This is a genomic window from Bacillus sp. CIS52 (assembly GCF_053545315.1).
Window position 1 is genome coordinate 113,956 of the sequence record NZ_JBIUFR010000003.1, and the last position, 112,406, is coordinate 226,361.

General features: G+C 45.3%; 129 protein-coding genes, 1 other RNA gene, 6 pseudogenes and 1 riboswitch (2 of these 137 only partly in view). Of the genes and pseudogenes, 108 read left to right on the forward strand and 28 right to left on the reverse strand.

Annotated features, from left to right (window positions below):
- From spoIVA to ACH32G_RS13495, 30 genes are all read left to right on the forward strand, one after another.
- On the forward strand, positions 1 to 30 hold the final stretch of the coding sequence (gene spoIVA, locus ACH32G_RS13350) for a stage IV sporulation protein A (RefSeq protein WP_003153438.1). It extends 1,449 nt beyond the left edge of the window; only the last 30 of its 1,479 coding nucleotides appear in the window; its start codon lies off the left edge, out of view; the stop codon is at positions 28 to 30.
- 372 nt (positions 31 to 402) lie between these two features.
- A complete protein-coding gene (gene hbs / locus ACH32G_RS13355; RefSeq protein ID WP_003153447.1) occupies positions 403 to 681 on the forward strand; it encodes a non-specific DNA-binding protein Hbs in 279 nt (92 codons plus the stop codon).
- Between the two features lie 186 nt (positions 682 to 867).
- Positions 868 to 1,440 (forward strand): GTP cyclohydrolase I FolE, encoded by a 573-nt coding sequence (folE, locus tag ACH32G_RS13360; protein ID WP_016939106.1) that lies wholly within the window; start codon positions 868 to 870, stop codon positions 1,438 to 1,440.
- 20 nt (positions 1,441 to 1,460) lie between these two features.
- Positions 1,461 to 1,688: a trp RNA-binding attenuation protein MtrB gene (gene mtrB / locus ACH32G_RS13365; protein WP_003153449.1), complete on the forward strand. Its 228-nt coding sequence runs from the start codon at positions 1,461 to 1,463 to the stop codon at positions 1,686 to 1,688.
- Between the two features lie 156 nt (positions 1,689 to 1,844).
- Positions 1,845 to 2,600 carry a heptaprenyl diphosphate synthase component 1 gene (gene hepS, locus ACH32G_RS13370; protein WP_016939105.1) on the forward strand — a complete coding sequence of 252 codons (756 nt, stop codon included), beginning with the start codon at positions 1,845 to 1,847 and terminating at the stop codon, positions 2,598 to 2,600.
- Between the two features lie 5 nt (positions 2,601 to 2,605).
- On the forward strand, positions 2,606 to 3,307 hold the full coding sequence (gene menG / locus ACH32G_RS13375) for a demethylmenaquinone methyltransferase (protein ID WP_045925472.1): 702 nt from the start codon (positions 2,606 to 2,608) through the stop codon (positions 3,305 to 3,307).
- A gap of 28 nt (positions 3,308 to 3,335) precedes the next feature.
- Entirely contained in the window at positions 3,336 to 4,298 is a 963-nt protein-coding gene (hepT, locus tag ACH32G_RS13380) for a heptaprenyl diphosphate synthase component II (RefSeq protein WP_016939103.1), read from the forward strand.
- A gap of 119 nt (positions 4,299 to 4,417) precedes the next feature.
- A complete protein-coding gene (ndk, locus tag ACH32G_RS13385) occupies positions 4,418 to 4,864 on the forward strand; it encodes a nucleoside-diphosphate kinase (protein WP_003153455.1) in 447 nt (148 codons plus the stop codon).
- 189 nt (positions 4,865 to 5,053) lie between these two features.
- On the forward strand, positions 5,054 to 5,824 hold the full coding sequence (locus ACH32G_RS13390) for a CheR family methyltransferase (RefSeq protein WP_047475719.1): 771 nt from the start codon (positions 5,054 to 5,056) through the stop codon (positions 5,822 to 5,824).
- A gap of 71 nt (positions 5,825 to 5,895) precedes the next feature.
- On the forward strand, positions 5,896 to 7,068 hold the full coding sequence (aroC, locus tag ACH32G_RS13395) for a chorismate synthase (protein WP_327815376.1): 1,173 nt from the start codon (positions 5,896 to 5,898) through the stop codon (positions 7,066 to 7,068).
- Positions 7,068 to 8,156, forward strand: a complete 1,089-nt coding sequence (gene aroB / locus ACH32G_RS13400) for a 3-dehydroquinate synthase (protein WP_327815378.1) — start codon at positions 7,068 to 7,070, stop codon at positions 8,154 to 8,156. The genes aroC and aroB overlap by 1 nt, the downstream gene beginning before the upstream one ends.
- Positions 8,153 to 8,536, forward strand: coding sequence for a chorismate mutase (gene aroH, locus ACH32G_RS13405; protein ID WP_045510999.1), 384 nt, complete (start codon positions 8,153 to 8,155; stop codon positions 8,534 to 8,536). Before aroB ends, aroH begins: the two co-directional genes overlap by 4 nt.
- 224 nt (positions 8,537 to 8,760) lie before the next feature.
- Entirely contained in the window at positions 8,761 to 10,308 is a 1,548-nt protein-coding gene (trpE, locus tag ACH32G_RS13410) for an anthranilate synthase component I (protein ID WP_448814436.1), read from the forward strand.
- On the forward strand, positions 10,280 to 11,296 hold the full coding sequence (trpD, locus tag ACH32G_RS13415; RefSeq protein WP_366969219.1) for an anthranilate phosphoribosyltransferase: 1,017 nt from the start codon (positions 10,280 to 10,282) through the stop codon (positions 11,294 to 11,296). Before trpE ends, trpD begins: the two co-directional genes overlap by 29 nt.
- On the forward strand, positions 11,289 to 12,041 hold the full coding sequence (trpC, locus tag ACH32G_RS13420; RefSeq protein ID WP_448814437.1) for an indole-3-glycerol phosphate synthase TrpC: 753 nt from the start codon (positions 11,289 to 11,291) through the stop codon (positions 12,039 to 12,041). Before trpD ends, trpC begins: the two co-directional genes overlap by 8 nt.
- A 4-nt stretch (positions 12,042 to 12,045) precedes the next feature.
- On the forward strand, positions 12,046 to 12,699 hold the full coding sequence (locus tag ACH32G_RS13425) for a phosphoribosylanthranilate isomerase (protein WP_016939095.1): 654 nt from the start codon (positions 12,046 to 12,048) through the stop codon (positions 12,697 to 12,699).
- Positions 12,680 to 13,882 carry a tryptophan synthase subunit beta gene (gene trpB, locus ACH32G_RS13430; RefSeq protein ID WP_016939094.1) on the forward strand — a complete coding sequence of 401 codons (1,203 nt, stop codon included), beginning with the start codon at positions 12,680 to 12,682 and terminating at the stop codon, positions 13,880 to 13,882. The genes ACH32G_RS13425 and trpB overlap by 20 nt, the downstream gene beginning before the upstream one ends.
- Positions 13,875 to 14,672 carry a tryptophan synthase subunit alpha gene (gene trpA / locus ACH32G_RS13435; protein WP_448814438.1) on the forward strand — a complete coding sequence of 266 codons (798 nt, stop codon included), beginning with the start codon at positions 13,875 to 13,877 and terminating at the stop codon, positions 14,670 to 14,672. Before trpB ends, trpA begins: the two co-directional genes overlap by 8 nt.
- A gap of 11 nt (positions 14,673 to 14,683) precedes the next feature.
- Positions 14,684 to 15,766: a histidinol-phosphate transaminase gene (hisC, locus tag ACH32G_RS13440; RefSeq protein WP_264818757.1), complete on the forward strand. Its 1,083-nt coding sequence runs from the start codon at positions 14,684 to 14,686 to the stop codon at positions 15,764 to 15,766.
- A 51-nt stretch (positions 15,767 to 15,817) separates the two neighbouring features.
- Complete coding sequence (locus ACH32G_RS13445) at positions 15,818 to 16,933, forward strand: prephenate dehydrogenase (protein ID WP_064779112.1); 1,116 nt, start codon at positions 15,818 to 15,820, stop codon at positions 16,931 to 16,933.
- 11 nt (positions 16,934 to 16,944) lie between these two features.
- Complete coding sequence (gene aroA, locus ACH32G_RS13450; RefSeq protein ID WP_016939090.1) at positions 16,945 to 18,231, forward strand: 3-phosphoshikimate 1-carboxyvinyltransferase; 1,287 nt, start codon at positions 16,945 to 16,947, stop codon at positions 18,229 to 18,231.
- A 315-nt stretch (positions 18,232 to 18,546) separates the two neighbouring features.
- A complete protein-coding gene (locus ACH32G_RS13455; RefSeq protein ID WP_045927200.1) occupies positions 18,547 to 19,818 on the forward strand; it encodes a tetratricopeptide repeat protein in 1,272 nt (423 codons plus the stop codon).
- Positions 19,819 to 19,891: 73 nt separating this feature from the next.
- Positions 19,892 to 20,431: a ReoY family proteolytic degradation factor gene (locus tag ACH32G_RS13460; RefSeq protein WP_045927201.1), complete on the forward strand. Its 540-nt coding sequence runs from the start codon at positions 19,892 to 19,894 to the stop codon at positions 20,429 to 20,431.
- Positions 20,432 to 20,485: 54 nt separating this feature from the next.
- Positions 20,486 to 20,932, forward strand: a complete 447-nt coding sequence (locus ACH32G_RS13465; protein WP_045927202.1) for a YpiF family protein — start codon at positions 20,486 to 20,488, stop codon at positions 20,930 to 20,932.
- A gap of 138 nt (positions 20,933 to 21,070) precedes the next feature.
- Entirely contained in the window at positions 21,071 to 21,574 is a 504-nt protein-coding gene (locus ACH32G_RS13470) for a ubiquinol-cytochrome c reductase iron-sulfur subunit (RefSeq protein WP_003153484.1), read from the forward strand.
- A 1-nt stretch (position 21,575) separates the two neighbouring features.
- On the forward strand, positions 21,576 to 22,250 hold the full coding sequence (gene qcrB / locus ACH32G_RS13475; protein WP_003153485.1) for a menaquinol-cytochrome c reductase cytochrome b subunit: 675 nt from the start codon (positions 21,576 to 21,578) through the stop codon (positions 22,248 to 22,250).
- A 31-nt stretch (positions 22,251 to 22,281) separates the two neighbouring features.
- Positions 22,282 to 23,049: a menaquinol-cytochrome c reductase cytochrome b/c subunit gene (locus tag ACH32G_RS13480; protein WP_045927203.1), complete on the forward strand. Its 768-nt coding sequence runs from the start codon at positions 22,282 to 22,284 to the stop codon at positions 23,047 to 23,049.
- Positions 23,050 to 23,193: 144 nt separating this feature from the next.
- Positions 23,194 to 23,751: a DUF1405 domain-containing protein gene (locus ACH32G_RS13485; RefSeq protein WP_095241770.1), complete on the forward strand. Its 558-nt coding sequence runs from the start codon at positions 23,194 to 23,196 to the stop codon at positions 23,749 to 23,751.
- A 67-nt stretch (positions 23,752 to 23,818) separates the two neighbouring features.
- On the forward strand, positions 23,819 to 24,601 hold the full coding sequence (gene ypjB / locus ACH32G_RS13490; protein WP_016939084.1) for a sporulation protein YpjB: 783 nt from the start codon (positions 23,819 to 23,821) through the stop codon (positions 24,599 to 24,601).
- 30 nt (positions 24,602 to 24,631) lie between these two features.
- Positions 24,632 to 25,807, forward strand: a complete 1,176-nt coding sequence (locus ACH32G_RS13495; RefSeq protein WP_016939083.1) for an oxalate decarboxylase family bicupin — start codon at positions 24,632 to 24,634, stop codon at positions 25,805 to 25,807.
- Between the two features lie 23 nt (positions 25,808 to 25,830).
- Here ACH32G_RS13495 and ACH32G_RS13500 read toward each other — a convergent pair whose 3' ends face one another.
- Positions 25,831 to 26,703: a YitT family protein gene (locus tag ACH32G_RS13500; RefSeq protein ID WP_016939082.1), complete on the reverse strand. Its 873-nt coding sequence runs from the start codon at positions 26,701 to 26,703 to the stop codon at positions 25,831 to 25,833.
- A gap of 142 nt (positions 26,704 to 26,845) precedes the next feature.
- Between ACH32G_RS13500 and ACH32G_RS13505 the strand changes: the two genes are divergently transcribed.
- The 18 genes from ACH32G_RS13505 (at position 26,846) to ACH32G_RS13590 (ending at position 43,061) form a co-directional block, all read left to right on the forward strand.
- Positions 26,846 to 27,181: a nucleotide pyrophosphohydrolase gene (locus ACH32G_RS13505; RefSeq protein ID WP_003153495.1), complete on the forward strand. Its 336-nt coding sequence runs from the start codon at positions 26,846 to 26,848 to the stop codon at positions 27,179 to 27,181.
- Positions 27,182 to 27,189: 8 nt separating this feature from the next.
- A complete protein-coding gene (dapB, locus tag ACH32G_RS13510; RefSeq protein WP_047475732.1) occupies positions 27,190 to 27,993 on the forward strand; it encodes a 4-hydroxy-tetrahydrodipicolinate reductase in 804 nt (267 codons plus the stop codon).
- A gap of 23 nt (positions 27,994 to 28,016) precedes the next feature.
- Complete coding sequence (gene mgsA, locus ACH32G_RS13515) at positions 28,017 to 28,430, forward strand: methylglyoxal synthase (protein ID WP_326352019.1); 414 nt, start codon at positions 28,017 to 28,019, stop codon at positions 28,428 to 28,430.
- Positions 28,423 to 29,136 carry a bacillithiol biosynthesis deacetylase BshB1 gene (gene bshB1 / locus ACH32G_RS13520; protein ID WP_448814439.1) on the forward strand — a complete coding sequence of 238 codons (714 nt, stop codon included), beginning with the start codon at positions 28,423 to 28,425 and terminating at the stop codon, positions 29,134 to 29,136. Before mgsA ends, bshB1 begins: the two co-directional genes overlap by 8 nt.
- Complete coding sequence (gene bshA / locus ACH32G_RS13525; RefSeq protein ID WP_045927208.1) at positions 29,133 to 30,266, forward strand: N-acetyl-alpha-D-glucosaminyl L-malate synthase BshA; 1,134 nt, start codon at positions 29,133 to 29,135, stop codon at positions 30,264 to 30,266. The genes bshB1 and bshA overlap by 4 nt, the downstream gene beginning before the upstream one ends.
- 4 nt (positions 30,267 to 30,270) lie before the next feature.
- Positions 30,271 to 31,461, forward strand: a complete 1,191-nt coding sequence (locus ACH32G_RS13530) for a CCA tRNA nucleotidyltransferase (protein ID WP_448814440.1) — start codon at positions 30,271 to 30,273, stop codon at positions 31,459 to 31,461.
- A complete protein-coding gene (locus ACH32G_RS13535) occupies positions 31,446 to 32,423 on the forward strand; it encodes a biotin--[acetyl-CoA-carboxylase] ligase (RefSeq protein ID WP_448814441.1) in 978 nt (325 codons plus the stop codon). Before ACH32G_RS13530 ends, ACH32G_RS13535 begins: the two co-directional genes overlap by 16 nt.
- A 244-nt stretch (positions 32,424 to 32,667) precedes the next feature.
- A complete protein-coding gene (gene panB / locus ACH32G_RS13540; RefSeq protein ID WP_016939076.1) occupies positions 32,668 to 33,501 on the forward strand; it encodes a 3-methyl-2-oxobutanoate hydroxymethyltransferase in 834 nt (277 codons plus the stop codon).
- A 3-nt stretch (positions 33,502 to 33,504) separates the two neighbouring features.
- The gene (gene panC / locus ACH32G_RS13545) at positions 33,505 to 34,365 is read left to right on the forward strand and encodes a pantoate--beta-alanine ligase (protein ID WP_095241712.1); all 861 of its coding nucleotides are present in this window, start codon (positions 33,505 to 33,507) and stop codon (positions 34,363 to 34,365) included.
- A gap of 1 nt (position 34,366) precedes the next feature.
- Positions 34,367 to 34,750 carry an aspartate 1-decarboxylase gene (panD, locus tag ACH32G_RS13550; protein ID WP_045927211.1) on the forward strand — a complete coding sequence of 128 codons (384 nt, stop codon included), beginning with the start codon at positions 34,367 to 34,369 and terminating at the stop codon, positions 34,748 to 34,750.
- Positions 34,751 to 34,871: 121 nt separating this feature from the next.
- Positions 34,872 to 37,658, forward strand: coding sequence for an ATP-dependent DNA helicase DinG (dinG, locus tag ACH32G_RS13555; protein WP_448814442.1), 2,787 nt, complete (start codon positions 34,872 to 34,874; stop codon positions 37,656 to 37,658).
- 147 nt (positions 37,659 to 37,805) lie between these two features.
- Positions 37,806 to 37,976: a YpmA family protein gene (locus ACH32G_RS13560; protein ID WP_003153512.1), complete on the forward strand. Its 171-nt coding sequence runs from the start codon at positions 37,806 to 37,808 to the stop codon at positions 37,974 to 37,976.
- A gap of 9 nt (positions 37,977 to 37,985) precedes the next feature.
- Positions 37,986 to 38,471, forward strand: a complete 486-nt coding sequence (tseB, locus tag ACH32G_RS13565; RefSeq protein ID WP_047475737.1) for a cell wall elongation/penicillin-binding protein regulator TseB — start codon at positions 37,986 to 37,988, stop codon at positions 38,469 to 38,471.
- Positions 38,472 to 38,493: 22 nt separating this feature from the next.
- The gene (locus ACH32G_RS13570) at positions 38,494 to 39,675 is read left to right on the forward strand and encodes a pyridoxal phosphate-dependent aminotransferase (RefSeq protein WP_047475738.1); all 1,182 of its coding nucleotides are present in this window, start codon (positions 38,494 to 38,496) and stop codon (positions 39,673 to 39,675) included.
- A gap of 134 nt (positions 39,676 to 39,809) precedes the next feature.
- Positions 39,810 to 41,102 (forward strand): asparagine--tRNA ligase, encoded by a 1,293-nt coding sequence (asnS, locus tag ACH32G_RS13575; protein WP_016939070.1) that lies wholly within the window; start codon positions 39,810 to 39,812, stop codon positions 41,100 to 41,102.
- A gap of 94 nt (positions 41,103 to 41,196) precedes the next feature.
- The gene (gene dnaD / locus ACH32G_RS13580; RefSeq protein ID WP_016939069.1) at positions 41,197 to 41,895 is read left to right on the forward strand and encodes a DNA replication protein DnaD; all 699 of its coding nucleotides are present in this window, start codon (positions 41,197 to 41,199) and stop codon (positions 41,893 to 41,895) included.
- Positions 41,896 to 41,913: 18 nt separating this feature from the next.
- Entirely contained in the window at positions 41,914 to 42,573 is a 660-nt protein-coding gene (gene nth, locus ACH32G_RS13585; protein ID WP_016939068.1) for an endonuclease III, read from the forward strand.
- The gene (locus tag ACH32G_RS13590; protein ID WP_342007880.1) at positions 42,570 to 43,061 is read left to right on the forward strand and encodes a YpoC family protein; all 492 of its coding nucleotides are present in this window, start codon (positions 42,570 to 42,572) and stop codon (positions 43,059 to 43,061) included. The genes nth and ACH32G_RS13590 overlap by 4 nt, the downstream gene beginning before the upstream one ends.
- A gap of 77 nt (positions 43,062 to 43,138) precedes the next feature.
- On the opposite strand, the gene ACH32G_RS13595 is transcribed toward ACH32G_RS13590, so the two are convergent.
- Both ACH32G_RS13595 and recU read right to left on the reverse strand, forming a co-directional pair.
- Positions 43,139 to 45,919: a PBP1A family penicillin-binding protein gene (locus tag ACH32G_RS13595; RefSeq protein ID WP_448814443.1), complete on the reverse strand. Its 2,781-nt coding sequence runs from the start codon at positions 45,917 to 45,919 to the stop codon at positions 43,139 to 43,141.
- Positions 45,920 to 45,957: 38 nt separating this feature from the next.
- The gene (gene recU, locus ACH32G_RS13600; RefSeq protein WP_029575375.1) at positions 45,958 to 46,566 is read right to left on the reverse strand and encodes a Holliday junction resolvase RecU; all 609 of its coding nucleotides are present in this window, start codon (positions 46,564 to 46,566) and stop codon (positions 45,958 to 45,960) included.
- Between the two features lie 41 nt (positions 46,567 to 46,607).
- On the opposite strand from recU, the gene ACH32G_RS13605 reads away from it, so the two are divergent.
- Complete coding sequence (locus ACH32G_RS13605) at positions 46,608 to 47,570, forward strand: DUF2515 domain-containing protein (RefSeq protein ID WP_448814444.1); 963 nt, start codon at positions 46,608 to 46,610, stop codon at positions 47,568 to 47,570.
- 38 nt (positions 47,571 to 47,608) lie between these two features.
- Here ACH32G_RS13605 and sspM read toward each other — a convergent pair whose 3' ends face one another.
- Positions 47,609 to 47,713, reverse strand: a complete 105-nt coding sequence (gene sspM, locus ACH32G_RS13610) for an acid-soluble spore protein SspM (protein WP_016939063.1) — start codon at positions 47,711 to 47,713, stop codon at positions 47,609 to 47,611.
- A gap of 204 nt (positions 47,714 to 47,917) precedes the next feature.
- Here sspM and ACH32G_RS13615 point away from each other — a divergent pair, with 204 nt between their 5' ends.
- Together ACH32G_RS13615 and ACH32G_RS13620 are read left to right on the forward strand one after the other, a co-directional pair.
- Positions 47,918 to 48,163 (forward strand): DUF5446 family protein, encoded by a 246-nt coding sequence (locus ACH32G_RS13615; protein ID WP_016939062.1) that lies wholly within the window; start codon positions 47,918 to 47,920, stop codon positions 48,161 to 48,163.
- A gap of 45 nt (positions 48,164 to 48,208) precedes the next feature.
- Positions 48,209 to 48,577: a YppE family protein gene (locus ACH32G_RS13620; protein ID WP_045927218.1), complete on the forward strand. Its 369-nt coding sequence runs from the start codon at positions 48,209 to 48,211 to the stop codon at positions 48,575 to 48,577.
- A gap of 37 nt (positions 48,578 to 48,614) precedes the next feature.
- On the opposite strand, the gene ACH32G_RS13625 is transcribed toward ACH32G_RS13620, so the two are convergent.
- Complete coding sequence (locus ACH32G_RS13625; protein ID WP_003153532.1) at positions 48,615 to 48,797, reverse strand: YppF family protein; 183 nt, start codon at positions 48,795 to 48,797, stop codon at positions 48,615 to 48,617.
- Positions 48,798 to 48,984: 187 nt separating this feature from the next.
- Here ACH32G_RS13625 and ACH32G_RS13630 point away from each other — a divergent pair, with 187 nt between their 5' ends.
- Complete coding sequence (locus tag ACH32G_RS13630) at positions 48,985 to 49,446, forward strand: YppG family protein (RefSeq protein WP_448814445.1); 462 nt, start codon at positions 48,985 to 48,987, stop codon at positions 49,444 to 49,446.
- Positions 49,447 to 49,474: 28 nt separating this feature from the next.
- Here ACH32G_RS13630 and ACH32G_RS13635 read toward each other — a convergent pair whose 3' ends face one another.
- On the reverse strand, positions 49,475 to 49,888 hold the full coding sequence (locus ACH32G_RS13635) for an Hsp20/alpha crystallin family protein (RefSeq protein ID WP_045927220.1): 414 nt from the start codon (positions 49,886 to 49,888) through the stop codon (positions 49,475 to 49,477).
- A 137-nt stretch (positions 49,889 to 50,025) separates the two neighbouring features.
- On the opposite strand from ACH32G_RS13635, the gene ACH32G_RS13640 reads away from it, so the two are divergent.
- From ACH32G_RS13640 to ACH32G_RS13680, 9 genes and pseudogenes are all read left to right on the forward strand, one after another.
- A complete protein-coding gene (locus tag ACH32G_RS13640) occupies positions 50,026 to 50,532 on the forward strand; it encodes a PTS sugar transporter subunit IIA (RefSeq protein WP_016939058.1) in 507 nt (168 codons plus the stop codon).
- A 98-nt stretch (positions 50,533 to 50,630) separates the two neighbouring features.
- Positions 50,631 to 52,877: a DEAD/DEAH box helicase gene (locus ACH32G_RS13645; RefSeq protein ID WP_448814446.1), complete on the forward strand. Its 2,247-nt coding sequence runs from the start codon at positions 50,631 to 50,633 to the stop codon at positions 52,875 to 52,877.
- Positions 52,878 to 52,896: 19 nt separating this feature from the next.
- On the forward strand, positions 52,897 to 54,135 hold the full coding sequence (locus ACH32G_RS13650; RefSeq protein WP_095241704.1) for a ribonuclease H-like domain-containing protein: 1,239 nt from the start codon (positions 52,897 to 52,899) through the stop codon (positions 54,133 to 54,135).
- A 121-nt stretch (positions 54,136 to 54,256) separates the two neighbouring features.
- A pseudogene (locus ACH32G_RS13655) lies at positions 54,257 to 54,364 on the forward strand (hypothetical protein); the annotation flags it as partial.
- Between the two features lie 83 nt (positions 54,365 to 54,447).
- The gene (cotD, locus tag ACH32G_RS13660; RefSeq protein WP_269774894.1) at positions 54,448 to 54,693 is read left to right on the forward strand and encodes a spore coat protein CotD; all 246 of its coding nucleotides are present in this window, start codon (positions 54,448 to 54,450) and stop codon (positions 54,691 to 54,693) included.
- An 88-nt stretch (positions 54,694 to 54,781) separates the two neighbouring features.
- Positions 54,782 to 55,330 carry a DUF1273 domain-containing protein gene (locus ACH32G_RS13665; protein ID WP_029575374.1) on the forward strand — a complete coding sequence of 183 codons (549 nt, stop codon included), beginning with the start codon at positions 54,782 to 54,784 and terminating at the stop codon, positions 55,328 to 55,330.
- 79 nt (positions 55,331 to 55,409) lie between these two features.
- Positions 55,410 to 55,709 (forward strand): cell division regulator GpsB, encoded by a 300-nt coding sequence (gene gpsB / locus ACH32G_RS13670; RefSeq protein ID WP_003153541.1) that lies wholly within the window; start codon positions 55,410 to 55,412, stop codon positions 55,707 to 55,709.
- Positions 55,710 to 55,764: 55 nt separating this feature from the next.
- An RNA gene (gene rnpB, locus ACH32G_RS13675) (RNase P RNA component class B) lies at positions 55,765 to 56,146 on the forward strand.
- A 97-nt stretch (positions 56,147 to 56,243) separates the two neighbouring features.
- Positions 56,244 to 57,410, forward strand: a complete 1,167-nt coding sequence (locus tag ACH32G_RS13680; RefSeq protein WP_188154209.1) for a THUMP domain-containing class I SAM-dependent RNA methyltransferase — start codon at positions 56,244 to 56,246, stop codon at positions 57,408 to 57,410.
- Positions 57,411 to 57,449: 39 nt separating this feature from the next.
- Here ACH32G_RS13680 and ACH32G_RS13685 read toward each other — a convergent pair whose 3' ends face one another.
- Positions 57,450 to 57,602 carry a YpzG family protein gene (locus tag ACH32G_RS13685; protein ID WP_003153548.1) on the reverse strand — a complete coding sequence of 51 codons (153 nt, stop codon included), beginning with the start codon at positions 57,600 to 57,602 and terminating at the stop codon, positions 57,450 to 57,452.
- 164 nt (positions 57,603 to 57,766) lie between these two features.
- Between ACH32G_RS13685 and ACH32G_RS13690 the strand changes: the two genes are divergently transcribed.
- From ACH32G_RS13690 to pbuX, 5 genes are all read left to right on the forward strand, one after another.
- Positions 57,767 to 57,958 (forward strand): hypothetical protein, encoded by a 192-nt coding sequence (locus ACH32G_RS13690; RefSeq protein ID WP_016939051.1) that lies wholly within the window; start codon positions 57,767 to 57,769, stop codon positions 57,956 to 57,958.
- Positions 57,959 to 58,060: 102 nt separating this feature from the next.
- Positions 58,061 to 59,980, forward strand: a complete 1,920-nt coding sequence (locus ACH32G_RS13695) for an ATP-dependent DNA helicase (protein ID WP_047475750.1) — start codon at positions 58,061 to 58,063, stop codon at positions 59,978 to 59,980.
- 119 nt (positions 59,981 to 60,099) lie between these two features.
- Positions 60,100 to 61,602 (forward strand): carboxypeptidase M32, encoded by a 1,503-nt coding sequence (locus ACH32G_RS13700; RefSeq protein WP_448814447.1) that lies wholly within the window; start codon positions 60,100 to 60,102, stop codon positions 61,600 to 61,602.
- Between the two features lie 123 nt (positions 61,603 to 61,725).
- Positions 61,726 to 61,825, forward strand: a riboswitch (purine riboswitch).
- A 98-nt stretch (positions 61,826 to 61,923) separates the two neighbouring features.
- A complete protein-coding gene (xpt, locus tag ACH32G_RS13705) occupies positions 61,924 to 62,508 on the forward strand; it encodes a xanthine phosphoribosyltransferase (protein ID WP_049628669.1) in 585 nt (194 codons plus the stop codon).
- Entirely contained in the window at positions 62,505 to 63,809 is a 1,305-nt protein-coding gene (gene pbuX / locus ACH32G_RS13710) for a xanthine permease PbuX (protein ID WP_448814448.1), read from the forward strand. Before xpt ends, pbuX begins: the two co-directional genes overlap by 4 nt.
- A gap of 163 nt (positions 63,810 to 63,972) precedes the next feature.
- Here the strand turns inward: pbuX and ACH32G_RS13715 are convergent, their stop codons facing one another.
- On the reverse strand, positions 63,973 to 64,263 hold the full coding sequence (locus ACH32G_RS13715) for a hypothetical protein (RefSeq protein ID WP_016939046.1): 291 nt from the start codon (positions 64,261 to 64,263) through the stop codon (positions 63,973 to 63,975).
- A 270-nt stretch (positions 64,264 to 64,533) separates the two neighbouring features.
- On the opposite strand from ACH32G_RS13715, the gene ACH32G_RS13720 reads away from it, so the two are divergent.
- Complete coding sequence (locus tag ACH32G_RS13720) at positions 64,534 to 64,953, forward strand: SMI1/KNR4 family protein (protein ID WP_448814449.1); 420 nt, start codon at positions 64,534 to 64,536, stop codon at positions 64,951 to 64,953.
- 250 nt (positions 64,954 to 65,203) lie between these two features.
- Positions 65,204 to 65,512, forward strand: a complete 309-nt coding sequence (locus ACH32G_RS13725; protein ID WP_016939045.1) for an MGMT family protein — start codon at positions 65,204 to 65,206, stop codon at positions 65,510 to 65,512.
- A gap of 27 nt (positions 65,513 to 65,539) precedes the next feature.
- Here ACH32G_RS13725 and ACH32G_RS13730 read toward each other — a convergent pair whose 3' ends face one another.
- On the reverse strand, positions 65,540 to 66,148 hold the full coding sequence (locus ACH32G_RS13730; protein WP_448814450.1) for a GNAT family N-acetyltransferase: 609 nt from the start codon (positions 66,146 to 66,148) through the stop codon (positions 65,540 to 65,542).
- A 165-nt stretch (positions 66,149 to 66,313) separates the two neighbouring features.
- Between ACH32G_RS13730 and ACH32G_RS13735 the strand changes: the two genes are divergently transcribed.
- The 7 genes from ACH32G_RS13735 to ACH32G_RS13765 all read left to right on the forward strand — a co-directional run bounded on the left by ACH32G_RS13735 (position 66,314) and on the right by ACH32G_RS13765 (position 73,379).
- A complete protein-coding gene (locus ACH32G_RS13735) occupies positions 66,314 to 67,414 on the forward strand; it encodes a type III polyketide synthase (protein WP_064779098.1) in 1,101 nt (366 codons plus the stop codon).
- On the forward strand, positions 67,414 to 67,920 hold the full coding sequence (locus ACH32G_RS13740; RefSeq protein ID WP_016936700.1) for an isoprenylcysteine carboxyl methyltransferase family protein: 507 nt from the start codon (positions 67,414 to 67,416) through the stop codon (positions 67,918 to 67,920). The genes ACH32G_RS13735 and ACH32G_RS13740 overlap by 1 nt, the downstream gene beginning before the upstream one ends.
- Before the next feature lie 71 nt (positions 67,921 to 67,991).
- Complete coding sequence (gene fbpC / locus ACH32G_RS13745) at positions 67,992 to 68,087, forward strand: Fur-regulated basic protein FbpC (protein ID WP_095241696.1); 96 nt, start codon at positions 67,992 to 67,994, stop codon at positions 68,085 to 68,087.
- Positions 68,088 to 68,269: 182 nt separating this feature from the next.
- Positions 68,270 to 71,851: a dynamin family protein gene (locus ACH32G_RS13750; RefSeq protein ID WP_448814451.1), complete on the forward strand. Its 3,582-nt coding sequence runs from the start codon at positions 68,270 to 68,272 to the stop codon at positions 71,849 to 71,851.
- A gap of 67 nt (positions 71,852 to 71,918) precedes the next feature.
- Positions 71,919 to 72,176, forward strand: coding sequence for a YpbS family protein (locus tag ACH32G_RS13755; protein WP_448814452.1), 258 nt, complete (start codon positions 71,919 to 71,921; stop codon positions 72,174 to 72,176).
- Positions 72,177 to 72,252: 76 nt separating this feature from the next.
- Positions 72,253 to 72,396, forward strand: a complete 144-nt coding sequence (locus ACH32G_RS13760) for a hypothetical protein (RefSeq protein ID WP_003153570.1) — start codon at positions 72,253 to 72,255, stop codon at positions 72,394 to 72,396.
- A gap of 95 nt (positions 72,397 to 72,491) precedes the next feature.
- A complete protein-coding gene (locus tag ACH32G_RS13765) occupies positions 72,492 to 73,379 on the forward strand; it encodes a 5'-3' exonuclease (RefSeq protein WP_016936697.1) in 888 nt (295 codons plus the stop codon).
- A gap of 5 nt (positions 73,380 to 73,384) precedes the next feature.
- Here ACH32G_RS13765 and sspL read toward each other — a convergent pair whose 3' ends face one another.
- From sspL to ACH32G_RS13780, 3 genes are read right to left on the reverse strand one after another with little or no spacing between them, the layout of a single operon-like run.
- Entirely contained in the window at positions 73,385 to 73,513 is a 129-nt protein-coding gene (sspL, locus tag ACH32G_RS13770; protein WP_003153575.1) for a small, acid-soluble spore protein L, read from the reverse strand.
- Between the two features lie 50 nt (positions 73,514 to 73,563).
- Entirely contained in the window at positions 73,564 to 73,956 is a 393-nt protein-coding gene (locus ACH32G_RS13775; protein WP_029575232.1) for a reverse transcriptase-like protein, read from the reverse strand.
- A 6-nt stretch (positions 73,957 to 73,962) separates the two neighbouring features.
- The gene (locus ACH32G_RS13780; protein ID WP_013352616.1) at positions 73,963 to 74,643 is read right to left on the reverse strand and encodes a queuosine precursor transporter; all 681 of its coding nucleotides are present in this window, start codon (positions 74,641 to 74,643) and stop codon (positions 73,963 to 73,965) included.
- 81 nt (positions 74,644 to 74,724) lie between these two features.
- On the opposite strand from ACH32G_RS13780, the gene ACH32G_RS13785 reads away from it, so the two are divergent.
- Both ACH32G_RS13785 and ACH32G_RS13790 read left to right on the forward strand, forming a co-directional pair.
- The gene (locus ACH32G_RS13785) at positions 74,725 to 75,399 is read left to right on the forward strand and encodes a ribonuclease H family protein (protein WP_327815641.1); all 675 of its coding nucleotides are present in this window, start codon (positions 74,725 to 74,727) and stop codon (positions 75,397 to 75,399) included.
- 2 nt (positions 75,400 to 75,401) lie between these two features.
- Entirely contained in the window at positions 75,402 to 75,584 is a 183-nt protein-coding gene (locus ACH32G_RS13790; RefSeq protein ID WP_099745046.1) for a zinc-finger domain-containing protein, read from the forward strand.
- A gap of 26 nt (positions 75,585 to 75,610) precedes the next feature.
- Here the strand turns inward: ACH32G_RS13790 and ACH32G_RS13795 are convergent, their stop codons facing one another.
- The gene (locus ACH32G_RS13795; protein ID WP_016936693.1) at positions 75,611 to 75,868 is read right to left on the reverse strand and encodes a DUF2564 family protein; all 258 of its coding nucleotides are present in this window, start codon (positions 75,866 to 75,868) and stop codon (positions 75,611 to 75,613) included.
- Between the two features lie 159 nt (positions 75,869 to 76,027).
- Between ACH32G_RS13795 and ACH32G_RS13800 the strand changes: the two genes are divergently transcribed.
- Positions 76,028 to 76,210, forward strand: a complete 183-nt coding sequence (locus tag ACH32G_RS13800) for a hypothetical protein (RefSeq protein WP_012117812.1) — start codon at positions 76,028 to 76,030, stop codon at positions 76,208 to 76,210.
- Between the two features lie 51 nt (positions 76,211 to 76,261).
- Here the strand turns inward: ACH32G_RS13800 and cspD are convergent, their stop codons facing one another.
- From cspD to metA, 4 genes and pseudogenes are all read right to left on the reverse strand, one after another.
- Complete coding sequence (gene cspD, locus ACH32G_RS13805) at positions 76,262 to 76,462, reverse strand: cold-shock protein CspD (RefSeq protein ID WP_003153604.1); 201 nt, start codon at positions 76,460 to 76,462, stop codon at positions 76,262 to 76,264.
- Positions 76,463 to 76,477: 15 nt separating this feature from the next.
- Positions 76,478 to 76,589, reverse strand: a pseudogene (locus ACH32G_RS13810) (hypothetical protein); the annotation flags it as partial.
- Positions 76,590 to 76,676: 87 nt separating this feature from the next.
- A complete protein-coding gene (locus tag ACH32G_RS13815) occupies positions 76,677 to 77,819 on the reverse strand; it encodes a diglucosyl diacylglycerol synthase (RefSeq protein ID WP_264818615.1) in 1,143 nt (380 codons plus the stop codon).
- 224 nt (positions 77,820 to 78,043) lie between these two features.
- A complete protein-coding gene (metA, locus tag ACH32G_RS13820; RefSeq protein WP_016936691.1) occupies positions 78,044 to 78,949 on the reverse strand; it encodes a homoserine O-acetyltransferase MetA in 906 nt (301 codons plus the stop codon).
- Positions 78,950 to 79,231: 282 nt separating this feature from the next.
- On the opposite strand from metA, the gene ACH32G_RS13825 reads away from it, so the two are divergent.
- The 10 genes and pseudogenes from ACH32G_RS13825 (at position 79,232) to ACH32G_RS13870 (ending at position 87,535) form a co-directional block, all read left to right on the forward strand.
- A complete protein-coding gene (locus ACH32G_RS13825) occupies positions 79,232 to 79,714 on the forward strand; it encodes a glutathione peroxidase (protein WP_045926132.1) in 483 nt (160 codons plus the stop codon).
- A gap of 37 nt (positions 79,715 to 79,751) precedes the next feature.
- Positions 79,752 to 80,227: pseudogene (locus ACH32G_RS13830) on the forward strand (hypothetical protein).
- Positions 80,228 to 80,255: 28 nt separating this feature from the next.
- Positions 80,256 to 81,389 carry a conserved virulence factor C family protein gene (locus ACH32G_RS13835; RefSeq protein WP_016936689.1) on the forward strand — a complete coding sequence of 378 codons (1,134 nt, stop codon included), beginning with the start codon at positions 80,256 to 80,258 and terminating at the stop codon, positions 81,387 to 81,389.
- Positions 81,390 to 81,647: 258 nt separating this feature from the next.
- Positions 81,648 to 83,324, forward strand: coding sequence for a dihydroxy-acid dehydratase (gene ilvD / locus ACH32G_RS13840; protein ID WP_049628654.1), 1,677 nt, complete (start codon positions 81,648 to 81,650; stop codon positions 83,322 to 83,324).
- 81 nt (positions 83,325 to 83,405) lie between these two features.
- Complete coding sequence (locus ACH32G_RS13845) at positions 83,406 to 83,840, forward strand: BrxA/BrxB family bacilliredoxin (protein ID WP_003153619.1); 435 nt, start codon at positions 83,406 to 83,408, stop codon at positions 83,838 to 83,840.
- A gap of 39 nt (positions 83,841 to 83,879) precedes the next feature.
- Positions 83,880 to 84,650 (forward strand): class I SAM-dependent methyltransferase, encoded by a 771-nt coding sequence (locus ACH32G_RS13850; protein WP_342007868.1) that lies wholly within the window; start codon positions 83,880 to 83,882, stop codon positions 84,648 to 84,650.
- A 264-nt stretch (positions 84,651 to 84,914) separates the two neighbouring features.
- Entirely contained in the window at positions 84,915 to 85,523 is a 609-nt protein-coding gene (locus ACH32G_RS13855) for a YpjP family protein (RefSeq protein ID WP_188154163.1), read from the forward strand.
- Positions 85,524 to 85,622: 99 nt separating this feature from the next.
- Positions 85,623 to 86,417, forward strand: a complete 795-nt coding sequence (locus ACH32G_RS13860; RefSeq protein WP_448814453.1) for a thymidylate synthase — start codon at positions 85,623 to 85,625, stop codon at positions 86,415 to 86,417.
- Positions 86,414 to 86,899 (forward strand): dihydrofolate reductase, encoded by a 486-nt coding sequence (locus tag ACH32G_RS13865; protein ID WP_095241690.1) that lies wholly within the window; start codon positions 86,414 to 86,416, stop codon positions 86,897 to 86,899. The genes ACH32G_RS13860 and ACH32G_RS13865 overlap by 4 nt, the downstream gene beginning before the upstream one ends.
- Before the next feature lie 15 nt (positions 86,900 to 86,914).
- The gene (locus ACH32G_RS13870) at positions 86,915 to 87,535 is read left to right on the forward strand and encodes a lysophospholipid acyltransferase family protein (RefSeq protein WP_045926135.1); all 621 of its coding nucleotides are present in this window, start codon (positions 86,915 to 86,917) and stop codon (positions 87,533 to 87,535) included.
- 41 nt (positions 87,536 to 87,576) lie between these two features.
- On the opposite strand, the gene trhA is transcribed toward ACH32G_RS13870, so the two are convergent.
- Together trhA and ACH32G_RS13880 are read right to left on the reverse strand one after the other, a co-directional pair.
- Positions 87,577 to 88,215, reverse strand: coding sequence for a PAQR family membrane homeostasis protein TrhA (gene trhA, locus ACH32G_RS13875; protein ID WP_016936682.1), 639 nt, complete (start codon positions 88,213 to 88,215; stop codon positions 87,577 to 87,579).
- A gap of 15 nt (positions 88,216 to 88,230) precedes the next feature.
- The gene (locus tag ACH32G_RS13880) at positions 88,231 to 89,217 is read right to left on the reverse strand and encodes a sigma 54-interacting transcriptional regulator (RefSeq protein WP_448814454.1); all 987 of its coding nucleotides are present in this window, start codon (positions 89,215 to 89,217) and stop codon (positions 88,231 to 88,233) included.
- A gap of 184 nt (positions 89,218 to 89,401) precedes the next feature.
- On the opposite strand from ACH32G_RS13880, the gene ilvA reads away from it, so the two are divergent.
- The 5 genes from ilvA to ACH32G_RS13905 all read left to right on the forward strand — a co-directional run bounded on the left by ilvA (position 89,402) and on the right by ACH32G_RS13905 (position 93,100).
- Positions 89,402 to 90,670: a threonine ammonia-lyase IlvA gene (gene ilvA / locus ACH32G_RS13885; protein WP_016936680.1), complete on the forward strand. Its 1,269-nt coding sequence runs from the start codon at positions 89,402 to 89,404 to the stop codon at positions 90,668 to 90,670.
- 92 nt (positions 90,671 to 90,762) lie between these two features.
- A complete protein-coding gene (locus ACH32G_RS13890; RefSeq protein ID WP_047474519.1) occupies positions 90,763 to 91,014 on the forward strand; it encodes a DUF2535 family protein in 252 nt (83 codons plus the stop codon).
- 98 nt (positions 91,015 to 91,112) lie between these two features.
- A complete protein-coding gene (locus ACH32G_RS13895; protein ID WP_029575231.1) occupies positions 91,113 to 91,694 on the forward strand; it encodes an SCO family protein in 582 nt (193 codons plus the stop codon).
- Between the two features lie 77 nt (positions 91,695 to 91,771).
- Positions 91,772 to 92,527: an SGNH/GDSL hydrolase family protein gene (locus ACH32G_RS13900; RefSeq protein WP_049628650.1), complete on the forward strand. Its 756-nt coding sequence runs from the start codon at positions 91,772 to 91,774 to the stop codon at positions 92,525 to 92,527.
- Between the two features lie 9 nt (positions 92,528 to 92,536).
- Positions 92,537 to 93,100 carry a YpmS family protein gene (locus tag ACH32G_RS13905; RefSeq protein WP_016936676.1) on the forward strand — a complete coding sequence of 188 codons (564 nt, stop codon included), beginning with the start codon at positions 92,537 to 92,539 and terminating at the stop codon, positions 93,098 to 93,100.
- Between the two features lie 51 nt (positions 93,101 to 93,151).
- Here ACH32G_RS13905 and ACH32G_RS13910 read toward each other — a convergent pair whose 3' ends face one another.
- Entirely contained in the window at positions 93,152 to 93,577 is a 426-nt protein-coding gene (locus ACH32G_RS13910) for a MarR family transcriptional regulator (protein WP_013352592.1), read from the reverse strand.
- A 133-nt stretch (positions 93,578 to 93,710) separates the two neighbouring features.
- Here ACH32G_RS13910 and msrA point away from each other — a divergent pair, with 133 nt between their 5' ends.
- Positions 93,711 to 94,244 (forward strand): peptide-methionine (S)-S-oxide reductase MsrA, encoded by a 534-nt coding sequence (gene msrA, locus ACH32G_RS13915; RefSeq protein ID WP_047474523.1) that lies wholly within the window; start codon positions 93,711 to 93,713, stop codon positions 94,242 to 94,244.
- Position 94,245: 1 nt separating this feature from the next.
- Entirely contained in the window at positions 94,246 to 94,680 is a 435-nt protein-coding gene (msrB, locus tag ACH32G_RS13920) for a peptide-methionine (R)-S-oxide reductase MsrB (RefSeq protein WP_448814455.1), read from the forward strand.
- A 41-nt stretch (positions 94,681 to 94,721) separates the two neighbouring features.
- Here msrB and ACH32G_RS13925 read toward each other — a convergent pair.
- The 4 genes and pseudogenes from ACH32G_RS13925 to ACH32G_RS13940 all read right to left on the reverse strand — a co-directional run.
- Positions 94,722 to 95,342: pseudogene (locus tag ACH32G_RS13925) on the reverse strand (polysaccharide biosynthesis protein); the annotation flags it as partial.
- A pseudogene (locus tag ACH32G_RS13930) lies at positions 95,318 to 97,002 on the reverse strand (recombinase family protein). The pseudogenes ACH32G_RS13925 and ACH32G_RS13930, both read right to left, overlap by 25 nt.
- 508 nt (positions 97,003 to 97,510) lie before the next feature.
- Complete coding sequence (locus ACH32G_RS13935) at positions 97,511 to 97,885, reverse strand: YoqO family protein (RefSeq protein WP_016936662.1); 375 nt, start codon at positions 97,883 to 97,885, stop codon at positions 97,511 to 97,513.
- A gap of 813 nt (positions 97,886 to 98,698) precedes the next feature.
- Positions 98,699 to 99,079, reverse strand: a complete 381-nt coding sequence (locus ACH32G_RS13940) for a MerR family transcriptional regulator (RefSeq protein ID WP_448814456.1) — start codon at positions 99,077 to 99,079, stop codon at positions 98,699 to 98,701.
- Positions 99,080 to 99,174: 95 nt separating this feature from the next.
- Between ACH32G_RS13940 and ACH32G_RS13945 the strand changes: the two genes are divergently transcribed.
- Positions 99,175 to 100,011 (forward strand): SDR family oxidoreductase, encoded by an 837-nt coding sequence (locus ACH32G_RS13945; RefSeq protein WP_448814457.1) that lies wholly within the window; start codon positions 99,175 to 99,177, stop codon positions 100,009 to 100,011.
- Between the two features lie 139 nt (positions 100,012 to 100,150).
- Here the strand turns inward: ACH32G_RS13945 and ACH32G_RS13950 are convergent, their stop codons facing one another.
- Entirely contained in the window at positions 100,151 to 100,759 is a 609-nt protein-coding gene (locus ACH32G_RS13950) for a TetR/AcrR family transcriptional regulator (protein WP_198697797.1), read from the reverse strand.
- A gap of 114 nt (positions 100,760 to 100,873) precedes the next feature.
- Between ACH32G_RS13950 and ACH32G_RS13955 the strand changes: the two genes are divergently transcribed.
- From ACH32G_RS13955 to sprB, 4 genes and pseudogenes are all read left to right on the forward strand, one after another.
- On the forward strand, positions 100,874 to 101,446 hold the full coding sequence (locus ACH32G_RS13955; protein ID WP_448814458.1) for a cysteine hydrolase family protein: 573 nt from the start codon (positions 100,874 to 100,876) through the stop codon (positions 101,444 to 101,446).
- A 22-nt stretch (positions 101,447 to 101,468) separates the two neighbouring features.
- Complete coding sequence (locus ACH32G_RS13960; protein WP_448814459.1) at positions 101,469 to 102,977, forward strand: MFS transporter; 1,509 nt, start codon at positions 101,469 to 101,471, stop codon at positions 102,975 to 102,977.
- A 330-nt stretch (positions 102,978 to 103,307) separates the two neighbouring features.
- Positions 103,308 to 103,430 (forward strand): annotated as a pseudogene (locus ACH32G_RS13965) (hypothetical protein); the annotation flags it as partial.
- 2 nt (positions 103,431 to 103,432) lie between these two features.
- A complete protein-coding gene (sprB, locus tag ACH32G_RS13970) occupies positions 103,433 to 103,609 on the forward strand; it encodes a recombination directionality factor SprB (RefSeq protein ID WP_007612049.1) in 177 nt (58 codons plus the stop codon).
- A gap of 33 nt (positions 103,610 to 103,642) precedes the next feature.
- Here the strand turns inward: sprB and ACH32G_RS13975 are convergent, their stop codons facing one another.
- Complete coding sequence (locus ACH32G_RS13975; RefSeq protein ID WP_327815691.1) at positions 103,643 to 104,068, reverse strand: SDR family NAD(P)-dependent oxidoreductase; 426 nt, start codon at positions 104,066 to 104,068, stop codon at positions 103,643 to 103,645.
- A gap of 332 nt (positions 104,069 to 104,400) precedes the next feature.
- Here ACH32G_RS13975 and phyC point away from each other — a divergent pair, with 332 nt between their 5' ends.
- A complete protein-coding gene (gene phyC / locus ACH32G_RS13980; RefSeq protein WP_448814460.1) occupies positions 104,401 to 105,552 on the forward strand; it encodes a 3-phytase in 1,152 nt (383 codons plus the stop codon).
- 49 nt (positions 105,553 to 105,601) lie between these two features.
- Here the strand turns inward: phyC and ACH32G_RS13985 are convergent, their stop codons facing one another.
- Positions 105,602 to 106,558: a CgeB family protein gene (locus tag ACH32G_RS13985; protein WP_049628646.1), complete on the reverse strand. Its 957-nt coding sequence runs from the start codon at positions 106,556 to 106,558 to the stop codon at positions 105,602 to 105,604.
- Positions 106,559 to 106,564: 6 nt separating this feature from the next.
- Entirely contained in the window at positions 106,565 to 106,996 is a 432-nt protein-coding gene (locus ACH32G_RS13990) for a hypothetical protein (protein ID WP_016936653.1), read from the reverse strand.
- Positions 106,997 to 107,204: 208 nt separating this feature from the next.
- Here ACH32G_RS13990 and cgeC point away from each other — a divergent pair, with 208 nt between their 5' ends.
- The 7 genes from cgeC to ACH32G_RS14025 all read left to right on the forward strand — a co-directional run.
- On the forward strand, positions 107,205 to 107,504 hold the full coding sequence (gene cgeC / locus ACH32G_RS13995; protein WP_415273118.1) for a spore maturation protein CgeC: 300 nt from the start codon (positions 107,205 to 107,207) through the stop codon (positions 107,502 to 107,504).
- Positions 107,505 to 107,567: 63 nt separating this feature from the next.
- Positions 107,568 to 108,839, forward strand: a complete 1,272-nt coding sequence (locus ACH32G_RS14000; protein WP_188154155.1) for a glycosyltransferase family 2 protein — start codon at positions 107,568 to 107,570, stop codon at positions 108,837 to 108,839.
- Between the two features lie 38 nt (positions 108,840 to 108,877).
- Entirely contained in the window at positions 108,878 to 109,657 is a 780-nt protein-coding gene (locus tag ACH32G_RS14005; RefSeq protein WP_016936650.1) for a GNAT family N-acetyltransferase, read from the forward strand.
- A 76-nt stretch (positions 109,658 to 109,733) separates the two neighbouring features.
- The gene (locus ACH32G_RS14010; protein WP_016936649.1) at positions 109,734 to 109,871 is read left to right on the forward strand and encodes a YjcZ family sporulation protein; all 138 of its coding nucleotides are present in this window, start codon (positions 109,734 to 109,736) and stop codon (positions 109,869 to 109,871) included.
- Positions 109,872 to 110,042: 171 nt separating this feature from the next.
- Positions 110,043 to 110,453, forward strand: coding sequence for an AraC family transcriptional regulator (locus ACH32G_RS14015; RefSeq protein WP_316936458.1), 411 nt, complete (start codon positions 110,043 to 110,045; stop codon positions 110,451 to 110,453).
- A gap of 231 nt (positions 110,454 to 110,684) precedes the next feature.
- A complete protein-coding gene (locus ACH32G_RS14020; protein ID WP_448814461.1) occupies positions 110,685 to 112,016 on the forward strand; it encodes an aspartate aminotransferase family protein in 1,332 nt (443 codons plus the stop codon).
- A gap of 6 nt (positions 112,017 to 112,022) precedes the next feature.
- On the forward strand, positions 112,023 to 112,406 hold the 5' portion of the coding sequence (locus ACH32G_RS14025; RefSeq protein ID WP_188154153.1) for a CoA transferase subunit A. 306 nt of this gene lie beyond the right edge of the window; 384 of the gene's 690 nt are visible here — the first part of the coding sequence; the start codon lies at positions 112,023 to 112,025; the stop codon falls past the right edge of the window.

The following is a 112,406-nucleotide window of genomic DNA, read 5'->3' on the forward strand; positions in this document are numbered from 1 at the left end:
TCAGGCGGCCTGATCGCCATTATTTTGTAAGCTGAAGGACCTCTTCCTGAAACGGGGGGTCTTTTTTTGTCTTTTAGATACTGGAAATCAATCAAGGATTAGGAGGAAAAAAGCAAAAAAAGGAATATTTGTTCGGTGAAACACGCGAAAACCTTGACGAGCAAGGGATTGGGGCTTTAAAATGCTTGATATGGCTTTTTATATGTGTTACTCTACTTACAGAAAATCTTCACTTTGTTGGACAAACATTCCTCAAAGTGTCTGTTTTCTTTTGAAAAGCCGTTTACTTGTCTGTTCTTCCCTGCTTTGATTTTTTATAAGACAGGTTTAGAATCAGGCTGAACTGTGAAGAAATGATAATAAACTGCTGAATTGATACCCTTTTGGGAGGAGGTGAAAGGCATGAACAAGACAGAACTAATCAATGCGGTTGCAGAAGCAAGCGAATTGTCTAAAAAAGACGCTACAAAAGCAGTTGATTCTGTTTTTGATACGATTTTAGATGCACTTAAAAATGGTGATAAAATCCAACTGATCGGTTTCGGTAACTTTGAGGTGCGCGAGCGTTCTGCACGTAAAGGACGTAACCCGCAAACAGGTGAAGAAATCGAAATCCCTGCAAGCAAGGTACCTGCTTTCAAACCAGGTAAAGCTCTTAAAGACGCTGTTGCAGGAAAATAATTGTGAATATAGATCGTGTATGCATCTGATACATACACTTTGTTTCTTCACAGAAAAGCCCCTTGATAAAGGGGCTTTTCATATTTAAGCAGCCTCGGTCTCCGGGCAGGACTTTCGTTTTGCTTTTGGCGCGTCAAATGTGCTAGAATCGAAATTAAATGTATTCAATGGTGGAGGACACAGACAATGAAAGAAGTTAATAAAGAACAGATTGAACAGGCAGTTCGCCAGATTTTAGAGGCGATTGGAGAAGACCCGGACCGGGAAGGTCTTTTAGATACACCGAAACGCGTGGCGAAAATGTACGCGGAAGTATTCTCGGGGTTAAATGAAGACCCGAAAGAGCATTTCAAAACCGTTTTCGGCGAGGACCACGAGGAGCTTGTTCTTGTAAAAGATATCGCGTTTCATTCTATGTGTGAACATCATCTTGTTCCTTTTTACGGAAAAGCGCATATTGCCTACATTCCGCGCGGCGGTAAAGTGACAGGCCTGAGTAAATTGGCGCGTGCAGTGGAAGCCGTTTCAAAACGCCCGCAGCTGCAGGAGCGCATTACTTCAACGATTGCAGAAAGCATCGTAGACACCTTAGATCCCCACGGCGTCATGGTTGTCGTTGAAGCTGAGCATATGTGCATGACGATGAGAGGCGTAAGAAAGCCGGGGGCAAAAACGGTAACTTCCGCTGTAAGAGGTATTTTTAAAGATGACGCTGCGGCGCGTTCCGAAGTGTTAGAACATATTAAACGTGCGGATTAATTATGATAGAGGGTGCAGATATGAATTCAAAGCATTCAAGTGATTTTGTCGTCATTAAAGCGGTCGAGGACGGTGTGAACGTCATCGGTTTAACGAGAGGAACGGATACGAAATTCCACCATTCTGAAAAGCTGGACAAAGGTGAAGTGATTATCGCTCAGTTTACAGAGCATACTTCAGCCATCAAAGTGAGGGGCAATGCCCTCATCCAGACCGCTTACGGAGAAATGAACAGCGAAAAAAAATAAGCCGGCTGTTTCCCGCTTTTGCCAAATGCCCGCAAACGGCGGGAGAATACAGCCAATTTCTTTTTTTTATGCTATAATGATACCTGCGTATAATAATGACGAGTAAATCTCATACATATTAGAATAAATGTGAATTTGGGGACAAGGGTGATATTTTTGCAAGACATCTACGGAACTTTAGCGAATTTAAATACGAAATTAAAACAAAAGCTGTCTCATCCTTATTTAGCGAAACATATTTCTGCGCCGAAAATCGATGAGGATAAGCTTCTTCTTTTTCACGCTTTGTTTGAAGAGGCGGACATTAAGAACAACGACAGAGAAAATTACATAGTAACTGCGATGCTTGTCCAAAGCGCCCTTGATACCCACGATGAAGTGACAACAGCCAGAGCGTTAAAGCGAGACGAAAATAAAAACCGGCAGCTCACCGTACTTGCCGGCGACTATTTCAGCGGATTGTATTATTCGCTTTTATCTGAAATGAAGGATATCTATATGATCCGGACGCTCGCTACGGCAATTAAAGAAATCAATGAGCATAAAATCCGTCTGTACGATCGGTCTGTCAATGACTTGAACCAATTGATCGAAAGCATGGCGATTGTGGAAGCGGCCCTGTTTCACAGAGTGTCAGACCACTTTAATCTTCCGCGCTGGAAAGAGCTGGCGAGTGATTTTTTTGTGTATAAGCGGCTGATGAACGGCAATGCTATATTTCTCGATGTCATCGGCAATATTGTAAAGTCAGGGAAATCAAAGGCTGAAATACTGGAAGAAAGCTTCCGAAAGGCGAAGCAAAGCATTGAAACGCTGCTGCCGCTAAACTCACCAATCCAAAATCTAATGCTGAACCGGCTTAAAGCGATCAGCCAAGACAAAACATATCATCAGAAAGTGGAAGAAGGGTAATCAACATGCAGGAGTCAAAAGAACAGCGCGTACACGGCGTGTTTGAAAAAATCTATAAAAATTATGACCAAATGAACTCTGTCATCAGTTTTCAGCAGCATAAAAAATGGCGCGACAAAACGATGCAGATCATGAATGTGCAAGAAGGCGCAAAAGCGCTTGACGTCTGCTGCGGGACGGCTGACTGGACGATTGCCCTCGCAGAAGCTGCCGGAAAAAGCGGCGAAATCAAAGGGCTGGATTTCAGCAAAAATATGCTGAGCATCGGCGAGAAAAAAGTAAAAGAGGGCGGTTACAGTCAAATTGAGCTTTTGCACGGAAACGCAATGGAGCTTCCTTTCGCTGATGATTCTTTTGATTTTGTCACCATCGGCTTCGGACTCCGGAACGTTCCCGACTATCTGACCGTGCTGAAAGAAATGCGGCGCGTCGTCAAACCGGGCGGACAGGTCGTATGCCTGGAAACATCCCAGCCGGAAATGATCGGTTTCAGACAGGCATATTTTCTTTATTTTAAATACATCATGCCTTTCTTCGGAAAAATGTTTGCGAAGAGCTATAAAGAATATTCTTGGCTTCAAGAATCAGCAAGAGAATTTCCCGGTATGAAAGAGCTTGCGCGTCTGTTTGAAGAAGCGGGCCTGACGAATGTCAAATACCATTCGTTTACCGGCGGAGTGGCCGCTACGCATATCGGCTGGAAATGATGAATATACAGATGTTTGGGTGAATGATATGAAATTTAAAATGGCCTATTCTTTTTTAAATGATGATATTGATGTGATCGAAAGGGAGCTTGAGCAGACGGTACGGTCTGACTATCCCTTGCTGAGTGAAGCCGGGCTCCATCTGCTTCAGGCAGGAGGCAAGCGGATCCGTCCTGTTTTCGTATTGCTTTCCGGCATGTTCGGCGACTATGACATTAATAAAATAAAATATGTTGCGGTGACGCTGGAAATGATTCATATGGCCTCCCTCGTCCATGACGACGTCATTGATGACGCCGAGCTGCGGAGAGGAAAGCCGACCATTAAAGCCAAATGGGACAACCGCATCGCCATGTATACCGGTGATTATATGCTTGCGGGCTCGCTTGAGATGATGACGAGACTGGATGAGCCGAAAGCCCACCGGATCCTGTCCAAAACCATCGTAGAAGTATGCCTCGGAGAAATTGAACAGATCAAAGATAAATATAATATGGAACAAAACCTCAGAACCTATTTACGCCGCATCAAACGGAAAACGGCGCTTCTTATCGCCGTCAGCTGCCAGCTCGGCGCCATCGCTTCGGGAGCTGATGAAAAGATTCATAAAGCATTATATTGGTTCGGCTATTACGTGGGCATGTCCTACCAGATTATTGATGATATCCTTGATTTCACTTCAACGGAAGAGGAGCTGGGAAAACCGGTCGGAGGAGATCTGCTGCAAGGAAACGTCACTCTGCCCGTTTTGTACGCGCTGCGTCAGCCTGAATTGAAAAATCAGCTGAAATTAATTAACAGCGAAACAACACAGGAGCAGCTCGCCCCCATTATTGAAAATATTAAACGCACAGATGCGATTGAAAAATCAATGGCCGTCAGTGACAGATACTTAAAAAAAGCGTTTGAAAAGCTGAATACGCTGCCGAGGGGACGTGCGCGTTCATCATTGGCCGCCATTGCCAAATATATCGGCAAACGGAAATTTTAAATCCTTTTACGAACAAGATGTGAACATTCTCCGCCCTGGATTGATTAATTGTCAGAAAGATGTTACGATTTCGGTGTGCAACTTGAAAGCCTATACATAATGATGGGGTGGAGAATCTTATGGAAAAAACTTTTATCATGGTAAAACCGGACGGCGTACAGCGCCAGCTGATCGGAGAGATTTTATCGAGATTTGAGCGTAAGGGCTTACAATTGGCAGGAGCCAAGCTGATGCAAGTTTCAGAACAGATGGCTGAAAACCATTATGCTGAACATAAAGGGAAACCGTTTTTCGGTGAGCTTGTGGAATTTATTACATCAGGACCCGTATTTGCAATGGTATGGGAAGGGGAAAATGTAGTAGAGATCACAAGACAGCTGATCGGAAAAACAAACCCGAAAGACGCACTGCCAGGCACGATTCGCGGTGACTACGGCATGTTTGTCGGCAAAAATATCATTCACGGTTCAGACTCCTTAGAAAGCGCTGAACGGGAAATTGACATTTTCTTTAAACAGGAAGAGCTTGTACCGTATCAAAAATTAATGGCCGACTGGGTGTACTAAGCCGTCAGCCTTTCTTTTTCTCTTGTTATGAAAAGGTTTACATATTTTAAGAAAGACAGAGGCTTCTCTGCCCTGTCTTTTCATTTCTCACAAATCAGCCTGCGGGCTGATTTTTTTATTGAAATCGTACAAATTAGAAAGAAAACAGGCTATACTAGGACAAAAGACAGCGAGATTGGGAGAGAAGCAATGGAGCCTTACGACATTTTTATCACCAAGTGGAAGAAAATAACCGGTGTTGATTTATCTTTATACAAAGAAGCACAAATGAAAAGACGGCTGACGTCCCTTTATGAAAAAAAGGGATTCAAAGATTTTCAGGAATTTGCCGCCGCTTTGGAGAAAGACAAGCTTTTATTAAATGAAACATTGGACAGGATGACAATCAATGTTTCTGAATTTTACCGAAATTATAAACGATGGGAAGTTCTTGAAACCTCAATTCTTCCGTTAATAAAGCATAACAAACCGTTAAAAATATGGAGTGCGGCCTGTTCAACGGGGGAGGAACCCTATACCTTGGCCATGATTCTCAATCAGCAGGCGGGTTTGGCCGGATTTGATATATTGGCGACAGATATTGATGAAAAGGCGCTCGGCAAAGCCAAGCGGGGCATCTATCAGGAGCGGTCTCTGCAAGAGGTGCCGGCTTCCATAAAAAGCCGCTATTTCACCAAGCAGGCTGACAACAGCTATCAAGTAAAACAAGAGATTCAGAAAAACATCCGGTTTAAGCGGCATAACCTGCTTGCCGACAGCTATGAACAGGATTTTGATCTGATCGTCTGCCGCAATGTTTTTATTTATTTTACTGAAAAAGCGAAAGAAGAGCTGTATGTGAAAATGGCGGACAGCCTGAAAAAGAACGGAATTCTGTTTGTCGGAAGCACAGAACAAATTTTCAGCCCGGAAAAATTCGGCCTTGAAAGCACCGATACATTTTTTTATCAAAAAAGATAGAAGACATTTTATGAAAACTTGTGTTATAGTTTTACTTAAAAGCGTTAATGTGATGAAGGGAGAAGAACGAAATGAGATACTTAACAGCCGGAGAATCACACGGTCCGCAGCTGACGACCATTATAGAAGGTGTGCCTGCGGGGCTTTATATAACTGAGGAAGACATTAATTTTGAGCTTGCCAGACGCCAAAAAGGGCACGGGCGCGGACGGCGCATGCAGATTGAAACGGACAGAGCGAAGATTACGAGCGGCGTGCGGCATGCCCGGACACTCGGTTCACCCATTGCGCTCGTTGTAGAAAATAAAGACTGGACCCACTGGACAAAAATTATGGGCGCCGCACCGATTACAGAAGAAGAAGAAAGTGAAATGAAACGCCAGATTTCAAGACCGAGACCGGGGCACGCGGATTTAAACGGCGCCATTAAGTACAATCACCGCGATATGAGAAATGTGTTAGAACGATCTTCCGCGCGTGAGACAACGGTTCGCGTGGCTGCCGGAGCCGTCGCTAAAAAGATTTTAGCGGAGCTTGGCATTACAGTGGCCGGACATGTTTTGCAAATCGGCAGCGTAAAAGCAGAGAAAACCGATTACACATCCATTGAGGATCTCAAGCGGGTAACGGAAGAATCACCGGTCAGATGCTACGATGAAGAAGCAGGCCGGCAAATGATGGCAGCCATTGATGAAGCGAAGGCAAACGGCGACTCAATCGGCGGAATCGTTGAAGTGATTGTCGAAGGCATGCCGGTCGGTGTCGGAAGCTATGTCCATTATGACCGTAAACTGGACAGCAAGCTCGCCGCTGCCGTTCTGTCGATCAATGCTTTTAAAGGGGTCGAGTTCGGCATCGGTTTTGAAGCGGCCGGCAAAAACGGCAGTGATGTTCATGATGAAATCGTGTGGGATGAAGAGAAAGGCTATACACGCGCCACAAATAGGCTCGGAGGATTAGAAGGCGGTATGACGACAGGAATGCCGATTGTCGTCCGCGGTGTTATGAAACCGATCCCGACTTTATATAAGCCGCTGAAAAGCGTTGATATTGAAACGAAAGAGCCGTTTTCAGCGAGCATTGAACGTTCAGACAGCTGCGCGGTTCCTGCGGCAAGCGTCGTGGCTGAAGCGGCAGTGGCCTGGGAAATCGCAAATGCCGTCGTAGAACAATTCGGCCTTGACCAGATCGACCGCATTAAAGAAAATGTTGAGAACATGAAGAAACTATCGAGGGAATTCTAATGAAGGAGCTTGAGGTTCGGACGGCTTCCTCCGCATATCCCGTGTATATCGGTGAAGGCATCAGGAAACAGGCCGCTGCACTTTTGACTTCACTGAACAGGCCGCTGACAAAAATCCTGCTCGTCATCGACGCTGAAGTCGACCGGCTTTACGGTGATGAGATGTTCCGGCTTCTAAACGAAACATGGCCCGTAAAAAAAGTGATCGTCCCGAGCGGAGAAGAAGCGAAGTCTCTGAAAGAGTATGAACGGATTCAATCGGAAGCGATCGCCTTCCATATGGACCGCTCTTCATGTATGATCGCCTTCGGAGGCGGTGTGACGGGTGATTTGGCCGGCTTTTGCGCAGCGACTTTTATGCGCGGAATTGATTTCATCCAAATGCCGACGACACTGCTTGCCCATGACAGCGCGGTCGGCGGCAAGGTGGCCGTCAATCATAAACTCGGAAAGAATTTAATCGGAGCGTTCTATCAGCCGAAAGCGGTGATTTATGATACGGAGCTTCTGAAAACCCTGCCGGAACAAGAGCTGAGATCGGGTATGGCTGAGGTGATAAAACATGCGTTTATCGCCGATCACGCTTTTTTAGAAAAGCTTCTCACGCTTGATACGTTAAACGAACTGACAAGCGCTGAGCTGAATGAAATGATTTATAAAGGAATCTCAATCAAATCGGCCGTTGTGCGTGAGGACGAAAAGGAAGAGGGGATAAGAGCTTTTCTGAATTTCGGACATACGCTCGGCCACGCCGTTGAGGCGGAATATGGCTACGGCCGGATTACACATGGAGATGCGGTCGCCCTCGGCATGCAGTTTGCCCTTTACGTGAGTGAACAGGTTGCGGGATGCAAGATGAACAGAAAAGAACTCACACAATGGCTGATTGGGCTCGGCTACCCGGGAAGCATCAGACAAGATATTGCAACATCGGTTCTCTCCGCCCGGATGATGAATGACAAAAAAACGCGCGGAGGCATGACTCAGTTCATCGTATTGAAGGAATTAGGCGAAGCGCAGGACTGTATGCTTTCAAAAGATGAGCTTGAAAATTTGCTGAACAAATGGCGAATGGAGGAAACAGCATGATGATACGCGGCATTCGCGGAGCAACAACGGTGGAACAAGACACCGAACAAGAAATTTTAGAAAAAACACAGCAGCTGCTTGAAAAAATCATTGAACAAAATGGATGCAAGCCGGAAGACGTCGTGCAGATCCTGTTATCCGCCACGCCTGACATCCATTCCGTATTTCCGGCAAAAGCGGTCCGCCGCCTTTCCGGGTGGCAGTACGTCCCGGTAACATGCATGCAGGAAATGGATGTCGCAGGCGCTCTGAAAAAGTGCATCCGTGTCCTGATGACGGTTCAGACGGATACGCCTCAAGATGAAATCAAGCATGTCTATTTAGAAAAAGCCGTTGTGTTAAGACCGGATTTATCATTGACAAAAAATACTGACATGTAATACGATAAAAAAAGCTTAGAAATACACAAGAGTGTGTATAAAGCTTAGAAGTCAGTTGATGAAACAGTTGAGTTTAGAATAGGGTAGCAGAGAATGAGTTTAGCTGAGCTGAGATAAACACGTTTTTATTCTGCCCAAAAGAAGCCTTTCTTTTGGGTTTATTTCTTATACGCAAGACCCCTCTCACTCCTCATCTCATTCTCCTTACCGTAAGGAGGAGAATCATGAATTTACAATCGGATGTTTCTTTATTTTTAAAGGACAGTCTGACACACCGCACCATTCCAATCGCAGAGACTTTTACGGTCGATACGATCACACCCATTCAGATGGTTGAAAAACTGGACAGAAACATTACGTATTTGCTGGAAAGCAAGGATGAGTCGTCAAGCTGGTCAAGATACTCTTTTATCGGTCTCGATCCTTTTATCACGATTAAAGAGAGTCATCACACATTCACTGCCGCTGATCCGAAAGGGCTTACGCTGTTTGAAGCCGGAGATTTAAAAGCCGTGCTTGACTGGATGAATGAAAGCTTCCGCATTAAAACGCCCGATCTTGATATCCCGTTTTCGGGAGGGGCGGTCGGTTATCTGAGCTATGACATGATTCCTTTAATTGAGCCTTCCGTGCCAAGCCACGCAAAAGAAACAGATTTAGAAAAATGCATGCTGTTTGTCTGCCGGAAAATCATCGCGTACGACCATGAAACGAAACAAGTGCATTTCATTCAATATGCGGCGCTTAACGGCCGGGAGACGGAAGAAGAAAAAAGGGCCGTTTTTAAAGAAAATTGCGCGGAGCTTCGCGATCTTATCGGTATTTTGACAGAACCGAAAGATATGAAAGAGCCGTTTTTTTCAAAAGGTACATTTGAAACACCGAGCTTTGCCAATGTGACATCCAATAATACGAAAGAAGAGTTTATGGCCGGCGTTAATAAACTGAAAGAATATATAAAAGCGGGAGATATTTTTCAAGGAGTGCTGTCGCAAAAGTTTGAGATCCCGGTATCCAGACATTCCTTTGAGCTGTACAGGGTGCTCCGCATCGTCAACCCTTCACCTTATATGTACTATATTAAACTGCCGGACAGAGACATTGTCGGGAGTTCGCCTGAACGCCTGATCCGTGTGCATGACAGACATCTGGAAATACATCCGATCGCCGGAACGAGAAAAAGGGGAGCCGGAAAAGAAGAGGACGAACGCCTGAAAAAAGAGCTGATGAATGACGAAAAAGAAAAAGCTGAACATTACATGCTCGTCGATCTGGCGCGCAATGATATCGGCAGAGTCGCGGAGTATGGTTCCGTAACCGTACCGGAATTCACGAAGATCGTTTCTTTTTCACATGTGATGCACATCATCTCCGTTGTAACCGGCCGTTTAAAACAGGGCGTCCATCCGGTTGATGCACTGATGTCGGCATTCCCGGCAGGAACACTCTCGGGCGCTCCGAAAATCCGCGCGATGCAGATTTTAAATGAATTAGAACCGACTTCCAGAGAAACTTACGGCGGATGTATCGCTTATATCGGATTTGACGGTTCGATTGATTCGTGCATCACCATCCGCACCATGAGTGTCAAAAACGGTACGGCGTCGGTGCAGGCGGGCGCGGGAATAGTCGCTGATTCCGTCCCGGAAGCCGAATATGAAGAGAGCTGCAACAAAGCGGGGGCGCTTTTAAAAACGATTCAAATCGCAGAAGACATCTTTTCTGGCGGGGAGGAGAAGACGGATGAACAAATTTCTGCAATCGTGCGTTAATGGCGGCACGCTGAAAACCGGAGAAGCCGAAAAGCTGATGGAAATGATGATGAGCGGAGACATGTCGCAGTCTGAAATCGGCGGAATCTTATCGGTATTAGCCCACCGCGGCGAAACGGCGGAGGAGCTCGCCGGATTTGTAAAAGTGATGCGGGCCCGTGCGCAGACGGCAGATGGCCTGGAGGATGTTGTTGATACGTGCGGAACAGGCGGAGACGGGATTTCTACGTTTAACATATCAACGGCAGCAGCGATTACAGCCTCTGCCGCCGGAGCCAAAGTTGCCAAGCACGGAAATCGTTCCGTGTCGTCTAAGAGCGGCAGCGCGGATGTGCTGGAAAAACTGGGTGTTTCCATTCAAGCCACCCCTGACAGTGTCAAACACAGTATTGAGACGAAGCAAATGGGTTTTTTGTTTGCCCCGCTGTTTCATTCGTCAATGAAGCACGTCGCCGCTGTGAGAAAAGAGCTGGGCTTCCGAACCGTGTTTAACCTGCTTGGCCCGCTCAGCAACCCGATGCAGGCGAAACGGCAGGTGATCGGCGTCTATTCATCTGAAAAAGCGCGCCTGATGGCAAGCGCTTTGGAACAATTTGAAGTCAGGCACGTCATGCTTGTGTCGGCGCGTGACGGGTTAGATGAACTGTCCGTCACAGCACCGACCGATGTCATTGAGCTGAAAAACGGTGAACGTCTGGAATATGCGGTATCACCTGAACAATTCGGTTTTAAAGAAGGTTCGCTGAAAGATATTCAAGTGAGCTCAGCGGAAGAAAGCGCGCATCTCATTCAGAATATTTTTGCAAATGAAGCTCCGTCGTCCGCTCTGCACATTACGGCCTTAAATGCGGGAGCGGCCATTTATACGGCAGGTCTCGCAAACGATCTGAAAGAAGGAGCAAACATCGCTTTAGAAACGATTCAAAACGGAGATGCCAAAAGGCAGCTCGAACGTCTGAAACAGAAAGAGGAAGAATTATATGCTTGATCAAATCATTCAGCAGAAAAAAGAAGAAATCAAATCCATTGTGCTGCCGGAAACCTGTCAAATTGAACGGAGATCTTTTAAGGAAGCGCTCCTGAATCCGAATCGTTTTATCGGGCTGATCGCTGAAGTGAAAAAAGCGTCGCCGTCTAAAGGTCTGATTAAAGAGCATTTTGTTCCGGAAGAGATTGCGGCGGATTATGAAGCAGCCAAAGCCGACGCCCTTTCTGTTCTGACGGATACCCGTTTTTTTCAGGGAAGAAATCACTTTTTGACAGATGTTAAAAAAAACGTTTCTCTTCCCGTATTAAGAAAGGATTTTATTATTGACTCCCTGCAGGTGGAGGAATCGTACCGGCTCGGTGCTGATGCGATTTTGCTGATCGGTGAAGCGCTGGAACCTTCAAAGCTTCATGAGCTTTACCTGGAAGCACGTGGGAAGGGCATGGACGTTCTTGTGGAAGTCCATGATGAAACCGTGCTTGAACGGATTTTACAGGTGTTTCAGCCGGACATTCTCGGCATTAACAACCGGGACTTAAAAACGTTCCGTACTTCGGTTTCGCAAACGGAAAAAATAGCGCAGCTTGTGCCGGACGGCTGTCTGCTGGTCAGTGAAAGCGGGATCGGCTCTTTGGCTGACCTGCAATTCGTCAACAAGCACGGGGCGCAGGCTGTATTGATCGGAGAATCCTTAATGAGAGAGGATTCACAGCAAAAGGCGATCCGAGGGCTGTTCGGGGAGTGAGGGTATGAAAAAGCCTGAATTAAAGTACTGCGGAATACGATCGAAGCGTGATTATGAGCTTGCGGCAGCCTCAGAAGCGGATTACCTGGGATTTATTTTTGCCGCAAGCAAACGGAAGGTCACCCCGGCTGATGTCCGGAAATGGAAACAAGAGATCCGGACAGACAAGAAACATGTCGGAGTTTTTGTGAATGAAACGATAGAAAACATCGCGCAAACCGCTTCTGATCTGTCCCTTGACGTTATCCAGCTTCACGGTGATGAATCGCCTGAGGATGCCCGCCGTCTCCGTCCTCTTGTGCGTTCTGAGATATGGAAAGCGCTCCATCACGGAGAAAGCACGCTCCGTCAGATGGCTCAATTTGCATCTGCCGTCGACGGCTATGTCATTGATTCTTCAGTCAAAGGCATGAGGGGCGGCACGGGAATCGCGTTTTCGTGGAAGCGTGTCCCTTTGTACCGGGAGCAGGCTCAAAAAGCAAACAAGCGCTGTTTTATTGCGGGCGGCGTTAATCCTGAAACGATTACCGGCTTACTGAAATCACGCCCGTGCGGTATAGATCTTGCCAGCGGAATTGAAAAAAACGGACAAAAGGATCAAACACTGATCCGGCTTTTAGAAGAAAGGATGAACCATTATGTATCCATATCCAAATGAAATCGGAAGATACGGCGAATTTGGCGGCAAGTTTGTCCCTGAAACATTAATGCGGCCCCTCGAAGAAATCGAAACGGCTTTCAAAGAATTAAAGAATGATCCCGTTTTTCATGCCGAATATCAAAAACTATTGTTTGATTACTCAGGCAGACCGACGGCATTAACGTTTGCAGACAGGGTGTCGGAGTATTTGGGCGGGGCAAAAATCTATCTGAAAAGGGAAGATTTAAACCATACCGGTTCCCATAAAATAAACAACGCGTTAGGCCAGATTCTGCTTGCCAAAAAGATGGGCAAAACGAAAATCATTGCCGAAACCGGTGCGGGACAGCACGGTGTTGCCGCCGCGACAGCCGCCGCAAAATTCGGTTTTGAGTGCACGGTTTTTATGGGTGAAGAGGACGTTGCGCGCCAGTCGCTGAACGTATTCCGCATGAAGCTGCTCGGCGCAAAAGTGGTGCCGGTATCAAGCGGAAACGGCACGCTGAAAGATGCGACGAATGAGGCGATCAGATATTGGGTCCAGCATTGTGAAGATCATTTCTACCTAATCGGTTCTGTTGTAGGCCCGCATCCGTATCCTTACATCGTTCGCGAGTTTCAGAAAATCATCGGCGAGGAAGCGAAAGAACAGCTCCGCAAAGCCGAAGGAACGCTCCCGGATAAGGTTGTTGCATGTGTCGGCGGCGGAAGCAATGCGATGGGCATTTTTCAGGCCTTTTTAGACGAAGATACTGAGCTGATCGGCGCCGAGGCTGCCGGAAAAGGAATTGATACACCGCTGCATGCGGCAACGATCGCAAAAGGGAGGCTCGGGGTGATTCACGGTTCGATGACCTATTTAATACAAGATGCATACGGGCAGATTATCGAACCGTATTCCATTTCAGCAGGCCTTGATTACCCGGGGATCGGGCCGGAGCATGCCTATCTGCATAAAAGCGGCCGTGTAACGTACGAAAGTGTGACAGATGATGAAGCGATCGCCGCGCTGCGTCTGCTTTCTGAAACAGAAGGCATACTTCCGGCTATTGAATCTGCACACGCTTTAGCAAAAGCGTTTGAAATGGCAAAAGACATGGATAAAGATAAAATCATTCTCGTCAGTTTGTCGGGAAGAGGAGATAAAGACGTTCATACGCTGATGAATGTTTTGGAAAACGAGGTGGAGACACATGTTTAATCTGCATGATTCTGAAAAACTATTTATCCCTTTTATTACAGCTGGCGATCCGCTTCCTGACATTTCAGTTGAACTGGCAAAGTCATTGCAGAACGCAGGCGCCTCAGCCCTTGAAATCGGCGTCCCTTACACAGATCCGCTCGCCGACGGCCCGGTTATTCAGCGGGCTTCAAAACGGGCTCTGGAAAACGGAATGAATATCATTAAAGCCATTGAACTTGGCGGCAAAATGAAAAAAAACGGCGTTCATATTCCAATTATCCTCTTTACGTATTATAATCCTGTGTTACAATTAGAAAAAGAACACTTTTTCGCTTTACTGCGGGAAAACGACATAGACGGTCTGCTTGTTCCGGATCTTCCGTTAGAGGAAAGCGCCCTTTTACAAAAGGCATGCAAAAAGGAGAACATCGCTTATATCTCGCTGGTTGCGCCGACAAGTGAAAACCGACTGAAAATAATTACTGAACAGGCCGGCGGCTTTGTGTACTGCGTATCCTCTTTAGGAGTGACAGGCGTACGCAGAGAATTCGATCCGTCTGTATACTCTTTTATCCGAAAAGTGAAAGAATTCAGCTCCGTTCCGGTTGCGGTCGGTTTTGGCATTTCAAGCCGCAGACAGGTTGAGGAGATGAATGAAATATCAGACGGTGTCGTTGTCGGAAGCGCGCTCGTTAAAAAAGTAGAAGAGCTTGAAACAAAGCTTGTGAACCCCGGCACAAGAGCCGATGCGCTTCTTGAATTTGAAGACTACGCAAAGACGTTCGGACGACTGTACAGTGTAAAATGAGGTGACTGGATTTGCAGATTAAAGAACAGCTGCGGCAGCTGAAACCGTATCAGCCGGGCAAACCAATAGAAGAAGTGAAAATGGAATACGGGCTTGAGAAAGTAGTGAAGCTCGCTTCTAACGAAAATCCGTTCGGCTGTTCACAGGCCGCTAAAGATGCGCTGCATCAGGAGATTGAGCAGCTCGCGCTGTATCCCGACGGTTACAGTGCCGCTTTGAGAACGCGGCTAAGTGAGCATCTGCAGGTCAGTGAATCTTCGATCATTTTCGGCAACGGCTCAGATGAGCTTGTGCAGATTATCTGCCGTTCTTTATTAAATGATCAGACAAACACGATTACCGCCGCTCCGACTTTTCCGCAATACAGACACAATGCGGTGATTGAGGGCGCTGAAGTGCGTGAAGTGCCGCTCCGCAGCGACGGTGCTCATGATTTGGATCGGATGCTGGAAGCAATTGACGGCAAGACGAAAGTCATATGGGTGTGCAATCCGAATAATCCGACGGGGACGTATACTTCCGAACGGGAATTAATTTCCTTTTTAGACAGAGTTCCTGAGGAAATCCTCGTTGTACTTGATGAAGCGTACTATGAGTATGTCACCGCCGAAGATTACCCTGAAAGCATTCCGCTTTTAAAGCAATATCCGAATGTCATGATCCTCCGCACATTTTCTAAAGCGTACGGACTTGCCGCGCTGCGCGTCGGATACGGCATTGCGGACGAAGCGCTGATCCGCCAGATTGAGCCGGCGAGAGAGCCGTTCAATACGAGCAGAATCGGTCAGGCTTCGGCACTGGCTGCGCTTGATGACCAGGCATTTATTAAGGAATGTGTCGAAAAAAATAAAGCCGGTCTTAAGCAGTATTATGATTTTGCCGAAACCCACGGTTTAACATGTTATCCTTCACAAACCAACTTTGTGCTCATTGATTTTAACCGCCCGGCGGATGAACTGTTCCAGGCCCTGCTGGAAAAAGGATATATCGTCCGCTCGGGACAGGCGCTCGGATTTCCGACAGCGTTAAGGATTACGGTCGGTACGAAAGAGCAGAATGAGGAAATTCTGACAATTTTAGCTGAAATATTATAAGAGGTGATCAAGCATCACCTCTTTGCTCTATTAAACTAGATGAAAAAGGAAATGAGTGAAATGAAGGATACTATATTGCTTGCGGGAATCGGGCTGATCGGCGGATCGATCGCATTGGCTATCAAAAAGGAGCATCCGCATAAACGGATTATCGGTGTGGATATTTCGGAAGAACAGCTCACTGCCGCGCTGAAGCTCGGGATTATTGACGAGCGGGCCGGCTCATTTACGGAAGGGGCGCAGCAAGCATCAGTTATCATTATCGCCACGCCCGTTGCTCAAACGCTGAAAATGCTTGATATGCTGGCCGCCTCGGGCATCACCCATGAACTCTTGATTACGGATGTGGGCAGCACAAAACAAAAAGTCGTCAGCTACGCCGACAAAGTGCTTCCGGCTCACTATCAATTTGTCGGCGGCCACCCGATGGCGGGGTCTCATAAATCAGGGGCAGCTGCCGCAAAAGAATTTTTATTCGAAAACGCGTTTTACATTTTAACACCGGGAAAATCAACTTCTAAACAGTCAGTAACGCATCTGAAGGAGCTTCTGAAAGCGGCAAATGCCCACTTTGTGGAGATGACGCCTGAGGAGCATGACGGCGTGACAAGCGTCATCAGCCATTTCCCTCATATCGTTGCTGCCAGTCTCGTACATCAGGCTCACCGTTCTGAAGAAGATTACCCGCTTTTGAAGCGTTTCGCGGCCGGCGGTTTCCGGGATATTACAAGAATAGCCTCCAGCAGTCCGGCGATGTGGAGAGACATTCTCCTTCACAACAAAGATAAGCTGCTTGACCGCTTCAAAGAGTGGAAACGGGAGATTGACACGATCGAATCTTACGTAGAAAATGAAGATGCGGACAACCTGTTCGGTTACTTTAAAAAAGCGAAGGATTACCGCGACGGCCTGCCGATCCGTCAAAAAGGGGCGATCCCGTCCTTTTATGACCTTTATGTCGATGTTCCCGATCATCCGGGGGTCATTTCGGAGGTTACGGCGATATTGGCTGATGAACAAATCAGCATCACCAACATCCGCATTATCGAAACGAGAGAAGATATTAACGGAATTCTGAGAATCAGTTTCCAGACGGATGAGGACCGCAAGCGGGCGGAAATCTGCATTCAATCCCGCGCCAAATATGACACATTTTACGCTGACTGAGGTGGAAAACATTGAAAAGAGAAAAAGTGACATCTTTAAACGGTGAAATTCATATTCCGGGGGATAAATCTATCTCCCACCGTTCTGTTATGTTCGGAGCGCTTGCAGAAGGAACGACAACGGTAAAAAACTTTTTGCCGGGAGCCGATTGCCTGAGCACGATTGCCTGCTTCAGAAAAATGGGTGTCTCCATTGAACAGAACGGAAGTGATGTAACGATACACGGGAACGGCATTGACGCACTTTATGAGCCTGACAGCCTTCTTGATGTCGGAAATTCCGGCACGACCATCCGCCTGATGCTCGGCATTTTAGCCGGACGCCCATTTCACAGTACGGTAGCGGGCGATGAAAGTATTGCAAAGCGCCCGATGAAGAGGGTGACGGAGCCTTTAAAACAGATGGGTGCCGTGATTGACGGAAGAGCGGACGGAGAATTTACGCCGTTATCTGTAAGAGGCGGACAATTAAAAGGCATCGATTATGTGTCTCCCGTTGCAAGCGCGCAGATCAAATCTGCCGTGCTGCTTGCCGGATTACAGGCAGAAGGAACGACGACCGTTACCGAGCCTCATAAATCAAGAGATCATACAGAACGGATGCTGAACGCATTTGGCGCTGAGCTTGCGGAAACAGAGACGAGCGCTTCCGTAACTGGCGGTCAGCGGCTTCGGGCGGCTGATATTTTCGTACCTGGGGATATCTCTTCAGCGGCCTTTTTCCTCGCGGCCGGGGCTGCCGTTCCCGGAAGCCGGATTGTGCTGAAAAATGTCGGCCTGAACCCGACGCGCACAGGGATTATTGATGTCTTAAAGCAGATGGGGGCTTCACTCGAAGTCATTCCATCAGAAGCGGACAGCGCGGAGCCGTACGGAGATCTTGTTATCGAAACGTCAGCTCTGAAAGCAGCAGAAATCGGCGGAGAAATCATTCCCCGTTTAATTGACGAGATACCGATTATCGCCCTTTTGGCAACGCAGGCTGAAGGCACAACGGTCATTAAAGACGCGGCGGAGCTGAAAGTGAAGGAAACGAACCGGATAGACACCGTCGTATCAGAGCTCCGGAAAATCGGCGCAGACATTGAAGCGACTGAAGACGGCATGAAAATCCGCGGCAAAAAGACACTCGCGGGCGGCGTCAGTGTATCAAGCCACGGCGACCACCGCATCGGCATGATGCTCGGTATCGCCTCATGTCTGACGGAAGAGCCGATTGACATTCGTGATACAGATGCGATCCACGTCTCCTATCCGACATTCTTTGAGCATTTAGATCAATTAGCCAAAAAAGCCTGAAGACGATTCTTCGGGCTTTTTTCTTCGTGTGTCATAAAGTCTTGAGCTTTGACATAGCTTGTCTTAAACAGGAAAAATAACAGGAAGGGGGGATGCGTTTCGTTACAGAAACAGCGGGATCAAACCGCGCTGTTTGCGTATAAAGATGGCGTCCCCTTTTTTGCCGTTTTCCTCTTCGCCATTTTTTGATAAACTATAATGCCGGGTGAAGCATCTTATTTGCGGGCAGACCCTGTCTGAATTATGATAAGAATAACCCGAATAAACCCTTTTCATTGGTTGATGAGGTATAGGAAAAGAAAGGACCGGTCTGATTTGAATACATTGATTCAAGATGCCATAAAATTAGTTGAAGCAGGTGAAACCGAAAAGGGACTCGAAGCGCTTTCAAAAGCTGAAACGCAGCTTCATGACGAAGACAAAGCCATTGCAGCCCAGCTCTACTATGAATGGGGAAACGCAGAGAAAGCGTTAACGCTGATCAGTGATCTGCATGACCTTTATCCGGATGAGTCTGAGCTGACGAATTTTTACGCCGAATTGTTAATAGATATTGATGAAGAAGAAAAAGCTCTTGAGGTGCTGGAGACGATATCACCAGAAGACCCGTCTTACGCGGAAAGCCTTCTTTTGATGGCTGATCTGTATCAGATGCAGGGCTTATTTGAAGTAAGTGAGCAAAAGCTGTTACAGGCGAAAGCAATGTTAAAAGATGAACCTGTTATTGATTTTGCTCTGGGAGAATTGTACTTTACCCAAGGGTCATACGCAAAAGCCGTTCCCTATTACGAAGAGACGGCAAAAGAGCGGAACGAAATCGGCGGTGTAAATGTTCATCAAAGGCTGGCCGAGTCATTGAGCGCGGCGGGTGAATTTGAAGAAGCGATTTCATGGTATGAAAAAGCGGCAGCAGAACATACAGAACCGAATACGATTTTCGGGTACGGCTTCACAGCCTATCAGGCGGGAATGGTCAAAACCGCCATTAAGCAGCTTTCTGATTTAAAAGGGCTTGATCCTTCTTATTCATCGCTTTATATGCCGCTTGCAAAAAGCTACGAGGCAGAGGGCATGTATGAAGATGCATTAAAAACCGCTAAAGAAGGTATTACTTACGATGAATACAATAAAGAGCTTTTTCTCTATGCGGCGAAAATGGCGTTAAAGCTCGGGAACGAAGACGAAGGCAAAAAGCTTCTTCAGGAAGCGCTGGCGCTCGATCCAGGTTATGTGGAAGCGCTCCATACGCTTTTAGCCGTCTATCATAAAGAAGAAAGCTATGAAGAGATTATTGATCTGATTCAGGAAGTCCGCGGCTACGGCGAAGAAGATCCGAAATACAATTGGTATTTGGCGGGCGCCTATACGGGTCTGGAGCAATATGACGAAGCGAAAAAAAGCTTCGAAGCTGCGTACCTCCATTACCGGGAGGATCGGGATTTCTTATATGAATACGCTCACTTCTTATTGGAAGAGGGTCTCCAGAAAGAAGCGCTGCCGCTTTTAAAACAAGTGCTTTCAATGGATGGAACAAACGAAGAGCTTGAAGAAACAATCTTACGGATAGAGGACGAATTTTTGAAATAAGCAGGATTTTGAACCATGCTTGCTGAATGTATAAGTGATGTCAGATTATACGATCGATAGAGGAGGGAATTACATGCAGACCCCTGTTTCTGTCAATGAAAAAAAGGATTTTATCCGTTGGTTTTTAAATCATTATCAGCTTAAACGCCGGGAGTGCGTCTGGATTTTAAATTATTTAATGAGTCATGATACATTAATGGAGAAGGTCCATTTTGTAGAACAAGCTGAATTTTGCCCGAGAGGCATTATCATGTCTACGCATTGCGTTGATGAGGTGCCGTTTAGGTTTTACAAAGAAAATGTCATGACCACGGACGCAGAAAAATCTTTTCACGACATCCGGCTGAATAAGCAGCAGGATTTATTTATCCAGCTGAATTTCCGTTCGGCTTACAGCTCGCCTGAATATGCTGCTGTTCTTGAATTAAATCCGCATCTGCCGAAAGACCTGTTTGAAAATAAACAGGATCAGGGGATGGCCGAAAAAATATTAGAACATGCCATATCCACTTTCCAGCGGGAAAAGCTGCTTAAAGATATCGACGAGGCGCTGGACCGCCACGACAAAGAAACATTTGAAAAGCTTTCCCGCCAATTGAATCAGCTCACATAAATGACAGCCTTGCAGAATATGCAAGGCTTGTTGCGTAAGGAGGAGGAACCAGACATGAGATGGAGGGCCGCTGATGCCGATGTCTATTTGCAATCTGCGGATTACATTGATACCGCTGTCATTCCGCTAATTTCCATAACATCTGCAGGAGGCTTAAAAGAGGCCGTTGAACGGGGGGAGAGCACCCAATTGCTTTCTGAAGAGCTTGAGCGCCAGTTGAAGGGACGGGTATATTTATTCCCCTCTTATACATATGTTGATATAGATCAATCACAGATCGCCCTGCTGCAAAAATTCAAAGAAGAGGTGATGACCAGCTTCCGGCATGCCTTGTTTCTGACGGCAGACGAAAAATGGAAGGACTCTGAAATAGGATCTGATGTCATCTACATACCTGCAGTCCCGTTTGAACATATGAAAGACTCTTTAAAGAGAAAAATAGCGGATGATAAGTGCGGGGAAATTTTGAACGTTTTGTTACAGAAGTGGAACAATTCCTAAAAACTCCAGACATCCCGCAAAACAGCCATTTTGCCTCTGTTGACCTTGCTGAAAGATTCATATATTATGAGGGTGTCAAATCTCAGAATTATTTTCTATTTTAGTTAATTTTTGGTCAATCTTTTAGGGGGGGAAGAGATGGGCGGAAAACAAGATATATCAAGAAGGCAATTTTTAAACTATGCGCTCACCGGCGTGGGGGGATTTATGGCCGCCAGTGCGCTTATGCCTATGGTCCGTTTTGCGCTGGACCCGGTATTAAAACCGACCGGAGATCAAAAAATGGTGCAGGTTGTCAGCGTCGATGAACTGACGAAGGAGCCGAAACGGTTTGACTTTAAAATTCATCAGGTCGACGCCTGGTACGAATCGGAAGAATCCAGGTCAGCCTGGGTCTACAAGCATGGCGATGAAATTATAGCGCTTTCGCCGATCTGCAAGCATTTAGGCTGCACCGTAAACTGGAACAATGATCCTAAAAATCCGAACAAATTCTTTTGTCCCTGCCATTACGGGCTGTATGAAAAAGACGGCACGAACGTTCCGGGCACGCCGCCGCTCGCGCCTCTTGACCGTTATGAGCAAAAAGTAAAGGACGGCTTTTTGTATCTTGGAAAAGCAAAGCCTAGGGGGGAAGGGTGACATGCTGAACAAAATTTATGACTGGGTGGACGAACGTCTCGATATTACGCCGATGTGGCGGGATATCGCCGACCATGAAGTGCCGGAACATGTGAATCCAGCTCACCATTTCTCGGCTTTTGTCTATTGTTTCGGCGGATTGACGTTTTTTGTAACCGTTATCCAAGTGCTGTCCGGGATGTTTTTAACGATGTATTATGTGCCGGATATTAAAAACGCGTGGGAATCTGTGTATTATTTGCAGAATGAAGTCGCTTTCGGACAGATTGTAAGGGGTATGCATCATTGGGGGGCAAGTTTAGTCATCGTGATGATGTTTTTACATACGCTGCGGGTTTTCTTTCAGGGAGCTTATAAAAAGCCTCGGGAATTGAACTGGATCGTCGGTGTTCTGATCTTTTTTGTGATGCTTGGTCTCGGTTTTACAGGGTATCTGCTTCCGTGGGACATGAAGGCGCTGTTTGCGACAAAGGTAGGTCTTCAGATTGCGGAGGCGACGCCGTTGATCGGAGCGCAGGTGAAAACCCTTCTTGCCGGCCACCACGATATTGTCGGCGCCCAAACGCTGACGAGATTCTTTGCGATTCACGTGTTTTTTCTCCCTGCCGCTTTGTTTGCGCTCATGGGCGCCCACTTTGTCATGATTCGCAAGCAGGGAATTTCAGGACCGCTTTAATACAGATATGATATAAAAGGGAGGGGATGACATGCACCGGGGGAAAGGAATGAAGTTTGTAGGAGATTCAAGGATTCCGGCTGAAAAAAAACCGAATATACCGAAAGACTATTCAGAGTATCCGGGAAAGACAGAGGCGTTCTGGCCGAACTTCCTGCTGAAGGAATGGATGGTCGGAGCCGTTTTCCTCGTCGGATTTCTCGTTTTGACGATTGTGCACGAGCCGCCTTTGGAACGGGTTGCGGACCCGACGGATACGGGATATATACCGCTGCCGGATTGGTATTTTCTATTTTTATACCAGCTTTTAAAATATGAATATGCCGCGGGGAGCTACACCGTTATCGGCGCGATGATTATACCGGGGCTTGCCTTCGGGTCGCTTCTTTTGGCTCCGTTTCTCGACAGGGGATCTGAAAGAAGGCCGTGGAAGCGTCCGGTTGCGGTCGGCATGATGCTTTTGGCGCTTTGCGCTACGGTCTTTTTAACGTGGCAGTCAGTCGCGACGCATGACTGGGCGAAGGCGGAGGAGCAAGGGAAAATCAAAAAAGAAGCCGCCATTGATACCGAATCAGACGGTTATAAAGTATTTAAAGAACAGGGCTGTATTTCCTGTCACGGGGATAATCTTCAAGGCGGAGGCGCCGGTCCGTCCCTGGTCGATAACGGGCTGAGCCCGGAAGAAATTAAAAAGATCGCCGTCAAAGGGAAAGGGCAGATGCCAGCCGGTATTTTTAAAGGGAATGATAAACAGCTTGATCAGCTGGCGAAGTTCATTTCTGAAACGACCTCAAAATAACGTATTGTGAAGCGGACAATAGCAGGATATACTTTTATGAAAAGAGCTGACCGGATGTCAGCTTTTTTTGCATGATACATATTTTTTAAGGACTGAGAGTTGATGGTATTGAGGTGGATTTCTTATCTTTTAGGACGGCGCGGCATGCTTCTGCTTGCTCTTGCCGTTAATTTTATCGGTACCGCGTACGGCTATTATTGGTATTTGCCGCAGCTTGCGGACACGCCGTTCCGTTTTCTGATATTTGTGCCTGACAGCCCGACGGCGACATTTTTCTTCCTGTTCGTGCTTTTGGCATTTCTTATGAGAAGAAACGCGCCGCTGTTTGAAGCGCTTGCGCTTGTAACCCTTGTAAAATACGGGCTGTGGGCGGTCGGAATGAATATCTTTGTGCTGATTAAAATGGGGCAGATGCCTTGGGAAGGGTACATGCTGATTGCTTCACATTTCGCCATGGCGGTTCAAGGTGTTTTATACAGCCCGTATTTTCGGTTCCGGTTATGGCATCTTGCCGTTGCCGCTGTTTGGACGCTTCATAATGACGTCATTGATTATCTTTTCGGCATGATGCCTCGCTATTCAATGCTTAGTGCTTATATGCAAGAGATCGGCTATGCCACATTCTGGCTGAGCCTGTTTTCACTCGGTCTTGCATACGTTTTGGTGATTTCCAAAAGGCGGATAAAGCTTGACTTACACTGATAGAATCTTGGTCTAACCTTGTCCCGCTCTTCATATTCTGTAAAGAGAAGGAGTGGGAGGGACCTCTATGAAACGAAAGCTGACAATCTGTCTTTTGCTTGCTCTTATGTGTTTCATCACAACTGCTAAAGCTGAAGGTGAGGGCGGTCTCAAGGAACTGAACGACCTTTCGGATACCGTTTTCCAGATGACGAGGCATTCGCAGTATGATGAGGCCCTGCAAGTGCTTGGCTACTTTAAGAAAAAAATGACACACGTAAACTCACTGACCGGCGCCGAAGTCAGGCAGGTGACTCTGGGCTGTAATGATTTAGAGCGCGCCTTGAAACAGGCGGATGCCTCAGATTCCGAAAAAATTCGCGCAGCCGCTCAGTTCAGGCTTGTAATGGATGCGATGGAAGACCACTCCGATCCGCTGTGGGGTTCGCTTGAAAGACCGATTATGGCGACATTCAGCGCCTTAAAAGAAGATGTCAGCGGGAACGGAAGTGAGAATTTCAATGAAAAGTGGAATGAATTTATATCATTATATGATTTAATTTATCCCAGCCTGACAATGGATGTGTCGGCCGGCCAGCTTGATACGGTGGCGAAACATATCGAGGTGATTGAGCAGGAAGGGTTTCAGCAGATGACAAAAGGAACAAAGCTTGAGCGTCTGACGCTTCTGCAGCAGGATTTAAAACGTGTATTTGACAAGGTGGAGCGGGATGACGCTGATCCTTCGCTGCTCTGGGTCATTCTGACAACAGGCGGTATCATTATTACTGCGCTGACATATGTCGGCTACCGAAAATACAGAGCGGAAAAAAAGAAAGAGAAAAAGCGTGAATATCCTAAGTCTAAATAAACACAAATTGCTGTAAAGGAGCTAAAGCCAGTGAAAAAACTCATCCAGCAATTGGTTTCAAAACACCTCCCGCAGCCGATCAGAGGCAGAAAAGGGGCGACTGATGAAGGGCCGCGGAACCTCGCGCGTGACTTCCAGAATCCTGATATGCTCGTTCCGCCTTCAACGGATGCGGGAACGGTTCAAAACTTGAAATTCTCTTTTTCTGATACGCATATGAGGCTTGAAGACGGCGGATGGTCGAGAGAAGTGACGGTCAGGGAACTGCCGGTGTCCAAAAACATCGCGGCGGTGAACATGAGACTGAAACCGGGAGCTGTGCGGGAACTTCATTGGCATAAAGAAGCCGAATGGGGATACGTGATAAACGGAGAAGTCCGTTTAACCGCAGTCGACCAAAACGGGCGGAATTTTATTGACAACGTCAGCGAAGGGGATTTGTGGTATTTTCCTTCCGGCATCCCTCATTCCATTCAAGGGATGGAGCAGGGCAGTGAGTTTCTGCTTGTCTTTGATGACGGCTCTTTTTCAGAAAACAGCACCTTTTCTGTAACGGACTGGTTTGCCCACACCCCGCGCAGCGTGCTGGAGGCGAACTTCGGTGTTCCCGGATATGACTTGGCCTACATTCACAAGAAAGAGCGTTACATGTTCCAGCTGGAACCGCCTCCCCCGATTGAACAGGCAGCCGTTTCTTCCCCGGAAGGCACCGTTTTGGAGCCGTTCAGCTACAAGCTCTCCCGGCAGGAGCCTCTTGTTACCAGCGGGGGAAGAGTCAAGATCGTCGATTCAAAAACGTTTAAGGTGTCAAAAACGATTGCCGCCGCTCTTGTGGAAGTCGAACCCGGAGGCATGAGAGAATTACATTGGCATCCGAATACGGACGAGTGGCAGTATTATCTTTCAGGAGAAGCGAAAATGACGGTGTTTGCGGCGGAGGGAAGAGCACGGACATTTAACTATCAAGCGGGTGACGTAGGATATGTTCCTTTTGCGATGGGGCATTATGTCCAGAATATCGGTGACACCGTGCTTCGCTTTCTGGAAATTTTCAAAAGCGACCGTTTTGAAGACGTCTCCCTAAACCAATGGCTGGCACTAACGCCGCAGCGCTTCGTCGAACAGACGCTCAATGTCAGTCCGGCATTCGCCCGCCGATTGAAAAAGAAAAAATCACCGGTTGTCAAATGGAAACACGAACAGTAAAGGCGGCAAAAGCCGCCTTTTTATTATCGTCTGATCGGATTTTTATTTTCATCAAGCGTAAATCCTTCTCCGAGTACATCATGGACGTCGCTTACGGCAACAAAGGCGTGCGGGTCAACAGAAGTGATGACGCTTTTCAAAAGCACAATTTCGTTTTTCGGAACGACGCAGTAAAGAACGTCTCTGTCTTCTTTAGTGTATGATCCCTGTCCTTTTAAAACGGTGACGCCGCGGTCCATCTCATCTATAATCTTTTGCTGGATCAAATCGTTTTTCGAAGAAATAATCGTTGCCCCTTTTGCCGCATAGCCGCCTTCCTGTATAAAATCAATCAATCGCGCAGCGACAAAAACGGCTACAAGCGTGTACATCGCTTCCTTGTAAGAAAGATACGTAAACAAAGAAAGCAAAATGACGCAGGCATCAAAGGCAAACATCGTCCGGCCCATCGGGATTCCGAAAAACTTATTAATCAGCCTGGCGATGATATCGACCCCGCCCGTCGTGCCTCCGTATTTAAAAATAATGCCGAGACCCGCGCCGATAAATACACCCGCGAACAAGGCCGCCAGAGCTAAATCATGCGACAGCGGCATATGAATTTCGTAACGCTGAAAAATACTCAGAAAAACTGAGAGAGAGACGGTGCCGATCAGGGTATAGACAAACATCGTCCGGCCGAGCATGCGCCAGCCGATGAAAAAGATAGGAATGTTTAATACCAGGTTGGAAATAGAAGGGCTGATGTGGAATAACGCATATAAGAGCAGCGTAATGCCGGTAAATCCGCCTTCCGCCAAATTGTTCTGCATATTAAAGTGAACCAGTCCGAATGAAAAAACAGCGGCGCCGATTAAAATAAAGCAAATATTTTTGATTCTGATTTCTCCAAGCATTGCATCAAACCCCTTTTCCTTCCATTAGATTGCGTAAATATTATAGTGGATACAAAAGAAAACAGCAAACTGCCGTTTTTAACATTTGTCAAATGTACTTGAATTAGCTAACATGGAAGAGATGACAGGAGGTATTCGCACAGTGAGTGACAAAACGATGAAAGACTTACAAGCTGAGGTCGATGAATATATCGGCCAATTCAAAGAAGGCTATTTCAGCCCGCTTGCCATGATGGCCCGTCTCACCGAAGAACTGGGCGAACTTGCAAGAGAAGTCAACCATTACTATGGGGAAAAGCCGAAGAAAACGACGGAAAATGAGAAAAGCATGGAAGAGGAAATGGGCGACGTGCTGTTCGTCCTGATCTGCCTCGCCAACTCCCTTGATATTTCATTGGAGGAAGCTCATAACCGCGTGATGCATAAATTTAATACACGGGATAAAGACCGCTGGACGAGAAAAGAAGAAGGAAAGTAGGAGAAACCATGTCAAATGAAACCATTAAAGTCGTAATCGCCGGACCGAGAGGCAGAATGGGCCAAGAGGCCGTAAAACTTGCTGTCCGCACGCCACATTTTGAGCTTGTCGGCGCCATTGACCATACATACGATCAGCAAACATTGCGGGAAGTGATGTCAGCTGATTCAGATGCTCTTATTTATACGGATATCCACGCATGTTTCCAAGAAACAAAACCGGATGTGCTGATCGATTTAACAACGCCTGAAATCGGCAAAAAACATACGAAAGCCGCTCTTGAACACGGCGTCCGTCCTGTTGTGGGAACGACCGGATTTTCTGAAGCGGATTTAGAGGAGCTTCAAGCCTTGACTGAAGAAAAAGGAATCGGCGCCATCATCGCTCCGAACTTTGCATTAGGCGCGGTGCTGATGATGAAATTCTCACAAATGGCCGCCAACTATTTTGAAGATGTAGAAATCATTGAGCTTCATCATGATCAAAAACTGGACGCACCGAGCGGAACGGCGCTGAAAACAGCGGAAATGATTTCAAGCGTCCGTACAGAAAAGCAGCAGGGTCATCCTGATGAAAAAGAAATCTTGCCGGGCGCCCGCGGTGCTGAATTAAACGGCATCCGTCTTCACAGCGTGCGTCTGCCGGGCCTTATCGCCCATCAGGAAGTCATGTTCGGCATGGACGGCCAAACGCTGAAATTGCGTCATGATTCCTATAACCGGGCTTCCTTTATGTCAGGAGTGAAGCTGTCAGTAGAGCAAGTGATGAAAATCGACCAGCTTGTGTACGGTCTCGAAAATATTATCGACTGAATCGGCAAGGGGGAGAATATCAAATGAAAATCGCTTTGATTGCTCACGATAAAAAAAAGCAGGATATGGTTCAGTTTACGACCGCATATAAAGATATATTGAGCCGCCATGAGTTATACGCGACGGGCACGACAGGCTTGAAAATCCAGGAAGCGACCGGATTGTCCATTGAACGTTTTCAATCCGGCCCGCTCGGCGGAGATCAGCAAATCGGGGCATTAATTGCGGCAAATGCTCTTGATCTCGTCATTTTTCTGCGGGATCCGTTAACTGCGCAGCCTCACGAACCGGATGTATCGGCGCTGATCCGGCTGTGTGACGTATATGCGATCCCGCTGGCCACAAATATGGGAACAGCGGAGATTCTCGTCCGTACGCTGGACGGCGGGGCGTTTGATTTCCGCAATCTCGTGCGCGGAGGAGAGCCGAATGTCTGAACACGTTGATATTCTTGCGTTCGGCGCCCATAGCGATGATGTCGAGATCGGCATGGGCGGCGCAATCGCAAAATTTACGGGGCAAGGAAAAACCGCTGTGATATGCGATCTGACCGAGGCCGAGCTGTCATCTAACGGAACGGTAAGTATAAGAAAAGAAGAAGCGGCGGAGGCCGCCCGAATTCTCGGCGTGAAAGAGAGAATCCAGCTTACGCTTCCTGACCGCGGGCTTTTGAAAAGTGAGGACAGCATCCGCCGGATTGTCAGTGTCATCAGAGCATGCCGGCCGAAAGCCGTTTTCATGCCTTATCCGAAAGACCGCCATCCAGATCACGGCAATGCGGCGGCATTAGTCGAAGAGGCGGTATTCTCAGCGGGAATTCATAAATATAAAGATCACCGGGAACTGCCGGCTCACAAGGCTCAAAAAGTTTACTATTATATGATTAACGGATTTCACCGTCCGGACTTTGTAATCGACATAACGGAAACCATCGATCTGAAAAAAGAAAGCCTGCACGCCTATCAAAGTCAGTTTATTCCTACGGCGCAGTCAGTGAACACACCGCTGACAAACGGTTATATCGAAATGGTGGAAGCGCGGGAAAGACTGTATGGCAAAGAAGCCGGGACGGGGTATGCCGAAGGTTTCTTTTCAAAACAGCTTCCCGTTTTGAATGATGATGTTTTTGGGGGCGGACAATGAGACCATTAAAAATAGGGATTACATGCTACCCGAGTGTCGGAGGCTCGGGTATTATTGCGACGGAACTCGGCAAGCTGCTTGCGGAAAAGGGGCACCAGGTTCATTTCATCACATCAAGCATCCCGTTCAGATTAAATACATATCATCCGAATATTCATTTTCATGAGGTGGAGGTCAACCAATACGCGGTATTTAAACATCCGCCTTACGACCTTTCACTGGCGAGCAAAATCGCTGAGGTTGCCGCAAGGGAAAATCTTGATATCATCCACGCGCACTATGCGCTCCCGCATGCAGTATGCGCTTATCTCGCCAAACAGATGCTAAAGCGCGACATCGGCATTGTTACGACGCTTCACGGTACGGACATTACCGTTTTAGGGTATGATCCGTCATTAAAAGATTTAATCCGGTTTGCCATTGAAGCGTCCGACAGAGTGACCGCTGTATCAACCGCGCTTGCCGGGGAAACATATGATTTAATCAAGCCGGATAAAAAAATTGAGACCATTTACAACTTTATTGATGAACGTGTTTATCTTAAGAAAAATACAGAGAGTATAAAAGAGAAACACGGTATTTTGCCGGATGAGAAAGTCGTCATCCATGTTTCCAACTTCAGAAAGGTAAAACGCGTGAAGGATGTTATCCGTGTTTTCCGTAATATCGCAGCCAAAACAAAGGCGAAGCTTCTGCTTGTCGGCGACGGACCGGAAAAGTGCGTCGCTTGGCAGCTTGTCGAGAAATACGGCCTGCAGGACCAAGTGCTGCTCCTCGGAAACCAGGACAGGGTGGAAGAACTGTATTCCATCAGTGACCTTAAGCTCCTTCTTTCTGAAAAAGAAAGTTTCGGACTCGTGCTTCTGGAGGCGATGGCCTGCGGTGTGCCGTGCATCGGAACGAATATCGGCGGAATACCGGAAGTGATTAAAGATCAAGTAAGCGGTTTTCTGGTGGAAGTCGGCGATATTCAAGCGGCTTCTGAAAAAGCGCTTGCCGTTTTAGAAGACAAACAGCTCAGCAAACGTTTGACTGACCATGCGCTGAAAATGGTGGAAACCGCCTTTTCTTCGCAAAGAATCGTCAGTCAGTACGAACGGATTTATGACGAATTGGCAGGACCGGAGTGATCTTATGGAACAGGAATTTGTCAAAGCCCTCCCCATCCTTCACCATCTGATAAAGGCGGGCCACCAGGCCTACTTTGTCGGGGGGGCCGTCAGAGACAACTATATGAAACGAAAAATAGGTGATGTGGACATCGCAACAAGCGCTTCGCCCGATGAGGTGGAGCGTCTCTTTGAGCGGACCGTCGATGTCGGCAAAGAGCACGGCACCGTAATCGTCTTATGGGAAGATGAAACATATGAAGTCACCACCTTCCGCGCCGAATCAGAATATAAGGACTACCGGCGTCCTGAAGCCGTCCGGTTCATTACATCTTTAGCAGAAGACTTAAAGCGGAGAGACTTAACGATTAATGCAATGGCGATGTCTGCCGAAGGAGAATTGCTTGATTATTTCGGAGGCGTTCATGATATCGCGCAAAAGCTGATCCGTACGGTGGGGAACCCTGAAGACCGTTTTCGGGAAGACGCTCTGCGGATGATGAGAGCCGTCCGGTTTATGAGCCAGCTCGGCTTTCTGTTAGAGAAAGAAACAAAAGAGGCCGTCATAAAAGACAGGGAGCTTTTGGCGCACGTATCAGTAGAACGAAAGACCGTCGAGTTTGAAAAGCTGCTTGTTGGCGCATCTTCAAAAGAAGCGATTCAAACAATGGTGCAGACAGGTCTGATACAAGAGCTGCCCGGCCTTTCCGGTTATGAGAAGCAAATGCTTGAAGCGAGCGGATATCCGTTTTCCTCCTTAGATACGCGCGAAGAACGCTGGGCAGCGCTGTTATTATTTCTCGGTCTTTGTCCGAAAAGCGCCGAACCGTTTTTAAAACAATGGAAACTGCCGGGAAAAGTCATAAAAAAAGCGGTGCAGATCATAAGCGTTTATCCGGCGCAGCTTGAAGCCCAGGCGATGTACCGGGCTGGAGATGCGCTGTTTTCAGCCGTTAAAATCGAAATGCTGAAAAAGCATAAGACAGTTGATGAACAAAACCTGAAAGAGATTCGAAGCCTGTATGAGCAGCTGCCGATCAAAAGCCTTCGTGATCTCGACATTTCCGGCGCTGATCTGATGGAGCTCAGAAACCGCCGTGCGGGTAAATGGATTGCCGAAGAACTTAGCCGGATTGAAGAAGCGGTATTGGCAGGGAAGCTCTCCAACCGAAAACATGACATAAAGGAGTGGCTCGCATCATGGGATCAACATTAAGAACCCGATTAATTGATTTATTTTCTGAGGCGGGTGACGGCTTTATCTCCGGGCAGAAAATAAGTGACGTGCTCGGCTGTTCGAGAACCGCCGTTTGGAAACATATAGAAGAGCTCCGTAAAGAGGGCTATGAGGTTGAGGCGGTCAGACGAAAAGGGTACAGGCTCATCAAAAAACCGGGGAAACTCAGTGAATCTGAAATCCACTTCGGGCTGAAAACAGAGGTTATGGGCAAACAGCTGTATTACCGGGACGTCCTGCCGTCCACCCAAAAAACCGCCCATGAACTGGCCAATGACGGCTCGCAGGAAGGAACACTCGTAGTTGCCGATAAACAAACGGCAGGCAGAGGAAGAATGTCCAGAGTGTGGCATTCTCAGGAAGGAAACGGGATTTGGATGAGCCTCATCCTGAGACCGGAAATTCCTTTGCAAAAAACGCCGCAGCTCACCCTGTTATCTGCCGTTGCGGTCGTTCAGGCTATCGAATCCTTTACCGGTGTACAGCCCGCAATTAAGTGGCCGAATGATTTAATGATTCACGGTAAAAAGGCCGTCGGAATCTTAACTGAGCTGCAGGCGGAAGAAGACCGCGTCCGTTCGGTCATTCTCGGCATCGGAATCAACGTGAACCAGCGGGAAACCGATTTTCCCGGCGAGCTTCAGGACATTGCGACAAGCCTCAGCCTGGAAGCCGGCGAAAAAATTGACAGAGCGGGTCTGATACAAGAGATTCTGCTGACTTTTGAAAAACGCTATCAGGATTATCTGAAGCACGGCTTTACACCGATTAAGCTGTTATGGGAAAGCTACGCGGTCGGATTGGCGAGTGAGCTCAGTGCGAGAACGCTGCAAGGGACGTTTTACGGGAAATCGCTCGGCATTGATGAAGAGGGGGTCCTTCTTTTGGAAACGAAAGACGGAATAAAGAAGATCTACTCTGCCGATATTGAGCTCAATTAATCTTAGTTGGTACAAGCCTCGTGAATTTGGTATACTTCCTATGGGCAGTATCATAATGAACTGCACCTGATCAGCAGAACAGAGATTACGAAAAGTCTGCCTTGATCCAAAAAAGGACTGGGACAGAGGGATGACATTCGCTGAACGTTAAACAAGTGGGAATCCTTCTTATTTTATAGAAGGCTTTTTTGCTTGCGAAGAATTGGCGGATCATCTCCTCACCGTTTAGAGGAGGAGAATCAGAATGAAAACAAAACTGGATTTCATGAAAATGAAGGAAAACGGAGAGCCGATCGTGATGCTGACCGCTTACGATTATCCGCAGGCAAAACTGGCGGAACAGGCTGGAGTCGACATGATTTTAGTCGGGGATTCGCTCGGAATGGTCGTGCTCGGGCTCGATTCAACCGTCGGCGTAACGGTCAGTGACATGATTCACCATACAAAAGCGGTAAAACGCGGTGCGAAAAATACGTTTATCGTAACCGACATGCCGTTTATGTCTTACCACCTTTCAAAAGAAGATACATTGAAAAATGCCGCGGCCATTATTCAGGAAAGCGGAGCGGACGCGTTAAAGCTTGAAGGCGGAGACGGCGTTTTCGAATCCATCCGCGCGCTGACACTCGGCGGAATCCCTGTCGTCAGCCATTTAGGCCTTACACCGCAGTCTGTCGGAGTGTTAGGCGGATATAAAGTGCAGGGAAAAGATGAGCAAAGCGCGAAAAAGCTCATCGAAGACAGCGTGAAATGCGAACAGGCGGGAGCGATGATGCTCGTGCTTGAATGTGTGCCTGCTGAACTGACCGCAAAAATAATAGAAGAAGTATCCATTCCCGTCATCGGAATCGGAGCCGGCTCAAAAGCTGACGGCCAAGTTCTTGTTTATCATGACGTCGTCGGCCACGGCGTGGACAGAACACCGAAGTTCGTGAAGCAATATGCCAAAATCGACGGCGCGATTGAATCTGCGCTCAGCGGTTATGTGCGTGATGTGAAAGAACGGGTTTTCCCGGAAGAAAAGCATTCTTTTCAGATCAACCAAACTGTGCTGCAAGGCTTGTACGGAGGAAAGTAAGCGATGAAACAACTGACAGAAACTCAACAGCTGAAAGAACTGATTGCGCAATACCGCTCAGAAGGCCGTACGATCGGATTCGTCCCAACAATGGGTTTTCTTCATGAAGGACATCTGACGCTGGTTGAAAAAGCAACCAAAGAAAACGATATTGTCGTGATGAGCATCTTTGTCAATCCGACTCAATTCGGACCGGGCGAGGATTACGAAGCATATCCGCGTGATTTAAACCGCGATGCCCGGCTTGCAGAACAGGCGGGGGCAGATGTATTGTTTACGCCGTCTGCAAGTGACATGTATAAAGGCGAGCAAAATGTTGCCGTGCATGTAAAAAGAAGAACTGACGTGTTATGCGGCGCCTCCCGCATCGGTCATTTTGACGGAGTGGCTACTGTGCTGACGAAGTTTTTCAATCTCGTTAAACCGACCCGCGCCTATTTCGGGCTGAAAGATGCCCAGCAGGCAGCAGTTGTGGACGGATTGATTGAGGATTTCTTTATGGATATCGAATTGGTTGCGGTGGATACGGTCAGAGAAGAAGACGGACTTGCCAAAAGCTCTCGCAACGTCTATCTGACTGAGCAGGAACGCAAAGAAGCGCCGATGATCTATAAAGCATTGCAGCAAGGTGCCGAACTGGTCAGAGACGGTGAAAGAAATCCGGAAACCGTCATAAAAACCGTCACCGATATCATCGAAAACACAAGCGGCGTCATTGATTATGCCGAATTGTACGCTTATCCGGAGCTGACTCCGCTTAAAACGTTAAACGGCAAGATTATTCTGGCCTGTGCCGTTCAATTTTCTAAAGCAAGACTGATTGATAATATCATTATTGATATTGATGAATGGGAGAGATCATAATATGTACCGCACTATGATGGCCGGAAAACTGCACCGCGCTACCGTGACGGAAGCCAATTTGAACTATGTCGGCAGCATTACGATTGATGAAGATCTTTTGGATGCCGTCGGAATGCTCGTTAATGAAAAAGTTCAAATCGTCAATAATAACAACGGAGCGAGACTTGAAACGTATATTATTCCCGGTAAGCGGGGGAGCGGCGTGATCTGTTTAAACGGAGCTGCTGCCCGCCTCGTCCAACCAGGAGATAAAGTCATTATTATTTCTTATCAAATGATGTCTGATCAGGAAGCAAAAAGCCATCAGCCGAAGGTGGCGGTTTTGGACGATCAGAATAAAATCGAGCAGATGCTGGGCCAGGAGCCGGCGCACACGATTTTGTAAAAGAGCCCCCTTCATGGGGGTTTTCTTTTAAGATTCAGGGGCAAAAGCTGTTTTTCCGCTCCATTTCTCAGCAAAACGTGTTACACTTTTCTCGTATGCAAGAATTGAGGTGTCCATTTTAATGAACAAGCAACGGTTCGTTGTCATAGATGTCGAAACAACAGGAAATTCGCCGAAAAAGGGCGATAAAATCATTCAAATCGCAGCGGTTGTCATTGAAAATGGACAAATAACTGAGCGGTTTTCAAAATATATCAATCCGAATCAGGCCATTCCGCCGTTTATTGAACAGCTGACCGGCATTTCATCCGGTATGGTTGAAAATGAACTGCCGTTTGAAGCGGTCGCAGAAGAGATTTTTCATCTGCTTGACGGCGCGTATTTTGTTGCCCACAATATTCATTTCGACCTCGGATTTGTCCGGCATGAACTGAGCGAAGCGGGCTATGAGCTGCCGGATTGTGAAGTGCTTGATACGGTTGAGCTTTCGCGTATTGTTTTTCCGGGGCTTGAAGGGTATAAGCTCGGTGAATTGTGCACGGAGCTGAATATTGTGCATGACCGGCCTCACCGCGCAGACAGTGATGCGGAGGTTACGGGGCTGATCTTTTTAGACATTTTACATAAACTGAAACATTTGCCTTTGCCGACGTTAAAGCAGCTTAGAAGGCTTTCACAGCATTTTATCAGCGATTTGACGCTGCTTTTGGATTCTTTTATACATGAAAGCAGACCGGCGGCAGAAGAAAGCTGCATTCCATACGGGTCTTTTTCAATTAAAGAGCCCGATCCAATTCCGGCTTCCCCTCCGGTGAGTGCTGCCATTGATCTTGAAAAATGGAACGATGAAAAAGAACAGCTCTTATCTGACATCATCCCCCGCTATGAAAAGCGGAAAGGGCAGCTTGCGATGATGGATGAAGTGCTTGGCGCCTTTTGCAACCGGGAGCATGCGCTGATAGAAGCGGCGCCCGGCATCGGGAAAACAATCGGTTATCTCGTTCCGGCTGTCTTATTTGCTAAAGCGGAACAGACTCCCGTCATAATCAGCACGTACTCTACTCTTTTGCAGCAGCAGATCATGGCTAAAGATATTCCGCTTTTGGAGCGTATGTTTCCATGGCCGGTTAAGGCCGCTGTTTTAAAAGGGAAATCGCATTATCTGTGCTTGCGCAAGTTTGAACATATTCTGCATGAGGAAGATGACAACTATGATGCGGTTCTGACGAAAGCACAGCTTCTCGTCTGGCTGACAGAGACTGAAACGGGCGACGCCGCCGAGCTGAATCTGCCTTCGGGCGGCAGATTGCTGTGGGAGCGCATGTCTTACGATGAGGATTCTTTTTTGAAAAAAGGGAAGAACTCCGCCGCCGAATTTTATGAACGGGCTAAAGAAAAAGCGCAGGCCGCAGATCTGATTATCACCAACCATGCTTTGCTGTTTGCAGATCAAAGCAGTGAAACAAAAAAACTGCCCGCAAGCGGAACGGTCATCATTGACGAAGCGCATCATTTCGAACGAGCCGCCAGCGAGCATCTAGGGCGGAGAGCTTCGTACATCGGGCTGCACACAAAGCTCAGCCGCATCGGAATATTAAAAGAACACGGGCTGTTAAAGCGGATGAGAAAACTGTTTTATACGTATGAATTGCCGGCCGAAAGTTTTTTTGACGCCGATGAGTGGATGAAGCATATTCAATCTGAAAGTGACGCATTTTTCAGTTCGGTGCATTCTTTTGTCAAACGAAGAAAACCTAAAGACGATCTGAACCGTCTCGTCTATAGTCTGAATCATAAAAGCCAGGATAAAGGCCTTTACATGATAACGGACGGAGCGGAGCGGCTTTGCGCGATGCTGGATCAGCTGCTCGACGTGTTTTCAGTACAGGAGAAACTGTTGCATCAGAAGCTTGATGAGATGAAGAGCGGAGCGGCTTTTTTAGCGGCCGAGTATGTAAAATGCATCAGAGGGCTGAAAGAATATCGCGATACGTTCAGCAGACTGCTGTTTGAAAATGATGAGAAAGAAGCCGTTTGGATTGAAATTGATGCCAAGGGCGCAAAAAACGCCGTCAGCATCTATGCACAGCCGCTGGAGCCCGGTGAAATGCTGGCAGACCAGTTTTTCGCCCGTAAAAAAAGCGTAGTGCTCACATCAGCGACCTTAATGGTGGAGCAGTCTTTTCAATTTATGATTGAAAGGCTCGGACTGTCGGATTTTTATCCGCGCACCAAAAGCATCCCGTCTCCTTTTTCTTATGATGATCAGATGAACGTCATCATTCCGAAAGAGATGAAATCCCTCAAATATGACGGAGAGCGGGAAGTTATTGAGCATATTGCCAAGTATGCTGAAATCATGTCAAAGGGAAAACAGCCGAAGATTCTTATCCTGTTTACGTCTCATGATATGCTGAAAAAAGTGTATCAGGAATTGAAACTCAGTATGGAGATCTCAGGCATTCAGCTTCTCGGCCAGGGCATCTCGGGCGGAAGTCCCGGTAAATTAATGAAAACCTTTAAAACGGCAAGCCGGGCGATTTTGCTCGGGACGAATCATTTCTGGGAAGGCGTTGATTTTCCGGGGGATGAACTGTCAACCGTCATGATTGCAAGGCTTCCTTTCCGGGCGCCTGATAATCCGCTTCATGCCGCAAAATGTGAATTCGCCAAGAAGCAGGGGAAAAACCCGTTTCAGACGATTTCTCTGCCTGAGGCCGTGTTAACGTTCAGACAGGGAATCGGGCGCCTGCTCCGTACGGCGGGAGACAAAGGAACGATCGTTCTTTTAGATCAGCGTGTAAAGACGGCGGGATACGGACGGCTGTTTCTTGATGCGCTCCCGACTTCATCCCTTTTGGAACTGACGGATGCCGAACTCGGGGATTACGTCAGCCAAACGGAATAAAAGCCGCATAAACGCGGCTTTCGTGGTGTGGGATGAGGAATTGTTTATATGGTAAAAGCGGGTTCATGCCGCCTTGTGATTTTATTATGCCGCGCGTGCATCCCGTTATGACTAACAAAATTTGTTCGACCGATGGAGGGTATAAAAATGGAAAGCAAAATTGAGATTCTTTCTACAATTAATGTGGAGCATTCAGATGATTTATATAAAATCGTCGATACATTAAACCGGACTTTGAAAAGAGATAATCTGATGTTCGGACTGGCGCTTGACGAAGAAAATCAAAATGAAGCGGTCTTCACCATTTATCGCACATAGGTGAAAAAGATGAGAAAAAAAGCGTTAATATTTACAGCCGTATTTGGTATTATTTTTTTAGCGGTTCTTTTATTTTCGGCCAGCATTTTTAAATCTGCAATGGCTCAAAAAGAAGAAGGCCACGACACAGCAGCCGCAGCCGCTAAAGAAAAAACGGATCTGACAGATGCTGAGAAAGTGGAAACCTTTGTCGGTAAACAGAAGTATTACGTTGTTTCCGGAACGGATAAACATGGAAAAGACATGTATGTATGGGTCCCGGCCGGCAAAAAAGCAAAAATTCTCTCGAAAAAAGCCAGTGACGGCATTTCAAGCGGCAAGGCTGCCAAAATCGTTCAAGACGCAGGGCTTGTTTCAAAGCTGAATGACGTTCACCTGGCGAGAGAAAACGATGTCCTGCTGTGGGAAGTGACCTACATCAACAAAAACGGGCAGTATAGTTTTAGCTATGTGGACTTTACAAGCGGCAAGATTCTCAAAAACATCACACCGTGAGACGTATTAGGGGGAGTTCAAGTTGAAATTGGCAAAAAGAGTATCCGCATTAACACCGTCTGCAACACTTGCAATTACCGCAAAAGCGAAAGAGCTGAAAGCAGAAGGCCATGATGTCATCGGCCTCGGAGCAGGAGAACCTGATTTTAATACGCCTCAGCACATTATAGATGCCGCGGTGCGTTCCATGAATGAAGGCCACACAAAATATACGCCTTCAGGCGGTCTGCCGGCCTTGAAAGACAGCATCGCTGAAAAATTCAAAAACGACCAGGGGATTGAATATAAACCGTCAGAAATCATTGTCTGCACCGGAGCGAAGCACGCCCTATATACATTATTTCAGGTCATTCTCGATGAAGGAGACGAAGTGATTATACCGACTCCTTACTGGGTAAGCTATCCTGAGCAGGTGAAATTGGCAGGAGGACGTCCCGTCTATGTGGAAGGACTGGAATCCAATCAGTTTAAAATTTCACCGGAGCAGCTGAAGCAGGCACTCACTGAGAAAACAAAAGCAATCATTATCAACTCACCGAGCAATCCGACAGGTGTCATGTATACGAAAGAAGAGCTTAGTGAACTCGGAAAAGTGTGTCTGGAGCATGACATTCTGATTGTTTCTGACGAAATTTATGAGAAGCTTACATACGGAGGAAAAAAACACGTCTCAATCGCACAGCTTTCCGATGAATTGAAAGAGCAGACGGTCATCATCAACGGCGTGTCGAAATCCCACAGCATGACGGGCTGGAGAATCGGTTATGCGGCGGGATCTGAGACGATTATTAAAGCGATGACGAGCCTTGCGAGCCACAGCACGTCAAATCCGACGTCTATCGCTCAATACGGCGCCATTGCGGCATATAACGGACCTGCTGAACCGCTGGAAGAGATGAGACAGGCATTTGAGCACAGACTGAATACCATCTATGCTCAGCTCAGCGAAATTCCCGGATATACCTGTGTCAAGCCTGAAGGGGCATTTTACTTGTTCCCTAACGCCAAAGCGGCAGCAGAAAACTGCGGATTCAAAGATGTTGATGAATACGTGAAGGCGCTTCTGGAAGAAGAAAAAGTCGCCATCGTACCGGGCTCCGGCTTCGGCTCACCGGACAACGTCCGTTTATCTTACGCAACGTCACTTGATCTTTTAGAAGAAGCGGTCGAAAGAATCCGCCGCTTCACGGAAAAACATAGCTGATTCTGAAAAAGCGGCTTTTGAAGCCGCTTTTCATCTGCATTGACCCCGTAAGAGTAGAACGGGTATAATAAAGTGATGAAAAAAGAGATTCAGGCAGATTCCTGAATGTCTTTCTTGTTCTGGAGGGAAAGATTTTGAAAACAACAATCAACCAAGTGTATAAACACACAGGCGAGGAAGTAACGATTGGAGCTTGGGTCGCAAATAAACGCTCAAGCGGTAAAATCGCATTTTTACAGCTGAGAGACGGTACAGGCTTCATTCAGGGAGTTGTCGTCAAAGCTGAAGTTGAAGAAAACATCTTCCAAATCGCGAAATCAGTGACGCAGGAAACGTCACTTTACGTAAAAGGGATTGTAAAAGAAGACGAGCGTTCACCGCTTGGCTATGAGCTTGCAGTCACATCCATTGAAGTCATTCACGAAGCGACAGATTATCCGATTACACCTAAAGAGCACGGCACGGAATTTTTAATGGACCACAGACATTTGTGGCTCCGTTCGAAACGCCAGCACGCGATTATGAAAATCCGCAACGAAATCATCCGTGCGACTTATGAATTTTTCAACAAAGAAGGTTTCGTGAAAGTTGATCCGCCTATTTTGACAGGAAGCGCTCCTGAAGGCACGACTGAGCTGTTCGCGACAAAATATTTTGATGAAGACGCCTTCTTGTCTCAAAGCGGCCAGCTGTATATGGAAGCTGCTGCAATGGCGCTGGGAAAAGTATTCTCATTCGGACCGACATTCAGAGCGGAAAAATCAAAAACGAAACGCCATCTCATCGAATTCTGGATGATTGAGCCTGAAATGGCATTTGTTGAATTTGAAGAAAACCTTGAAGTTCAGGAGAATTATGTTTCTTACATCGTACAAAGCGTGCTGGAACATTGTAAGATCGAGCTGAACACACTGGGAAGAGACACGTCCAAATTAGAACAAATCAAAGCGCCTTTCCCGCGCATTACGTACGATAAAGCGATCGAGTTCCTGAAAGAAAAAGGATTCGACGATATTGAATGGGGAGATGACTTTGGTGCGCCGCATGAAACAGCGATTGCAGAAAGCTATGACAAACCGGTGTTTATCACTCATTATCCGACTTCATTAAAACCGTTTTATATGCAGCCTGCCAAAGATCGTGACGATGTCGTGCTATGTGCCGATTTAATCGCTCCGGAAGGCTACGGGGAAATCATCGGCGGATCTGAACGCGTTCACGATATGGATTTATTGGAAGAAAGATTAAAAGAACACGGTCTGGATTCAGATGCTTACAAATGGTATGCTGAACTCAGACAATACGGTTCTGTTCCGCACTCAGGCTTCGGCCTCGGACTTGAGCGGACAGTGGCTTGGATCAGCGGAGCGCCTCACGTGCGTGAAACAATTCCGTTCCCGAGACTTCTGAACCGTCTGTATCCGTAATAGTTTTAAAAAACGAAGTCTCCTGCAAGGGAGACTTTTTCTAAGTAAAGGGGAAAGCTCCCGGAGATAACCTTTTACAGTAAGAGGTGTAGAGATGAAAAAACAGCAATTTATAGATATGCAGGAACTCGGTATTTCAAGCATTCCCAACCTGCTGCTGACACATTACCGGCAGCTCGGTCTGAATGAAACCGAATTGATTCTGCTTTTAAAGATTAAAATGCATTTGGAAAAGGGTTCTTATTTTCCGACGCCGTTTGAACTGCAGTCAGGGATGTCCATTTCTGCGGAAGAATGTACAAGCTGCCTGAGAATGTTCATTCAAAAAGGTTTTCTGTTTATTGAAGAATGTGAAGACCATAACGGCATAAAGTTCGAAAAATATTCTCTGCAGCCTTTATGGGCGAAGCTGTATGATTACATGCAGCATTCACAAAATGAAACGCAGGAAAGAACGTCAGAAAGAGAACAAAAAAGCCTGTACACCATCTTTGAAGAAGAGTTTGGAAGACCGCTGTCTCCGCTTGAATGTGAGACGCTGGCCATATGGCAGGACCAGGATCAGCATGACGCGATTCTGATTAAACATGCGCTAAAAGAAGCTGTCTTATCAGGAAAGCTCAGTTTTCGCTATATTGACCGGATTTTATTTGAATGGAAAAAGAACGGCTTCAAAACGGTTGAGCAGGCGAAGGCGCACAGCCAAAAATTCCGGCGGGTTCAGACGAAACAAAATGAACCGCAAAAAGAGTATACGAGACAGGTGCCTTTTTACAATTGGCTGGAACAGTAACTTGAGAAGGGGAGAAACGTGTTAAATTTAAAGCAGATTGAATATTGTCTAGATAAAATCGGTGATATGTTTCCGCACGCAGAATGTGAACTTGTCCATTCAAATCCTTTCGAACTGGTTGTGGCAGTCGCTTTATCTGCGCAATGTACGGATGCTCTCGTCAACAGAGTGACAAAAACGCTATTTCAAAAATATAAACGGCCTGAAGATTATCTTGCCGTTCCGCTGGAAGAACTTCAGCAGGATATTAAATCAATCGGACTGTACCGAAATAAAGCCAAAAATATTCAAAAACTGAGCAAAATGATCATCGAAGAGTACGGCGGTGAAGTGCCGAAAGACCGGGATGAGCTAGTGAAGCTGCCGGGTGTCGGACGGAAAACGGCAAATGTGGTCGTATCCGTTGCTTTCGGCGTACCTGCAATCGCTGTGGACACTCATGTGGAACGGGTCTCGAAAAGGCTAGGCATCTGCCGCTGGAAGGACTCTGTATTGGAAGTAGAGAAAACATTAATGAAAAAAGTACCCAAAGAGGATTGGTCTGTCACACATCACAGATTAATATTTTTCGGGCGGTATCATTGTAAAGCGCAATCTCCCCGCTGTGCGGAATGTCCTTTGCTTTCGTTATGCAGGGAAGGGCAAAAGCGTGACAAAAAAGGGCTGGTGAAACGGTGACGGCGATTAATATTCTGGCAGGCTATGAAACATACTTGCGCAGTCTTACGGATCTGGATAGCTTAGAGGTCAAAGCGGCTTTGCGCCGGCATCCGCTGTATATGGATTTCAGCAGTCAGCCAAAAGTGAAGCCGTGGACGGAAAGGAGCGAATATGTTCCGTTTCTTTTTCAGATTTGGAACGAAACGAAAGAAGCGCTTCTTCCCGTTTTTCAAACAAGAAAATCCAGGTGTGATCAAAATGATATGCTGAAGGGGATTGCCTGTCTGATTGCCGCGTTTCATTGGACGGCAGGGGAGCGGGTCACCTCACTTGATTGGTCTGTGCTTGAAACAAAGCATTTTCCCGCGGAGCCGATTAATTGGGCAGAGAGAGTGGCGTTTATTTTAACAAAACCGACTCAATTTCACTCGTTTATTCAACTGGACGAATTGATGACGGAGATGACAAAACAATATCATAAATATGAAGCTATGAACAAATTATAAAAACCTCCTTATAAGAAAAGGAGGTTTTTTTGTATGAAAAAAATCCTTCACCTGTTTGAGGTGAAGGATTCCGTCCGCTAATGAGCGGGATTTGACTGGATGGTTGACGAATTGGACTGCCCGTTGACATTTGAAGATGAGTCTTGGTTTTTGTCCTTCTGACCGCTGTCAGGTTTTTTCGAACCGTCTGAACCGGTATCGGAACCATTATCAGAGCCGTTATCTTGCTGTCCATTGTTATCCGTCCCGTTACCAGGCTGATTCGGATTGTTATTATCCGTTTGATCCTGATCGGATTGGTCCGGATTTTTATTCGGGTCATCGGTTGGTGATTGATCCGATCCGTCTGACGTATCTGTTTGATTATCGTCTGTTTTCGAATCATCGGTTTGGGTCTTGTCTTTATCCTTATCATCAGGTTTCTGTTCATCGTCAGTCGCTTTATCTTTATCTGCATTGTCTTCTTCATCTTTCGGAACTTTGAAAGATGCTGATGCCGTATCGCTTTTTCCGTCATCATTTTCCGCTGTCACCTGGAAGCTGTATGTGGACCCAGGGGTGACATTTGAAACGACGGCTTCTTTTGCCGAACTGTTTTGAATGTCACTGTAGCTTCCTCCGTCAACGGATTGTTTGACATTGAATGTTGCATCGCCGTCATAATCCCAGCTTAAAGTTAATGATTTTTTATCTTTGTCGTATTTCACTTGCAAGCCAGTCGGTTTATCGGCTTTTTCTTTTGCGTACGTTTTAGAAACGGCAGTAGGCTCCGTTCCTTTCACGAAGTACTCCGTCACTTTTTTATCATCCGGCGTATTCGGTCCGGCTAAAGCGGCGGGGTTCGAGCCTTTCTCAACTGTTTCTTTCACGACGCTGTCAGGCTGCTTGAAGCTTCCTTTACCGTCATCAACATATGAGATCAGCTTTTGGAAAATTCGTTTTGCAACTTGTTGGTCTGTCGATGACAGTGATTTTTTGCCTGCTTTGTTACCAGGCTCTACACCGGTCCAAACCGCCGCTGTGTATTGAGGAGTGTAGCCGACAAACCATGAGTCTGGGACTCCGCCTGGAGCAATGTTATATTTTTGAATATCACCTTTAGTAAAGTTTGTCGTACCCGTTTTACCGGCGACTTCCACGTTCGGTACTTGAGCTAGTCTCCCTGTTCCTGACTGTACTACTGTTTTAAGCATATCGGTGATCATGAATGCCGTGTAATCGCTCATAGCACTTTTCGGTTTTGGCGTTAAATCAAGCTTAGTGCCATCATTAAATTCAATCGATGTGACCGCATGCGGTTCATTGTACGTTCCGTTATTTCCGAACGCACTGTAGGCGCCTGCCATGGTCATAGTAGATACACCACGGTTATCCTCACCAAATCCTCCGATAGAATAAGATTCCGTTACACTGTCTTTGTTTAATCCTAGTCCTAAGACGTTTGCGAAGTCGACCGCATTATCTTTACCGGCTGCTTGATATGCCTTCAGAGCCGGAATATTACGCGAGTCTGCGAGGGCCTCTCGCATTGATATCATATTTCTGTATTTATTGTCATAGTCGTGAATCGGAGTGCCGTCAGAGTACGTATAAGCTGAGTCGTCAATCTGCTCATACGTCGACCATTTTTTATTTTCAATGACCGGCCCATAATCAAGAATCGGTTTTATCGTTGAACCGGGCTGGGTTTTACCTTGTGTTGCATAATTGAATCCCCCGGTAGTTCTATTCCGACCCGGTCCGATGGCGCGGATTTCTCCGTTTGTCGTATCAAGGAGCGTGACGCCGCCCTGCATGCCTTCGGTAAAGCCGGCCGTGTCGCCGTTCATCAATTGATCAAGATAATCTTGTGCTTTCGTATCAAGGGTCGTGTAAATTTTTAATCCGTCAGTTGAAATATTGACGTCTTTCTTTTCTTTTGTCTCAATTTCTTTCATGACTTCTTCGACAAAAGCGCTGTATTTATTTGTGTCCTTTTTATCGTATTCCTTTTGGCTGACGACGCCTTCATCTTTCATGGACACTTTCTTCGCCTTTTGGTATTCAGAATTTGAGATGAATCCTTGTTTTTCCATCAAGCTGAGAACGATGTTCCGGCGTTTTTCGGAAGCCTTCGGGTTTTTAACCGGATTATATCCTGTCGGGCTTTGCGGCATTCCGGCAAGCGTTGCCGCCTGTTCAACCGTAAGCTTGCTCAAATCTTTTACGCCGAAGAATTCTTCAGCCGCTTTACCGACGCCGTAGGCGCGCGGTGAGAAATAAATTCTGTTTAAATACATTTCTAAGATTTCATCTTTAGAATAATGGCGCTCCAGCTGCAGTGAAAGCCACACTTCCTGTGCTTTCCGTTTAATCGTTTTTTGATGGGTCAAAAGCGAGTTTTTCACAACCTGCTGGGTGATCGTGCTTCCTCCCTCTGAACCGAAACCATCCGTAAAGTTGGCGACCAAGGCGCCGCCGATCCGGATCGGGTCTATTCCGTGGTGCTTATAAAAACGGGCGTCCTCTGTTGCAATAAATGCTTCTTTCACAACATCGGGTATATCTTTAATCGGGACGTACGTTCGTTTTTCGCCGCCCACTTCCGCGATTTCTTTGCCGTTTTTATCGTAAATTGTTGAAGAATAAGGCGTTTTCAGCTTGGCTTCGTCCAAAGACGGCGCACCGGAAACTAAAACGGCAAATGCCGCGGCTCCGCCGACTATGCCAAGGACAAACAGAATAACCAAAGACAGCACAATCTTTTTGAATAAACCGCCTTTACGCTGTTTCTTTCCTTTTTTCGGTGAAGAAGACTTGGGGCTTTTCGTCTGCCTAGCCTTGCGGCGTTCTTCACGGCTCTTAAATTGATCTGACATAACATCTCAACCTTTCGTTAATCAACCTTTCGCTCAGTCTACTGTCCCTGCGAAAAATAAAGCTGTTCAATAATACTAATATAATCAATTCTCGGTGAGTATCCAAGGGAAATCGGAAAGGAAGCATCTTCTAATTCGTCTTTGCGAATCGACTTTCTGCCGTTGTTCTCCTTTCTCTCCCAAAAGACAAACAGCTTGTCGGCCTCGAGGAAATAAACCTTTTCGAAAGCGGATATAATAACAAAACAAATGCCGTCTTGCCTGACCACCTGCTTCATGTGCTCAATTTGATGGTCATGAAAATTCTGCAGGGGAAATGCCGTTTTGTTTTTTGTTTCTTTTGCTTCGAAATCAATGTAGCGCCCTTTATAAATCCCATTGTAATCGGTTGTCGAAGACTGCTTAAAATAAGCCTCCTTAATGACTGCGGCGCTTCTTTTCGGATAATGGACGTTTACAATCTGGACGGGAGTCGGCTTTTTGTGAATAACCGCAATTTGGTTAGCCAGATAATACTTATTCGTTTCATTCAGGTCGTCTTCGAGGGTCATGCCGCGATTACTGTATGAATGGGACCGTTTCTGGCTGTTTTGGGATGAAACCGTTTTGTTCGGCTGAAAAGTTTTTCCATTCGGATACCGAATCACTTTTTCCATCCTCCTTATCAAACTCATAGTGACGGAAGTGAATGAACGTGCATAAACGACAGACCGTAACAGCCATTCTTCATCAGATCGAAAAAGAGACGAAAATAAGAAATGCCGATAACATTTCCCGGACAAATGCCTATAAAGCATATTATGACCGCCATCCTGAAATCAAATGGCCGCTTTTGGCATCTTTTGTGTCCCGCAATGCGGGCTGGTCGATGACTGATTTAAGAGGCGTCCTTTATCAGGAGGGTCTTGACAGCAGGCAGAAAAACTGGTTTTTCCTTTCGTATGAGAGGGCGAATTGGCTGATTTTTTCTGATGCCTATCCTCAGCTTCTGATCTACCAGTGGTCAAAACAGATCGGCGAACCTCTTTTCTGTCATCTTCCGCATTTCCGCGTCTCGGCTTTCATGCAGGAAGAATGGCTCCGCTTTTGGCGTGACGGGGATACGGAACGGCTCATGTATGCTCTTATTATAAATGAACAAAACACTATCCAAGCACCTATTATACAAAATCCTTCGTTTAAAAAGAATGTTTTTGGTACGATTCCTTTTTATTTAAGTGATTGGTTTCACTTTAACACAGTGATATTCCCCTCATTTGACGGATGTTTATACGGAATTTCCGTCAAACGGTTTTCAAAAACAGAAGAAAGAATTACGCTCGGAAAACAGCTTGCCCGTCTTTTGTTCAGTCCTGATCTTCACGCTTCTTTTTACCGTTTTCTCGATACCGTTCCTCATACCGGCTCGCGCTTTGATATGGAGAAAATGATCGGCATCAAAAAAAGAACGTCACCGATGCTGAGGACAACTTATCCGATTGTTGCCCACTCATTAGACGGCAAAAAGGCGGATTGGTTTCAAAAAAGGTTAAGGAAAGGGGCTTTTTTACAGGAGAAAATGCCGAAACAGCTTGAACTGACGGACTGGTATTTACAGAAAAGGCGGGAGCTCCACGCGCTTTTCGCGGTTAAAGAGTGGCTTAAAAAATAAAAAGCCCGAAACCGTTCGCTGCGGTTTCGGGCGGTGTCTTACGTAGAAGGGCGGTTTGGGCCGCCTAATTTTTTATCAAGCGTATCAGTCGTTTTTGATTCGTTTTTTTGCTGTTTACCTGCATTTTTCGGTCTCGTTTTCATACGGCACCTCCTCAACTGTATCGTTTGCATTAACGTGCCGGTTCATACAAAGTTTGCGGCACTTTTTTGTCGAAAAGTCCGTCTTTTAGGTTAATATCTGTTTGTTTGCCGAACTGCTTCTAGTTTTGTCAGGTGCGGAGGAGAGCGGTATGAAAACGAGAATTATATCAGGAGAGACGCAAGTGACAAAAGGGAGGAATATGAATGTCTGTTTACACGAGTAAGGCTGATATTCTCCGTCTGCTTTCTGATATCGAAGTCCGGATTTCTGCCGCTGAAAAGACGCTTACACAGGCAGTTAAGTCCTGTCAGGCGGAAGCTGAAGAAATCAGGCAGGACCGGCTTGCCCGCATTGAAGAAGAGGCCCGCGAGCTTCATGTTTGTATTGATGATCTGTTTTTGACTGACCGTCGTAAAAAGGATTTGCCGAGAGCCTGCCGGATCAGCTGATTTTATGTGAAAACTTTGGTACGATATGTACTGAGGTGAGTCCGTTTGCAGACACAGTCGTTATTGAAACTGACAGTACAAATGATAGAGGCGGCTCTTGAAGCCGACAGAAGATATCAGGAAGGAAAAGAAACCGGCCGTTCATATGATTTTTTTGATGTGATTAAACCCGATGTTGAAAAAAAAGACCGGCTTTGCGCGATTTGGACTGAAGCAGCGCTTGCGTTTATTCAGGAAAACCGTCCGAAATACGTTCATCACGCCCAAATTCAGGCCGTTTCAGAAAATTTCGGAGAGCTGATCCTCCAATCATATGTTCATCATATTCATAAAAAAAGATACAAGGATCTAACTGAATCTGTTTTATATACGCTTCGTATATTGAGAGATGAAATTGAAAAAGAAGGCAGCTGAAACAGCTGCCTTCTTTTATATAAAGGGGTCGGGTATGTTATTCATACGCCGGGTTTTCTGCTCCACTTGCTTCGAGAACCTTCATACTGTTACGAAATTCGGTTGCGGTGAGATGGCCTTGAATATAGAGGAACTTGGCAAAGTCCATCAGTTTATCTGCACAATCTGTTTCATATTTTTTCACTTCTGCAAAACGTTTTCTTAAGTATGATACGTTCATAATGGTGCATCCCCTCTCATGTATGTTGAGATTATGTTAACATAACGATTCGACTTTTTTCTGTTTTTAAAAAATTAAGACTTTCGACAGCATTTGACAAAGATGAGGCTTTCCGAAAGCACATAACCAAGGCGGGATTCATACATATATAGAAGAAACTAAGCGAGAGGCACAGGGGGAATGTCATATGCAATGGAGAGCGCAGCCGTATCAAAATATGTACCAGCAGCCGGCGGGATATTTCTATCCGCAGCAGATACAGCCGCTGCAGCAGCCGAATCAGCAGCAGATGCAGCCATTACAGCCGCAGCCGTATCCGCAGCAAATACAGCAGCCGCCGTATCATCAGCAAGGGCAGTTTCCGCCTCAATTTTATCCGAATCAGGAATACGGTCATATGCAGCAGCCGTACACTCCCGCCCCGCCTCAGGCAGGCATGCCCGGGGGGCCGCCGGGATTTGTGAATCCTTACCCCGTTCCCAGACCGAATCAGCAACAGCCTTCCCAATTCTCAGGGATACTCTCCCAGTTTAAAAAGACAAATGGACAGTTTGACTTTAATAAAATGATAGATACGACGGGGCAGATGGTAAGCGCCGTAAACCAGGTCGGATCGCTGGTGAAAGGATTTACCAGTATCTTTAAATAAAAAGCATGAATGATAGTATCATTCATGCTTATTTTTTAGGTAAAAAGATGGTAAGCGTGTGCTCATTCCAGGATGTTTCCATATCTTCTTCACGCACCTCATAAGGGAGGACGACGGTTCTTGTCATGCTTGAAGACACATGGGATGAATGGGCTTGCTTGTGATCGTGCCGGATTGTTACGTGGAGGTAGCACCCTTTCGTTTCCACCAGCATATCCCCGTCACGGAACGTCGGAGGGACGCTGATGTCAACCGCAAGGCCCGAGGGCTCTTCTCTGACGTCAATCGTTACTTGTGCTTCAGTAAAAGCAGAATTGACAAGATGCTGAAAACCCTGCATCAATTCTGAGAAGGGGCCTGAGTGAAAAAATTGATCCATCGCATGGCTGAGGATGTCTTCATTTCTTTCCAAATAACGTTTATCGTCTTCATTTTGTTCCATAGGATCACCGCCTTTTTACAACAGACTATGCGCTGTTATCCCGTATGGTTAAGAATTGAAGGAAAAAAGAAAGTATGGTTAAATAGTGGAGAATAAACTGGTAACGGACTCACATTTAGGAAGGGGAGCACAACACATTGCTGAAAAAATTATTCGGATTGGGAGACAGCCGGAAAAAGCCGGCCGAGGAAGTGATTTTTTCTCCGGCTGACGGAGCGGTGATGGATTTGGCTTCAGTGCCGGATCCCGTATTTTCACAAAAAATGATGGGGGACGGGATCGCCATCGAACCTGCAAACGGAGATATTGTTTCACCGGCTGAGGGAGAAGTGATTCAGCTGTTTCATACAAAACACGCAGTCGGCATCCGCACCCTTTCCGGAGCGGAACTTTTGATACATGTCGGTTTGGATACCGTCAACATGAACGGAGAAGGCTTTGAAGCACACGTAAAAGAAGGGGACAAAATCAAGACAGGCGACCTGCTTTTAACCTGCGATCTGGATTTAATAAAAGAAAAAGCAAGCAGCACCGTCATCCCTATGGTCATTATGAACGGCGATGCCGCGGAGCCTTTGCAATTTGCAGGCGCAAATGAAGCGAAAAAAGGACAAACAGAGCTTTTTACAATAAAAATGAAGTAGGCAGGGGCTGATTCCCTGCTTTTTTTCTTGTAAAGTATTTTCATCTAGCCAGGCAAACAAATATTCGGTAAACTGTACCTCATAAAGAGGTGTGAACGATGAAGAAAAAATCACTGAGCGAACTGATTCAGGAATTAAAAGATCACGAAAATATTGTGCATTGGCATGAAGAGGAACCGCGGGAGGCCAAAACCATGCCAATGCCCGATCAAGTGGACCCGAAGATCCGGGCGGCTCTCGAAAAAAGGGGAATCGAACGGCTCTTTACCCATCAATACTCCGCTTTTCAGACGGTTCAAAACGGAGAAAGCATCGTGGCCGTCACACCGACGGCCTCCGGAAAAACTTTGTGCTATAATCTTCCGGTTCTCCAGTCTATTGCGGAAGATTCCACAAGCCGCGCGCTTTATTTATTTCCGACAAAGGCGCTTGCACAGGATCAAAAAAGCGAACTGAACGAAATCATAGATGAGATGGGCATGGACATCAAAAGTTTTACTTACGACGGCGATACCTCTCCGGCCATCAGGCAGAAGGTCAGAAAGGCCGGACACATTGTGATTACAAATCCCGATATGCTTCATTCAGCCATTCTTCCCCATCATACAAAATGGGTGAGTCTGTTTGAAAACCTGAAATATATCGTCATTGATGAATTACATACGTACCGCGGCGTATTCGGCAGCCATGTGGCAAACGTCATCCGCCGCTTAATGAGAATCTGCGCCTTTTACGGAAGCACGCCGTCATTTATCTGCACATCCGCAACAATCGCCAATCCGAGGGAATTGGCGGAGCAGCTGACGGGAAATCCTGTCAGGCTGATTGACGACAACGGCGCTCCGAGCGGAAGAAAGCACTTTGCTTTCTACAATCCGCCGATTGTGAATAAACCGCTGCATATTCGAAAAAGCGCCACCGTGGAAGTGAATGAGCTAGCCAAAACATTTCTGAAAAATAAGATCCAGACGATTGTTTTTGCAAGAAGCCGCGTCAGGGTTGAAATTATTTTAAGCCACATTCAGGAAATCGTAAAAAAAGAAATCGGCGCGAAGTCTGTCAGAGGCTATCGCGGCGGATATCTTCCGAAAGAAAGAAGAGAAATAGAGCGGGGATTAAGAGACGGCAGTATTCTCGGTGTTGTCAGCACAAATGCGCTGGAGCTCGGCGTTGATATCGGCCAGCTTCAGGTCTGCGTGATGACGGGATACCCGGGCAGTGTTGCGAGCGCGTGGCAGCAGGCGGGCCGGGCCGGACGGCGGCAGGGGGAGGCGCTGATTGTGATGGTCGCGAACTCTGATCCGATTGACCAATATATTGTGCGCCACCCTGATTATTTCTTTAAACGCTCGCCTGAATCTGCACGGATTAATCCTGATAACCTCATTATACTGGTCGATCATCTGAAATGCGCGGCGTATGAGCTGCCTTTCAGAGCCGATGAAACATTCGGAGAAAATGAGGCAAAAGACATTCTCGAGTATTTAGAAGAAGAAGGGGTGCTTCATGAAAATCGTGAACGATATCACTGGGCGAGCGATTCATTTCCCGCTTCAAACATCAGTCTTCGTTCGGCCTCGCAGGAAAATGTGGTCATCGTGGACCAATCAGAGACGGCCGATGTGAAAATTATCGGAGAAATGGACCGCTTCAGCGCGATGACGCTTCTTCACGATGAAGCGATTTATCTTCATGAAGGGGTGCAGTATCAGGTTGAAAAGCTTGATTGGGAGCACAAAAAAGCATACGTGCGAAAAGTCGATGTCGAATATTATACGGATGCCAATTTAGCGGTGCAGCTGAAAGTGCTGGAAATCGACAGAACGGACAGCAGAAGGGAAACGGCCATCCATTTCGGGGACGTGACCGTGAATGCCCTTCCGACGATATTTAAAAAAATAAAAATGACGACATTTGAAAATATAGGATCAGGACCGATTCATCTTCCTGAAGAAGAGCTGCATACAAGTGCAGCCTGGCTTGAATTAAAAGAGACGGATTCTGAGATCGGCGAAAAAACGCTTGAGCAGCTGCTTTTAGGCATTGCTCACGTCCTGCAGCATATCGTGCCTGTATACGTCATGTGCGACCGAAATGACGTGCATGTCGTGCCGCAAATCAAAGCGGCTCATACGGGACTGCCGACAATCTTTTTGTATGATCATTATCCGGGCGGAATCGGACTTGCTGATGAAGTATATAAACGATTTGATGAAATCAATGAAGGGGCTATGCGTCTGATCAGACAATGTCCATGCCAAGACGGATGTCCTTCCTGCATCGGCTCCGAAATAGAGGGAATAGATGCAAAGAAAGCGATTCTCCGGCTCTTGAATTACGTGTAAAAGAAAAGGGGGACGAAAGATGTCCTTGAAAAATAAATTAAAGCGGATGAAAAACCACCTGAATATTCCGGAAGCTGAAATAAAGCCTGCTGCTTCTTCGCTTTCGGACCCGGATATTGAAGTCCCGTTTAAAGAAGAATGGGAGGCATTCGGAGTTAAACCTTTCTTCTTTGAAGATGAATACTGTCTTATCCGCGAAACCGTTTATCCGCTTTCGCACCGCCACGGACGGTACAGCTTCAGTGAACTTGATGACGTCATGGCGTTATGGAATAAAGGCGGTTTGACGCATACTTTATCAGCCGAAGGATACGAAAAGAGCCAGCTGTTTTTCTTTGATACTGAAACGACCGGACTCGGCGGCGGGGCCGGCAATATGATTTTTTTGCTCGGTCATGCGAGGGTATATGAAGACCGTGTCACAGTCAAACAGCATCTGCTTCCCAAGCCGGGGAACGAGGCGGCTCTTTACCAAAGCTTTTTAAGTGAGGTTGACATTACGTCCCTTGTTACGTATAACGGCAAAGCCTTTGATTGGCCTCAGGTCAAAACAAGACACACATTGCTGCGGGACAGACTTCCGAAACTTCCTGAATTCGGCCACTTTGATCTTCTGCACGGGGCGAGACGGCTTTGGAAACATAAACTGGAGCGTGTATCGCTTTCGGCGGTTGAAAATGAAGAGCTTGCCTTTAAAAGGGACGAAGACACGCCCGGGTATTTGGCGCCGATGCTGTATTTCCAATTTTTAAAGGCGGAGGATCCCGATCTTTTAAAGGGAGTGCTCCTGCATAATGAACAAGACGTGCTCTCCCTTATTGCTCTATACATCCATATGTCAAAAAAGATTTTTGCATCCGCTGATCAGACGTCGGAACATCAGGAAGCCTACGCCATGGCGAAGTGGTTTATCGCCCATAAAGAAACCGATCGGGCTGTTTCACAGCTGGAAGCGCTGCGAGGCAAAGCCTTTGAAGATTCGGATCGGGCCCTTTTTGATTTAGCGATGCTTTATAAAAAACAAAACCGCAGGCAAGACGCCGTGCCCCTTTGGGAGAAACTGACAGGCTCTGATCTTCACATATGCAGACATCAATCAGCGGTTGAGCTGGCGATCTATTTTGAGCATCATGCAAAAGATTTCAAAAAAGCTCTGCAGGCCGCGCAGCTGGCCGCAAAAGACGAGGAAATATCGGAAAAAGAAGCCGAGAAACTCCATGTGAGAATTGCCCGGCTGAAGAGGAAATATTCCTCTTGAAATATTGCCCGGGAAAGCGCAAAAGCCGAGCTGTTTCGCCAAAAATATTTTTTTCTGAATCAACATCGATTTTGTTGTAGAATGGTGCCGCATCCTGTAAAATAGCGTTAGTTATTTATAGGGGAGAGTTGGTATGTATAAAGGTGTTTTTTACTTGTTCTTTGTCGTGGTTTTTTTGATTGCGTTTGTATTTTCGAATTTTAAAGACAGTCTGCTGATGCACTTCTAAATTGGGTGATTGAATTAGAACATGCACCCGCTTATCTTCATAACCTAACAGTGTAATAAAAGTTAATGGAGAGGGGATTTAGCATGTTCCATCATCATCATCATCATTGCTGCAGACCAAACGTAATGCCGCCGATTGTTCATCCGACTAATTGCTGTGAACACCATTGTTTTACTAACACGGTTGTGCCGCATATTCATCCGCAACATACAACTAACGTAAATCACCACAACTTTGAGCACGTTCATTACTTTCCGCACACTTTTTCAAATGTTGACCCGACAACTCACCAGCATTTTCAGTGCGGAAGCCCTTGCTGCGATCATTAGTATTGAACGTTTAAGCATGGTCGGTAAGGATATCAGCAAATCAAAATGGGGCCCCATGGGAGCCCCATTTTTTAAAGCAGGTGATCAATTGAAAGTATTAGCCGTAACGGGGTACAAGCCGTTTGAACTCGGTATCTTTAAACATGATGACCGGGCGCTCGTTTATATAAAAAAGGCGATAGAAGCCAGACTCAGAAGCTTTCTTGACGAAGGCTTGGAATGGATTCTCATATCCGGACAGCTGGGGACGGAACTATGGGCGGCAGAAACGGCGTACGATCTCAGGGAAGAGTATCCGGAATTAAAGGTTGCTGTAATCACGCCGTTCTACGGCCAGGAAGAAAAGTGGAAGGAACCGAATAAAGAAATGTATGAATCTGTGCTTGCACAGGCAGATTATGAGGAGAGCCTGACGCATCGGCCATATGAAAGCCCGCTTCAATTCCGGCAGAAAAACGCGTTTTTTATTGAAAAGTCAGATGCGCTTTTGCTTTTATATGATCCTGAAATGGAAGGATCGCCGAAATATATGCTGCAGCAGGCGGAAAAACGCCGTGAAAAAGACGGTTATCCGATTTATTCGATTACGATGGACGATCTCCGGGCTGCCGTTGAAGAAGAAGACTTCTTTACATAACATGTCAGAGAACATTTGACAACGGGACGTGTTTCTGAATAAAATATAACATGATGATTCACGATACGAGGTGAAAAAGATGCTTGCTGATAAAGTAAAGCTTTCTGCGAAAGACATTTTGGAAAAAGAATTTAAAACAGGCGTTAGAGGTTACAGACAAGAAGACGTTGACAAATTTTTAGATATGATTATTAAGGATTATGAAACCTTCCATCAAGAAATTGAAGAACTTCAGCAGGAAAATCTGCAGCTGAAAAAACAGCTTGAAGAAGCAAGCAAAAAACAGCCGGTGCAGTCCAATACGACCAACTTTGACATTCTGAAAAGGCTGTCCAACCTTGAGAAACATGTATTCGGCAGCAAGCTTTACGACGAATAAGACAGATGCACTTGTCAAATGAGACAAGTTGCTTTATAATGAACAAGTGTTCTTAACGTTCGGGTAATCGCTGCAGATCTTTGAATCTGTAGAGGAAAGTCCATGCTCGCACGGTGCTGAGATGCCCGTAGTGTTCGTGCCTAGCGAAGAAATAAGCTAGGGCAGCCTTGATAGGCTGACGGCAGGAAAAAAGCCTAAGTCTCCGGATATGGCTGAGTATCCTTGAAAGTGCCACAGTGACGAAGTCTCATCAGAAATGTTGAGAGTGGAACGCGGTAAACCCCTCGAGCGAGAAACCCAAATTTTGGTAGGGGAACCTTCTTGAAGGAACTGAACAGATAGAAGGACAGAATGCTTTCTGTAGATAGATGATTGCCGCCTGAGTACGAGGTGATGAGCCGATTGCAGTACGATGGAACAAAACATGGCTTACAGAACGTTAAACATTTATTGATATGACAAATTAGAGCTCTCCTTTAAAGGGGAGCTTTTATCTTGAATGAAACGAAAGCTGAAAAGAGACAGGGTGATACGATGAAGAAGTACACACTAATCGCGACGGCGCCGATGGGAATTGAAGCGATTGTCGCCAAAGAAGTGCGTGATTTAGGCTATGAATGCAAAGTAGACAACGGAAAAGTCATTTTTGAAGGGGACGCGCTTGCGATCTGCCGCGCTAACTTATGGCTGCGGACGGCTGACCGCATCAAAGTACAGGTCGCCGAGTTTCAGGCAAAAACGTTTGATGAGCTGTTTGAAAAAACAAAAGCGATTGACTGGCGCGCATACATTCCGGAAAACGCAAAATTTCCTGTTATCGGAAAGTCCGTGAAATCAGTGCTTGCCAGTGTGCCTGACTGCCAGCGGATCGTCAAAAAGGCGATAGCGGAAAAGCTGAAACTGCAATCAGGAAACCAAAATGAATGGATTGAAGAAACGGGTCCCGAGTACAAGGTGGAGATTTCGCTTTTAAAAGATAAAGCCGTCATCACGCTGGATTCATCGGGAACAGGCCTTCATAAACGGGGATACAGGGTTGATCAGGGCGGAGCTCCGATAAAAGAAACGCTCGCTGCCGCTTTAGTTCTGTTAACGAACTGGACGCCTGACCGTCCGTTCGTCGATCCGTTTTGCGGTTCCGGCACGATAGCGATTGAAGCCGCTTTAATCGGGCAAAACATTGCTCCCGGGTTTAACCGAGATTTTGTGTCGGAAGACTGGGAATGGATCGGAAAAGAACTGTGGGACAAAGCGCGTCTTGAAGCGGAAGAAAAGGCGAACTATGATCAGCCGCTGCAGATTTTTGCCAGTGATGTGGATCACCGGATGGTCAACATCGCCAAAGAAAACGCAGAAGAAGCGGGGCTTGGAGACCTGATTGAATGCAAGCAAATGCGGGTGCAGGATTTTACGACGAAACTCGAATTCGGCGTAATCGTCGGAAACCCTCCGTACGGCGAACGGCTCGGCGAAAAAAAGGAAGTCGAGCGGATGTATAAAGAAATGGGCCGGGCATTTGAATCTCTTGATACTTGGTCTATCTACATTTTAACGTCAAATGAACAATTTGAAGAGGTTTACGGAAGAAAAGCGACAAAAAAGCGCAAGCTCTTTAACGGTTTTATCAAAACGGATTATTATCAGTACTGGGCTAAAGTGAGGCCGCAGCGGAAAAAGCCGCAACAAAGAGAAGACGCCTGAAACAGCGTCTTCTCCGGCATCTTTACATTTATTCTGCCATTACCAGCGGTGCGCTTTTGCATTGCTCCGTAAAATAATGTTGGTCTGGGACATTTCGGTGTGGCCGTTCACCTGCGATTTAGAGCGTTTCGGCCGCGTCCAATTGTGATGAAACAATTCAGAATGCTGATCTAATCGATCTTTATAACTCATGTAACCATCACTCCCGGATAGAATAAATTTGTGAAGATGGATATTCGATCGAATATCTGTTGTAGTTTGTGCAGGTCATGTGCCAATCATTCAGGAAGCATGTATAGAAAGTGAAGCATCGGCATAGAATGATGATTATTTCTATTTGAGAGGTGATCTATTTTATGCTGAACAGCGAGCACTTCAGTAAGATACAAAAGGCGCTGGCCGCAACTTCTTCCCAGCTGCAGGAAGTTGGAGCGGAGTTCGATCCTTCCGCCATGACTCACGCACAGGAAGATCTTGAAAATGCAGTAAAACATACACATTCAACAGACCATCCGTTTTTATGTTCGCATATCTTTAATCGGAAATGAAAATCAAAAAACTTGGCGCGGCCAAGTTTTTTTGTTGTATTGAAAAGGGTTAAATGATATTATAGATGGTCTGAATGCCGAATAGTTAGGGGTTGGAGTTGGGTGACAACATCACGTTTGCCTTTTGCTTTAACAAAAGAAAAGAATTTTTACGAAGAATTGAACAATTGGATTGGTGACGTGTTTTACGATATCCTTCCCGAAAAAGGCTTTGACCTTCGGGATGAACAGGTATTTATGGCGTTTCAGCTTGAACGGGCATTTAAAGAAAAAAAGGTCATGTTCGCTGAGGCAGGAGTCGGTACGGGGAAAACGCTGGTGTATCTGCTGTTTGCCATCAGCTATGCCAGATATACGGGGAAACCGGCGATTATTGCATGCGCCGATGAAACGTTAATTGAACAGCTTGTCAAAAAAGAAGGCGACATTTCCAAGCTGACAGAGCATTTGGATTTACAGATTGATACTCGGCTGTCAAAATCCCACGAGCAGTACCTGTGTCTGAAAAAGCTTGAAAAAACGATGCAGCGTTCTGATGATGAAAAGTGGCTGGATCTTTATGAGTCGCTGCCTTCATTCGTGCACGAGTCACAAGCGATGCAGCGCTTTTATCCGTACGGAGACCGCAAGCAGTACGCTGATCTGACGAATGAAGAGTGGTCAAGCGTAAGCTATGATTCCTTCCAGGATTGTTTAACATGTGATATGAGACATAGATGCGGTTTAACCCTTTCAAGAGATCATTACAGAAAATCAACGGACCTGATCGTTTGCTCCCATGATTTTTACATGGAACATGTATGGACGGAAGAATCACGCAAGAGGGAAGGGCAGCTGCCGCTTTTGCCGGATCACAGCGCCGTCGTGTTTGATGAAGGGCATCTTCTGGAATTTGCCGCGCAAAAAGCGTTAACCTATCGCGTAAAGCAATCGACGCTTGAGCTGTTTTTAGAGCGCCTGCTTCAAAATGACATCAGAGAAGAATTTGCCGAACTGATTGAAGATTCCCTTGCTGCAAACGATGAGTTTTTCTACGTGCTTTCAGAGGAATCGAAGGAAATCGCCGGCTCTCACCGATTGGACATCCAAAACGATCAGCGCGTGAAGCGTGCGGCTGATGAACTGTGCCGTCTGCTCGATAAAATCGGCGAAGCGCTCGTATTTGAATCGGAAATGTATACGATCGATAAGTACGAGCTGTCAGTCGTTGAAGAATACGTCGAACAAATGGCATATTCACTTTCACTGTATCAAAAGGACGCCATCAGCTGGCTTGAAACGCAGGATACGGACTCAACATTTGTCGTTATGCCGAGAACTGTAGCCGAAGTGCTTGGAGAAAAGGTCTTCTCTAAAAAGATCCCTTATATTTTCTCATCAGCCACTCTTTCTGAGGGCGGTTCATTTGATTATATTGCAGACAGTCTCGGAATCCGCGATCCTTTATCATTTACTGTTGAGTCACCGTACGATTACGAGGAGCAAATGTCAGTTTCTCTTCACGGTGATATGACGTCTGAGCAGAAAACGGCCCGAACGATTGATACGATTAAGGAGAATGAAGGCCGCACCCTCGTTCTTTTCCCTTCCTTTGAAGACATGAAGGAATTTAAAGAACAGGCTGCCGCATGGGAGCTGCCGTATCCGATATATTACGAAGGTGACGAAGAGATCAGTAATCTGGTCGAAAAATTCCAGCGGGATGAAAAATCCGTGCTTTGTTCCGTCCACTTATGGGAAGGTCTTGACATTCCGGGTGACTCGCTTCGAAATGTGACCATTTGGGCATTGCCGTATCCGCCTCATGATCCCGTGTTTACCGCAAAGCGGAACGGGGCGAAAAAAGATCCGTTTGAGGAGGTTGATCTGCCGTACATGCTGCTGAGAGTCCGGCAGGGAATCGGCCGCCTGATCCGCTCCAATCAGGACAGCGGAACCATATCTATTTATGCGGGCGGAGAAAGTGAACGGGTCTTGTCCGAGATCAAAAAGGTCTTGCCTGTTACACCGAAAATCGTATAAAAACAAATGCTGCAGGAATCTTATCCTGCGGCTTTTTTAAATTCTGGAAAACCAACAAGTTGACTTTATCACAGCGTTCCATTAGCCTGTAATTGATAGTGAAAAGGGAGGGAACGGATATGGATATACATACATATGAAAAAGAGTTTTTTGATCTGTTAAAAAGAGTATCCCATTATGAAGAAGCCATTGCGCTTATGCATTGGGATTCAAGGACGGGAGCCCCGAAAAAAGGCTCCGATGACCGTGCGGAAAGCATCGGACAGCTGTCGGCTGACGTTTTTCAAATCCAGACATCCGACCGGATGAAAGAGCTGATTGACATCCTTCTCGCGCATGCAAAAGAGCTCTCTGAAGATACAGTAAAAGCGGCGGAACTGGCAAAAAAAGATTATGACCAAAATAAAAAAATTCCTGAAGAAGAGTATAAAGAATACGTCATTTTGACATCAAAAGCTGAAACGGCTTGGGAGGAAGCAAGGGCGGCCTCCGATTTCTCCATGTTTGCTCCTTACCTTGAGAAGCTGATTGATTTTAATAAGCGGTTTATTTCTTATTGGGGCTATGAGGATCATCCGTACAACGCATTGCTCGATATTTTCGAACCGGGTGTTACGGTAAAGGTGCTGGATCAGCTGTTTTCTGAATTGAAGGAAGCGATCATTCCCTTAGTCAAAAAAGTGACGGCATCCGGCAATAAACCGGACACCGCCTTTATAACAAAAACGTTTCCGAAAGAAAAACAAAGAGATCTCTCCTTGTACTTCTTAAAAGAGCTCGGGTATGAGTTTGACGGCGGCCGCCTCGATGAGACGGTGCATCCGTTTATGACGACAATCAACCGCGGCGATGTGCGGGTGACGACCAGATATGACGAAAACGATTTTCGCACCGCGATTTTCGGAACGATTCATGAATGCGGGCATGCAATCTACGAGCAGAATATTGACGAAGCGCTGAGCGGGACAAATTTATCTGACGGTGCATCCATGGGAATTCATGAATCCCAATCGTTATTTTATGAAAATTTTATCGGCAGAAATCAACATTTCTGGACCGCATATTATGAAAAAATGATTGAGGCTTCGCCTGATCAATTTCAAGATGTAAAAAGAGAGGATTTTGTACGCGCCGTCAACGAGGCGAAGCCGTCCTTTATCCGAATTGAAGCGGATGAGCTGACGTACCCGCTTCACATTATTATCCGTTATGAAATTGAAAAAGCGATTTTCAGTAATGAAGTGTCAGTGGAGGAACTGCCTGCATTGTGGAATCAAAAATATCATGATTATTTAGGCATTACGCCGCCATCTGATGCAAAAGGTATTTTGCAGGACGTTCATTGGGCTGGCGGAGATTTCGGTTATTTCCCTTCCTATGCGCTCGGATATATGTATGCGGCTCAGCTGAAGAATACCATGCTTGACGATCTGCCTGAATTTGATCAATTAATCGAACGGGGCGATTTTGAGCCGATCAAACAATGGCTGACAGAAAAGGTTCATCAGCACGGAAGACGCAAACTGCCGCTTGACATTATTAAAGATGTAACGGGAGAAGAGCTGAACGTTCAATACCTCATTGAGTATCTTGTCGGCAAATATTCGAATTTATTTCTATAAACGAAACACCCGGTGTATACCGGGTGTTTTTCTAAAAGACGAATAATAAAGGCGGATTCTCTGTAAAAAGTTCGTAATTATTTAAATTTCTCTATGCAAAATAAGCAGATCTTGTTATAATTTGATTAATATCATATGAACACTCATATAATCGCGTGGATATGGCACGCAAGTTTCTACCGGTCACCGTAAATGTCCGACTATGAGTGAGCAATGGAACGGCTTTAATTCGGCCGTTACGTGTAGACATTCGGCATTGCTTGCTCTTTTTATTGAGAGCGGGCAATGCTTTTTTATTTTCTATAAGCGGGGGTAATCATTGTGGAAGCATTAAAACGAAAAATAGAAGAAGACGGAATCGTTCTTTCTGACCAAGTGCTGAAAGTGGATTCTTTTTTAAACCATCAAATTGATCCGGTTCTTATGCAGCAGATCGGCCGGGAATTTGCGCGCCGTTTTGAAAAAGACGGTATCACAAAAATCGTCACAATTGAATCTTCGGGCATTGCGCCTGCGGTGATGGCCGGTCTTGAACTCGGCGTTCCCGTCATTTTTGCAAGAAAAAGGAAGTCTCTCACGTTAACGGATGATCTGCTGACGGCGTCCGTTTATTCTTTTACGAAAAAAACAGAAAGTCAGATTGCCGTCTCAGGCAGTCATCTTTCTAAAGATGACCGCGTGTTAATCATTGACGACTTTTTAGCGAACGGACAGGCGGCAGAAGGGCTTTTATCCATCGTAAAACAAGCAGGCGCAGCGGTTTGCGGGATCGGCATTGTCATTGAAAAGTCATTTCAGCCGGGAAGAGACGAGCTTGTGAAAAAAGGATGCCGTGTCGAATCACTGGCGAGAATTCAATCGCTTAAAGACGGAAAAGTGTCATTTGTACAGGAGGTCCGTTCATGAAAAACAGCTATGCCAAAACTCTTTCCCTCGGTATCCAGCATGTCCTTGCCATGTATGCCGGCGCCGTTGTCGTTCCCTTAATTGTAGGAGCGGCGCTGGGACTGAATGCAGAACAGCTGACATACCTCGTTTCAATTGACATTTTTATGTGCGGGGCGGCAACGCTGCTTCAAGTGTGGAGAAATAAATATTTCGGCATCGGCCTGCCCGTTGTGCTCGGCTGTACGTTCACCGCGGTGGCTCCGATTATTTCCATCGGCAAGGAATACGGGATTTCTGCCATTTACGGAAGCATTTTGGCATCGGGTCTGCTTGTCATTCTGCTGTCTTTTTTCTTCGGCAAGCTCGTCGCTTTTTTTCCGCCCGTTGTAACCGGATCTGTCGTAACGATTATCGGGATGACCTTGATGCCGGTTGCAATGAATCATATTGCCGGCGGGGAAGGCAGCAAGGATTTCGGTGATCCGGCTAACCTTGCCCTCGGATTTACGGTGCTTGTCATCATCGTGCTGCTTTATCGGTTTACAAAAGGATTTTTGAAATCCATTTCGATTTTAATCGGCATTGTCATCGGGACGGCCATTGCTTATTTTATGGGCAAAGTGCAATTTGACAATGTGGCGAACGCTGACGCAATTCAAATGATTAAACCGTTTTACTTTGGGACGCCGACATTTCATGCGGCACCGATTATTACGATGTCCATCGTTGCCATTGTCAGCCTTGTGGAATCAACCGGCGTCTATTTCGCTTTAGGTGATCTGACAAACCGGCGCCTGTCTGAACGTGATTTAGCAAAAGGCTACCGCGCGGAAGGCATTGCGGTATTCATCAGCGGCATTTTCAACGCATTTCCGTACACGGCCTATTCCCAAAACGTCGGCCTCGTGCAGCTGACGGGAATTAAGAAAAACGCGGTCATCGGTGTTACGGGCGGACTTTTAATGCTTTTCGGCCTTTTTCCGAAAATCGCAGCTTTCACGACTATCATCCCATCTTCGGTACTGGGCGGAGCGATGGTGGCCATGTTCGGCATGGTCATTTCCTACGGCATTAAAATGCTCAGCCAAATTGACTTCAAAAAGCAGGAAAATCTTCTGATCGTCGCGTGTTCCGTCGGATTGGGACTCGGCGTAACCGTCGTTCCTGATATGTTTAAGCACCTGCCGTCTTACTTAAATCTTTTGACCACAAACGGAATCGTCGCCGGCAGTTTTACCGCTGTCCTTTTGAATATTGTTTATAATATGATTCCTAAAACGAAAAAAACCCTTGATGTGACAAGGGTTCAAGAGGGTTAGTTATCCGTTTTTCTTAAAAAAATAACATTTTAATAACATTTCTTTATGAAATCCCGAGATCGAGGATGCTTCCGAAAGTTTGCTGAACTTTTTGTGAGGCATCCTCTTTCATTTTATTTGTAACGTGCCTAAAGGACAAATGTTCAAGATACTCCAATGTTATTTAGTCGTTAATCCAACCTTCAAATATTCCAGTCCATGTACCATTACTTTCCTGTCTAGCTTCTTTCAAGTATAGTGTCACTCCCATGAAAACTGTTGTGTTAGGAATGCTCCATCTAGATGGATATCCAGTAAGAGGAACTCTTTTTAAATATGCTTGTGGTGTTATTACTTTTTGTTCCTTTTCAACACTGACTGTGTTAGATGTTGCTGAAGCAGCGGTTGCAAATGCAGGTGCAGCTGAAACAAGCAGAGCAAGAGACAAGGCGGAACCAGTTAAGATTTTTTTCATTTTAAACACTCCTTTTCTTTTTTGATACAACTGTATTATTACATATTATGTTGAAAGTGTCCATGTTCATTTTTATTAACTTTTTGTGAACATACTAATAATTTACTTAAATCGTGGTTAATGAAAGGGTGATAGAATAAGCACCATCATATAAATATCAAAAAAGATAGTTATAACCCCTGAAAAGAGGATAAATTTCTAAAAAAATAAAAGGTTTAAAAGAATCCATTGATGAAAAAGGACAATTAAACTTAAAAGAGTGAGGGAACTTTGGCTGAAGTGAAATGTACCTTTTCTAAAGGTGCAAACGATCGAGAAATTGAATGTTTTGAGAAGAAACTAAATGTTTCGTTCCACGATGACGATAGAGTTTTTTTGAAACTGCATCATAACGGGGCCAGAATATTTGCTGTGCTGATTTATGGCAGAAATGCACGCGGGGGCTTCATATACTTAATGTGGAAGAAATTGAAAATGTTTTTTGAAGACGGAGTATATTACAATTGCACATCTTTTGATGGCTGCTATTTGTTAATTGACAAAACAAAAATTTCTGCTGATCGGAACTATCTATGGATTCTTAACCAAATTGAATATGAACGAATGCACCTTAATTTTGAAATTTTTATAGATCGGAATATTTTATCTCAGGGCTCAAATTTTTTGGGAGTGAAATATCTATCCCGCTGAGAATTATTACAGAACTCACCAGAATGATGATTAATTCTTTAAACTCTTCTATTTTAGCTATTGCTTCTAACCATCTTTAGGCATGAGCAGTACAACCTTTTCTTTTTCTTCGGATAGGTAACTGAGACGCTTCTCTGAACCTAGTACAAACAGCAGGCTGCCGCTCAAGTGACTTCACCTTCAAAACTGTTGTATGATAAGTTCGGAAGAAGCTAAGAATACTGCTGTATTTCGGGAAATGAGGGTTTCCATGACATTTACGGAGCGGGCGTTAGCCATTATTAAACAGATACCTGAAGGAAAAGTGATGACGTATGGGCAAATTGCCGGTCTTGCGGGAAGTCCGCGGGGAGCGAGGCAGGTTGTGAGGATTCTTCACTCCATGAGTAAAAAGCATCGTCTCCCTTGGCACAGGGTCATCAATGCGAAGGGGGAAATCGGATTGAAAGATGAAGAGATGTTTTCTGTACAGAAGCTGTCCCTTGAGGCTGAGGGGGTAGAGGTCACGTCAGACGGACGGATCGATCTCAATTTATACGTCTATGATCCGAACATGTAAAAAACCTGCCGTATATCGGCAGGTTTTTCAGTTATATGCTCCGAGCCGGTCAGAAAGGTTTTGCCGGATATAAGGCCATTCCTCCCGAAGGATGGAGTAGTAGGCGGTATCTCTGAGGCCGCCGTCGACAGCCCGAATATGCGCGCGGCGGATTCCTTCAAATTGGGCACCGATCCTCAAAATCGCAGTCCGTGAGCGCTGATTGCGAACGTCGGTTTTCAGCGTCACTCTGACAGCCTGCCACACGTCAAACGCATAGGTCAGCATCAAAAGTTTACACTCCGTATTGACACCGGTCCGCTGTACGGAAGAGGCATACCACGTGCTGCCGACCTCACACACTTCCGGAGCTGCCTCCGCCGGCCGCGTAAACACCTCCACATCCATAAATCTCGTGCTTCCGACGATTCGGTCTGTTTCAAGGCTCCGTACTGCAAAAGGCAATGCAATTCCTTTTTCATAATCGGAAAGCGCACGCTCAATATAACGCTTTGTTTCTTCGATGCCGTCAGGAACATGGGTGTAACCATAAGTCGTCCTATTTTCTGAAGCTGCTTCGCAAAGTGCCTGAGAGTGATCAATCGCCAGCGGCTCTAACTGAACGAGTGACCCTTTAAGAATTACAGGTGTCAGCATCCCAATCACAACCTTTTTTCATGAATGGGTCAAGTATAGTCGAACGGCTTATCATTCAAAAGGGTCAATTTTAAATTAAAATGGCATGTCAGTGAAATCCTCGGTTCAAACTTATGCATACATTCAGGAAAAAAGCGGAAACCTTTATGTGAAGAGGTGATGGGCATGGCATATGTGTTATCGGTCGGAACCAGCATTCCGGAATATCATGTCTCGCAAGAAACGGCGGCGGATTTTGCGAGAGGGATGTTTGCCAATTCATTTAAGGATATTGACCGGCTGTTAAAAGCTTTTCAAAATGGCGAAATTGAATCAAGACAGTTTGTCCGGCCGATTGAATGGTATAAAACGGCACGGGGTTTTTCAGAAAAAAACCGGCTGTATACGGAAGAAACCGTTAAGCACAGTGTGGATGCGGCGGTTGATTGTTTGACAAACTCCCGATGTTTAACAAACCCGATTCCATATGAAAAAGTGGATGCGATCTTTTTTATTTCCAGCACCGGGCTTTCGACACCGAGCATTGAAGCGAAAGTGATGAATCAGCTTCCGTTTTCTTCAAAAACAAAACGGATTCCGATCTGGGGACTAGGATGCGCAGGCGGGGCGGCCGGCCTGTCCAGGGCGTACGAATACTGCCGCGCCTATCCCGAAGCTTACGTGCTTGTCATCGCGGCTGAGCTTTGCAGCTTAACATTTCAGCCGGAGGACAAGTCAAAAAGCAACTTAATCGGAACCTCCCTGTTTGCGGACGGAATTGCCGCCGTGCTGATCGGAGGGGAGAAGGCGAACCGAAAAGACGTCAAACAGCCGCTCGTTCCGCGGATATTCGCCACTCAATCGGTGATGATGCCAGATGCGGAAGATGTGATGGGCTGGGAATTCACCGACAGCGGGTTTCAAGTGATTTTTTCAAGAGACATTCCCACCCTTGTTTCGCATTGGCTGAAAGACAATGTTGATGTATTCTTACAAGAACAGGGAATCCTGTCTCGCGATATTAAAACCTTTCTTGCCCATCCCGGCGGGAAAAAGGTCATTGACGCCTATTTAACGAGTCTTTCAATGGACACCGGACAGCTTGCTGCATCTCAGAAGGTGCTGCAAAAACACGGGAATATGTCTTCTGCAACTATTTTTCATGTCATAAAAGAGCAGCTGCTGCACGGGATGCAGAAAGAAAACGAAAAAGGGCTGATCGGCGCTCTCGGGCCGGGATTTTCGTCCGAGCTTTTGCTGTTCAGCTGGGAAAAGGGGGCATCTTAATGTTTTGGCTGTTTATCATGCTGCTTGCCGTCCAGCGGATTGCGGAGATGATCGTAGCCCGGCGCAATGAGCGGAAAGTGAAAAAGCAAGGCGCCGTCGAATACGGAGAAGGGCATTATCCCTTTCTCGTCCTGATGCACGTGCTCTTTTTTGTCTCTCTTACAGCCGAGGTGGCGGCATTTCATAAAGCGCCTTCTCCAAGGTGGGCCGCCATTATATGTATCATTTTCTTTGTGCAGGGGATCAGGTATTGGGCGCTTTTATCATTAGGGCAATATTGGAATACGAAAATTCTTGTCGTGCCGGATGCGGAGCTTGTCAAAAAAGGGCCGTACAGGTGGATCAAACACCCGAACTATGCGGTCGTCATTTTAGAATTTATCTTGCTGCCGCTGTTATACGGAGCGTACTGGACATTGTTTCTTTTTTCAATCTTGAATGCATGCATGCTCACTGTAAGAATTCGCGCCGAAGAGAAGGCTTTAGAAGAAAACACCGCAAAATAGGATTGAAAATCATTCTCACTCGTGATAAGATATAAGTATGAAAATGATTCTCATTCAAGGTGGTGCGGAAAATGACCATGTTATTTTTACTAGCAGCCGTTTGTACATACAGTGTTTTAATTGGTTTTGTTTTGAAAAAAGTTTCGAATAAATCAATGTCCTCTTAAGCATCTGCGGTTTTTCCTGCCGCGGGTGTTTTTTCTTTATCAGCTGCCGATATCGGCGGCTTTTTTGCGTTTCCAGAAGAAAAGTAAGCCATTCTTGTGTAAAATGGGGGAGAGGTTTTTTTCAGAGCTTTCTAAAAACGAAAACGTCATTTGATGCGACAGACACAAAGGGGTAAAGACACATGACAGAAGAAGAACGCCGTAACAGGGAGATATTCAGCAGAACGGGAGCTTTATACGCACAATTTTTGGATCACCATGATGAAAAACGGGCCGATCAGCTCGCGGCCATTATGAAAAAAGCGGCTGATGAAGAGGTTTATATCGCATTTACCGGGCATTATTCGGCCGGAAAATCCTCTTTATTAAACACATTGCTCGGTGAGGACATACTGCCGACAAGTCCGATTCCTACAAGCGCCAACCTCGTTGTCATCCGGCACGGTTTGGATAAAGTCGTGCTTCATACGACTGACGGGGCTTATGCAGAAATAGAAGGAAGTTACGATAAAGAACAAGTGCAGCAATTTTGTAAAGACGGTGAGCAGATTGAGACGGTGGAAGTCTATGCCGGCTTTGAGGAGTCAGAGCCCCATGCGGCCTACATTGACACACCGGGGATTGATTCAACCGACGAAGCGCATTTTTTATCAGCCGCATCAATTCTTCACCAGGCTGATGCTTTATTTTACGTCGTCCATTATAATCATGTTCATTCAGAAGAAAATATGCTGTTTCTCAGCTCCGTCAAGGACCGTATTCCGAATCTGTTTTTGATCGTCAACCAAATTGACAGGCATGATGAAACCGAAACGAAGTTTGAAGAGTACCAGAGACAGGTGGAAGAGATGCTCGAAGGCCTCGGAATACCGAAAGAATCGCTTTTCTTTACATCTGTCACCGAGCCTGATCATCCGTTAAACGGCATTGAAAAGCTGAAAAAACATCTGCAGCAGCTGAAACGGCAGGCAAAAACAAACCTATGGCCCTTGACGGAGAAAAAAGTCGAACACTTGGTCAAGGAGCATACAGACATGCTCGTAAAAGATGCGAAGAGCGGCAGCGGGGAGAGATTTGAGAAACAGGAAACAATCGTCCGTTCTGTCGAAGCTGAACTTGAAAATGCCGTTCAACAGGCTGAAACAGCAGAGAAAGACATCAGAAAAGACGTGCAGAACATCTTGCAGAACGCTAATCTGACACCGTTTGAAATGAGGGAGCTTGCATCTGCTTATATTGAATCACAGCAACCCTCGTTCAAAACAGGATTATTCTTTTCAAAAGCGAAAACGGCAGCGGAAAAAGAGAGAAGGCAGGCTGAATTTTTTGCTGATATTAAAAAAAGAACGGAAGGGGAAGCGGATTGGCATATTATCGACACATTTACGAAAGCGGCCAAGCGTTATGAAGCGGAATCTGATGAACTGATCAAGAAAATACAGGCGTACCGCACAACGCTTTCTGATGATATCACCGCACAAGCCCTAAAGCAGGGAGCGGCCTTTTCAGCTGAATACGTATTAACCTATTCGAAAGATCTCGCCGACATGATCCGAAGAGAAGCGAAAAGGCAGACAGCAGAGCTCATTGAGGAACTGACCGCTTTTGTGCAGGCAAAAAACGGACCGCTTATAGAGAGCCTGAAAAAACGGCTTGAGAAAGAAAGCGCAATAAGAGATGAACTTGCGCAATCGGCAGAAGAAGAGCGCAATGCCGAAGAAAAAGCTGCCCGCGTCAGCGCTTTGTGGAAAGAAGAATCAGCCTATGATACGGAAAGCAGCGACTGGTATACGCGAAAAAAACGCCTTGCGAAAGCACCCGTCCAAAAAGAGAAACCAATAGAGACTGTAATGCATGAAGTAAACAAGCCCGAGAAAATTGCGGTGAAGGAACTTTCTATAAAAGAGCAAGTGGATCGGTTCTATGAACTGGCGGGGATTCTTGACTCATCAAGCCTATTAGGAAAACAGGCAGAAGCCTTTCGAAGCAGGATTGATCGGCTTGAAAACCGTCAATTTACATTGGCGTTATTCGGAGGTTTCAGCTCGGGAAAATCATCGTTCGCCAATGCACTGGTCGGGGAATACGTGCTTCCTTCATCACCGACGCCGACAACGGCCACGATCAACAAAATAACGAAACCGCAAGACGGCAAACCGCATAAATCTGCGGAAATCGTTTTTAAAACGGAAGAGGAACTGGACGCTGAAATGCTTCAGCTGACAGAGCTGAAAGATGCTGACATAAAAGGGCGGTCACTGAACGAGAGGTGGAATTATGCCATTAAAAAGGGAAAAGTGCCTGATGATCTTACGCCGGTGATTCAAACGATGCTTCAGGCGTTTAATACGTACGAAGAACAGATCCGTCAGAGGCTGACACTGACGGTTCCGATTGAAGATTTAAAACCGTACGCAGCTGAAGAAAAAACGGCCTGCTGCGTGAAGGAAGTCACCGTATATTATGATTCGCCTCTCACGCAAAAAGGCATTACCATTGTTGATACGCCGGGAGCAAGCAGTATAAACAAGCGCCATACAGAGCTTGCCTTTCAATATATAAAAGATGCTGACGCGTTCTTTTATATGACGTACTATCAGCATTCTTTTTCAAAAGGAGACAGGTCTTTTCTGAAGAAACTCGGCCTCGTCAAAGAATCATTCGGCATGGATAAAATGTTTTTTGTCATTAACGCCGCCGATCTTGCCAAAACGGAAAGCGAGCTGGAAACCGTCAAAGACTATGTCCGCTCTGAACTTTCAAAAGAAGGAATTAACCGGCCAAAATTATATCATGTTTCAAGTAAAGAAGAGCTTGCGGGGAAGAATAAAGCTTTCTATAACGGGTTCGCTGATGTAAGAACCGGACTTGCGCACTTTATTGAGGAAGATGTAATGAGGGCCAGCTGCGCGCAGCTGCAAACAGAGGCGGACAAATTGTGCGATATGGTGGAACAGCTTCATGAATCTCTTCACCAGTCGGCAGAAGAAAAAGAAAAAAAGAAACAGCGTCTGGAATCTTCTTATGAAAAAGCAATCGCTGATGTTTCAAAGCGCCGTACGTCTGAGGTCATCATCCGAAAAGTGATGAAAGATACGGAAGAACAGCTCTATCACATTAAACATCGTCTGTCATTTTATGCGAATGATATGCTGAAAACCGCCTTCCATCCGGGTCTTCAAAATGGCGATTGGAAACGAAATATATCAGCGGCGCTGAAGGAGGCGCTTAAGGAATTCCGTTTTGAATACATTCAAGAGCTGAAGACGCTCGATATCCGGATGACCGGGTTTATTGAGCGCCATATGACTGAGGAGTGGATGGAGAACTGCCGGAAGAAGCTCATGGAAGACGGGGATTTTTCCATTTATGTCAGCGCAGAAAACGAATTTGCCGTTCAGCTGAAAGAGATCGCACCGGTCATTGACATCTCGGCATTCACACATCACGTAAAAGAAGTGAAATCGCCGAAACAGTTTTTTGAACAGAACGGAAAAGCGGCATTTGTGGAGGGACTCAGGCTCAGCCTGCAAAAAGTGACAGAAAGCTGGCTTGAGCAGGAGAAAGAAAGCCTTTCAGCGCGCTATACTGAGCAGGTGCGCCGGCTTCAGGAAAAAATGGCGGTTCAAAGCCTGTCCCAGATCCGCGAGCAGCGTGACACTTATTTACGGGGGCTTGCGGAAAATACCGGTGCCGGAGAAATTGAACGCCTTTACGAGGCTGAAAAAGCATGGAAAAAGAAAGATGAAATCCTGAAAATTTAAAAATCGGGTTGGCGGGTATATAACAGTCGTGGTAGACTAAAATGAAAAAAGCGAGATGAAACCTTTTATGTCAGAAGTCCATAAAGCAATTTCAGCACATTCCACAAAACAGCATCAGCACGTCAAAACATTTGTGCAGCTTGACTATCAGCGTGAACAGGCGATTGAAGAAGCCATTGTAAAATGCAGACGGAATGAACCGTTCACGACAGATGCCATCAACGGCATCACCGCAAAAATGAACCAGCTGGCTGAAAAGGGAATAGTGCCGCAAAGGCGATTCGTAAGTGAAGAAATGGTGAAAGAATTCGTCAGCAGACAGTAATGGTTGAACCTGCCGTGTGTGGCGGCAGCGCTTGCTGCGCATACTATCCGTATCTTCTCTAAGGGGGGATATGACAATGGGCAGAACAAAACTGGGAAACAGAAATGCACAGCAGAATAACAACGCCAAAAAGAAAAACGGCTTCGGACAGAAATTTGATTCCTATGCCGGCCGTGAAGCTGAAAAGCTGATGGCAAGCAATAAAAGACACGGCGAGTAACGTGACGGCAGCATCTTCCAAACAGGAGGATGCTGTTTTTTTACGGCCTTCCTATGGTAAAATAGGAACATTGAATAAAAAAGGAGTTTCGATATATGAATAACAAATTACTGCTCGTTGACGGTATGGCGCTTTTATTCCGTTCGTTTTTCGCGACGGCCGTGCATCGCAATTTTATGATAAATGAAAACGGAATTCCGACAAACGGAGTCAACGGATTTTTAAAGCATCTCATTACGGCGGTTGATACTTTTCAGCCCACACATGTCGTCTGCTGCTGGGATATGGGAAGCAAAACGTACCGCAATGACTTGTTTCAGGATTATAAGGCCAACCGGAGCGAACCGCCTCTTGAGCTCATTCCGCAATTTGATTTAGCGAAAGAAGCGGCGCGAGAGCTCGGGTTTTTAAACATCGGTATAAAAGGCTATGAAGCGGATGACTGTATCGGTACGCTGTCTGCCTTATTTTCCGGGGAAGCGGAAATTACGATTGTAACGGGCGATAAGGATCTGCTTCAATTGCTGAATGAACAAGTTCAGGTGGCCCTGCTGCAAAAGGGAATCGGCAATTATAAAGTATATACAGATGAGATATTCAGAGAAGAAACGGGGGTTCCGCCAAAGGCGCTGATTGACATAAAGGCGCTGATGGGAGATACAAGCGACAACTATCCCGGCGTTAAAGGAATCGGAGAAAAAACGGCGTACAAGCTGATCCGTGAATACGAAAACATAGAACGGTTATTAGAAAGTCTCGCTTTACTGCCGAAGGGCCAGCAAACGAAAATTCAGCAAAGCTTAAAAGAATTGGAGCTGTCAAGGCAGCTTGCTGAAATACATTGCGAAGTGCCGTTAGTCTGTACGCTTGAAGAAGCGATTTTTTCATTGAAGATGGAAGAAGCATCCTTAATGCTCAGACGCCATCAGATAAAAGGAATTGAAAGGATGCTCGAAAAGCTGAACGCCAGAGAGATCAGCTGATCCCTCTAGCGTTTTGTATTGCTTTTTTTTGCGTTGTTTTCAAGGGCTGATTTCGGGTCTTTGTGCGCATTTCCCTCCATATTTCCCTGAGGATTCACGCCTCCGGTCAGCCGGCCTTTATTTTCTTTTCTCATACTGTTCACCTCAATTGTAGGATGAACAGTGTGAAGCAATTTCATTCCGGTTATTTATTCAGCCGAACCGCTTTTTTTGCGAGCTGATCGGCTGTCTGGTTCTGTCTGCCGGGAATCCACTTAATAAAAAACAATGGAAACCCGGCCTTTAATCGGACGATTTCATCCACAAACGGCTGGAAAGCCTTGTTTTTAACCGCTTCAAGTTCCGCGGCCCGCTCCACGATATCTGAATCCGTCCGGAATGACACGGAATCATATCCGCGGGCGGCACACAGCTTCATTCCTTCAATTAAAGCGAGAAATTCAGCTTCCTGATTTGAATGGTCGCCGATCGGAATTGAGAAAGATTCTGATTTCCCGTCATGCTTAATAAAAATACCGATACCGGACGGACCCGGGTTTCCGGCGCTTGCACCGTCTACATAAATTTCAGCGGGCATCATCCGTCACTCTCCGTTCGGTGTCATTCGTTTTGCCGCATATGCATATGGGACAGAAATGAGTGATACCGCAAATTTAATCAGATAAGTTGAAATAAAAATGCTGAACCATACTCCCGCAGAATAAACACCGATAAAGGCCACGGCAGTGAAGATAAATGTATCCAGCAATTGGCTGAGTGCTGTGCTTCCGCTGTTTCTGAGCCAGAGAAGCCGATCTGAAGGAAAGATTCGCCGAATGGCGGAATATACATAAACATCTATCGTTTGGCTGAAAATAAAAGCCAAGAGGCTCCCGAGCGCAACACGCGGCAGAAAACCGAAAATTGTCTCAAGGGCAGGCTGCGCAATATCTGACGCAGCCGGTTTATATAAAAGAGCCCCCTGCATGGCGCATGTCAAAGCGAGCAAAGTGGAAAAGCCGAGCCAGACGGCTTTGCGCGCTTCCCGGGGACCGTATTTTTCGTTCAGCACATCCGTTGCGAAGAAAACGGTGCCGTACATGATATTTCCGAGTGTCGCCGTAAGACCGAACAGCTCAACTGTTTTGACGACCTGCAAGTTGGCGCACACCGTGGCGAAACCGATCCATACAAATAGGCCCGTTTTGCCAAATCCTTTATAAAACAAAAGAACAATGATAAAATGAATGATCGCAAATAAAATCCATAATACATCATTAAACAAAACCTGCTGACTTCCTTTCAATTTGAGAATGGTTTGATTATAGCACACGCCCGTCAACTAATGAATGGTAAGGTGATTTCAATGAATCTTAAGCCGTATATCGAAATAGAAGCAAAAGGAACAGGCCCAGTCGCGTTTTTTTCTGAAGATTGGCTGACCGTTCCGAAAGCGCGCATGCTTGCAAGAGAAGTCAGCCGCTTTCCATATATAAAAGACATTTATTTTGAGGATGAAAAAGGCGCAAGCTGGACGCTAAAAGAGCTGGAAAAACTTACGGAAGAGCTTGCGCACGAACCTGACGACATTACGGTGTATTTCGATGGCGGCTTTGACAAAAAAAGCAGCTTAGCCGGACTCGGAATTGTCGTGTATTATTCTCTCGGCGGCAAACGCCACCGGATACGGAAAAACAAAAGCTTAACGCTTCGGACGAACAATGAGGCGGAATATGCCGCGTTGTACGAAGCGCTTAAGGAAGTGCAGGAACTTGGCGCAAGCAGAAATTCAATCACGATAAAAGGGGATTCCCTCGTCGTTTTGCATCAGCTTGACGGCAGCTGGCCGTGCTATGATGATACGCAAAACGATTGGCTCGATAAAATTGAAGCGATGCTCGAATCCTTAAAGCTGACACCGACATATGAAGCCGTAAACCGAAAGGAAAATCAAGAAGCGGATGACCTTGCCAGAAAAATTCTTTCGGACGGCCGGCAGATTGAAAGCCGCATAATACTAGAAGGTAACGGAGATGACTGATATTGGATAAAAAAAACATTTATAAAGAATTGACAGAGCTTCAGGATGAATATTGCAAAGACTGCTTTGTTAAAAAGCATTTCCGTAAGGAGTTCGGAAAAACGCACGCCCATTCTTTCTGCATTAATCAATGCACGGTGGGTGAGAAACTGAAAACCTACGGCAAGGTGCTGACAAATCAATAAAAAATAAAACCGCAGCTTTTGCGGTTTTATTTTTTGAATTCATCGAGCTGATGCTGGCAATCGTCCAAAAGCATTCGCTGCTTTTGCAGGAAATCTTGATCGAGTGCCTGCAGTTCACTGGATTGTGACATCGTTCTCGCATCCTGAATCGCCTGGTAAGCAGATTCAACCAAAGTTGAATTTTGACCCCGAGTAGCCGCGCCTGTTGTTTTCTGGGCCGTTTCCACTGCTAATTCAAGCTGGCGTTTATCCGTCAGTCCGTTTGGAAAAAATTCAGAGTCCATAAAAAACACCTCCGCAAATAGTTTGGAGATTTTTTTTAGAAATATGTATGGAAAATAGAAAAAAATATAGAAAATAAGCCGATATAACTATTGAACCTGATAATTAGGGCTTATTTACTATTATTCAGGGTATCTTGGGAGAGAAGGGAAAAACCAGCCGTGAATGATAAAGATTTAAAAACAATCCTTCAGCAGACATTTAAAGAAATATACGGTGATTTGGGAAGTTTAGCGGAAATGGCGAAAAAAGGAATGCCGTCAATGGAGAAACAAATTGAAGAAATCGAGCAGCGGTGCAAGCAGAATCTTGTAGCAATCGAGATTCAGACGGCAATCAAATAGGAGAGGCATACGCCTCTCCTCTATTTGTCATCTGATCAACATGTATTGAGTTTAGAGTTTTACAACATTAGAAGCTTGAGGTCCACGATTACCTTCGACAATTTCAAAAGAAACTTCTTGTCCTTCTTCTAATGATTTGTATCCTTCTCCTTCGATAGCAGTGAAGTGAACAAATACATCGTCTCCGCCTTCAACTTCGATGAAGCCGAATCCTTTTTCGTTATTGAACCATTTTACTTTACCGTTTTGCATATTGCTTAATTCCTCCTAGTACTGTAGCACCTTCGTGCTAAAAAAAATTTTGTCATCATCCAACCGTACGTATGTAAACGTTGTTAAATGATGGTTCAACTATACACCAAATGGGAGCGGGCGTCAAGCGGCCGCTCTCTATTTTTTATCTTTATTTTTCCAGCGGCAACACTTATCCGAACAAAAAGCACACGAATCATTCGTGTGCTTTTTGTTATGACATTGCCATATCTGTCTTCCCGGCCATCAGTTCAGATTCTTTTATAATGTCCTGCAAAATGACTTCAGAAGAGTTGGGGAGGTGAAGGCTTTTAATATTGTCCTTCATCCGGTTCAGCTTTTCCTCATCCGCAAGAAGGGAGGTGACAGACTCTAAAATTTCTTCGTGGCGGTTGACCACGACAGCCGCACCGCGGTCTTCAAAGAAAATGGCATTTTCCTTTTCCTGTCCTGGCACGGGTTTGTACAAAATAACCGGTACGCCGATCGCTGTCGCTTCCGTCAGCGTGATGCCGCCCGGTTTTGTAATCATGCAGTCCGTAATCCGGAACAGCTCGTCGATTCTTTCTACATAGCCGAGCACTTTCAGCCGGTCGGTGTTGCCGCTTTCCAAGCTGCTGAGTGATTCTTTCAGCGAGCCGTTTTTGCCGCATACCACTACAACCTGGACCTGATCGTCATGAACGAGGTTTTCGCACAGTTCTTTTACGTTTTTCAGCACACCATGCGCTCCCGCCATAATAAGAAGCACTTTTTTGTCGGGAGAAAGATTGTATTTTTTATAAATCGGTTCTTTCGGCATCGTTTCCTCGAATTGAGGCCTGATGGGAATGCCTGTGATCTTAACGTTGTTCGGATGAGTACCGATTTCAATCAGTTTTTCCTTCACGTAATCCGTGGCGACATAGTATTTATCCACATTTTCATGAACCCAGATTTTGTGAAGGCAGAAATCGGTCATAACGTTGAACGTCGGGATCACTTTTCCGGTTCTCCGTCTGTATTCCGGTACGACAATCATCGGAAATGTATTGATTATAATGTCCGGCTTATGCTCTTCGACGAGCTGGCCCAGACGTTTATTTCCCATTTTAAAATAAATATTGAATTTGCGTTTATTATAGATTTTGTCAACTCCGTAATAAAACAAACGATAAAACTGTTTCCCGATTGAGAAGCTTTTTAAATAAAGGTATTGAGTAACCTCTGAAACAATCGGATTTGACTCTTGATACAAATTGGAAACCGTCACATCTAAGCCGAGACGCAGACATTGTTCGTAGAGCGTTTTGGCCACTTGAACATGTCCGTTTCCGTAATTTGCAGTCAAAATTAATACTTTTTTATTGGTATTCAAGTAAATTCACCTCAATGTAATCAACAACAAGCAAGCTTCATGCATCGTAAGGAGTTATTGTCTATAGATAAACATAACACAAGTACATCATTTTATAATAAGCGCGGCAACATATTTAAACTAAATTTAATTGATATGTTCCAGTATTTTAAAGTTCTGTTATACCCATACTGAATCAAGAGTATTTTATCATATTTTTGTCACCGTATCACTCAAAACAAAAATTAATCCCATTCATACGGGGTTTCCTGATATACATAATAATTCAGCCAATTCATAAACAATAACGTCGCATGAGCCTTCCAGCGGTTTACAGGTTCTTTCCCGCCGGGTGCAAAATAGTGCTTAGGAGCTTCTACGTTTGAAAGCTTTCTTTCTATATCCCTCTCATACTCCTGAAGAAGCGTATCAGTATCGTATTCCGGGTGACCCGTTAAGAAAATCTGCTTTTCGTCTTTAGAAACGATTAAACAGACACCGGCTTCTTCTGAAACGCTCAGCACATCCAAATCTGAAGCCGATTTCAGCTGCTCCGTATTAATATCTGTATGCCGTGAGTGGGGCACATAGTATAGCTCGTCAAAGCCTCTTACCAATCTCTCGTGTTTTTTAAGAACGGTATGCTCAAACACTCCGAAGATTTTTTTCGGCAGCTCCGTTTTTTCAATGCCGTAATGGTGGTATAAACCGGCTTGAGCTCCCCAGCAGATATGGAGCGTTGAAGTGACGTTCGTTTTGCTCCACTCCATAATTTCCTTTAATTCTTCCCAGTAAGAAACATCTTCAAACGGCAGGTGCTCAATCGGAGCGCCGGTAATAATCATTCCATCAAACCGTTTGTGGCGGATGCTGGAAAATTCCGTATAAAATTCATCCAAATGCTGCCTTGCTGTATTTTTTGGAGTATGTGTGCTCGGAATTAGGAACGTAAAGTGAACTTGTAAAGGCGAATTACCAAGCAGCCTGAGGAGCTGGGTTTCCGTTTGGATTTTTTTCGGCATCAGATTTAAAATCACGATCTTCTGCGGCCGGATATCCTGAGAAAAAGCCCGGCTTTCATCCATTACAAAGATGTGTTCACTTTCAAGCACCTGCTTAGCGGGCAGGTGATTTGGTATATTAATAGGCAACATGCCACCTCCGTTATTCCCCGTTAATTTTCTTCATTATAGAAATTTTTAAGCCATTTTTCAATCCATCCCGGCGTAATAAGCCGCAATTAACACATAAAGACAGGATGAAAGCGGCAAATGGGCATAAATTTGGGGCGGCTCTTTATTATGACGGGCAAAGAGCCGTTTGGTTCCTCGAAAAAAATGTTTACCGGTAAATGGAAGGGAAAAGCGGTTTCCGTTTGTTTTGCATTGTAAAACAGTTAAAATGAATGAAGAATGAAAGTAGGAGGGGCGCAGATGACAATCTACGACATAAACGTACGGACCATAACTGGCGAAGACATGACGCTATCGGCTTACAGGGGCAAGGTGCTGATCATTGTGAATACAGCGAGCAAATGCGGGTTCACGTCCCAGCTCAAGCAGCTTCAGGAGCTCTATGATACATACCGGGAGGAAGGGCTTGAAATATTAGGATTTCCCTGCAATCAATTTATGAACCAAGAGCCCGGAAACGAGGCGGAAATTCAGGAATTCTGTGTGAAAAATTACGGCGTCACATTCCCGATGTTTGCGAAAGTGGATGTCAATGGAGCAGACGCTCATCCTCTTTTCACATATTTGACGGAAAAGGCGAAGGGGATGCTTGGCACAAAGGCGGTCAAATGGAATTTCACTAAGTTTATTGTGGACCGAAACGGCGAGGTCACCGGACGTTTTTCTCCAAACGTCAACCCGAAGGAGCTTGAAGATACAGTACAGAAGCTTTTGGCTCTATAAGAGGTGACACGGTGAACGAAAAGAAAAAGAACAGCTTATCAATGAAAGAACGGGCCATGACTGGCTTCATATTTCCCAGGCCGCAACACTTTCTATTTGTATTGCAAAAGAAGAAGGCGCACCGAGGCGGCCGCGCTGGTTCATGGTCTAATTGATGATAACCCGAAGAAAGCCTGACGGCGGGCGGAGTGACAGAACAGCTGGCTGCTTTCAACATCGCGCATGACTCCATTCAGGAGATTGCGGATATGATCACGGGGATGTCATTTTTGCACAGGGGAACTGCTGAAAAAGCGGCCGCTTTCATTGGAAGGAAAAGTTATTCAGGATGCAGACATGCTTGATGCGATCGGCGCTGCGGGTATCGGCTTAATGAATACAAAAACAGGAGCCGGATTGGCAGAGGAGCGGCATCAATTTCTATTGCAGTTTGCCGCCCGCATTCAAAAAGAGGCCGCATGGCAAAAAGCTAAGCGGGGCAATAGAACGCTTGTGCAGGCTGTGTTAGAATAAGTGTCAGATTGTGCATAGGAGGACCAATATGAAGATTAAATCAATAGAACCGACGCCGAGTCCGAACACGATGAAAGTGATCTTGACTGAAGAGCTTCCGGCCGGCAAAAGCAACAATTATAAGCCGGATCAGGCAGAAGATGCTCCGGCCGTCGTACGTGATATTTTAAAGATTGAGGGAGTAAAAGGCGTTTATCATGTTGCTGATTTTTTGGCTGTGGAGAGAAACGCCCGTTTTGACTGGAAGGAAATTCTGCCGCAAGTCCGATCAGCCTTCGGAATGGAACAAACGGAGCAGTCTGAGAGCCGTTCTGAACAGGAATCATTCGGAGAAGTGAAGGTTTTCGTCCAAATGTTCAGCGGAATCCCGATGCAGGTCAAATTGACGGACGGCGAACGTGAAGAACGGTTCGGCCTTCCGGAACGTTTTCAAGAAGCCATATTAAAGCTGCGTTCAGAAGCCTCAAATGTCGTATTTGAGCGCTCCTGGAAAGAACAAGGCGTCCGCTTCGGGGATTTTACCGAAATCGGACACGATGTCACAGAAGAGCTTCAGGCTGCCTACAGTGATGAGCGGCTCAAACGCCTGACCGAAGCGGCCGCACAGCAAAAAGGTGAGGCCAAGCCGGCAGTGCAGCGGAAAGCTTATAAAGTGACACCGGATATGCTCGATGATGAAGACTGGAAACAGCGCTATGCCCATCTTGAGCAAATGGACCCGGATGAAGACGATTTACCTGTATTGGAAAAAGCGCTTCATGATCCGAAGACCTCGATCAGAAGACAAGCTGTCGTCTATTTAGGAATGATCGAAAAGCCGTCTGTGCTTCCGCTGCTATACAAAGCGCTTGAAGACAAAACGGTGACGGTCAGAAGGACGGCGGGTGACTGCCTGTCAGATATCGGCGATGCGAGCGCCATCCCGGCAATGATAAAATCGCTCAGTGACTCAAGCAAGCTCGTGCGCTGGCGCGCGGCCATGTTTTTATATGAAGTCGGCGATGAAACAGCGCTGGAAGCATTAAAAGCGGCGGAAGACGATCCGGAATTCGAGGTCAGCCTGCAAGTCAAAATGGCGATTGAACGGATTGAGCACGGAGAAGAGGCGAAAGGTTCAGTCTGGAAACAAATGACTGAAAGCAGAAAAAAAGAACAGCAGTAATAAAAAGGTGCGCCATGCACCTTTTTTATTTGAATTCACTTTTTATAAAAATTATTTAGAATATTGTTGAAAAATGATTCAAAACTCTATATAGTAAGTACAATATTAATTGTTGGAGGGTTTTTATCGAGATACAAAAAGAATACGAAATCGGACAGGGCGGAAACGCTGTAACTGAAGATATATACAGAATGCGCCCTTAAATAAACTGAAAATTTTAAAAATATCGCACAGTCTAAAAACAGTAGGGGGATCACCATGGCAGAATTACGCAGCAACATGATCACACAGGGAATTGACAGAGCGCCGCACCGCAGCCTGCTTCGCGCTGCCGGCGTAAAAGAAGAAGACTTCGGCAAGCCGTTTATCGCGGTCTGCAATTCATACATCGATATCGTTCCCGGACATGTTCATCTGCAGGAATTTGGAAAAATCGTAAAAGAAGCAATCAGGGAAGCGGGCGGAGTGCCTTTTGAATTTAACACCATCGGAGTAGATGACGGAATCGCAATGGGGCATATCGGCATGAGATATTCGCTGCCGAGCCGTGAAATCATTGCCGATTCAGTTGAAACGGTCGTCTCGGCGCACTGGTTTGACGGAATGGTCTGCATTCCGAACTGTGACAAAATTACGCCGGGAATGCTGATGGCGGCTATGCGGATTAATATCCCGACCATTTTCGTCAGCGGCGGGCCGATGGCAGCCGGCCGCACAAGCGACGGCCGCAAGATCTCGCTTTCTTCAGTATTTGAAGGCGTCGGTGCCTATCAAGCCGGGAAAATCGGTGAAGGCGAACTGCAGGAGCTGGAACAGTTCGGCTGTCCGACGTGCGGATCTTGTTCAGGCATGTTTACGGCAAACTCGATGAACTGTCTGTCTGAAGCGCTCGGTTTGGCGCTTCCGGGCAACGGAACAATTCTTGCGGCTTCTCCGGAAAGAAGAGAGTTTGTGAGAAAATCAGCGGCCCAATTGATGGAAACCATTAAAAAGGACATTAAGCCGCGCGATATCGTCACAGAAAAAGCGATTGACAACGCGTTTGCGTTAGATATGGCTCTCGGCGGCTCAACCAACACAGTGCTTCATACGCTTGCGCTTGCCAATGAAGCGGGAGTCGAGTACTCATTAGAACGCATTAACGAAGTGGCAGAACGAGTACCTCACTTATCGAAATTGGCGCCGGCATCGGATGTCTTCATTGAAGATCTGCATGAAGCGGGCGGAGTCTCTGCGGCCCTTAATGAATTGGCGAAAAAAGAAGGCGCGCTTCATCTTGACGCGCTGACTGTGACAGGCCGGACACTCGGAGAAACAATAGCAGGTCATGAAGTAAAGGATTATGACGTGATTCATCCGCTTGACAATCCGTTTACCGAAAAAGGCGGTTTGGCCGTGCTGTTTGGGAATCTGGCTCCGGATGGCGCCATTATCAAAACAGGCGGCGTACAAGACGGGATTACAAGACACGAAGGCCCCGCTGTCGTCTTTGATTCCCAGGATGCCGCGCTTGAAGGGATTATAAACCGCAAAGTAAAAGAAGGAGACGTTGTCATTATCCGTTATGAAGGTCCAAAAGGAGGCCCTGGCATGCCGGAGATGCTCGCTCCGACTTCTCAGATTGTCGGAATGGGGCTCGGCCCGAAAGTGGCGCTTATTACAGACGGACGTTTTTCAGGGGCGTCCCGCGGCCTTTCAATCGGCCACGTATCCCCTGAAGCGGCTGAGGGCGGCCCGCTCGCATTCGTCGAAAACGGAGACCATGTCATCGTTGACATAGAAAAACGGATTTTGGATGTGCAAGTGTCTGAAGAGGAATGGGAAAAACGTAAGGCGAATTGGAAAGGCTTTGAGCCGAAAGTCAAAACAGGATATCTTGCCCGGTATTCCAAACTCGTGACAAGCGCCAATACGGGCGGAATCATGAAAATTTAAATCAGCGGCCTGAACAATTGAATTCCGGCTCCCTCTATAGTATCCTTGACATCATATAAGGATTTTAGAGGGGGCTTTTTTATGTCAATGGCTTATGAAGAATATATGCGCCAGCTGGTCGTGCCGATGCGCCGTGAGCTGACGGGCGCGGGTTTTCAGGAATTAACGACGGCGGAAGAAGTGGAAAGCTTTATGGAACAAGCTGAGGGCACGACATTGGTCGTTGTCAACTCCGTGTGCGGCTGTGCCGCGGGTCTTGCCCGTCCGGCTGCGACTCAGGCTGTTTTACAGCATGAAAAAGCGCCTGATCATACGGTTACCGTATTTGCCGGTCAAGATAAAGATGCGACTGCAAAAATGCGTGAATATTTTACGGGGCAGGAACCTTCCTCGCCATCAATGGCGCTGTTAAAAGGGAAAGAGGTCGTTCACTTTATTCCCCGCCACGAAATCGAAGGGCATGACATGGAGGAAATTATGAAAAATCTGACAGATGCCTTCGATGCACACTGCTGAAATGCCCGAATTCCGGGCATTTTCTTTTTGGAGAAATAAATGATCACAACCAGTTACAGACCTAGCGAATATACGATACACACAGCACAGTCACTCAGTGACAGGCTGGGTGACACTTATTGCAGCCGCAATAAACAGCCCATTGAAAAAATGCTGGAACGAGCGGCAAACGATCTTTTGGTCATTGGAAAGGAACGGTTCGAACTTTACACGAAGCAAGGGGAAAAGTTCTTTTTTCACCCGAATACAGCGATGTTCCGGGCAAAGCGGTTATTGAGAGGGGAAGCCGAGCCGATGTTAAAAGCAGCTGGTTTACGCGAAGGGGACTCCTTTTTAGATTGCACGCTCGGCCTGGCATCCGATGCGATTTTGGCAAGCATGGCTGTCGGAAAAAGCGGACAAGTAATCGGCCTGGAGAAAAATGAGCTTGTCTCATTGCTCGTTAAAACAGGCCTTCAAACGTGGGAAACCGGTATTGAACCGCTGCAAGCCGCCATGAAACGCATTCAAGTCAAGCATGCCGACTGCGCCGATTATTTGCGGGAGCTTCCTGATTCATCGGTAGATGTCATCTATTTTGACCCGATGTTTCACGAACCTGTTGAAACGTCAGACGGCATTGCGCCGCTCCGTGCGCTGGCAGAAGAAGGTTTTAACGAAGAGTGCATCACGCAAGCCGTTCGGGCGGCGAAAAAATGCGTAGTGCTTAAAGACCATTGGAAAAGCCCGCGGTTTGAACGATACGGCTTCAAGGTGCTGAAAAGAAAAACGGCGCTTTTCCACTTCGGTGTCATTCATGTAAGCTCATGATATCATGAGCTTTTCTTTCGTTAATCAGTGATTTCCATCACGACAAAATAAAGCAGCGTGAGAAGTGATACAGTCGCAAATAAAGCGTTAATCATCTCATCCCCTCCTTTTTTCTCTTTCTTATTGTAAGCGGTTTAGCCGCTCGGTCACAGTTACCAATTTCCCATATTGTATGATCATGCGCTTCCGGACATGACGCCGCGCTTTGTTCTATGCTAGAATATAGGGACAAGAGGACAATAAAACAGAGGGGAACTATCTATCATGAAATTGTGGATGAAAAAGACCCTTGTGGTTCTGTTTACCATTGTAACGTTCGGGCTCGTGTCTCCTCCGGCTGCTCTGATGACAGACAAGCCTTCAGGACAGTCGAGCAGTCTTGAGCAGAATGATTACACCGCTTTTTATGATGAACACTCCCTGCCGGGGGAAGAGAAGGCAGGGCGGGAGCCTGAATTACCGTTTCAATCGTATCAGCAGCAGCTTCTCGGTGATGCTGAAAATCAAGCATTTTTAAAATTCGGCAGCAAAATCTCTCCGGTCATTGAAGATGATTACAGAAGTGAAATTCTGCCGAAAATCGAAGATGTGATCACAGGGCATTTAGCCAAGTTTCGAGATGATGAAGCGTATCAGGATGTGGTCATTTCCAGCAAGCCGTCGGCCGGAAAAACCGAAAAAATTTTTCATGTGTATAACAGGCTGACGGGTGAAGATCTTTTAAGATTCCACGTCCGCCGGGATCATCCTCCGCAAGACGGCTACTGGTTTAATTTTCATTACCATACCGCTGAAGACGGATTCCAATCACACCATGAGCTCGGCAGCATTTATTGGGACCGGAATACGCCGCCTGACTGGATGAGCGTGTAATAACGTGAAGAAATAAAAAAATCATTTCTGAGAAATTTTGCAGAAATGATTTTTTATTGTGTTACACTACTAAAAGACTACGTTAAAAGGATGAAAAAGATGAAACAATATAAAGATTTGTGCCGTCATGTGTTAGAAAACGGAGAAAAAAAAGGAGACCGTACGGGAACGGGCACGATCAGCACGTTCGGCTACCAAATGCGGTTTAACCTTCAGGAAGGTTTCCCGATGCTTACGACGAAAAAGCTCCATTTTAAATCAATCGCGCACGAGCTGCTTTGGTTTTTAAAAGGAGACACGAATGTCCGCTATCTTCAGGAAAACGGAGTACGCATCTGGAACGAATGGGCCGATGAAAACGGAGAGCTTGGACCGGTTTACGGCTCTCAATGGCGCTCATGGCGCGGAGCGGACGGCGAGACGATTGATCAAATCTCCCAGCTGGTTCATGACATCAAGACCAATCCGAATTCCCGGCGGTTAATCGTCAGCGCGTGGAATGTCGGCGAAATTGATCATATGGCGCTTCCTCCTTGCCACTGCCTGTTTCAGTTTTATGTCGCTGACGGAAAACTGTCGTGCCAGCTTTACCAGCGGTCGGCGGATGTCTTTCTCGGCGTGCCGTTTAATATCGCGTCTTATGCGCTTTTAACAATGATGATCGCGCATGTGACGGGTCTTGAACCGGGTGAGTTTGTTCATACGTTCGGAGACGTCCACATTTATCAAAACCATGTGGAACAGGTGAATTTGCAGCTGACAAGAGATGTCCGCCCGCTGCCGAAACTGCGGTTTGCGCGCAACGTTGATTCTATTTTTGATTTTACGTTTGAAGACTTTATCATTGAGGATTATGACCCGCATCCGCATATAAAAGGAGCTGTCAGCGTATGATTTCGTTTATTTTTGCGATGGATGAAAACCGGCTGATCGGAAAAGATAACGATCTGCCTTGGCACCTTCCGGACGATCTCGCATATTTCAAAAAAGTGACGACGGGACATACCATTGTGATGGGGCGGAAAACGTTTGAATCAATCGGACGTCCGCTTCCGAATCGGCGTAACATCGTTGTAACTTCACGGGACGAATCCTTATTTCAAGGCTGTACGGTCGCTTCCTCGGCTGAGGAAGTGCTCAAATTGATCCCGGGGAATGAAGAATGCTTTGTAATCGGCGGCGCCCAGCTGTACAGTGCGCTCTTTCCATATGCGGACAGACTCTACATGACTAAAATTCATCATGTCTTTGAAGGTGACCGTTTTTTTCCGGAGTTTAATGAAACTGAATGGGAATTGACATCCCGCAGACAGGGAGTAAAAGATGAAAAAAACCCTTACGATTATGAGTACCTTGTATACGAGAAAAAGAAATAAGCAGGGGGACAAGAATTGATTCGTTACGGCTGCCTTGTCATGTACGTTGTATTTATGTTCATGAAAAATATTCAGGAATATATCAATCAAAAAGAGCTTGACCCGCGGCTTTCTTTTCAAAAACAGATGAAACGGGTGTACGAACAGCCCAAAGCGTTTATGAGGGGCTGCATTGACGTGTCGGGATCGGTAATCAGCATTCATCATGATCGGCCGATACCGGACGGACCTGTATTGTATGTGCATCCGAGATTAGGTGTGGGTGATCTTGTACTGCTTGCGGGACATCTTGAAGATCCGGCTGGTTTTATCGCCGGCAAGAAAGCTTTCCGGATGCCGTTTCTGGGGAATTGGCTGAGACTGATGGGTGTCATTTGTGACGGAGAAAGCCGGGACGTGCGTCAGGAGGCGGAAGTCAGCCTGCAAAAAGGACAAAGCCTGATTCTTTCTGAAGACGGCAAAATCAATCCGGAGGAACTGGCCCTGCGTTTTGATCTTCCGATTGTTCCGGTCAGCACAACGGGAACAGACCGGCTGCTTCGGGGCAGATTATTGAAACGGCTGAAACCGGCTGACATTGAATTGCATGTCAAGCCCGCTTATTATCCGGCCGTTCAAAAACGGCTCCGTGCATAAAAAAAGCACAGTCTCTTTACGAGAGGCTGTGCTTTTTTATTTCAGATAAAGGGAACTTTGACACAATAAAATAAAATACAGAAAAACATTGAGGCGCTGCCGCCTAAAACAAAGCTGTGCCAAATGGCGTGATGAAACGGGATCTTTCTCCAAATATAAAAAACGGTGCCGGCGGAATATAATAAGCCGCCGAGAAGAAGAAGGCCGAATCCCGGGCCTGACAGCGAAGCGTACAGCGGTTTAATGGCGACGATAATCAGCCAGCCCATCATTAAATAGACAAGCGTTGAAAAAATGATAAACCGCTTCACGAAAAAGATTTTAAACACGATGCCTCCGAGGGCAAGCGACCAAACGATAATTAAAAGAGTCAGGCCGAGTGCGCCTTTAAGCGGCCCTAATAAAAATGGCGTATATGTCCCCGCTATCAAGACGTAAATCGCGGAATGATCCACAATCTCAAGAATGTCTTTCGTTTTTTTATGCTGAATGCTGTGCAGAAGAGTCGAGCTGAGATACAGAAGCAGCATTGAGGCGCCGAAAATCGAGAAGCTGGCGATGTCTGTCGGCGATCCGTATTTCACCGCGAAGATAATGAGAAAAATCAGCGCCGGAATCGACAGCAATACACCGATTCCGTGTGTGATGGCATTTGCGATTTCTTCTTTAATCGTGAACAATCAAATGTCCTCCTTTTAAAGGATTTGTTTTTGCAGTGACTGCAAAAAGCCTAACCCTTCTATTGTGATTTTTGTTCCTGCGCGTCCCCGGCCTTTTGTGACATAGTTCATCTTTTCTAAGTAATCAAGCCTGTTTCTGACCTGCTGAGGCGTCAATGTCATTGTGCCGTTCTCACTTAATTCGGATATGCTCCGTCTGCTGGCGGGTTCGCCTTTGGCATTTAAGCCTTTGATTGATTCCAAAATAAACAAAAATTCTTCTTTCTCCATCAATGTCAGGCGCTTTTCTTTTTTCTTGGCGGTTTTCGCTTTCTGGCTGTTTTTGATATAGGGCGGGACATCCTCGGGATAAATCGTACCGCCGGAGGCTGCCGCAGCCATATAATGCGCCGCGTTTTGAAGCTCTCTAATGTTGCCGTTAAAGGTGTGCCGCTCAAACAGCGGATAAACGGACGGATCGAGATGCAATTGCTGCCCAGAGGCTGCCAGCATATGCTGAAGAAGGAGCGGTATATCGCCTTTTCGTTCAGATAGAGCAGGGAGCTGAAGGCATAACACGTGAAGCCTGTAAAATAAATCTTTGCTGAACGTGTTTTCCGCATCGGCAAGATCCGCCGTGCTGCTTGCAATGATGCGGGCGGAAAGCCCGGCATCAAGCTCCGAAAGAAGGCGGGCCTGTACCGACAGCGGCATGTCTCCGATTTCATATAAGAATAATGTTCCGCGGCGGGCCCTATTTAATGCACCTTCAGCACAGAACAGTTCATGATTGAGCTGCTCTTCGCTTTGGCTGCAGTGAACGGTAATAAATAGTTCGCTGTTTCTGCGGGATTTATGGTGGATCGCTGCGGCCATTTGTTTTTTTCCGGTTCCGACTTCACCCGTGATGAAGACCGGCAGATCCGATAAGGCGAATTTGGCGGCCAATCGTTTCGTTTCTAAAAAGGATTTATGTTCGCCGGCTAGCTGATGAAAGGGATCAGATTGTTCAATTACAGTCATGAATTGGCTCCTTTTGGTTCTAATTGGTTTAAGTATAACATGTTTTCACCTTTGAAAATATCTTTTTCTTATGAATCGGTTTATTTAATTTTATTTACGAAATTCAAATAATTATCTTATTATTTGAATATTCATGTTATAATGGCATATTAAATAGGGATTTAAATAAGAAAGGACTCTGTAAATGAAACCGTTACTTAAAGAAGACTCTCTCATCCAGGTAAAAGACATTTTAAAAGCGCACCAAAACGTAAAGGACGTTGTGATACATACGCCTTTGCAGAGGAATGACAGACTTTCTGAGAGATATGACTGCAATATCTATTTGAAAAGAGAAGACCTTCAGGTGGTCAGATCATTTAAGCTCAGAGGGGCTTATAATAAAATGAGACAGCTCTCAAAAGAGCAGACTGAAAACGGAATTGTCTGCGCCAGTGCGGGAAACCACGCGCAGGGGGTTGCGTTCTCATGCAAACATCTCGGCATTCACGGCAAGATTTTTATGCCGTCAACCACACCGAGACAAAAGGTATCTCAAGTGGAGCTGTTCGGAAAAGAATTTGTTGAAATCATATTGACGGGTGACACTTTCGATGATGCATATAAGAGTTCTGCGGAATGCTGTGAAAAGGAAAACCGCACGTTTATTCATCCGTTTGACGATCCGGACGTCATGGCGGGGCAGGGAACGGCTGCCATTGAAATTTTAAATGACATTGACGTTGAGCCGCATTTCCTCTTTGCGAGTGTAGGGGGAGGAGGACTCCTTTCCGGTCTCGGCACGTACATGAAAAACATTTCGCCGGAAACAAAAATCATAGCGGTGGAGCCGAAGGGCGCAGCTACATATTTTGAATCGAAAAAAGCCGGACAAGTCATTGAACTTGAGAAAATCGATAAATTTGTTGACGGGGCGGCTGTAAAAAAAATCGGCGCGGAAACTTTTCAGACGCTTGAAACCGTAGTTGATGACATTCTTCTTGTCCCGGAAGGAAAAGTGTGCAGCACAATTCTCGAATTATACAATCAATGCGCCATCGTAGCTGAGCCGGCGGGAGCATTGTCCGTGTCGGCACTTGATCTGTACAAGGAAGAGATTAAAGGAAAAAACGTCATCTGTGTGGTCAGCGGAGGGAATAACGACATCGGCAGAATGCAGGAGATGAAGGAACGCTCCATGATTTATGAGGGGCTGCAGCACTATTTTATCGTTAATTTCCCGCAAAGGGCGGGAGCGCTTCGCGAATACCTTGATGAAGTGCTCGGGCCTGATGATGACATCACCCGATTTGAATATACGAAAAAAAATAATAAAAGCAGCGGACCTGCATTGGTCGGCATTGAGCTGAAACATCGGGAAGATTACGGCGCGCTCATTGCCCGGATGGACCAAAAAGGATTTCATTACGTAGAAGTGAATAAAGATCAGGACCTGTTCCACCTGTTAATCTGACTTTTTTTAGAACGGCCGCGCAAAATGACAGACACGCTTTCTCAGATTGTATATAATAAAAAGAAAACAATCGAAAAAGAAGGATTGATATCTTGTTACTCAAAAGCCTAGAGTTCAAACGACAGGACGGGATTCAGGTGAAAGTGACAGAAATACCGGTTGTCACGAAAGGTGAACATTATTTTTTTCAAATTCATCGGCACCTTGAGCTTTATTTGAGAGAAGTTTTTGCTTCACGAAGTGTGAGAACAGTGTATTCATTCCGACAATATGTTAAGCGCCGTATGAAGTGGAAAGATTACGAGGCCGTTTTCAACCAAGAGGTATTAAAACATAACGCATGACGGCGCGCATTCCTTAGCGCCCTCCTTTTGATAAGGGAGGGTGCGGGGATTTTTTTATGATGAATGCTGTAAGCGTTTTATCCATGGGGGGAATGGAAATGAAAAAAATGAAAAGCTTCGCTGCCGTCATCTGTTTGCTGCTCTTGTGCGCCTGCGGGGGGAAGACGATAAAAGACCCGCTGAACTATCAGATTGAGCCGTTTTCCTATCAGAACCAAGACGGAAAAACAGTGTCACTGAAAAGCCTGAAGGGGCATGTCTGGATTGCGGATTTTATGTTTACAAATTGTAATTCCGTCTGTCCGCCGATGACAGCCCATATGACTGAACTGCAAAAAAGACTGAAGGCTGAGAACCCGGATGTGCGGATTGTGTCGTTCAGTGTAGATCCTGAAAATGATACGCCTAAACAGCTGAAAGCATTTGCTTCCAAATATCCGCTCTCACTTCGCAACTGGGATTTTCTGACCGGTTACAGCCAAAAGGACATTGAAGATTTTGCGCTGAACAGCTTTAAAGCAATCGTCAACAAGCCGAAGGGGGAAGATCAGGTCATACATAAAACTTCTTTTTATTTAGTCGGACCTGACGGCAAGGTGCTTAAAGATTATGACGGCGTGCAGAAAGTTCCGTATGATGACATCCTCTCAGATGTCAAAGCGGCTGAGAAGCTCAAGTAAACTGGCAGATTAGACATTTTCAAATCTGAAAAAACATGTTACACTTTCCACTAGTAGACGGGGAAGGAGCAACCAGATTGAAGCTGCGAATGTTCTCATTGATCGCCGGACTGACCTTGCTTTTATCAGCTTGTTCTGTCCAGCGCACCGGTTCTGATGCTGAAGAACCGAAAACGAAAGATCATATTGTCATAGCTGCGGTCGGAGATTCATTGACTGAAGGAGTAGGAGATTCTGACGGTTCAGGATACGTCGGCAAGGTGGCGGATTCCCTTAAGAAAAAGGGACATGTGAAAACGGTAGATATTAAAAATTATGCGGTGCAGGGCGACAAGACGTCTGACCTGCTTAAAAAGCTTGATGATAAAAAAGTGCAGAAATCATTGAAGGGCGCCGATTATATCTTTTTTACCATCGGCGGTAATGATTTAATGAAGGTGCTCCGCCAGAACGTTATGCAGCTGACGGTTCAGCCGTTCCAAAAGGAAGAGAAACCTTTTGAAAAACGGTTCAAGGCGATCATTTCAAAAATACGCAAATACAATCAAAACGCTGAGCTGGTGTATGTCAGCATGTACAATCCGTTCACATTTACGCTGCCTGAGTTAAAAGAGATTAACGGGGTTGTGACTGATTGGAACCAGATCGCCGCAAAAGAGCTGAAAAAAGATCCTCACGCCGCCGCGGTGAATGTTGAAGACTTGTTCAGTCAAAAAAGCGGCAGCAGCCGCATTTCAAAGGATGATGATTTTCATCCGAATGCAAAAGGGTATGCACTCATCGCCGATCGATTGTACGGCACTATTGAAAAACAAGGGTTACCAGCAGAATAGGGTGAAATGATGAAGAAATGGAAATCGCTGTTTTTTATTCTTCTTGCACTCAATGTGATTGCCGCCGCGGTAATCGTGACATTGATGGTTATGCCGGGAGAACAGGCGAAAATACAAGATGAGACAAAAAGCGAGTACGGCTTTCATATCACCAGCTCCAAAGAATCACTTGCCAGGTTTGTGAATTCGTACTTAAAAGAGAAGGCATCGAATCAGCTTGACTACAAAGTGGACATCAATAACGACGTGCACGTAGCCGGTAAAATCAAGGCGTTCTCAACATCAATTAATGCGGTTGTCACATTTGAACCGTCCGTACAAAAGAACGGAGATGTGGTTCTGAAAGTGACGAAGTTTTCATTAGGTGAATTAAGTCTTCCGATCAGCTTTGTGCTGAATTATATGGACAGCTTTTACGAACTGCCGTCATTTGTGCACGTTCATCCAAGTGATAAAAGCATTGAGGTCCGTCTGTCGGAAATGCCATTAGACAACGGTATGTATGTTAAGGCTGATAAAATCAATCTCGACACGGATGAAATTGAATTTTCCTATTATCATCCGAAGCAATAAGTTTTCATAAAAAAAACACAGATCCTTTCTGGGATTTGTGTTTTTTACGTTTCAGCGTTTTTTATCCAGCTTGCTGAACAGTTTGATTAACGTTGCGAGCTCTTCATCAGAGTAGCAGTCAAACCGTTTAAAAAAGTATTCTGTTTTTTTCTGGTTGAAATGATCGACAATTTTCTCCCCGTCTTCCGTAATATGGATTCTGATAATTCGTCTGTCCTCTTTAGAACGGATGCGGGTGATCCATTCCTTTTCTACTAAAGCGTCGGTCACTGCGGTAATGTGGCTTGCGGAGACCTCAAGAATGGGAGCGAATTCCGTAACTTTTTTAGGACCTTGTTCACTGAGAATCCGTAAAATGGTGAATTCGTTCCTGGACAGCTCTTTATCTAGAATTTCATTAACTTCATTTCTGATTTGTTTAAACACTTTTCGAAGCAAAGCTTCCATATCATACATCATTTGTGTTCTTACTTTCAAATCATGAACCTCCAATATGTAGTCAGCGCGGTATTCGGCTTATGCTTCCCCTGAAGAAAGCAGAATTATTTTTATTCTGTTTATACATGCTATAATATAATAATACCACGTATGAACAAAGGAGGGCACCCGTATGTCAGAAAAAAAAGAAATCGCCACATTTGCAGGCGGCTGTTTTTGGTGCATGGTGAAGCCGTTTGACGAACAGCCCGGAATTGAAAGAGTGGTGTCCGGTTATACAGGAGGCCATACTGAGAATCCGACTTACGAAGAAGTGTGCAGTGAAACGACCGGCCACAGGGAAGCCGTTCAAATCACATTTCAACCAGACATTTTCCCGTATGAAAAGCTTGTCGAGCTGTTTTGGCAGCAGATCGACCCGACTGACGCAGGCGGCCAGTTCGCGGACCGCGGAAGTTCATATCGGGCGGCGATTTATTACCATAATGATGAACAAAAAGAGATAGCTGAAGCCTCAAAAAAACAGCTTGAAGACAGCGGCATCTTTAAAAAGCCGATCGTGACAGACATTTTAAAGGCTGAGCCTTTTTATGAAGCGGAAGGCTATCATCAGCATTTTTATAAGAAAAATCCTGATCACTACGGGCGCTACCGTGTAGGCTCCGGACGTCAAGGATTTCTGGATGAACATTGGAGGGACAGATAGGATGGCTCTAAATAAAGAAGAAAAAATCAAATCATTAAACCCCATGCAATACGAAGTCACGCAAAACAACGGAACAGAGCCGCCATTTCAAAATGAATTTTGGGATCACAAAGAAGAGGGGCTTTATGTTGATATCATTTCAGGAAAACCCCTGTTTACTTCTCTGGATAAATTCGATTCTCATTGCGGATGGCCGAGTTTTACCAAACCGATTGAGGAAGAAGAGGTTGACGAAAAACTGGACACGAGCCACGGGATGGTCCGGACGGAAGTGAGAAGCAAAACAGCGGACTCCCACTTGGGCCACGTTTTTAATGACGGCCCTGGGCCGACCGGTCTCCGTTATTGCATTAACTCTGCGGCACTCCGTTTTATTCCGAAGGATAAGCTGAAGGAAGAAGGCTATGAAACCTATCAGCATTTATTTGAGAAATAGAGCTCAGCAATGAGGCCTGCCGATTTAGACAGGCCTTTTTTCTATGCTTTTTTTTCTTCATGTAATCGTTCAATAATCTTTACGACTGTGTCTGTTGTAATGAGCGGCGCTTGATCGGATTGATATCTGGGGAGATTGACCTTCTTGAATTCAGGGTGTTTGGCGGGGTCCGGCAATATCGCGTAAAGATTGCCCCATTCATATAAAGATTCCGTTTCATGAGGGGAGGTCAGTTCTTCGTGAAGTTTCTCCCCGGGGCGTTTTCCTACTTCAACAGCGGCGGGGCGCGGCAGTCCGTGCCGGATCGCATATTCCTCAAACCCGTGAAGCAGTTCTTCAAGCCTCAAGGACTCCATTTTAAAAATAAACGTTTCTCCGCCCTTTGTAATCGCCGCAGATTGCAGGGTAAGCATTGCTGCGTCATCAATCGACATAAAAAACCTCGTCATATTTTTATCCGTAATGGTGAGCGGGCCGCCATCCATCATCTGTTCAAATAATATAGGAATAACAGAACCGCGTGAACCGAGGACATTGCCGAAGCGGACCGAACAAAACACCGTACCGCGGTTTTGAACATGATGATTTGCCTGATGAAACAGCTTCTCGGACAACAGCTTCGTAGCTCCCATTGTGTTCACCGGAGAAACGGCTTTATCGGTTTTTTAAGATATTTACTGCATTTTGAGGGACTATCAGTGACGGTGAGATCGAAAACGAAAAATTAAACCTTAGGATGGGGGTGATTTCAAACTGAGCTGGAATTGGCCCTTTTCTTTTTTGTGTCATATTAACGATAACTTCTTTGAAGACCATTCTTAATAGCGCGTTCTTTTTTTCTGTGTTTGATTCAATGTGATATTGATCAATTATCTTATTGATGTTGTTTCTGACTGTATTACTGTCTATTTCTGTTTGCGCTTCCTGAGTTCCATTGACCTCATTCTTGGCAATCTGGAGTTCTTCAAATTCTTTATCTAAAACAGCTTTTCTTTTCAAAAAAAGTTCATCAGTGTAAATGCCGCTTTCATATTTCTCGAAGATAAAATTCTCTTTGTTTTTTAATTCTTGTTCTTTTTGTGAAAGATGTTCACATATTTGCTTCTTTGTTTTCACATTATTATTTCCGTCTTCGTATTTAGAAATCATTGAAATGATATGTTTTGTTAAAGTCTTATTATCTAAGTTGTTTAAAGAAGAGAGGTAATCCAAAATGGCATTTTCAACATCGTTATATCTCACATAAGTGCATTTATTCTTTTTGCAAGTGAGTGATTTAACGTGATAGACACTTTTTGTGCCGTTTTTGTTTTCTCGCGTTCGCTTAGTGTCATATTTAGATAATGGTTCACCGCACTTGGAACAAGTGCATACGCCTGCCAATTCACTTAATTCCAATGTATTTTTATTAGGCAGCAAGGGGACTTTGTTTGCAATTTTCTCTTGTGATTGTTGAAATTGCTCTTGATCTATTATGGGGGCATGTGCATCCGGTACTACAATTTGTTCCTTTTCAGGTCTAATTGTTCGTTTACCGTCTTTTGTTTTTTCTCTAACCTTATATTTAACAGTTCCGATATACGCTTCGTTTTGCAGAATTGCTTTAATTGTGTATTGATTCCAGCGCTTTTTTCCTGATGGAGTAGGTATTTGTAATTTTGTTAAGTGAGAAGCAATCGCTGTATAACTATAATCTTTTCCATTCAACCCATTTAAAAAGATGTTAAAGATGAATTGAACGACTTTTGCTTCTTCCTCGACGGGGACTAGTTTGGATGTTTTTTTGTTCAACCTGTATCCAAAAGGCGCTAGTCCGGAAATCCACTTCCCTTGCGCCGCATATGTGTATTTAGCGCCTGTCATACGCTCTCTGGTCATTTCAAATTCTTCTCTGGCCATAAATAATTCAAAACGAATCTGACGCATGTCTGCAGGATTTCGAGGGTCATAAACTTTATATGGTGTAATGATAATTAATCGCTTGCTTTGAAGAAGGTTAACTATTTGTCCGGCATCACTGTAGCTCCCGCGGCTGAGTCTTGTTAATTCTTTAACAGCAATTGCCTGGTACTTGCCTTCCTCGAGGTCTTTAAGACATTCTTTAAAAACGGGGCGACCCTCAATGCTTTCTCCTGACCCGATTTCCATTTTTAATTCATAGGGGATTTCAATCGACTTCAGTATTTTATTCATGAGTTCTTTTTGTTCAGTTAGCGTATCTTCGCCTGTTCTTTTTTCTCGCTCCAAATCCTGACGAGAGCGTCTAAGATACCCCAAAATATTTGTAATGTTGTAAGAATTAACGATGTTTTTTAACTCCAAAAAATCAGCACCTCCTCTTTATTGTATTTACTGTAAAAACAGAAGTATTCGTACAATATTCTGTCTGACATTGAATACGAAAATAGCCTAATAAATTGTAAGGGCTGTATTCTTTGAGATCCATTCTAATCGTATTCATTTTTTAATTAAACGCCGACTGTCATTAACAGGGTTTTTTTGTTCATACCTTGAAATGTCAACGCATTTCATTAGTGGCAGATAAGAATGAGTGACTATTCTTCAAATCAGTTTAAAATGGGGTGATTTTATTGACTAACTTTATCCATAAGACTATCAAAGGTAATTTAATGATAAATTTTGGTAAAAAATGAAGAAGAGTTCATTAAGATGGAGTGCAAAACACAGCGGTATAAATGATGAGGAATTAAGAATCGTTCTGAATCAATTCATCATTGACAGAAGAGAGTCTGCAAAAGTCGATATTGCGTTTGATTATGTACATAGAAGACGGCATAAAAAGAAATGGTTAGCTAAAAAAGGCAAAGAGTCAATGCTCTTTACCATCAGGTGTTTTCCTTAAGCGGTCTGCCATATGCTTAATTAAACTAAGCGCAGCAGTCACTAATCCAATAACTAAAACAATTTCAAGTAAAAGGATAAATCCAAAATTTAAACCGCGACTTTCAAAGTAATCACCAGTAAAAAAGAGCAATTGATAAATTCCAAGCATTAGTACAATAAAGGAAGCGCCTATAATAGCCAGAGACTTTTTAGAGAACTCCTTAGTATGTTCAAAATTATAAACCAATAAGAACAAAAAGAGACAAGCCATGGCGATCTTTTGAGTCAATGAATCACTTGCTGAAAACTCATGCACAAGTAAGGAGATAATTAACCCAGTCATTCCGATTATTTTGTTCATGATTTCACCTGCTTTGAATAAGTATGATCTGGTGTCAGCTTACCAATTAAAGGGGATTTTCTCAAGATGATACACATTAAAGTTAAATTAAAATCGTGATTTTAACTATTTATTAAGAGGCGACAAAATGAACATTAACATTGCAAAGATTCCTACTTATGAACACAGGATTGGTTCTAATCGCAGCCGAGGGCACAATTATTGAACGTGGTGAAATCCCAGTGGATACGAAATGCAGATTCGGCCGCTGACTGGGATCACGCTTAAGACGGTGGTTGTAGATAATATTGCACAGAAAATTGGGGAGGAAGATACAATATACCATTTCGTTAATGGTGGTTGGGAAAAAACCGAAAAGGACGAGTTTTTTTCGATTTCAATATTGATGATTATCGTTATGGAAGTATATTTGTTCCGAATAGCACGTACAAAATTCGCAAAGGTGATCGTATCGCACAAGCATTAATCAAACCGGTCATTATCAAAAGTCCAATTCGTGAAAAGATCTATAAGAATTTGGCTCTGTTAAAGAATCGTGTTGATTTTTAAATTAACATCATAGCTTGGTATTTAATAACTTAGTTCAGTTTTGGAAAAATAAAAAACATATGAAATGCATGCAAATTTGGCATGCATTTTTTTGTTATATCAAGTTTTATTGCGTTACTTGCATTGAAACTATATACCAATTTGCAAATCAACTTTCAATACTGAAATTTCCATTGAAGCCTTGCAAATTTATGTGAAAAACGATTTTAAATACATGTACAAGTCAAACCAATGCACAACTTAGTCAGAATATCGAAGCTTTAACTAGGAATTGGTCTTTTCTGGGTCATTCATCATTGTGATTCTGTATTCCAACATCATGTTAAGAGTTCCAAGCATCTGTTCCATTTCGTCCTTCTTACGTTCGATTTCTATTAACTTTTGGCGAATCCATTCAATTACTTGTTGATTGGTACGTGTATTTGAATCACGATCTTGCAAAATTTCCTTCACTTCCGTTAGTGAACAACCCACCCCTTGAAACTTCTTTACCAGATTCAGACGTTCAATCGCTTTTTCTGTATAGTTACGATAGTTATTTTCCTCTCTCCGTATATGCCGACTGTCTAATAAACCTTCCTTTTCATAAAAACGAATGGTGTGGACTGATAAGCCCGTCTTTTCTGATAATTCTCGAATCTTCATAAAAATCTCTCCTCGATTTAATTTGCCTTAGAGTTAACTCTATAGTATAGAATCAACTTGTTCAATAAATAGTACAACTCAAGGAGGGCATTTTTATGCGTATTTTTGTGACAGGAGCAACAGGTTACATCGGGTCTGCTGTCGTCCGAGAACTCATCGATGCTGGTCATAAAGTTGTCGGCCTTACACGTTCTGACAATGGTGCCATGGCACTGAAGGAAGCTGGGGCTGAGGTGCACCATGGAGCCCTTGACAACCTCGACAGTCTTCGCAGCGGAGCCGCATCTGCGGATGGTGTCATTCACCTGGCGTTTAAGAACGACTTCTCGGACTTCGCTGGTTCGCTCGCAACGGACCTGCGTGCAATTGAGGCGATTGGGGAGGTGCTCGAAGACTCCAACAAGCCGTTCGTGACCACTGCTCATGCAAACGGAACGGCATCGGATAATGCGGTGATCGCACTGGCTGAGCGTGGGGTGCGGACATCGATTGTGGAGCTTCCGCCGTCCGTCCACGGCGTGGGCGATAAGGGCTTCGTACCGAGGCTGATCAACATTTCCCGTGAAAAGGGTGTCTCTGCTTACATTGGCGATGGATCCAACCGTTGGTCAGCCGTACATCGGCTTGATGCGGCACGCCTATTCCGTTTGGCCTTGGAATCGGCCCCAGCAGGAACACGGCTTCAAGGGGTCGGAGATGAAGGTATAGCATTTCGAGACATAGCAAGCGTCATCGGTAAGCACCTGAACTTGCCCGCAGTCAGCATTTCACATGAAGAGGCAGATGCACACTTTGGCTTTCTTGGCTTAATTGCCGCTCTTGATTTACCGAAGTCAAGCGCATTGGCCCAAAAACTCTTGGGATGGCGGCCTGTGCACCCAACACTTATCTCGGACCTAGAGCAGGGTCACTATTTCAAAAAGAAGGATTAATCTTTAGCCCTTTTCATTACGAAAAGGGCTGTTTTGTTAAAATTGAGGCTTACGAAGGATTATATGCTGCATTGAAAAAAAACATAAAAAATATAGAGGCGGAGTAAATGACCGAAACTAAGACGAACACAATTACTGCTTAATCAGATATAAACGTTGAGTAGATTTGCTCCAAAATAATTTCAGGAGAATAACCGCGAACTTCTCTTTGAAATAAATAAAAATCACTCCTTAAAGCTTGAAGTAACGTATCCGATCTAAATACATTGTTAACTTTCGGGAATCCGGTTTCGTATATTTCTTCAAAAAGATTGACGAATATTTGGTGTAATTCACTATAAATCGGACCTTTTGATAGGGGATTGCGGCTTTTGCTTGGAGCAGCATCTTCAACACCTTTAAGCAATTGAGCTTTATTTTCTCTGAATTGGATAAATAAACTTAGTACGCCTTTAAATCGTAACCGGGGTGACTCTTCTCTATGCTCCTCTAAATACGCATCTATATCCTCAAATAGTAGAACTACGTTGTCCCTAATTAAATCAAGGCACAATTCTCCCTTATTTTTATAACGTCGATAAAGAGTTCCAGGACCGATTTTTGCTTCTGTTGCGATCTGATTCATGCTAACCTCTTCAACACCATTTTGTTCAAATAATTTAAAAGCAGCATCTAAAATACGTTGGCGATTCTCAGCTGCGTCACGACGTTCAGTGTGCTTATGTAATATTTTTTTATCATTAACCATGCAAATATCACTCCAAAAAATGATTATATAATTGACAAGTGGAGATATCTCCGTTTATTATTAAAAGGAGAGCTCTCCACTTATTGTATCCTATTGAAAAGGAGATTACAACATATGTTAAATCAAAATGGTAAAACTGCACTATTAGTAATGGATCTGCAAAATGGAATCGTACCACATTTAGGAGAAAATCTAGAACAAGCTTTACTGCCATTTCAAAAGGCAATAAAAGCCGCCCGTAAACATTCTATTCCAGTTATTTTTGTCAGGGTCGGATTTAGTGAGGGTTATCCGGAAGTCAGCATGAAAAACAAGGCGTTTTCAGCTATAAGTAAGTATGGTGCTATGACGGTCAATGATCATGCAACACAAATTTATGAATCCGTTCAACCCGAAGCAAATGAACCTGTTATTACGAAATATAGAGTTAGTGCTTTTAGTGGAAGTAATCTGGAAATGATCTTACGGGCGCAACAAATTGAGTCACTTGTTCTCAGTGGAATATCTACAAGTGGGGTCGTTTTATCCACTTTAAGAGAAGCAGCGGACAAAGACTTTGAAATTAAAGTGTTAAATGACGCTTGTTTTGATCCAGACCCAGAGGTTCACCGAGTTCTAATGGAAAAGGTATTTCCACGTCAAGCCGATGTGTTAACGGTCCAATCTTGGATTGATGCATTGAATTAAACAAAGAGGGTCTGTTTCCGTTATGGTGAAACAGACCCGACTAATTTGCCTTCAGTTTTTCTATGATTTACACAGCCGTTTTTTTATGGTTCCCGAAACCTTTCAAGATGAAATGAAGGAAGGAATAAATTTGTCTATATTTAGTAGCAACAGGAAGGCTGCAAATAAAAATCATTTTAATCAAAAACTGGTTGCTCCAATGGTTTTAGGTTCCATTCTCAATCCTATTAACTCTTCGATCATTTCAGTTGCTTTAATTCCAATTGGTCAGGCGTTTGGAGTACCGCCTTCTCAAACAGCATGGCTTGTTTCTGCTTTATATCTTGCTACGGCAATTGGACAGCCAGTTGTAGGAAAGTTAATTGATATTTTTGGTCCAAGACTTCTTTTTTTAATTGCAACATCATTAGTAGGTATCTCTAGTTTAATCGCAATCTTTGCCCCTAATATATGGTGGCTAGTTTGCTCAAGAGTTCTACTTGGTTTTGGAACCTGCGCCGGTTATCCTGCCTCTATGTATCTTATCCGTAGTGAAGCAGAGCGAACAGGTGAGGAAAGTTCAACGAGTATTCTTACATTATTAGCGATCTCTAGCCAAACGATTGCTGTTGTTGGACCAACCTTAGGGGGACTGCTTATTGAATTTGGCGGTTGGCAAAGTATATTTATCGTAAATATTCCTTTATCATTAGCCTGTGTGTTCTTAGGTTACTACCGGTTTCCAAGGGGTTTAGGAGATTCCCTTAGCAAAGAGGAGAAAAATACTTCCATTGATTTTATTGGTATCATTTTCTTTGGAATCACCCTAATTTCTGCTCTCCTTTTCTTAATGAGTCCGGATTGGCATAATGTATATTTATTAATAATTGCAATCATCGCCGGTGTCATTTTTACTGGCTTCGAGTTGAGAATCAAAAATCCTTTTATGGATTTACGATTATTAGGCGGGAATACCCCCTTGTTATTAACGTATACCAGAGGTTTGCTTTCAGCTACCGTATCATACAGTTTCCTTTATGGATATACCCAATGGTTAGAAACAGGCAGGGGGCTGTCCCCTTCACATTCTGGTCTGTTGTTATTGCCGATGTTTTTAACGTCGATCATCATTTCTAAAACAACCGGAAAAAATCCTGCGATCCATATGAAATTGATTGTAGGGAGTATCGTTCAGTTTATTGCTATGTCACTGCTGTTATTTACAAATCATTCAAGCAGTCTTATTTATCTTGTTGTCATTGCTATACTTTTCGGAATACCTCAAGGCATATTGAATTTGGCTAATCAAAATGCGGTCTATTTTCAGGCTGCTTCCAAACAAATCGGCGCTTCAGCAGGTTTGTTAAGAACCTTTATGTACATGGGAGCTATGCTGGCTTCTGCTGCCAATGGATTGTTTTTAAAATCCGAAGCTATTACAAATGGTCTCCACAATGCAGCAATATTCAGTTTAGTCATTTGTTTGATTCTAATTATTACCCTATTCGATCGATCATTGAGCAAAGTTGGAAAAAAACACATGAATTTGTGAAAAGGAATTTTTATATTTTTCTATAGTCAGCAATCAGTCAATTTGTTGAACAAGAATTAAACGGGTGAAACATATTAGCCATGTATAATATGTTTTACCCGTTATTTTTTGTGGCTTTTATGGATATTGATAACTGAAATTCGGTAATATAACTATCCCTCGAATGGCTCTTTGATTGAACGCAGTAACATTGGCGATACAAACAAAATATCACCGCCTACTTAGAACATAATAGCTAAGCGAAGGTGATATATAAAGCGATATGGCAGTAGTACTTAATGGGATTCAATGAGCTTCGGTGAGTTGTTTTTAGGCGAGTTAACCAAGGATGAAAAGAAAAAAGTAAACCATACATATTATTTGAACAAGCTTTGCGAGGCTTTGATAAAGAAAGAACAGTCAAGAGACGAACCATTACATACATATAATACTCCTGTGAAAGCGGGGGTGTAGCTTTGGAACCTTACCAACGTTATGAGGAATTAAAAAAGAAAACAATAAAGGTTGTCCATAAAGATAATTACAGTATCCGCTATATAGATCAGGATGAAGCAAGTAATGACTTAGATGAATTTTATAAACAATTTGCTCAGCATTTATTGGAGGCTGCTTTGGAAAGGAGTGCAGAGTAAGTTTCTTTTTTTGATTTGTTTGTAGTAAGTATCCTAATAAACGGATTTATCGGTACTGATATTAATCACATGCGCCACCTCTTGCAGCAAAGCGGCTTCTGCGACATTTTGTCCGCCGATAAGGTTGGTTTGAATGGCTTCAAACGGATGATCCTCACAAGTCGGAACCTGCTTCAGCGCAGCGGCGTGAAAGACAATATCAACACCTTTCATCACTTGGTTTACTCTTCTGTAGTCACGTACATCGCCGAGCACAAATGACAGTCTTTGTTCATCCGCATATTTTTGTTTCATCACATATTGTTTGCTGTCATCTTTGCTGAATACAATGACTTCTTTAGGCGTTAAGAGCAAAAGGCGTTTAACAATTTGGCTTCCGATTGACCCTGTCCCGCCGGTGACGAGAACAGTTTTATCGTGAAAAAATGGTTTTAGCTCTACTGCTTGCTGTTTAGGCATGGCTTATCCTCCAACTCTCGTTTCTCTACCATGCATCATATGTTGAACAATTTCAGCGAGTTAATGAAAGCAACCAATAAATCAAAAATTAGAGAAAATCATTAATCTGATGCGCTTTCATTTCGCTTGATCCGATTAATAGAAAAAGAATTACTAACAAAGAATTACTAACAAATCATTGTACTAAATATTCACTTGTAATTCTGCTCTCGTCTTTTTTTCTTCTCTCAACACGAATTTTCACTTTCTTACAATTTTCACAAAAACTTAACACTGATGATTCTGTATGTATTTTACAATTGAAGTGCAGGTATAAAAAAGGAGGAAGTAAAATGAATCATTCAAAAACACTTTTGTTAACCGCGGCAGCCGGACTGATGCTCACATGCGGTGCCGTTTCTTCTGAGGCCAAGCATAAGCTGTCTGATCCTTATCATTTTACTGTCAATGCGGCGGCGGAAACGGAACCTGTTGATACAGCCGGTGATGCGGCGGACGATCCTGCGATTTGGCTGGACCCCAAAACTCCTCAGAACAGCAAATTGATTACGACCAATAAAAAATCAGGCTTAGTCGTTTACAGTCTCGATGGTAAGATGCTTCATTCCTATAATACCGGGAAACTGAACAATGTCGATATCCGCTATGATTTTCCGTTTAACGGAAAAAAAGTCGATATTGCGGCAGCATCCAACCGGTCTGAAGGGAAAAATACAGTTGAGATCTACGCCATTGACGGAAAGAACGGCACATTGCAAAGCATTACAGATCCAAAAAATCCAATTGCATCAGCAATTGATGAAGTATACGGTTTCAGCTTGTACCACAGTCAAAAAACGGGAAAATATTACGCGATGGTGACAGGGAAAGAGGGCGAATTTGAGCAATATGAATTAAAGGCGGACAAAAATGGATACATATCCGGCAAGAAGGTAAGGGCATTTAAAATGAATTCTCAGACGGAAGGAATGGCAGCAGACGATGAATACGGCAGTCTTTATATCGCGGAAGAAGATGAAGCCATTTGGAAGTTCAGCGCCGAACCGGACGGCGGCAGTGACGGAACGGTTATCGACCGAGCCGACGGCAGGCATTTAACGCCTGACATTGAAGGATTGACGATTTACTACGCTGCTGACGGTAAAGGCTATCTGCTGGCATCAAGTCAGGGAAACAGCAGCTATGCCATTTATGACAGACAAGGACAGAACAAATATGTGGCGGATTTTCGCATTACAGACGGGCCTGAAACAGACGGCACAAGCGATACGGACGGAATTGACGTTCTGGGCTTCGGGCTGGGGCCAAAATATCCGTTCGGTCTTTTTGTCGCACAGGATGGGGAAAATATAGATCACAGCCAAAAGGCAAATCAAAATTTTAAAATAGTGCCATGGGAAAGAATTGCTGATAAAATCGGCTTCCGCCCGCAGGTCAATAAGCAGGTTGACCCGCGAAAACTGACCGACAGAAGCGGAAAATAAACATACAAAAAGCAGCTTGGATAAGCTGCTTTTTCATGTGAAGAGCGTTTCATGAGAAAGTATCGGAGCGAATAGCCGTAAGCACGGCCGGAAGCTGGTCATACGTGTAAGCCGGCACTGTCTCTTGATAATTAAGCGCCGCAATTCGTTCACGTTCAGTTGGGTTTGTCATATAAAATTGGATCTTATCCGCAAAATCCGCAAGCCCGCTGTAAGAAACAAAGGATGAAAAAGGGGGCGCGGGAGATAGATCTGTCAGCTGAAATGTCTGACAGGCCGCAATGTCAAAGCTTCTCGTATTTAAACTGATATTTTGGATGCCGCGTCCATTCTGATTGAGCGCAAACCGGTAAGAACGGTGCGGGTTTAAGACCACGTCTGCGCTGTTGTAATACAATGCGGCATGTTCAGGTTCAATCCATTCATCCATTATGAGCACATTTTTCTGTCTGGCGATTGTTTTAGGCAGATGTCTGCGCCATCCCTTCCCGATGATACGAAGCGTATACGGAAGCTTCGCCGCTGCTTTCACGAGTTCAACACGATTCGGATACGGATATCCGATCAGAAGCAGATTGGTGTGAAGAGAAGCGTCAGGCGCTTGTTTCGTAAAAATCCGCTGATTAACGGGAATCGGGACATAATATACGTGCTGTAAGCCCATTTGCCGATAAGCATCAAGAGCGTTTTGTTCTATGGTCAAAACGGCATCGGCGAGCGGGGCGATTTTCGCGCTCACATCAAAATAAAAAGGGTCCTCCGTCAGCCATAGATAGACGGGAATCTGCTCTGTTCTCAGCCATTGAAGCCATTCTGACGGAATACGGTCGCCCGCCATCATCAGACTGATGTCAGGTTTGAATGCCCGTATGCTGCTGATTGTATCTTCCTGAAGCTCAGAAACAGAAAAAAAGCGGACGGAAGACTGTAAAAAACCTTCCTCGATCCAGCGGTCAAAATACGTGTAAATGCCTTTATATCCTGAACGGATATATAGAACGTTCATCTGCTGTTACGAAGTGAAGGTGACACTTTCGACTTTGTCAACGTCAAGCAATGTTGTAGCAGAGCCTGCCGGTGTAACGGAATTTTCCTGCGTAACATAAACAATTCCGTGAACTTCGTCAAAGAAAACAAATTGAACCGGACCGATCATGTCTCCTGAATCCATCACAATGCTGATAACAGTGCCGGGCTGAACTCTCGCAAAAATCCATCTCGCCGCTAATGAAATGCCGCTTCCTAAAACAGATTGAGCGCTGAGACTGTCTTGCGCAGCTGCTTCATCCACTTTTGCATCAATTGCCGATTCTAATAAATCTTTTATATTGTTTTCCACGTTATCTCCTCCATCTGTGCCGCTAGATAAAGCGCTGTTGTCAAATATAGGGTTCAAAAGAGTTTTCAATAGCTTCTTTTTGAGCTCTAAACGATCCTCACTCATGGGATCATACACCTCCTTTAACTATTTCAACCTCACGTTTATTCATATTCCTGATTGGTGTGATTGGTATAAGTCGAATGCCGTTTTGCCGTATTTTTTTCATATTTAATAAAACCGCTGAATTTAGAATCAGGCTTTATCTGCCTATGCGGATTGCAAGCGTGCGACATACGTTGTATAGATGAAAAAAAGAAGGAGAGGAATTATTTTGGATTCAGAAGAAACTGTAAAACGCGGGGGTTTTGATGAGGAATTTCATCTTTTACTGCTGCTTCTTCTTTTGGTATCGCGTCAGCCGTCAGGAGATCAATCAGATTTGCGGCGTCAGCTTGTGATGGCAAAAGAGCTTGGAGTTCCTGTTTCACGTGTCAATCTGGTTAACGGCAGCACATTGCAGAACGTGATTGTCAAAGAAGTGCTGTCAGATTTGGCCGTTTTTCAAAATCCTCTCAATAATACGAGATCAAATGTCGCGATTTCAAGCATCGTCAGCTGGGGTGCTTTTTAATACCAGATATCAGGCTCTGTCATTTTCGGAGCCGTTTTTTATGTGTTCAGAAGGGGTGATGGGATGGAAAAGAAGATCTCGATTATCTTAACGAGTTACAACAAACCGGATCTCGTGAAACAGGCGATTGAAAGTGTGTTGCAACAGACCTACAGCAATTGGGAGCTGTTTATAATGGATGATCATTCAAATGAAGAAACCTCGGCGGCCATCAGTACGTATATAAAAGATCACCGCATATACTATTACAACAGTTTTATCAATCCGGCTGAACGGCTGAAATCGACCCGGTATGCCGTTTTGATTAATGATGCGCTTACACGGATTAAAGGTGAATACGTCACTTATCTGACGGATGACACCGTATATCATCCGGATAGACTCAGCCGCATGGCGGAAACGCTTAATCAATGCACCGAATTTGATGCCGTCTATTCCAGTCAGAAGGTGGTGCATGTAAACGAGCGCGGAACAGAGCAATTCCACTTTTATCGTTTTGCTGATGACGTGCTTGACCAGGCTGCTTTTCTCGTTGATCACTGTTCAGTGATGCACAGGAAATCATTGCTTCGGTGTGTGAAGGAGAAGTACGGCAGTTTTTGGGACGAAGATGTCATGCATTGGAATCACGGAGACTCTGTTTTTTGGAGCAGGCTCAACACATTTACATCATTTCTGCCGATAAAAGAAGTGTTGGATACGACCTATAAAACACCCCACTCATTCCAGAATACGTATCAATCGCTTCCGTCAGAGCTGGTTGACGGGTCTTTTGTAAAGGGGACGGATCAGAAAGTATATCAGCTTGACCGGAATAAAAGAAAGCTTGTCAATGAGCGCTGGCGACCGCTATATGAAGGAAGAGCCGTCGTCATTCCGGATCCTTTTTTATTTCAATACGAGGAAGAGAACGCTGCCGGTATTCCGAATTTTCAGCTCGTCACGGATCAGTGTCATATCTATTTTGTAGAAGACGGGACGAAAAGGCTGATTGATCTTAACGCCTTTCGCTTTTACCAATTTAAACGCCGCGGCATCCTGGCTTTAGAACGGGATGAAATCCAAGCGCTGCCGGACGGTCCGCCGATCAGATGGGAGAGATCGGGCTGTGTTCAGCATATTCCCGGAAGAATGCTGTTTCGCATTGAACGTGAATTTTATGTTTATTTGAGAGGGGTTCTCCATCCGATCAGTCAGGATGTAGTGAAACGCTTTTTTGCGAATCAGAAGGCGGTACCCATTTCCTTTCAACAAATTAAACAATTACCAATTGGAAAGCCGTTCTATCCGATGTACGATGAAATTATAAGAAATCTCAATATCACAAAAGGATGAGAGATGCAGTTGGATGTGTAAGGAAAAGGAGAGCTTTTATGACCGATCAATTTGCTAAAACCGAGAAACAATATATTGAGCTTACTTCCGGCATGCAGAGGTTCGAGCATTACACTGTGTATAGAGACCCTTTGCTGCCGCAGATTTTTTCACATAACTTTGTTCAGCTGCACCGTACATTTCCGTTAGACGGACTGCTTCCGTTTTTTGCGTCTGTTCCGAACATGCTTCAAACCAATTATATTCATGTGAAAGCGTCACCGGAGCACACATTTCCGCTTCTTCTGAAACAAACATTGGTAAAGCAGGGATACGTAGTGGAGGATGAACTGTTTTTTGCAAGGAAGCTGGAAAATGGGGACCGGCAGGCCGGACATCCTCTCACCGCTTGGGGAACGGAAAAAAGTCTTGCTGACGGGTCATCTATTATGAACATTTATGATGCCCTTTACATTGGCGAGGCGGCGGCCGAACAAAAGCTTGAGCGGAAATATCCTTTGTATAAGGACGGGACGGTTTTGCTTGTCGTGTGCTACAGCGATGCCTCCAGAACGATTCCGATCGGCTGCGGAGAGCTTTTCATCAACAAAGTGGATAAAACCGCCAAAATTGAAGAAGTTGCCATTCTGGATCAATTCCAGCGGAAAGGCTACGGGACGATATTGATGAACGAACTGATGGCTGCGGCGAAGCTGAACGGCATGGAAACCGTATACCTTGTGGCGTCCGGGATGGACGGTGTAAACCGCTTTTATGAGAAACTCGGCTTCAAAAGATTTCGGCGTGTGCATACAATTTTTCATTATTTTCTTACATAGATGGGCATTCGCATAAAACAATTGGGAGTTGGCCCGCATACAATGCCGTATATCGTAAGAAGAAAGGGTGATTCGTATGTACGGATACGGATATGGGGGATGCGGCAGTTATGGCTTTGGATACGGCGGCTGCGGAGGCGGAACCAGTACATTCGTGCTGATCGTGGTATTGTTTATTTTATTAATCATCGTCGGTGCGGCTTTTATTTGTTAGACTGAAAAAATCCTATCATGCAAATCAGCCTGCAGAGAACATCACTTTCTGCAGGCTTTTTGTTATGTTCATGTTGAAAGTCAGCTTGAAAAACATTTTAATACATATTACTTTTCTGAAGAAGGGGGCGAAAATGTGAAAATAACGATTGAAGAATGACCTGAATCAAGAATTGCTTATTTTCGAAACGTCGGGGAGTATGGGGGAAAGCAAAATAAAGAACTTATGGAGTCTTTTAAAAATTGGGCGCAATTGAATGGACTGCTTGATCATTCTGTCATTTTAGGAATTCCGCAAGATCATCCGAATCGTACGCCTCAAGAGAAATGCCGCTATGATGTTTGCGCTGTTATTCATCAAGATCATGTGCCTGAACCGGCTCGGATCGGTACATTTTCCGGAGGCAGGTACGCTGTTTTCTTGCTTGATCATACGAAAGAGGCAGTCAGTGGATTTTGGAAAACTGTTTTTTCAGAGATTGAAAAAAATAATCTAATCGTAAGAGAACAGCCCATTATCGAAAGGTACACCTTACAAAAGGTGAATGATCATTTGTGTGAAATATTGGTCCCCATACAGTAAAGAAGACGGGGATTTCCGCCTTCTGCTTATGCCGATTCCGATCAAAATGGCGGCGGTTTTGAGCTGAGCAGATAAATAGCAGAACTGAGAACGCTCTTCAGGCTGTCGGGACATCTCCGGCAGCCTGTTTTACAGAAAGGTAATTACTGCAAAAAAACTTTCTGAAGGATAAGAATGCCGTTATTCATCTGTTCATACAATGAAGCAAATGGGTTTTCGAGGTGGAAAGATATGGGGAGTTATTTAATCAAACCGGAGCTTGACGGGATCTATCCGACAGTCAGCCATGGAAAAGGATCATATGTGTATGATCTGGAGGGGAACAAGTATCTTGACGGGGCATCGGGAGCGGTCACTTGCAATATCGGCCACGGGACGGAGGAGATTATACAAGCTTTAAAAGAGCAGCTTGACTCCGTTTCGTTTGTGTATCGCTCGCAATTCACCAGTGCGCCGGCAGAGGAGCTGGCTTTATTTCTGGCTGATCATTTGCCGGGCGGGCTGAATTGGTCATTTTTTGTAAACAGCGGCTCAGAGGCAGTTGAAACAGCGATGAAAATGGCCGTTCAATATTGGCAGGAAAAAGGCCAATACCAAAAATCCGTCTTTTTATCAAGATGGGGCAGTTACCATGGAATAACTTTGGGAGCGCTTTCATTATCGGGGTTTTATGAACGGAGATACCGTTTCACCCAGCTGCTTGAACGGTTTCCTGCCGTTTCAGCGCCGAATATGTACCGTTCAGAGCTGCAGGGAGAGGAATTTGTAAAAGCTGCGGCAGAGGAGCTGGAAACGGCTGTTAAACGGATAGGCGCCTCATTTATCGCCGGTTTTGTCGCAGAACCGATTGTCGGAGCAGCCGGGGCTGCCATCACTCCGCCGGCAGGCTACTATGAAGCACTTGAGGATGTCTGCCGCAAGCACCGTATTTTGTTTATCGCGGATGAAGTCATGACGGGGCTCGGAAGAACAGGACGGATGCTTGCTTTTGAGCATTGGGGAATCGTGCCTGATATCGCGGTGCTTGGAAAAGGGTTAGGTGCCGGTTACGCTCCGATTGCGGCAGCCGTTGCCTCTGATGACATTATTGAAACGATCAAGCGGGGATCCGGGGTCATTATGAGCGGGCATACGTACAGCGCCAATCCATACTGTGCAAGAGCGGCGCTTGAGGTGCTTCGCTATGTCAAGAAACACGGGCTGCTTCAGCAGGCAGAGGAAAAAGGCGCAATACTGAGGCAGAAATTAGAACAAATCAAAGAGTGCAGCGGGGTGATCGGGGATGTCCGCGGAAAAGGCCTTCTGATCGGGGTGGAGTTCGTCAAAGATAAAACGACAAAGGAAGTTTTTCCGAAAAAACAGGCGTTTACAGAAAAAATGATAACAGAAGCAAAAAAACGGGGGCTGCTGATTTACCCTGCAAAGCCCGGCATTGACAGCGGCGAAGGAGATGCCGTCATCATCGCGCCGCCGTTGACGGCTTCCCATGCTGAGCTGGATGAACTGTCAGATCTATTTTCACTAGCTGCAGAAGAAGCAGAAAAAATGATGAAGAGGGATTGAACTGACATGTCTATTTTTCATAAAAAAATCGATATACATGAAGCCATTGCCGATGTCAAGGACGAATCTGTCATCATGTTCGGCGGTTTCGGGGGTGTGGGGTCTCCTCCGTCATTAATTGAAGCGATTTTAGAAAGCGGCGTTAAAGAGCTGACCGTCATCTGCAACGATGCCGGCTTTCCGGAAATCGGTATCGGCCCGCTTATCGTTCATAAACGGGTGAAACGGCTGATCGCTTCCCATATCGGTTCAAACCCTGTAGCGGGCAGACAAATGACTGACGGAACGCTGGAGGTGGAATTTTCGCCTCAAGGGACGCTTGCCGAACGGATTCGCGCAGGCGGAGCCGGGCTTGGCGGTATTTTAACGGATATCGGGATTGATAACGCC

Excerpts from the sequence above, each read along its gene's own strand:
- trpC (WP_448814437.1), top strand. The coding sequence starts at position 11,289 with ATGCTTGATCAAATCATTCAGCAGAAAAAAGAAGAAATCAAATCCATT.
- ACH32G_RS13835 (WP_016936689.1), top strand. The coding sequence starts at position 80,256 with ATGAAGATTAAATCAATAGAACCGACGCCGAGTCCGAACACGATGAAA.
- hbs (WP_003153447.1), top strand. The coding sequence starts at position 403 with ATGAACAAGACAGAACTAATCAATGCGGTTGCAGAAGCAAGCGAATTG.
- ACH32G_RS13905 (WP_016936676.1), top strand. The coding sequence starts at position 92,537 with ATGAAGAAATGGAAATCGCTGTTTTTTATTCTTCTTGCACTCAATGTG.
- ACH32G_RS13685 (WP_003153548.1), bottom strand. The coding sequence starts at position 57,602 with ATGAGTTATAAAGATCGATTAGATCAGCATTCTGAATTGTTTCATCAC.
- ACH32G_RS13990 (WP_016936653.1), bottom strand. The coding sequence starts at position 106,996 with ATGAGTGAGGATCGTTTAGAGCTCAAAAAGAAGCTATTGAAAACTCTT.
- panB (WP_016939076.1), top strand. The coding sequence starts at position 32,668 with ATGAAAACAAAACTGGATTTCATGAAAATGAAGGAAAACGGAGAGCCG.
- ACH32G_RS13485 (WP_095241770.1), top strand. The coding sequence starts at position 23,194 with ATGCTTCTGCTTGCTCTTGCCGTTAATTTTATCGGTACCGCGTACGGC.
- ACH32G_RS13765 (WP_016936697.1), top strand. The coding sequence starts at position 72,492 with ATGAATAACAAATTACTGCTCGTTGACGGTATGGCGCTTTTATTCCGT.
- ACH32G_RS13850 (WP_342007868.1), top strand. The coding sequence starts at position 83,880 with ATGATCACAACCAGTTACAGACCTAGCGAATATACGATACACACAGCA.
- aroC (WP_327815376.1), top strand. The coding sequence starts at position 5,896 with ATGAGATACTTAACAGCCGGAGAATCACACGGTCCGCAGCTGACGACC.
- ACH32G_RS13985 (WP_049628646.1), bottom strand. The coding sequence starts at position 106,558 with ATGAACGTTCTATATATCCGTTCAGGATATAAAGGCATTTACACGTAT.
- aroH (WP_045510999.1), top strand. The coding sequence starts at position 8,153 with ATGATGATACGCGGCATTCGCGGAGCAACAACGGTGGAACAAGACACC.
- cotD (WP_269774894.1), top strand. The coding sequence starts at position 54,448 with ATGTTCCATCATCATCATCATCATTGCTGCAGACCAAACGTAATGCCG.
- msrB (WP_448814455.1), top strand. The coding sequence starts at position 94,246 with ATGGCTCTAAATAAAGAAGAAAAAATCAAATCATTAAACCCCATGCAA.
- ACH32G_RS14010 (WP_016936649.1), top strand. The coding sequence starts at position 109,734 with ATGTACGGATACGGATATGGGGGATGCGGCAGTTATGGCTTTGGATAC.
- ACH32G_RS13625 (WP_003153532.1), bottom strand. The coding sequence starts at position 48,797 with ATGAACGTATCATACTTAAGAAAACGTTTTGCAGAAGTGAAAAAATAT.
- ACH32G_RS13960 (WP_448814459.1), top strand. The coding sequence starts at position 101,469 with ATGGTGAAACAGACCCGACTAATTTGCCTTCAGTTTTTCTATGATTTA.
- ACH32G_RS14005 (WP_016936650.1), top strand. The coding sequence starts at position 108,878 with ATGACCGATCAATTTGCTAAAACCGAGAAACAATATATTGAGCTTACT.
- ACH32G_RS13845 (WP_003153619.1), top strand. The coding sequence starts at position 83,406 with ATGTCAATGGCTTATGAAGAATATATGCGCCAGCTGGTCGTGCCGATG.
- pbuX (WP_448814448.1), top strand. The coding sequence starts at position 62,505 with ATGAAAAACAGCTATGCCAAAACTCTTTCCCTCGGTATCCAGCATGTC.
- mtrB (WP_003153449.1), top strand. The coding sequence starts at position 1,461 with ATGAATTCAAAGCATTCAAGTGATTTTGTCGTCATTAAAGCGGTCGAG.
- ilvD (WP_049628654.1), top strand. The coding sequence starts at position 81,648 with ATGGCAGAATTACGCAGCAACATGATCACACAGGGAATTGACAGAGCG.
- ACH32G_RS13645 (WP_448814446.1), top strand. The coding sequence starts at position 50,631 with ATGAAGAAAAAATCACTGAGCGAACTGATTCAGGAATTAAAAGATCAC.
- dinG (WP_448814442.1), top strand. The coding sequence starts at position 34,872 with ATGAACAAGCAACGGTTCGTTGTCATAGATGTCGAAACAACAGGAAAT.
- ACH32G_RS13785 (WP_327815641.1), top strand. The coding sequence starts at position 74,725 with ATGAATCTTAAGCCGTATATCGAAATAGAAGCAAAAGGAACAGGCCCA.
- ACH32G_RS13425 (WP_016939095.1), top strand. The coding sequence starts at position 12,046 with ATGAAAAAGCCTGAATTAAAGTACTGCGGAATACGATCGAAGCGTGAT.
- ACH32G_RS13715 (WP_016939046.1), bottom strand. The coding sequence starts at position 64,263 with ATGAAAAAAATCTTAACTGGTTCCGCCTTGTCTCTTGCTCTGCTTGTT.
- gpsB (WP_003153541.1), top strand. The coding sequence starts at position 55,410 with ATGCTTGCTGATAAAGTAAAGCTTTCTGCGAAAGACATTTTGGAAAAA.
- hepT (WP_016939103.1), top strand. The coding sequence starts at position 3,336 with ATGAAATTTAAAATGGCCTATTCTTTTTTAAATGATGATATTGATGTG.
- ACH32G_RS13480 (WP_045927203.1), top strand. The coding sequence starts at position 22,282 with ATGCACCGGGGGAAAGGAATGAAGTTTGTAGGAGATTCAAGGATTCCG.
- ilvA (WP_016936680.1), top strand. The coding sequence starts at position 89,402 with ATGAAACCGTTACTTAAAGAAGACTCTCTCATCCAGGTAAAAGACATT.
- bshB1 (WP_448814439.1), top strand. The coding sequence starts at position 28,423 with ATGTCTGAACACGTTGATATTCTTGCGTTCGGCGCCCATAGCGATGAT.
- tseB (WP_047475737.1), top strand. The coding sequence starts at position 37,986 with ATGAGAAAAAAAGCGTTAATATTTACAGCCGTATTTGGTATTATTTTT.
- ACH32G_RS13725 (WP_016939045.1), top strand. The coding sequence starts at position 65,204 with ATGACATTTACGGAGCGGGCGTTAGCCATTATTAAACAGATACCTGAA.
- ACH32G_RS13445 (WP_064779112.1), top strand. The coding sequence starts at position 15,818 with ATGAGTGAAATGAAGGATACTATATTGCTTGCGGGAATCGGGCTGATC.
- fbpC (WP_095241696.1), top strand. The coding sequence starts at position 67,992 with ATGACCATGTTATTTTTACTAGCAGCCGTTTGTACATACAGTGTTTTA.
- ACH32G_RS13470 (WP_003153484.1), top strand. The coding sequence starts at position 21,071 with ATGGGCGGAAAACAAGATATATCAAGAAGGCAATTTTTAAACTATGCG.
- sspM (WP_016939063.1), bottom strand. The coding sequence starts at position 47,713 with ATGAAAACGAGACCGAAAAATGCAGGTAAACAGCAAAAAAACGAATCA.
- ACH32G_RS13605 (WP_448814444.1), top strand. The coding sequence starts at position 46,608 with ATGAACGTGCATAAACGACAGACCGTAACAGCCATTCTTCATCAGATC.
- sspL (WP_003153575.1), bottom strand. The coding sequence starts at position 73,513 with ATGAGAAAAGAAAATAAAGGCCGGCTGACCGGAGGCGTGAATCCTCAG.
- ACH32G_RS13755 (WP_448814452.1), top strand. The coding sequence starts at position 71,919 with ATGTCAGAAGTCCATAAAGCAATTTCAGCACATTCCACAAAACAGCAT.
- ACH32G_RS13630 (WP_448814445.1), top strand. The coding sequence starts at position 48,985 with ATGCAATGGAGAGCGCAGCCGTATCAAAATATGTACCAGCAGCCGGCG.
- ACH32G_RS13975 (WP_327815691.1), bottom strand. The coding sequence starts at position 104,068 with ATGCCTAAACAGCAAGCAGTAGAGCTAAAACCATTTTTTCACGATAAA.
- ACH32G_RS13390 (WP_047475719.1), top strand. The coding sequence starts at position 5,054 with ATGGAGCCTTACGACATTTTTATCACCAAGTGGAAGAAAATAACCGGT.
- bshA (WP_045927208.1), top strand. The coding sequence starts at position 29,133 with ATGAGACCATTAAAAATAGGGATTACATGCTACCCGAGTGTCGGAGGC.
- ACH32G_RS13825 (WP_045926132.1), top strand. The coding sequence starts at position 79,232 with ATGACAATCTACGACATAAACGTACGGACCATAACTGGCGAAGACATG.
- ACH32G_RS13855 (WP_188154163.1), top strand. The coding sequence starts at position 84,915 with ATGAAATTGTGGATGAAAAAGACCCTTGTGGTTCTGTTTACCATTGTA.
- ACH32G_RS13935 (WP_016936662.1), bottom strand. The coding sequence starts at position 97,885 with ATGAACAAAATAATCGGAATGACTGGGTTAATTATCTCCTTACTTGTG.
- ACH32G_RS13735 (WP_064779098.1), top strand. The coding sequence starts at position 66,314 with ATGGCATATGTGTTATCGGTCGGAACCAGCATTCCGGAATATCATGTC.
- phyC (WP_448814460.1), top strand. The coding sequence starts at position 104,401 with ATGAATCATTCAAAAACACTTTTGTTAACCGCGGCAGCCGGACTGATG.
- trpD (WP_366969219.1), top strand. The coding sequence starts at position 10,280 with ATGAACAAATTTCTGCAATCGTGCGTTAATGGCGGCACGCTGAAAACC.
- ACH32G_RS13690 (WP_016939051.1), top strand. The coding sequence starts at position 57,767 with ATGCTGAACAGCGAGCACTTCAGTAAGATACAAAAGGCGCTGGCCGCA.
- folE (WP_016939106.1), top strand. The coding sequence starts at position 868 with ATGAAAGAAGTTAATAAAGAACAGATTGAACAGGCAGTTCGCCAGATT.
- trpB (WP_016939094.1), top strand. The coding sequence starts at position 12,680 with ATGTATCCATATCCAAATGAAATCGGAAGATACGGCGAATTTGGCGGC.
- ACH32G_RS13740 (WP_016936700.1), top strand. The coding sequence starts at position 67,414 with ATGTTTTGGCTGTTTATCATGCTGCTTGCCGTCCAGCGGATTGCGGAG.
- ACH32G_RS13945 (WP_448814457.1), top strand. The coding sequence starts at position 99,175 with ATGCGTATTTTTGTGACAGGAGCAACAGGTTACATCGGGTCTGCTGTC.
- ACH32G_RS13760 (WP_003153570.1), top strand. The coding sequence starts at position 72,253 with ATGGGCAGAACAAAACTGGGAAACAGAAATGCACAGCAGAATAACAAC.
- ACH32G_RS13730 (WP_448814450.1), bottom strand. The coding sequence starts at position 66,148 with ATGCTGACACCTGTAATTCTTAAAGGGTCACTCGTTCAGTTAGAGCCG.
- msrA (WP_047474523.1), top strand. The coding sequence starts at position 93,711 with ATGTCAGAAAAAAAAGAAATCGCCACATTTGCAGGCGGCTGTTTTTGG.
- ACH32G_RS13650 (WP_095241704.1), top strand. The coding sequence starts at position 52,897 with ATGTCCTTGAAAAATAAATTAAAGCGGATGAAAAACCACCTGAATATT.
- ACH32G_RS13865 (WP_095241690.1), top strand. The coding sequence starts at position 86,414 with ATGATTTCGTTTATTTTTGCGATGGATGAAAACCGGCTGATCGGAAAA.
- ACH32G_RS13635 (WP_045927220.1), bottom strand. The coding sequence starts at position 49,888 with ATGGAACAAAATGAAGACGATAAACGTTATTTGGAAAGAAATGAAGAC.
- ACH32G_RS13950 (WP_198697797.1), bottom strand. The coding sequence starts at position 100,759 with ATGGTTAATGATAAAAAAATATTACATAAGCACACTGAACGTCGTGAC.
- ACH32G_RS13955 (WP_448814458.1), top strand. The coding sequence starts at position 100,874 with ATGTTAAATCAAAATGGTAAAACTGCACTATTAGTAATGGATCTGCAA.
- ACH32G_RS13500 (WP_016939082.1), bottom strand. The coding sequence starts at position 26,703 with ATGCTTGGAGAAATCAGAATCAAAAATATTTGCTTTATTTTAATCGGC.
- ACH32G_RS13880 (WP_448814454.1), bottom strand. The coding sequence starts at position 89,217 with ATGACTGTAATTGAACAATCTGATCCCTTTCATCAGCTAGCCGGCGAA.
- ACH32G_RS13595 (WP_448814443.1), bottom strand. The coding sequence starts at position 45,919 with ATGTCAGATCAATTTAAGAGCCGTGAAGAACGCCGCAAGGCTAGGCAG.
- ACH32G_RS13775 (WP_029575232.1), bottom strand. The coding sequence starts at position 73,956 with ATGCCCGCTGAAATTTATGTAGACGGTGCAAGCGCCGGAAACCCGGGT.
- ACH32G_RS13680 (WP_188154209.1), top strand. The coding sequence starts at position 56,244 with ATGAAGAAGTACACACTAATCGCGACGGCGCCGATGGGAATTGAAGCG.
- panD (WP_045927211.1), top strand. The coding sequence starts at position 34,367 with ATGTACCGCACTATGATGGCCGGAAAACTGCACCGCGCTACCGTGACG.
- trpE (WP_448814436.1), top strand. The coding sequence starts at position 8,761 with ATGAATTTACAATCGGATGTTTCTTTATTTTTAAAGGACAGTCTGACA.
- ACH32G_RS13560 (WP_003153512.1), top strand. The coding sequence starts at position 37,806 with ATGGAAAGCAAAATTGAGATTCTTTCTACAATTAATGTGGAGCATTCA.
- ACH32G_RS13615 (WP_016939062.1), top strand. The coding sequence starts at position 47,918 with ATGTCTGTTTACACGAGTAAGGCTGATATTCTCCGTCTGCTTTCTGAT.
- ACH32G_RS13700 (WP_448814447.1), top strand. The coding sequence starts at position 60,100 with ATGGATATACATACATATGAAAAAGAGTTTTTTGATCTGTTAAAAAGA.
- qcrB (WP_003153485.1), top strand. The coding sequence starts at position 21,576 with ATGCTGAACAAAATTTATGACTGGGTGGACGAACGTCTCGATATTACG.
- ACH32G_RS13465 (WP_045927202.1), top strand. The coding sequence starts at position 20,486 with ATGAGATGGAGGGCCGCTGATGCCGATGTCTATTTGCAATCTGCGGAT.
- ACH32G_RS13860 (WP_448814453.1), top strand. The coding sequence starts at position 85,623 with ATGAAACAATATAAAGATTTGTGCCGTCATGTGTTAGAAAACGGAGAA.
- ACH32G_RS13895 (WP_029575231.1), top strand. The coding sequence starts at position 91,113 with ATGAAAAAAATGAAAAGCTTCGCTGCCGTCATCTGTTTGCTGCTCTTG.
- cspD (WP_003153604.1), bottom strand. The coding sequence starts at position 76,462 with ATGCAAAACGGTAAAGTAAAATGGTTCAATAACGAAAAAGGATTCGGC.
- mgsA (WP_326352019.1), top strand. The coding sequence starts at position 28,017 with ATGAAAATCGCTTTGATTGCTCACGATAAAAAAAAGCAGGATATGGTT.
- ACH32G_RS13795 (WP_016936693.1), bottom strand. The coding sequence starts at position 75,868 with ATGGACTCTGAATTTTTTCCAAACGGACTGACGGATAAACGCCAGCTT.
- trpA (WP_448814438.1), top strand. The coding sequence starts at position 13,875 with ATGTTTAATCTGCATGATTCTGAAAAACTATTTATCCCTTTTATTACA.
- ACH32G_RS13750 (WP_448814451.1), top strand. The coding sequence starts at position 68,270 with ATGACAGAAGAAGAACGCCGTAACAGGGAGATATTCAGCAGAACGGGA.
- dnaD (WP_016939069.1), top strand. The coding sequence starts at position 41,197 with ATGAAAAAACAGCAATTTATAGATATGCAGGAACTCGGTATTTCAAGC.
- ACH32G_RS13460 (WP_045927201.1), top strand. The coding sequence starts at position 19,892 with ATGCAGACCCCTGTTTCTGTCAATGAAAAAAAGGATTTTATCCGTTGG.
- ACH32G_RS14020 (WP_448814461.1), top strand. The coding sequence starts at position 110,685 with ATGGGGAGTTATTTAATCAAACCGGAGCTTGACGGGATCTATCCGACA.
- ACH32G_RS13530 (WP_448814440.1), top strand. The coding sequence starts at position 30,271 with ATGGAACAGGAATTTGTCAAAGCCCTCCCCATCCTTCACCATCTGATA.
- panC (WP_095241712.1), top strand. The coding sequence starts at position 33,505 with ATGAAACAACTGACAGAAACTCAACAGCTGAAAGAACTGATTGCGCAA.
- ACH32G_RS13535 (WP_448814441.1), top strand. The coding sequence starts at position 31,446 with ATGGGATCAACATTAAGAACCCGATTAATTGATTTATTTTCTGAGGCG.
- menG (WP_045925472.1), top strand. The coding sequence starts at position 2,606 with ATGCAGGAGTCAAAAGAACAGCGCGTACACGGCGTGTTTGAAAAAATC.
- ACH32G_RS14000 (WP_188154155.1), top strand. The coding sequence starts at position 107,568 with ATGGAAAAGAAGATCTCGATTATCTTAACGAGTTACAACAAACCGGAT.
- ypjB (WP_016939084.1), top strand. The coding sequence starts at position 23,819 with ATGAAACGAAAGCTGACAATCTGTCTTTTGCTTGCTCTTATGTGTTTC.
- ACH32G_RS13940 (WP_448814456.1), bottom strand. The coding sequence starts at position 99,079 with ATGAAGATTCGAGAATTATCAGAAAAGACGGGCTTATCAGTCCACACC.
- dapB (WP_047475732.1), top strand. The coding sequence starts at position 27,190 with ATGTCAAATGAAACCATTAAAGTCGTAATCGCCGGACCGAGAGGCAGA.
- aroB (WP_327815378.1), top strand. The coding sequence starts at position 7,068 with ATGAAGGAGCTTGAGGTTCGGACGGCTTCCTCCGCATATCCCGTGTAT.
- ndk (WP_003153455.1), top strand. The coding sequence starts at position 4,418 with ATGGAAAAAACTTTTATCATGGTAAAACCGGACGGCGTACAGCGCCAG.